The organism is Dermabacter sp. HSID17554 (genome assembly GCF_003989295.1).
Classification (GTDB): Bacteria; Actinomycetota; Actinomycetes; order Actinomycetales; family Dermabacteraceae; genus Dermabacter; species Dermabacter vaginalis.
Genome location: NZ_RBLW01000006.1, coordinates 1 through 93106, shown reverse-complemented (window position 1 = coordinate 93106; position 93106 = coordinate 1). Strand labels below are relative to the sequence as shown.

85 protein-coding genes are annotated in these 93106 nt (G+C 63.3%); 70 read left to right on the top strand and 15 right to left on the bottom strand.

Going from position 1 to position 93106, the window contains the following annotated elements:
* The 4 genes from infB to truB form a co-directional block, all read left to right on the top strand.
* On the top strand, nucleotides 1-2166 hold a 2166-nt coding region (gene infB, locus D8M36_RS09330), incomplete at its 5' end, for a translation initiation factor IF-2 (RefSeq protein ID WP_238638440.1).
* A 110-nt stretch (nucleotides 2167-2276) separates the two neighbouring features.
* Nucleotides 2277-3374, top strand: coding sequence for a TRM11 family SAM-dependent methyltransferase (locus D8M36_RS09325; RefSeq protein ID WP_126848452.1), 1098 nt, complete (start codon nucleotides 2277-2279; stop codon nucleotides 3372-3374).
* Between the two features lie 34 nt (nucleotides 3375-3408).
* Nucleotides 3409-3858 carry a 30S ribosome-binding factor RbfA gene (rbfA, locus tag D8M36_RS09320; RefSeq protein WP_074298074.1) on the top strand — a complete coding sequence of 150 codons (450 nt, stop codon included), beginning with the start codon at nucleotides 3409-3411 and terminating at the stop codon, nucleotides 3856-3858.
* On the top strand, nucleotides 3851-4834 hold the full coding sequence (gene truB / locus D8M36_RS09315) for a tRNA pseudouridine(55) synthase TruB (RefSeq protein ID WP_126848450.1): 984 nt from the start codon (nucleotides 3851-3853) through the stop codon (nucleotides 4832-4834). Before rbfA ends, truB begins: the two co-directional genes overlap by 8 nt.
* Here truB and D8M36_RS09310 read toward each other — a convergent pair.
* Complete coding sequence (locus D8M36_RS09310) at nucleotides 4831-6327, bottom strand: L,D-transpeptidase family protein (protein ID WP_126848448.1); 1497 nt, start codon at nucleotides 6325-6327, stop codon at nucleotides 4831-4833. The two genes, truB and D8M36_RS09310, sit on opposite strands and share 4 nt — an antisense overlap.
* 186 nt (nucleotides 6328-6513) lie before the next feature.
* On the opposite strand from D8M36_RS09310, the gene D8M36_RS09305 reads away from it, so the two are divergent.
* The 3 genes from D8M36_RS09305 (at nucleotide 6514) to D8M36_RS09295 (ending at nucleotide 10320) form a co-directional block, all read left to right on the top strand.
* Nucleotides 6514-7521, top strand: coding sequence for a bifunctional riboflavin kinase/FAD synthetase (locus tag D8M36_RS09305; RefSeq protein ID WP_342342901.1), 1008 nt, complete (start codon nucleotides 6514-6516; stop codon nucleotides 7519-7521).
* A 103-nt stretch (nucleotides 7522-7624) separates the two neighbouring features.
* The gene (gene rpsO, locus D8M36_RS09300) at nucleotides 7625-7894 is read left to right on the top strand and encodes a 30S ribosomal protein S15 (protein WP_016663029.1); all 270 of its coding nucleotides are present in this window, start codon (nucleotides 7625-7627) and stop codon (nucleotides 7892-7894) included.
* A gap of 191 nt (nucleotides 7895-8085) precedes the next feature.
* Nucleotides 8086-10320, top strand: a complete 2235-nt coding sequence (locus D8M36_RS09295) for a polyribonucleotide nucleotidyltransferase (RefSeq protein WP_126848462.1) — start codon at nucleotides 8086-8088, stop codon at nucleotides 10318-10320.
* An 84-nt stretch (nucleotides 10321-10404) separates the two neighbouring features.
* On the opposite strand, the gene D8M36_RS09290 is transcribed toward D8M36_RS09295, so the two are convergent.
* Entirely contained in the window at nucleotides 10405-11034 is a 630-nt protein-coding gene (locus D8M36_RS09290) for an RDD family protein (RefSeq protein ID WP_065248232.1), read from the bottom strand.
* A gap of 94 nt (nucleotides 11035-11128) precedes the next feature.
* On the opposite strand from D8M36_RS09290, the gene D8M36_RS09285 reads away from it, so the two are divergent.
* The 16 genes from D8M36_RS09285 (at nucleotide 11129) to miaB (ending at nucleotide 27606) form a co-directional block, all read left to right on the top strand.
* Nucleotides 11129-12487 (top strand): M16 family metallopeptidase, encoded by a 1359-nt coding sequence (locus tag D8M36_RS09285; protein ID WP_126848447.1) that lies wholly within the window; start codon nucleotides 11129-11131, stop codon nucleotides 12485-12487.
* Nucleotides 12488-12525: 38 nt separating this feature from the next.
* On the top strand, nucleotides 12526-13284 hold the full coding sequence (gene dapB, locus D8M36_RS09280; protein ID WP_126848445.1) for a 4-hydroxy-tetrahydrodipicolinate reductase: 759 nt from the start codon (nucleotides 12526-12528) through the stop codon (nucleotides 13282-13284).
* Nucleotides 13285-13351: 67 nt separating this feature from the next.
* Nucleotides 13352-14251 (top strand): hypothetical protein, encoded by a 900-nt coding sequence (locus D8M36_RS09275; RefSeq protein WP_065248229.1) that lies wholly within the window; start codon nucleotides 13352-13354, stop codon nucleotides 14249-14251.
* Nucleotides 14239-15003 (top strand): S-layer homology domain-containing protein, encoded by a 765-nt coding sequence (locus tag D8M36_RS09270; RefSeq protein ID WP_161970248.1) that lies wholly within the window; start codon nucleotides 14239-14241, stop codon nucleotides 15001-15003. Before D8M36_RS09275 ends, D8M36_RS09270 begins: the two co-directional genes overlap by 13 nt.
* A gap of 33 nt (nucleotides 15004-15036) precedes the next feature.
* Nucleotides 15037-15753, top strand: coding sequence for an HAD-IA family hydrolase (locus D8M36_RS09265; protein WP_126848441.1), 717 nt, complete (start codon nucleotides 15037-15039; stop codon nucleotides 15751-15753).
* 55 nt (nucleotides 15754-15808) lie between these two features.
* Nucleotides 15809-16528 (top strand): FAD-dependent thymidylate synthase, encoded by a 720-nt coding sequence (gene thyX, locus D8M36_RS09260; protein ID WP_074298054.1) that lies wholly within the window; start codon nucleotides 15809-15811, stop codon nucleotides 16526-16528.
* On the top strand, nucleotides 16525-17442 hold the full coding sequence (dapA, locus tag D8M36_RS09255; protein WP_126848439.1) for a 4-hydroxy-tetrahydrodipicolinate synthase: 918 nt from the start codon (nucleotides 16525-16527) through the stop codon (nucleotides 17440-17442). The genes thyX and dapA overlap by 4 nt, the downstream gene beginning before the upstream one ends.
* Nucleotides 17443-17457: 15 nt before the next feature.
* Nucleotides 17458-19149, top strand: coding sequence for a ribonuclease J (locus D8M36_RS09250; RefSeq protein ID WP_126848437.1), 1692 nt, complete (start codon nucleotides 17458-17460; stop codon nucleotides 19147-19149).
* Nucleotides 19150-19248: 99 nt separating this feature from the next.
* Nucleotides 19249-22131 carry an FtsK/SpoIIIE family DNA translocase gene (locus tag D8M36_RS09245; protein WP_126848435.1) on the top strand — a complete coding sequence of 961 codons (2883 nt, stop codon included), beginning with the start codon at nucleotides 19249-19251 and terminating at the stop codon, nucleotides 22129-22131.
* Between the two features lie 36 nt (nucleotides 22132-22167).
* The gene (gene pgsA, locus D8M36_RS09240; RefSeq protein ID WP_065248223.1) at nucleotides 22168-22761 is read left to right on the top strand and encodes a CDP-diacylglycerol--glycerol-3-phosphate 3-phosphatidyltransferase; all 594 of its coding nucleotides are present in this window, start codon (nucleotides 22168-22170) and stop codon (nucleotides 22759-22761) included.
* A gap of 5 nt (nucleotides 22762-22766) precedes the next feature.
* The gene (locus tag D8M36_RS09235) at nucleotides 22767-23282 is read left to right on the top strand and encodes a CinA family protein (RefSeq protein WP_126848433.1); all 516 of its coding nucleotides are present in this window, start codon (nucleotides 22767-22769) and stop codon (nucleotides 23280-23282) included.
* A 225-nt stretch (nucleotides 23283-23507) separates the two neighbouring features.
* Nucleotides 23508-23819, top strand: coding sequence for a helix-turn-helix domain-containing protein (locus tag D8M36_RS09230; RefSeq protein WP_126848460.1), 312 nt, complete (start codon nucleotides 23508-23510; stop codon nucleotides 23817-23819).
* Nucleotides 23820-23824: 5 nt separating this feature from the next.
* Nucleotides 23825-24052: a DUF3046 domain-containing protein gene (locus D8M36_RS09225; RefSeq protein WP_126848431.1), complete on the top strand. Its 228-nt coding sequence runs from the start codon at nucleotides 23825-23827 to the stop codon at nucleotides 24050-24052.
* A gap of 216 nt (nucleotides 24053-24268) precedes the next feature.
* Entirely contained in the window at nucleotides 24269-25357 is a 1089-nt protein-coding gene (gene recA / locus D8M36_RS09220) for a recombinase RecA (RefSeq protein ID WP_065248220.1), read from the top strand.
* Nucleotides 25335-26015: a regulatory protein RecX gene (locus D8M36_RS09215; protein WP_238638442.1), complete on the top strand. Its 681-nt coding sequence runs from the start codon at nucleotides 25335-25337 to the stop codon at nucleotides 26013-26015. The genes recA and D8M36_RS09215 overlap by 23 nt, the downstream gene beginning before the upstream one ends.
* 40 nt (nucleotides 26016-26055) lie before the next feature.
* Nucleotides 26056-27606, top strand: a complete 1551-nt coding sequence (gene miaB, locus D8M36_RS09210) for a tRNA (N6-isopentenyl adenosine(37)-C2)-methylthiotransferase MiaB (protein ID WP_126848428.1) — start codon at nucleotides 26056-26058, stop codon at nucleotides 27604-27606.
* Between the two features lie 27 nt (nucleotides 27607-27633).
* Here the strand turns inward: miaB and D8M36_RS09205 are convergent, their stop codons facing one another.
* The gene (locus tag D8M36_RS09205; RefSeq protein ID WP_126848426.1) at nucleotides 27634-28104 is read right to left on the bottom strand and encodes a YbjN domain-containing protein; all 471 of its coding nucleotides are present in this window, start codon (nucleotides 28102-28104) and stop codon (nucleotides 27634-27636) included.
* A 113-nt stretch (nucleotides 28105-28217) separates the two neighbouring features.
* Here D8M36_RS09205 and miaA point away from each other — a divergent pair, with 113 nt between their 5' ends.
* Both miaA and dapF read left to right on the top strand, forming a co-directional pair.
* Nucleotides 28218-29204, top strand: a complete 987-nt coding sequence (gene miaA / locus D8M36_RS09200) for a tRNA (adenosine(37)-N6)-dimethylallyltransferase MiaA (protein WP_126848424.1) — start codon at nucleotides 28218-28220, stop codon at nucleotides 29202-29204.
* 31 nt (nucleotides 29205-29235) lie between these two features.
* Nucleotides 29236-30120: a diaminopimelate epimerase gene (gene dapF, locus D8M36_RS09195; RefSeq protein WP_126848422.1), complete on the top strand. Its 885-nt coding sequence runs from the start codon at nucleotides 29236-29238 to the stop codon at nucleotides 30118-30120.
* A gap of 43 nt (nucleotides 30121-30163) precedes the next feature.
* On the opposite strand, the gene D8M36_RS09190 is transcribed toward dapF, so the two are convergent.
* Nucleotides 30164-30793 (bottom strand): class I SAM-dependent methyltransferase, encoded by a 630-nt coding sequence (locus D8M36_RS09190; RefSeq protein WP_126848420.1) that lies wholly within the window; start codon nucleotides 30791-30793, stop codon nucleotides 30164-30166.
* Between the two features lie 220 nt (nucleotides 30794-31013).
* Between D8M36_RS09190 and hflX the strand changes: the two genes are divergently transcribed.
* Entirely contained in the window at nucleotides 31014-32438 is a 1425-nt protein-coding gene (gene hflX / locus D8M36_RS09185) for a GTPase HflX (protein WP_236886306.1), read from the top strand.
* Nucleotides 32435-34456: an ATP-dependent DNA helicase gene (locus D8M36_RS09180; protein WP_126848416.1), complete on the top strand. Its 2022-nt coding sequence runs from the start codon at nucleotides 32435-32437 to the stop codon at nucleotides 34454-34456. Before hflX ends, D8M36_RS09180 begins: the two co-directional genes overlap by 4 nt.
* 19 nt (nucleotides 34457-34475) lie before the next feature.
* Here the strand turns inward: D8M36_RS09180 and lexA are convergent, their stop codons facing one another.
* Nucleotides 34476-35144 (bottom strand): transcriptional repressor LexA, encoded by a 669-nt coding sequence (lexA, locus tag D8M36_RS09175; RefSeq protein ID WP_126848414.1) that lies wholly within the window; start codon nucleotides 35142-35144, stop codon nucleotides 34476-34478.
* 178 nt (nucleotides 35145-35322) lie between these two features.
* Between lexA and D8M36_RS09170 the strand changes: the two genes are divergently transcribed.
* Nucleotides 35323-35670: a LysM peptidoglycan-binding domain-containing protein gene (locus D8M36_RS09170; RefSeq protein ID WP_126848412.1), complete on the top strand. Its 348-nt coding sequence runs from the start codon at nucleotides 35323-35325 to the stop codon at nucleotides 35668-35670.
* A 49-nt stretch (nucleotides 35671-35719) separates the two neighbouring features.
* A complete protein-coding gene (gene nrdR / locus D8M36_RS09165) occupies nucleotides 35720-36184 on the top strand; it encodes a transcriptional regulator NrdR (protein ID WP_126848410.1) in 465 nt (154 codons plus the stop codon).
* 151 nt (nucleotides 36185-36335) lie between these two features.
* On the opposite strand, the gene D8M36_RS09160 is transcribed toward nrdR, so the two are convergent.
* On the bottom strand, nucleotides 36336-38579 hold the full coding sequence (locus D8M36_RS09160) for a HelD family protein (RefSeq protein WP_126848408.1): 2244 nt from the start codon (nucleotides 38577-38579) through the stop codon (nucleotides 36336-36338).
* A gap of 237 nt (nucleotides 38580-38816) precedes the next feature.
* Between D8M36_RS09160 and D8M36_RS09155 the strand changes: the two genes are divergently transcribed.
* Complete coding sequence (locus D8M36_RS09155) at nucleotides 38817-39023, top strand: cold-shock protein (RefSeq protein WP_016663000.1); 207 nt, start codon at nucleotides 38817-38819, stop codon at nucleotides 39021-39023.
* A 51-nt stretch (nucleotides 39024-39074) separates the two neighbouring features.
* Here D8M36_RS09155 and D8M36_RS09150 read toward each other — a convergent pair whose 3' ends face one another.
* Nucleotides 39075-39923, bottom strand: a complete 849-nt coding sequence (locus tag D8M36_RS09150; protein ID WP_065248207.1) for a spermidine synthase — start codon at nucleotides 39921-39923, stop codon at nucleotides 39075-39077.
* Between the two features lie 63 nt (nucleotides 39924-39986).
* Between D8M36_RS09150 and D8M36_RS09145 the strand changes: the two genes are divergently transcribed.
* From D8M36_RS09145 to dnaE, 23 genes are all read left to right on the top strand, one after another.
* Nucleotides 39987-40442 (top strand): hypothetical protein, encoded by a 456-nt coding sequence (locus tag D8M36_RS09145; RefSeq protein WP_126848406.1) that lies wholly within the window; start codon nucleotides 39987-39989, stop codon nucleotides 40440-40442.
* 39 nt (nucleotides 40443-40481) lie between these two features.
* The gene (gene dinB / locus D8M36_RS09140) at nucleotides 40482-41705 is read left to right on the top strand and encodes a DNA polymerase IV (protein WP_202974888.1); all 1224 of its coding nucleotides are present in this window, start codon (nucleotides 40482-40484) and stop codon (nucleotides 41703-41705) included.
* A gap of 140 nt (nucleotides 41706-41845) precedes the next feature.
* Nucleotides 41846-42259, top strand: a complete 414-nt coding sequence (locus D8M36_RS09135) for a DUF3040 domain-containing protein (protein ID WP_126848404.1) — start codon at nucleotides 41846-41848, stop codon at nucleotides 42257-42259.
* A gap of 596 nt (nucleotides 42260-42855) precedes the next feature.
* Complete coding sequence (mraZ, locus tag D8M36_RS09130) at nucleotides 42856-43287, top strand: division/cell wall cluster transcriptional repressor MraZ (protein WP_065248803.1); 432 nt, start codon at nucleotides 42856-42858, stop codon at nucleotides 43285-43287.
* A gap of 152 nt (nucleotides 43288-43439) precedes the next feature.
* Nucleotides 43440-44411, top strand: coding sequence for a 16S rRNA (cytosine(1402)-N(4))-methyltransferase RsmH (gene rsmH, locus D8M36_RS09125; protein ID WP_126848403.1), 972 nt, complete (start codon nucleotides 43440-43442; stop codon nucleotides 44409-44411).
* Between the two features lie 2 nt (nucleotides 44412-44413).
* Nucleotides 44414-44899, top strand: coding sequence for a septum formation initiator family protein (locus tag D8M36_RS09120; protein WP_126848401.1), 486 nt, complete (start codon nucleotides 44414-44416; stop codon nucleotides 44897-44899).
* Between the two features lie 53 nt (nucleotides 44900-44952).
* Entirely contained in the window at nucleotides 44953-46740 is a 1788-nt protein-coding gene (locus D8M36_RS09115) for a peptidoglycan D,D-transpeptidase FtsI family protein (protein WP_238638439.1), read from the top strand.
* Nucleotides 46741-46745: 5 nt separating this feature from the next.
* Nucleotides 46746-48326, top strand: a complete 1581-nt coding sequence (locus D8M36_RS09110) for a UDP-N-acetylmuramoyl-L-alanyl-D-glutamate--2,6-diaminopimelate ligase (RefSeq protein WP_161970246.1) — start codon at nucleotides 46746-46748, stop codon at nucleotides 48324-48326.
* Nucleotides 48319-49767 (top strand): UDP-N-acetylmuramoyl-tripeptide--D-alanyl-D-alanine ligase, encoded by a 1449-nt coding sequence (locus D8M36_RS09105; protein WP_126848395.1) that lies wholly within the window; start codon nucleotides 48319-48321, stop codon nucleotides 49765-49767. The genes D8M36_RS09110 and D8M36_RS09105 overlap by 8 nt, the downstream gene beginning before the upstream one ends.
* Nucleotides 49764-50846: a phospho-N-acetylmuramoyl-pentapeptide-transferase gene (gene mraY, locus D8M36_RS09100; RefSeq protein ID WP_126848393.1), complete on the top strand. Its 1083-nt coding sequence runs from the start codon at nucleotides 49764-49766 to the stop codon at nucleotides 50844-50846. The genes D8M36_RS09105 and mraY overlap by 4 nt, the downstream gene beginning before the upstream one ends.
* Nucleotides 50847-50882: 36 nt before the next feature.
* Entirely contained in the window at nucleotides 50883-52388 is a 1506-nt protein-coding gene (gene murD, locus D8M36_RS09095) for a UDP-N-acetylmuramoyl-L-alanine--D-glutamate ligase (RefSeq protein ID WP_126848391.1), read from the top strand.
* Nucleotides 52385-53668, top strand: a complete 1284-nt coding sequence (locus D8M36_RS09090; protein WP_126848389.1) for an FtsW/RodA/SpoVE family cell cycle protein — start codon at nucleotides 52385-52387, stop codon at nucleotides 53666-53668. Before murD ends, D8M36_RS09090 begins: the two co-directional genes overlap by 4 nt.
* Complete coding sequence (murG, locus tag D8M36_RS09085; protein ID WP_126848387.1) at nucleotides 53665-54813, top strand: undecaprenyldiphospho-muramoylpentapeptide beta-N-acetylglucosaminyltransferase; 1149 nt, start codon at nucleotides 53665-53667, stop codon at nucleotides 54811-54813. The genes D8M36_RS09090 and murG overlap by 4 nt, the downstream gene beginning before the upstream one ends.
* Complete coding sequence (gene murC, locus D8M36_RS09080; protein WP_238638438.1) at nucleotides 54813-56291, top strand: UDP-N-acetylmuramate--L-alanine ligase; 1479 nt, start codon at nucleotides 54813-54815, stop codon at nucleotides 56289-56291. Before murG ends, murC begins: the two co-directional genes overlap by 1 nt.
* Entirely contained in the window at nucleotides 56288-57400 is a 1113-nt protein-coding gene (locus tag D8M36_RS09075) for a cell division protein FtsQ/DivIB (protein ID WP_126848383.1), read from the top strand. Before murC ends, D8M36_RS09075 begins: the two co-directional genes overlap by 4 nt.
* 247 nt (nucleotides 57401-57647) lie before the next feature.
* Nucleotides 57648-58901: a cell division protein FtsZ gene (gene ftsZ / locus D8M36_RS09070; protein ID WP_126848381.1), complete on the top strand. Its 1254-nt coding sequence runs from the start codon at nucleotides 57648-57650 to the stop codon at nucleotides 58899-58901.
* A gap of 3 nt (nucleotides 58902-58904) precedes the next feature.
* Nucleotides 58905-59705, top strand: a complete 801-nt coding sequence (gene pgeF / locus D8M36_RS09065; protein ID WP_126848380.1) for a peptidoglycan editing factor PgeF — start codon at nucleotides 58905-58907, stop codon at nucleotides 59703-59705.
* Nucleotides 59706-59777: 72 nt separating this feature from the next.
* The gene (locus D8M36_RS09060) at nucleotides 59778-60263 is read left to right on the top strand and encodes a cell division protein SepF (RefSeq protein WP_065248194.1); all 486 of its coding nucleotides are present in this window, start codon (nucleotides 59778-59780) and stop codon (nucleotides 60261-60263) included.
* A gap of 2 nt (nucleotides 60264-60265) precedes the next feature.
* A complete protein-coding gene (locus D8M36_RS09055) occupies nucleotides 60266-60556 on the top strand; it encodes a YggT family protein (RefSeq protein ID WP_126848378.1) in 291 nt (96 codons plus the stop codon).
* Between the two features lie 135 nt (nucleotides 60557-60691).
* Nucleotides 60692-61369 carry a DivIVA domain-containing protein gene (locus D8M36_RS09050; RefSeq protein ID WP_065248192.1) on the top strand — a complete coding sequence of 226 codons (678 nt, stop codon included), beginning with the start codon at nucleotides 60692-60694 and terminating at the stop codon, nucleotides 61367-61369.
* Entirely contained in the window at nucleotides 61366-61923 is a 558-nt protein-coding gene (gene lspA, locus D8M36_RS09045) for a signal peptidase II (RefSeq protein ID WP_238638437.1), read from the top strand. Before D8M36_RS09050 ends, lspA begins: the two co-directional genes overlap by 4 nt.
* Nucleotides 61920-62846, top strand: a complete 927-nt coding sequence (locus D8M36_RS09040; RefSeq protein WP_126848376.1) for an RluA family pseudouridine synthase — start codon at nucleotides 61920-61922, stop codon at nucleotides 62844-62846. The genes lspA and D8M36_RS09040 overlap by 4 nt, the downstream gene beginning before the upstream one ends.
* A 77-nt stretch (nucleotides 62847-62923) precedes the next feature.
* Nucleotides 62924-66475: a DNA polymerase III subunit alpha gene (gene dnaE / locus D8M36_RS09035; protein ID WP_153246522.1), complete on the top strand. Its 3552-nt coding sequence runs from the start codon at nucleotides 62924-62926 to the stop codon at nucleotides 66473-66475.
* A 71-nt stretch (nucleotides 66476-66546) separates the two neighbouring features.
* Here dnaE and D8M36_RS09030 read toward each other — a convergent pair whose 3' ends face one another.
* On the bottom strand, nucleotides 66547-66936 hold the full coding sequence (locus D8M36_RS09030; RefSeq protein WP_065248189.1) for a DUF3054 domain-containing protein: 390 nt from the start codon (nucleotides 66934-66936) through the stop codon (nucleotides 66547-66549).
* 94 nt (nucleotides 66937-67030) lie between these two features.
* Between D8M36_RS09030 and D8M36_RS09025 the strand changes: the two genes are divergently transcribed.
* Genes D8M36_RS09025 through D8M36_RS09005 form a run of 5 tightly spaced genes read left to right on the top strand, consistent with a single transcriptional unit; the run spans nucleotide 67031 to nucleotide 70907 of the window.
* On the top strand, nucleotides 67031-67789 hold the full coding sequence (locus D8M36_RS09025) for a hypothetical protein (protein ID WP_065248188.1): 759 nt from the start codon (nucleotides 67031-67033) through the stop codon (nucleotides 67787-67789).
* On the top strand, nucleotides 67786-67944 hold the full coding sequence (locus tag D8M36_RS10160) for a hypothetical protein (RefSeq protein WP_164497589.1): 159 nt from the start codon (nucleotides 67786-67788) through the stop codon (nucleotides 67942-67944). Before D8M36_RS09025 ends, D8M36_RS10160 begins: the two co-directional genes overlap by 4 nt.
* A gap of 9 nt (nucleotides 67945-67953) precedes the next feature.
* On the top strand, nucleotides 67954-68718 hold the full coding sequence (locus D8M36_RS09015; protein ID WP_065248187.1) for a HisA/HisF-related TIM barrel protein: 765 nt from the start codon (nucleotides 67954-67956) through the stop codon (nucleotides 68716-68718).
* Complete coding sequence (locus D8M36_RS09010; protein WP_065248186.1) at nucleotides 68715-69524, top strand: SseB family protein; 810 nt, start codon at nucleotides 68715-68717, stop codon at nucleotides 69522-69524. Before D8M36_RS09015 ends, D8M36_RS09010 begins: the two co-directional genes overlap by 4 nt.
* Nucleotides 69525-69533: 9 nt before the next feature.
* Nucleotides 69534-70907 carry an MFS transporter gene (locus D8M36_RS09005; RefSeq protein WP_074297982.1) on the top strand — a complete coding sequence of 458 codons (1374 nt, stop codon included), beginning with the start codon at nucleotides 69534-69536 and terminating at the stop codon, nucleotides 70905-70907.
* A 41-nt stretch (nucleotides 70908-70948) separates the two neighbouring features.
* Here D8M36_RS09005 and D8M36_RS09000 read toward each other — a convergent pair whose 3' ends face one another.
* From D8M36_RS09000 to D8M36_RS08985, 4 genes are read right to left on the bottom strand one after another with little or no spacing between them, the layout of a single operon-like run.
* Complete coding sequence (locus D8M36_RS09000) at nucleotides 70949-71701, bottom strand: iron ABC transporter ATP-binding protein (protein WP_074297980.1); 753 nt, start codon at nucleotides 71699-71701, stop codon at nucleotides 70949-70951.
* The gene (locus D8M36_RS08995) at nucleotides 71698-72879 is read right to left on the bottom strand and encodes an iron chelate uptake ABC transporter family permease subunit (protein WP_126848372.1); all 1182 of its coding nucleotides are present in this window, start codon (nucleotides 72877-72879) and stop codon (nucleotides 71698-71700) included. The genes D8M36_RS09000 and D8M36_RS08995 overlap by 4 nt, the downstream gene beginning before the upstream one ends.
* Nucleotides 72869-73888 (bottom strand): ABC transporter permease, encoded by a 1020-nt coding sequence (locus D8M36_RS08990; protein ID WP_164497588.1) that lies wholly within the window; start codon nucleotides 73886-73888, stop codon nucleotides 72869-72871. Before D8M36_RS08990 ends, D8M36_RS08995 begins: the two co-directional genes overlap by 11 nt.
* Nucleotides 73889-73903: 15 nt before the next feature.
* Complete coding sequence (locus tag D8M36_RS08985; protein ID WP_126848370.1) at nucleotides 73904-74905, bottom strand: siderophore ABC transporter substrate-binding protein; 1002 nt, start codon at nucleotides 74903-74905, stop codon at nucleotides 73904-73906.
* A gap of 446 nt (nucleotides 74906-75351) precedes the next feature.
* On the opposite strand from D8M36_RS08985, the gene infC reads away from it, so the two are divergent.
* From infC to D8M36_RS08960, 5 genes are read left to right on the top strand one after another with little or no spacing between them, the layout of a single operon-like run.
* A complete protein-coding gene (infC, locus tag D8M36_RS08980) occupies nucleotides 75352-75888 on the top strand; it encodes a translation initiation factor IF-3 (protein WP_317889369.1) in 537 nt (178 codons plus the stop codon).
* Between the two features lie 30 nt (nucleotides 75889-75918).
* Nucleotides 75919-76113, top strand: coding sequence for a 50S ribosomal protein L35 (gene rpmI, locus D8M36_RS08975; protein ID WP_055089771.1), 195 nt, complete (start codon nucleotides 75919-75921; stop codon nucleotides 76111-76113).
* A 49-nt stretch (nucleotides 76114-76162) separates the two neighbouring features.
* Nucleotides 76163-76543 (top strand): 50S ribosomal protein L20, encoded by a 381-nt coding sequence (rplT, locus tag D8M36_RS08970; RefSeq protein ID WP_074297975.1) that lies wholly within the window; start codon nucleotides 76163-76165, stop codon nucleotides 76541-76543.
* 8 nt (nucleotides 76544-76551) lie between these two features.
* Nucleotides 76552-77427 (top strand): TrmH family RNA methyltransferase, encoded by an 876-nt coding sequence (locus D8M36_RS08965; protein WP_126848368.1) that lies wholly within the window; start codon nucleotides 76552-76554, stop codon nucleotides 77425-77427.
* 14 nt (nucleotides 77428-77441) lie between these two features.
* Nucleotides 77442-79547, top strand: a complete 2106-nt coding sequence (locus tag D8M36_RS08960) for a cytochrome c oxidase assembly protein (protein WP_126848366.1) — start codon at nucleotides 77442-77444, stop codon at nucleotides 79545-79547.
* On the opposite strand, the gene D8M36_RS08955 is transcribed toward D8M36_RS08960, so the two are convergent.
* Complete coding sequence (locus D8M36_RS08955) at nucleotides 79535-80923, bottom strand: family 4 glycosyl hydrolase (RefSeq protein WP_126848364.1); 1389 nt, start codon at nucleotides 80921-80923, stop codon at nucleotides 79535-79537. The genes D8M36_RS08960 and D8M36_RS08955 overlap by 13 nt on opposite strands.
* Nucleotides 80924-81086: 163 nt before the next feature.
* On the opposite strand from D8M36_RS08955, the gene D8M36_RS08950 reads away from it, so the two are divergent.
* Nucleotides 81087-82019, top strand: a complete 933-nt coding sequence (locus D8M36_RS08950) for a carbohydrate kinase family protein (protein WP_161970245.1) — start codon at nucleotides 81087-81089, stop codon at nucleotides 82017-82019.
* Between the two features lie 13 nt (nucleotides 82020-82032).
* Here D8M36_RS08950 and D8M36_RS08945 read toward each other — a convergent pair whose 3' ends face one another.
* Both D8M36_RS08945 and D8M36_RS08940 read right to left on the bottom strand, forming a co-directional pair.
* The gene (locus D8M36_RS08945) at nucleotides 82033-82668 is read right to left on the bottom strand and encodes an MBL fold metallo-hydrolase (RefSeq protein WP_074297964.1); all 636 of its coding nucleotides are present in this window, start codon (nucleotides 82666-82668) and stop codon (nucleotides 82033-82035) included.
* A 40-nt stretch (nucleotides 82669-82708) separates the two neighbouring features.
* Nucleotides 82709-83812 carry an S-(hydroxymethyl)mycothiol dehydrogenase gene (locus D8M36_RS08940; protein ID WP_065248174.1) on the bottom strand — a complete coding sequence of 368 codons (1104 nt, stop codon included), beginning with the start codon at nucleotides 83810-83812 and terminating at the stop codon, nucleotides 82709-82711.
* Between the two features lie 263 nt (nucleotides 83813-84075).
* Between D8M36_RS08940 and pheS the strand changes: the two genes are divergently transcribed.
* The 6 genes from pheS (at nucleotide 84076) to tyrS (ending at nucleotide 92599) form a co-directional block, all read left to right on the top strand.
* Complete coding sequence (pheS, locus tag D8M36_RS08935) at nucleotides 84076-85146, top strand: phenylalanine--tRNA ligase subunit alpha (RefSeq protein ID WP_065248798.1); 1071 nt, start codon at nucleotides 84076-84078, stop codon at nucleotides 85144-85146.
* Between the two features lie 3 nt (nucleotides 85147-85149).
* Nucleotides 85150-87741, top strand: coding sequence for a phenylalanine--tRNA ligase subunit beta (gene pheT / locus D8M36_RS08930; protein ID WP_126848361.1), 2592 nt, complete (start codon nucleotides 85150-85152; stop codon nucleotides 87739-87741).
* A gap of 210 nt (nucleotides 87742-87951) precedes the next feature.
* Nucleotides 87952-88494 carry an arginine repressor gene (locus D8M36_RS08925; RefSeq protein WP_065248172.1) on the top strand — a complete coding sequence of 181 codons (543 nt, stop codon included), beginning with the start codon at nucleotides 87952-87954 and terminating at the stop codon, nucleotides 88492-88494.
* A 44-nt stretch (nucleotides 88495-88538) separates the two neighbouring features.
* On the top strand, nucleotides 88539-89786 hold the full coding sequence (locus D8M36_RS08920) for an argininosuccinate synthase (RefSeq protein WP_126848360.1): 1248 nt from the start codon (nucleotides 88539-88541) through the stop codon (nucleotides 89784-89786).
* Entirely contained in the window at nucleotides 89786-91252 is a 1467-nt protein-coding gene (gene argH / locus D8M36_RS08915; protein WP_126848358.1) for an argininosuccinate lyase, read from the top strand. The genes D8M36_RS08920 and argH overlap by 1 nt, the downstream gene beginning before the upstream one ends.
* Before the next feature lie 72 nt (nucleotides 91253-91324).
* Entirely contained in the window at nucleotides 91325-92599 is a 1275-nt protein-coding gene (tyrS, locus tag D8M36_RS08910) for a tyrosine--tRNA ligase (protein WP_126848356.1), read from the top strand.
* Nucleotides 92600-93106 lie beyond the last annotated feature (507 nt).

The window sequence follows — 93106 nt, the reverse complement described above, 5'->3', positions numbered from 1 at the left end:
CGTCCGTCAAACCGCGGACCCCGCCCCAACCCGAACATGATGCCCGCGCACTCGCCGCAGGCCGAGAACCAGGGTCGCCCGGCGGGCGGCAACGGTGGTCGCGGCGGCCGTGGTGGTCGTGGTCGCGGCGGTTTCGGTGGCCCAGGTGGCGGCCCCGGTGGTGGTCCGGGTCGTCCCGGTGGTCGCCCCGGTGGTGGCGGTCGCGGTGGTCGTCGTGGCGGCACCCAGGGTGCCTTCGGTCGCGGCGGCAAGCCTGCAAAGAGCCGTAAGTCGAAGCGCGCGAAGCGTCAAGAATTCGAGCAGATGCAGGCTCCCGCTCCGGGCGGCGTGCAGATCCCGCGCGGCGACGGCAATACCGTTATCCGCCTTCGCCGCGGCGCCACCCTGACCGACTTTGCGGAGCGCATTGACGTCAATCCCGCCTCGCTCATCACCGTGCTGTTTGCGATGGGTGAGATGGCGACCGCGACCCAGTCGCTCGATGAGGACACGTTCCAGCTTCTCGGCGAGGAGCTCGGCTACAAGATCCAGATCGTGTCGCCCGAGGACGAGGAGCGCGAGCTTCTCGAGCAGTTCGATATCGACCTCGAAGGCGAACTTGCCGAAGAGACCGAAGAGGACCTCGAGCCCCGCTCGCCGGTCGTCACGGTCATGGGCCACGTTGACCACGGTAAGACCCGCCTTCTTGACGCGATTCGTCGTGCCAACGTGGGCCAGGGTGAGGCCGGCGGCATTACCCAGCACATCGGTGCCTATCAGGTGCAGGTGGAGCACGAGGGCGAGACGCGTCCCATCACGTTCATCGATACCCCGGGTCACGAGGCGTTTACCGCTATGCGTGCCCGTGGTGCGAAGGTCACGGACATCGCGATTCTTGTGGTGGCTGCTGACGACGGCGTGATGCCGCAGACGATCGAGGCGCTCAACCATGCGCAGGCGGCCGATGTCCCGATCGTCGTGGCCGTCAACAAGATCGATAAGGAGGGCGCGAACCCCGACAAGATCCGCGCCCAGCTCACCGAGTACAACCTCGTGGCTGAAGAGTACGGCGGCGACACGATGTTCGTTGACGTTTCGGCGCGCGAGAACCTCCACATCGATGACCTCCTCGAGGCGGTTCTGCTGACCGCAGATGCCGCCCTTGAACTCAAGGCCAATCCGGACAAGGATGCTCGCGGCGTTGCGATCGAGGCGAGCCTCGACCGCGGGCGCGGTCCCGTCGCGACCGTGCTCGTGGAGCAGGGAACGCTCCGCGTGGGCGATGCGATCGTGTGTGGTATCGGCCATGGCCGCGTGCGCGCCATGATCGATGAGAACGGCAACCAGCTTGAAGAAGCAGGCCCGTCGCGCCCCGTCCAGGTTCTCGGTTTGAGCTCTGTCCCCGGCGCAGGTGACTCGTTCATCGTTGCCGCGGACGAGCGCATGGCGCGCCAGATCGCCGAGAAGCGCGAGGCCGCCCAGCGCGCCGCACAGCTCTCGAAGCGCCGTAAGCGTATGAGCCTCGAGGACATCAAAGCCGCGATGGAAGAGGGGAAGGTCGAAACTCTCAACCTCATCCTCAAGGGCGATGCCTCCGGTTCTGTCGAAGCACTCGAAGAGGCGCTGCTCGGTATCGATGTGGGCGAGGATGTGCAGTTGCGCATCATCGATCGTGGCGTTGGTGCGATCACGATGAACAACATCAACCTCGCTGTCGCGTCGGATGCCGTGATCCTCGGCTTCAACGTTCGTGCCGAGGGGCAGAACGCGGAGTACGCCGAGCGTGAAGGCGTGGAGATCAAGTACTACTCGGTGATCTATCGCGCGATTGAAGATATCGAGAACGCTCTTCTCGGCATGCTCAAGCCCGAGTACGAAGAGAAGGACACGGGCAGCGCCGAGATCCGCGAGATCTTCCGTTCCTCGAAGTTCGGTAACATCGCGGGTTCGCTCGTCATGTCCGGCACCATCAACCGCGGTGCGAAAGCTCGCATCACGCGCAAGGGCGTCGTCATCACGGAGAATCTCGAGATCGCCGGTCTGCGTCGCTTCAAGGACGACGTGACCGAGGTTCGCGAAGGTTACGAATGCGGTATCAACCTGGGCAGCTTTAACGATGTGCAGGAGGGTGACCTCATTACGACCTACGAGATGGTCGAGAAGCCGCGCGAAAAGAAGAAGGACTAATCACCTTTCGGTGACAGTGCGCGGGCGGCGCTTCGGTTCAGGCCGAGGCGCCGCCCGTTTCGCCGCCCGAGGCATACTCCCGGTGGCATAGAGAAACGAACGGAGAGAACATGCGCGTCAACATTCTCATCGCCCCGAGCGCAAACCGGGTGTATGGGTTGGCGGCGCCGCGTCTCGCGGCAGCTGAGCTTGAGTTTGTGTTGGCAGAGAGCGCGCCGGGTGCCCTCGTCGAGACGAGCGAGGTGCGCGAAGCGAACCTCGATTTTCTCGCTCTCGAGATCGACGACGAGGCATGGGAGAGTCCGGAGAATCAGCGTGCGCTGACCTCCTCGCTGGCGTATAGCCCGCACGTGTACGCGGCATTTGAGGAGGTGGGGCGCATGCCCGCCCCAAACGCGGAGCGCAGTTACGTGGATGAGAGTCCGACGCTTCCTCTGCTCCAGCCGATTCCTCTTCCCAACGTGGATCTTTACCCGAGCACTCTGCTTTCGACGCTCAAATATCAGGGAAAAACGAACGAGCAGTTCACGGCGCTTCTTCTTCACCTTGCCGCCCACGCCGCGGGAAAGGCCGAGGCACTGCGCGAGGGGACGTTGCGGGTGCTTGATCCCGTTGCGGGTCGAGGCACAACCCTCAACCAGGCCCTCATGTGGGGGCTTAGCCCCGTGGGCGTCGATCTCGACAAGAAAGACGCCGAGCTCTACCGCGCGTTCCTTAAGTCGTGGATGCGCGAGAACAGGCTCAAGCACACGACCTCGGACACGAAGCTCACGATCAGTAAGAAGGCGCTCGGCAAGCATTTCCACGCCGAACTCTCGCGTTCAAAAAGTGAGCAACGCGCGGGGAAGGGGCAAAGCCTCGAGCTTTACACGGCAGACTCCACGGGCCTTGACGCGTTCCTCAAGGCCCGAAGCGCCGACGTGATCGTCGCGGACCTTCCCTACGGCGTGCAGCACGGCTCCAAGGTCGGTGCGAATCTCCGCCGTTCCCCGCTTGAATTTTTGCGGAAGGCCCTTCCCGCATGGTCGCGCGTGCTTGCGCGAGGCGGCGCCGTGGCGCTCGCCTACAATCGCCACACGACCCCCGCCGATGACGTGCACGCTATTGTCGAGGAGCACGGGTTCGAGCTTCGAGGCGAGGGCATGAACTTCAGGCACCGGGTCGATGCCTCAATCGACCGTGATATCGCGCTTGCCCGCAAGGCGTAAGCACCCCGACCTTCACTTCACTCAAGGAGACACCATGAACGACAACCCTCGCGTGCGGCGCCTCGCCGATCAGATCAAGAAAATCGTGGCCCGTACGCTCGACGAAAAAGTCAAGGACCCGCGTCTCGGGTTCGTGACAGTCACCGACGTCCGCCTCACGGGCGATGGCCAGCACGCCTCGATCTTCTATACCGTGTACGGAAGCGATGAAGAGCGTGCCGGGACCGCTGCCGCGCTCAAGGCGGCGAAGGGCATGCTGCGCAGCGCCGTGGGCCGCGGCATCACCGCACGTCTCACCCCGTCGCTTGAGTTTTTTGAAGACACGATCCCCGAGACGTCGAAAACGATCGAAGATCTCCTCGTGGAGGCGCGGCACCGAGACACCGAGCTCGAACGCGAACGCGCCGGTAAGCAGTTCGCGGGCGAAGCTGATCCCTACCGTGTCCCCGGTGAGCACCTCGAAGACGACGAGGCCGATGAGTAAGAAACACGCGGGGGAGGGGCCTCACGGCTTCCTTCTCCTCGACAAGCCCGCGGGCCTTACGAGCCACGACGTGGTCGCCCGAGTGCGCTATCACCTCAACACGCGCAAGGTGGGTCACGCGGGCACGCTTGACCCCGCCGCGACGGGGCTGCTTCTCCTCGGCGTGGGGTACGGCACGAAGCTTCTGACCTACGCCGTGGGGCTCGACAAAACCTACGAAGCGACGATCCGCCTCGGCCACGCGACAGTGACGGACGATGCCGAGGGCGAACAGGTGGGGCAGGCAGCCCCGGAGAACAAGCTGCGCGCAATCCTCGATGAGTACGCGTCGCTCGAGAACGCTATTGCCGACCTCACGGGAGATATCGCGCAGGTTCCGAGCGCCGTGAGCGCGATTAAAGTCAACGGTGTACGCTCGTACGCTCGCGTACGCGGGGGAGAGAGCGTTGAGCTCGCCGCGCGCCCGATTCGGGTGAACCGTTTCGAGATTCGTGAGGCTCGCATGACGGAAGGATTTCTCGACGTCGACTGCGTTGTGGACTGCAGTTCGGGAACCTACATACGTGCTCTCGCACGCGACCTCGGTGCGGCTCTCGGCGTGGGCGGCCATCTCACAGCGCTCAGGCGCACGCGCGTTGGCGGATTCACCGTTGAGGCGGCACAGCTCATCCCCGAGCGAGACGCGCCGCGTGCCGCGGAGGACCCTTCGGCGGCGCTCACACTCACTCCGCTTGGCAAGGCCGCCCTCTCATTCTTGCCGCTTCACGCCGTAAGCGAGAGCGAAGCAACAGCGCTCAGACACGGGCAGTGGATTGAGGCGTCTCAAGCGTCGGACCCCGAAGCCTTCCCTGCCGCTGCCATCGTGCCGCCCACGGGTGAGCTTGTGGCAATCGTCGAACCAGCCCCCAAGAGGGGGCTGCTCAAGAGCGCGAGCGTTATTCCGCGCTTCTCAAGCGCGCCGGTTCCCCGTAGTTAGCGGTGCGAGACGACCTTCGTTCCGAGGCTTGCCCACTCGAACAGCCACTTGGCGTCCTTCATACGCATGTTGATGCAACCGTGTGAGCCGGAGTAACCGAAGCTCGAGCGCCACGGTGCCGAGTGGAGTGCGTACCCCTTGTGGAAGAACTGGTTGTACTTGACGCCCTTCGTGCAGTAGTCGTACCGCGGCGTGCAGCCCATGTTCTGCACCTCGGTACGGTGCCAGATCTCGTACTCACCCGTGGGCGTTTCGGTGCCCTTGCCGCCATCCACGACGGAGACGGGGCCCCACACAGCCTTGTCGCCCACGTAGGCGGTCACGGTCTTGTTCGCGAGGTTGATATCGATCCACTTCTCGCCGTTGTGGGCTTCGGCGGGAGCGTAGGAGGGAAGCTCGCTGGGAACCTTCTCGGGGTCCACGGGCGCCTTCTCGACCTTCTTTTCCTTGACCTCGGCCTTCTCGACCTCGGTGGTCATGGCGATATCGAGGTTCTCACCCGAGGAAAGTGCGTGAGTCAGCTTTTCGGTGATGTCCTTCTGGTTCGTGACCTTGACGCCATCCTTGCCGGGGGAGACCTCGGTGCGTGAGCCGTCCTCGGCTACCTCGACGATGCCGTCCTTCTTCGTCGTGGCAACCTTGCCGGCGATCTTCCCGACGTACGTGTCAACTTTTTCTTGATCGATGTTGATCTCGAAGTTGTCGCCCTTGTCGTTCGGGGTGATCGACACGAAACCTAGGCGGTCCTTGCGCTTGACCTCGAAGGTCTTGTCTTCCGGGCCGGTCACGACCATCGAGCTCTTGAGCATGCCCTCGAGAGTCTCAATCGTCTCATTGGCCTTGGCGGTGTCGAGCTGAGGCTCGATGCTCGTGAACTTCTGGGTCACGGTGAAATCCTTGAGCTCGGGCGCATTCCTCTTCACGCTTGCGACGAACTCAGCCGGGTCAACGCCTTTGCCCGCCTTCGACTCGACTACGGAGAATTCCTTGGTGTCGTCGTCTTGGACGATTTCTGCATCGACCGGATCAACCTCGTTGTCGGGAACGAGAGATTCGGCGTACGCGCGTGCCTTCTCCTCATCGACGGTCACCTCGGGGGTGATGTCCTGGGTGCCGCTCAGGGCAGCGCTTACTACCGACGGGATACTCGACTCGCGCGAAAGGGCTTTCTCGACAGTCTTATCGACGTCGATGTGCCCACCGATCTCCTCGAGGGGAACGGTCGTGCGCTCGCCGTTGGCGTCGACAGTGACAGTGACGCCTGTGGTCTTTTTCTGGACAATTGCGCGAATTTGCTCGGCTGTTTTTCCAGCGACGTCGACTCCGGCAATCGTGGTGCCGGGCAGAGCCTTGCCCTCGAACTGCTTTGCGTAGGCGAACGAGCCACCGGTCGCGACCAGGGCGATGACGACGGCGATCGCCGCGAGGACGAAAAATAGTGTGCGGCCGCGCTTCTTCGGGGCGCGAGCATGTGTCACGGGGGTAGTCGACATGCGCGTGATCCTTAACGTTTGATGCGGGGGTTTGCTCTTACTTTAGCGAAAACGTGCTAGCGATTTAAGAGGCATAGCCCCTCGCGGCGTGTGTTGTGGGTGACGTTGCTTGGAGACCTCCCTGAGTGGCGGGGCAGCCATCGGTTAAGGTGGCATGTGTTCGAATCCCTTCCATGAAAGCGTGCCGTGAACGAAGTGACCCCCTCGCGCGTGTGGCATGACCCGAAAGAGGTTCCGGGTAACCTCGCGCCCGGCGTCGTGACCATCGGCAACTTCGACGGTGTGCACCGCGGCCACCGCCGCGTGATCGATTCCCTCGTGTCGTACGCGAAAGATCGCGGTCTTGTGCCCCGTGCTCTCACGTTCCACCCGCACCCCCGGCATGTGATGACGGGCAGCGAGCAGCCGATGCTCATTACGGGCTACGAGGATCGCAATGCTCTCGTGTGTGCGGCGGGTGTTGCCGACCTCCTCGACGTGCATTTCACGCTCGACTTTGCGCAGCTCACCGCCGAGAATTTTGTGCGCGAATATCTTGTGGAACTTCTCGGTGCTCGTGCCGTGGTGCTGGGGAAGGACTCTCGGTTCGGCCGTCGCAACGAGGGCGATTTCCACACCATGGTGGACCTCGGCAAGAAGTACGCCTTCGACGTCATCAGCGTCGAAGAGCTCGATGCCGATATCGAAGGACAAGCGGGCGAGGGGGAGCGCATCTCCTCGACTCTGATCCGCGAGAGTCTGCTTTCGGGGGATACCGTCGAGGCTGCGCGCATGCTTGGCCGCTGGCACTCGGTGCGCGACACCGTGCGTCATGGTTTCAAGCGGGGGCGTGAGCTCGGTTTTCCCACGGCAAACTTCAGTGCGCATCCGCGCGGCGCTGTGCCTATCGACGGCGTGTACGCCGGCTACTTTTCGGTACTCGATGGTGATCGCTTCCTCGATCGCGTTCCCGCCACCATTTCGGTGGGCACGAACCCCACGTTTGAGGAAGGGCCCGCGCATCGGATCGTGGAAACCTACGTGCTCGGGTCCCACGAATATGAGCTGTACGATCGGCAGGCGCAAGTGGAGTTCGTGGAGCGGCTGCGGCCGACGCTTGCCTTCGACGGCATCGACGCCCTTGTCGACCAGATGCACCGCGACGTTGCCGTGACTCGCAGCACTCTTGCCGCGCATGCCGACCCGCGTTGGTAGCGCTGCTGCTAGCCTTGAAAGGCCGTGCTACATCGGCCACGGATTCTAAGTGCTCGGGAGAACAGGCCCCGGTGCGCCGTGCAACAAGGTGATTGGAGAGCCAGTGGCTTACGATTCCTCCGTCAAGCAGGAGATCATTAAGGAATACGGTCTGAGCGAGGGCGACACCGGCTCGCCCGAGGTGCAGATTGCGCTTCTGTCGCATCGCATCAACTACCTCACCGAGCACCTCAAGGATCACAAGCACGATCACCACACTCGTCGTGGTCTGCTCCTCCTCGTTGGTCGCCGCAAGCGCCTCCTGCAGTACCTGCAGTCGGTCGACATTGAGCGTTACCGTTCGCTGATTCAGCGTCTCGGCCTGCGCCGCTGACCTTCGTTCCGCCGCTCACCCGTCGGGTGGGCGGCGTTTTACCATCCATAGAGTTTTCCTTGCGACAATGATGAGAGGGGATCGGTCCTCGGCAGTGACGTCTTCCGCGTGAGCGGGGTACGCGACTGGCGATGGCCGGCCCCACGGCAAAGACAACTCTTATTCACCACAGAAAGAGAGTGACAGTGACCATGGAAGGCCACAACATTCATTCAACGATCGCCACGATCGACAACGGCTCCCACGGCAAGCGCGAGGTGCGCTTTGAAACCGGCCGCCTCGCAAAGCAGGCCGCGGGTGCCGTCGCCGTCTACCTCGACGACGACACGATGGTGTTCAGCGCAACCGCTGTCTCCAATCAGCCGAAGGAGCAGTTCGACTTCTTCCCGCTGACCGTTGACGTCGAAGAGCGCATGTACGCCGCGGGTCGAATCCCCGGCTCGTTCTTCCGTCGCGAGGGTCGCCCGGGCACCGACGCGATCCTCGCAGCCCGCCTCACCGACCGCCCGCTGCGCCCGGCGTTCGTCAAGGGCCTCCGTAACGAGGTCCAGGTTGTTCTCACGGTGATGGCCGTGAACCCTGACGACGCGTATGACGTCGTGGGCATCAACGGTGCTTCGGCATCGACCCAGATCTCGGGCCTCCCGTTCTCCGGCCCCATCGGTGGCGTGCGCATCGCGCTCATGCCGAGCGCCGAGGGCGGCCAATGGATCGCCTTCCCGACCTTCAGCCAGCTCGACGAGGCCGTCTTCTCGATGGTCGTCGCTGGACGCATCGTTGAAGATGACGTCGCGATCATGATGGTTGAGGCCGAAGCGACGGACAACGCCTGGTCGCTTATCAAGGAGCAAGGCGCGGTGGCGCCGACCGAAGAGGTCGTCGCCCAGGGCCTCGAAGCTGCCAAGGTCTACATCCGCACGCTGTGCGAGGCGCAGAAGGAACTCGCCGCGAAGGCCGCGAAACCCGTTCGCGAATTCCCGCTCTTCCTCGACTACCAGGATGACGCCTACGACCTCGTTGCGGAAGCGGCGACCGAGCGCCTTCGCGAGGTCATGAGCATCGCGGGCAAGCAGGAACGCGAAGAGGCTACCGAGACCCTGCTCGCGCAGGTCAAGGAGGAGCTCGCGGAGAAGCTCGACGATCGCGAGAAGGAAATTACTGGCGCCTTCCGTGCGCTCACGAAGAAGGTCGTGCGCGAGAAGATCCTTACGGAGGGTGTGCGCATTGACGGCCGCGGCCTTCGCGACATCCGCCAGCTTTCGGCCGAGGTCGAGGTGCTCCCGCGAGTGCACGGTTCGGCCATCTTTGAGCGCGGCGAGACCCAGATTCTCGGCGTGACCACCCTCAACATGCTCAAGATGGAGCAGCAGATCGACGGTCTTTCGCCTGTCGATCATAAGCGCTACATTCACCACTACAACTTCCCGCCCTACTCGACCGGTGAGACGGGCCGCGTGGGTTCGCCCAAGCGCCGCGAAATCGGCCACGGCATGCTCGCCGAGCGCGCTCTCGTTCCGGTGCTCCCCAGCCGTGAGGAATTCCCCTACGCGATTCGTCAGGTGTCGGAGGCTCTTGGCTCGAACGGCTCGACGTCGATGGGTTCCGTGTGTGCCTCGACTCTCGCGCTCCTGAACGCCGGTGTGCCGCTCAAGGCTCCCGTTGCCGGTATCGCCATGGGTCTCGTGTCCGACACGGTGAACGGCGAGACGAAGTACGCGGCTCTCACCGACATTCTCGGTGCCGAGGATGCCTTTGGCGACATGGACTTCAAGGTCGCAGGCACGTCGGAGTTCGTGACGGCTATTCAGCTCGACACGAAGCTTGACGGCATCCCCGCTTCCGTCCTCGCAGGCGCCCTCTCGCAGGCTCGCGAAGCTCGCTTGCACATCCTTTCGGTTCTCGAACAGGCCATCGACCAGCCTGACGAGATGAGCCCCAACGCGCCGCGTGTTCTCGCCGTCACCATCCCGGTGGACAAGATCGGCGCGGTCATCGGCCCGAAGGGACAGATGATCAACCAGATCCAGGACGACACCGGAGCGGACATCACGATCGAGGACGACGGCACCGTGTACATCGGCGCAACCGACGGCCCCTCGGCCGAGGCTGCGCGTGCGGCCGTCAACGCGATTGCGAACCCGCTCGTTCCCGAGGTCGGCGAGCGCTACCTCGGTACGGTCGTGCGTGTCGTCGACTTTGGCGCGTTCATCTCGCTCACCCCGGGCAAGGACGGCCTGCTGCACGTCTCGCAGCTGCGTAAGCTCAACGGCGGCAAGCGCGTGGAGAATGTTGAGGACGTCGTGAGCGTCGGCCAGAAGCTCGAGGTCGAGATCCGCGAGATCGACTCGCGTGGCAAGATCTCGCTCGCGGTGGCGGCTGACGACGACACTGAAGAGACCGGCGACACCAAGGGCGACGCCAAGTAAGCCTCAGCGCGAACGGACGTGCAAGACCAAAGGGTGGGCGGCCAGGATTTCCTGGCCGCCCACCCTTTGAATGAGAGGAAGAGATTAGCTATTGGCGATAACGACGGTCTTCGCGACCTTGTCGTGCCAGCCCTGCTGACGGCCCGTGCTATCGAACAGGGGCGAGAGCCAGCACGCGAGCGCGGCGAGCCCACCCACGATGGGAATGATGCCTATGAGGCCGGGGAGCGCGAAGCGGAGAGCTGCGTTGACAAGTCGAGGTGCCTCACCTGTCTCGAGGCTCACAACCTTGATCTTCATGGCCATTTTCCCGAGAGTTGCGCCGAAGCGTGCGAGCATGAGGGTTTCGTAGACGAGACCGGCGATCGCGATGAAGAGAATTCCGACCCCGGTAACGATCATGGCCAGCCCGAATCCGGCATCGGAGCCGCCACTCGCCGACGCGATGGCACCGATGATGCCACCGAGGATGACAGCGGCGATGCCACCAGCGAAGCCGGCAATGAGAGCATCGATGATACGGGCAAGAGCACGCTGACCGACGCTCGCGAGAGTGCGGGTACCCTTACCGGGGATCTCTATGCTTCCGGCTCCCGGACCGGATGACTGCTGACCAAAGCTCTGCTGAGCAGTGCCCTGCTGCCCCTGACCGTACTGGGGCTGCTGAGAACCGTGAGGCTGCTGCGGCTGGAAACTTGGAGTGGGATTCGACATTCTGCTCCTTGGGAGATGGACAACGACGGCGCGACAACGGAGTGCACGCGCCTTTAGAGTAATGCACACCACTAGACGAAGGAACGCTTTTTCCATGCCAGTTTCGCTCGACCTTACGGCAGGTCTCGATCAGGTTCTCCATGAACAGGAGGGCGCCTTCACGCGCCGCTCGATTCTTCCCGGGGGCGTGCGCTTGCTGACGGAACGTGACCCGGGTGTGCGCTCGGCAAGCGTCGGATTCTGGCTCCCCGTGGGCTCGCGCGATGAAAAACCTGAGCACGCCGGCTCCACTCACTTTCTCGAGCATCTCCTCTTTAAAGGCACGCCCACGAGGAGTGCGCTCGACATCGCGCGAGCGTTTGACGAGGTGGGCGGCGAATCGAACGCCGTGACCGCGAAGGAGCACACGTGCTATTACGCGCGTGTACGCTCGGTCGACTTGCCCATGGCCCTGGCGACCCTCGCGGACATGGTCACGAGCGCGTCGATCGCGAGTGACGCTTTTACAACGGAGCGCGAGGTGATCCTCGAAGAACTTGCGATGGCCGAAGATGATCCCACCGATGTGGGCCACGAGGCTCTCATCGCCTCCGTGCTCGGTGAGGGCACCGCGCTCGGGAGGCCAGTGGGCGGAACGCCCGCCACGATTAACGATGTCTCAGTTGAGTCCGTGCGCGAGCACTATCGCGCGCACTACGTCGGCGCGAACCTCGTGGTGACGGCAGTGGGGGACGTCGATCACGACGAGGTGGCCGCCATACTTCTCGAGAACCTCGCAAAAGGTGGTTGGGAACTCAACAGCGGTGAGGCTCCGCGCCCGCGCCGGGCACAGCAAGGCTTTGCCTACCCGACGGCGAGCGGCGAGAATCGTGGCGTCGAGGCACTCAAGGCCGGTGCGGTCACGAAGCGTCTCGTGCGCGAGACGGAGCAAACGCATCTTTTCCTTGGCGGCCCTGCGATCCCGGCGTGGGACGAGCGGCGGCATTCGTTGAGTGTCGCCATGGCGATCCTCGGTGGAGGAATGAGCTCGCGCCTTTTTCAGGAGGTGCGGGAAAAGCGCGGCCTCGCCTATTCGGTGTACGGCTTCACGGCGGCCTATCGCGATGCTGGCCTCGCTGGCCTCTATGCCGCGTGCCGCCCGATGAACGCTGAGCAGGTCGCGAAACTTTTGCTCGAGGAGACCGAGAGGATCGCGACCGACGGCATCGATAGCGATGAGCTCGCTCGCACGCTTGGGCACATTTCCGGTTCGATGGCGCTCGGGCTCGAGGATACGCAATCGCGCATGGCTCGTCTTGCCACGGCGGAGCTTGTGCTCGGCTCGTACCGCACCGTCGACGAGGCGCTCGAGGCGTTCCATGCCGTGACGCGCGAGAGCGTCCGCGAGATCGCCTCCGAGGTTGCGTCGGCGCTTGCCGTGCGCGTCGACGTGGGACGCGATAGCGTCGCCTGACATACTTGGCACCGGTACACGCACACGAGGAGACGGTCATGAGTATTCGCGTAGGAGTTATCGGTTCGGCAGGGCGCATGGGAAGCGAAGTCGTGCGCGCGCTCGAAGGCGCACGTGATCTCGAATTCGTTCGCGGAATCACGGCGGAGGACTCCCTCGATCAGCTGCTCGACGAGAACGGCGCACGCCTCGTTGACGTCGCCGTGGACTTCACGCTTCCGAGCGTGACGAAGGCGAATGTGCTGTGGCTCGTTCAGCACGGCATCCACGCGGTTGTGGGGGCAACGGGTTGGGACGATGACGCGCTCGCCGAGGTTCGCGCCGCCCTCAAGGCTTCTCCCGAGACGGGCGTGCTCATCGCGCCGAACTTCGCGATTGGGGCGGTTCTCGCTATGAGCTTTGCGCGCACGGCTGCCCGCTTTTACGAAAGTGCCGAGGTTATCGAGCTGCACCACCCCGATAAGGTCGATGCGCCGTCGGGGACCGCGCTCCACACGGCTCGTGCGATCGCCGAGGGGCGCACAGACGGCAGGCTCGGCCCGTCCCCTGACGCAACCGAACGAGACCCTCACGGTGCGCGTGGCGCTGACATCAATGGCGTGCACGTGCATGCCGTGCGCCTGCGCGGCCTCGTGGCGCACGAGGAGATTCTCTTCGGCAATGCTGGTGAACAGCTGACGATCCGCCACGACTCTTTTGATCGCGTGAGTTTCATGCCCGGCGTGCTCCACGGCGTGCGCGAGGTAGCCTCTCATCCCGGTCTCACGGTGGGGCTAGAGAACTACCTTTCGCTGTAAGGTAGGTGGCGTCGGAATTGCCGCCCACCTCTTACGCCCGCACGCTTGCCCGAGGAGGCTCTGCCCTATGCCCGAGAACCCGCCCACGCATGCCCTTGCGCGCGCGTTCGCGGCACTCGCGCCCGAGCGGCCCCTCGCCCTGTGGGGCTCGAGTTCGATGGAAGGCGGTCTCGGTGCCGAGCACACGCCTCGACCGGTATACGTCCACGAGGAAGTTGCGAATGCAATGAACCCCGTCCCGGTCACGAATCTCGCGTACGGCGCGCAGTTTTCGGGGCACACGACGATTCTTCGTGGACTCGACACGCCCATGGTGCATATCCCGGAGGGGTACCGCGGCGGACGCGTCAAGGTGCGCGTGGACGCGGATGTCCCGGGAATGTGGTCCTTCACGTGCCACGGGCGGCTGTCGAGTGGGGTGAGCGGAACGCTTACCGGTACGCCGGAGAATCAGTGGTTTTTTGAGTCCGACGGAGGCCCGGCCACATCGGGTGAATTCACGTCGTCGTGGAAAGCCACGACTGAGACGTGGCGCCACGTGGTGTGGACGGGCAAGAACAACATCGTGCAGCGGGAGCGAGTTCTGAGCGATGTTGAGCGGCTTGTTGCCGCGGCACGCACCCCGGAAACGGACGCGATCGTGCTCGGCCAGTGGGTCACGAAAAATGACCTCGATGCACCCGAGAAAATCAAGGCAATCCATGCGGTCAACGCCGCGCAGCGTGCCGCCTACGGCGCCCGCTTCGTGGATGTGCAAGCCCTCCTGACGAGCGAGGAGGCTCTTCGCGCGGAGCCAATTGCCTCGCTCAAGCTCCAGGACCGTACCGAAACGCGCACCGAGCTCGACCAGGGAATCGTCCCGACTCCGCTCAGGGGGAGCGACGGTATTCATTTGAGCGGGTGGGGCAACCTTCTTGTCTCGTGGGCGCTCATCGAGAAAATGAAGGAGCTCAAGTGGATGGCGTGAGGGGGGTACGTTCGGACGCGGCGGGTCTCATCACGACGCGACGCGCGCTGCTCGCTTCGCTTGTGGGGATCGCGGGGATTGCCGCGCTCAAGCTGCGGCCCGCGACCGCGACGAAGCCCGCGGCTGAGATCGTCGCCGACCCCTCGGGAACATACGCGGAGGCGATCCAATGGCTCGTTGACAATGACCTTTTTGACACGGCGCGCGAGGGAACGTTCCTTCCAGGAGCCGATGTCACGCGCGAGGACGCCGCAATCATGCTTTATCGGCTCGCGGGCGCTCCCGAGCGCAAAACTCTCGACCTCGAGCCGTACCGCGATATTGAGAAAACGGCTCGAAGCTACCGCGAAATCATGTGGATGCGCGGTCAGGCGCTGTTCTTCGGAGAGTACGACGCGACGTTCCAGCCGACCGAGCCCGTGACGCGTGCCGAGGGATGTTCCTTCCTCGCGCGCCTGCTTCGCGGGATGCTCACCGCGCACCTCGCGGCGGGAGGGTCGGCGCTCCCACCCGAGATCGACTCCTTCGTGGACGTACCCGAGACCCACGCGCGGTTTAAGGATATCGAGTGGGCTCGTGCAGCCGGGGTTCTCGGGCGGGATCTCGTGCAGCGCGAGGCCCCCGGTGGGGGCGGGTCCGACGCTTCCTCGCCCGTGATCGACGCTCAATTCCGGCCGGACGATACCCTCGTGAGAGGGGAATTCGCGGAAATGCTCCGGCGTGCGAATGCCCTCTTCGAGGATGCCCGGTAGGCGGGCGTCCACACCTCGACCAAGGAGTCACACGTGACACACAAGGCGGCGACACTCGACGGGTGCGCACGGGGAACGGTTCTCGCTCGCGCACAAGCAATCCTCCTCGACTCCGATGGCACTCTCGTCGATTCCACGCGCAGCGTCGAGGCGAGCTGGGACAAACTCCTCGGTGACGAGGGCGCGGGGCGGTTTGAAAAGCATTATCACGGTCAACCGGCGAGGCGGGTGTTGCGGCTCGCAATGCCCGACATCAGCGAGGAAAGGCTCGAGGAACTTTTCAACCGGGTCGAGGGCTACGAAATTGCGAGCGCGAGCGATGTCGAGGCGTTTGACGGCACCGCGCGCTTCCTCAGCGAGCTCGAGAAGGCCAAGGCAGCGCTTTCGCGCGAGTGCTGGGCGATCGCGACGAGTTGCACGCGCCCTCTCTTTGAGGTGCGCTATCGGCCCCTCTCGCTCCCATTTCCCTCGGTTCTTGTGACGGCGGACCAGGTCACGCATGGCAAGCCCGATCCCGAGCCCTATCTCCTCGCGGCGGAGCGGCTTGGCGTCGAGGCCAAGGATTGCCTCGTGGTCGAGGATGCTCCGGGCGGTCTCGAGTCAGCTCGCGCGGCGGGGGCCTTTGTCGTGAGTGTTCTCAACAGCGCGGGCGAAGGTACCGTCGGCCCGCTCGCTGATCTCGTGATCCCCTCACTCGCGGATGTGTCGATCGAAGCGCGCGAGGGTGAGCTTGTGCTCCTTGCGCGGTGAGCGCCACGCGGGAACTTCCGGTATTTAAACTGCTTGGTCAATTAGGGTGAGACATATGAGCGAAATAGTGTTCCGATCCGATGTGACGGTCGACCTTGTGCGGTCGCAGGCCTCCGATTCCGATGTCATTTTTGCCGCGCGAGTCTCGACTCAGGGGGAGAAGTCGAAGAGTGCCGTGGGCACCGATGCCTCCGATCGCGACAAGGGCCTCATCAACTACCTCATGCGCGATCGGCACGGCTCGCCTTTTGAGCACAACAGCTTCACGTTCTACGTTGAGGCGCCGATCTTCGTGTTCCGCGAATTCATGCGCCACCGGATCGCCTCGTACAACGAAGAGTCGGGCCGGTACCGCCAGATGCGCCCGATCTTCTACGTGCCCGGGCCCGAGCGCAAGCTCGTCCAAAAAGGCAAGCCCGGTGCCTACGACTTCTATGAGGGTAGCCCCGAGCAGCACGCGCTCGTCACGAAGGCTTACAAAGCACAGTGTGAGAGCGCCTACGCCGCCTATCTCGAGATGCTTGAGGCTGGTGTGGCACGTGAGGTCGCGCGGGGTGTTCTGCCGCTTACGCTCTTCAGCTCGATGTACGTGACCGTCAATGCCCGAAGCATGATGAACTTCCTGTCGCTGCGTACCAAGCGTGAAGGTTCGCACTTCCCGTCATTCCCGCAGCGCGAAATCGAGATGGTCGCCGAAAAGATCGAAGAATTCTTTGCCGAGGCGATGCCCCTCACCTACGAGGCGTTTAACGCGGGCGGGCGGGTGGCGCCGTGAGTCAAGAAGCACCGGTTTTTGGGCGTCTCGGCGTCGCTATCGTCACGCCCTTCACTGAGGATCTCGAGAAGGTCGATCACGAGGCTCTCGCCGGCCTCGCGCGTCATCTCGTCGACGAAGGCCACGATCTCATCGTCGCGAACGGCACGACGGGCGAATCGCCCACCACGAGCGATGAGGAAAAGCTCGCGATCCTCGCGACCGTGCGCGAGGCAGTCGGTGCGGATGTCACTCTTCTCGCAGGTGCGGGCACGAACGATACGCGTCACTCGGTCGCGCTCGCACGCGCGATCAAAGAGGGCGGCAATGCCGACGGCCTCCTGCTCGCTACCCCGTACTACTCCAAGCCCACGCAGCGCGGCCTCATCAACCACACGCTCGAGATCGTGAATGCTGTGGATTTGCCCGTCATGCTTTACGACATCCCCGGGCGCTCGGGCATCCCGATCGAGTACGAGAGCGCCGTTGAGCTCTCGCAGCATCCAAACGTCGTTGCGCTCAAGGAAGCCAAGGGCGATATGCATGAGGCCTCCAAGCTCATCCGTGACACGAGCCTCGATATCTACTCGGGTGAAGACGCGCTCAACCTGCCCTGGCTGTCGATCGGTGCGGTTGGAACCGTGTCCGTCACGAGCCACCTCACCGGCAGGCTCGACCGCCTCATGTTCGACGCTCTCGAGGGTGGCGACCTTGCGCTCGCGCAGCGCCTCCACGCCTCGCGCGTGGACTTTGTTGACGCCATCATGAACCAGGGCCCCGGGACCATGGCGATAAAAGAGGCCCTCACACACCTCGGCGTGCTCCCGCACGCCGCTTGCCGCGCCCCGCTCGGAACAGTCGAGCCGGAGGTTGCGGCCCGCATCCATGCCGCGGTGGACGCCTACGAGGGCGTCCTCGCGCAGTACACCAGCTGAAGAATCTAGGACACCGTGACTACACCCTTTTCCACGAAACTTGGGACCCCTCCAAAGCTCAAGAACAACACCCTCCGCGTGACCCCACTCGGTGGTCTCGGCGAGGTCGGCCGCAACATGACCGTCTTCGAATACGAGGGCCGGCTCCTCATCGTTGACTGCGGCGTGCTGTTCCCCGAGGAGGCCCAGCCGGGCGTCGACCTCATCCTCCCGGACTTCCGCTCCATTGAGGACCGTCTCGATGATGTCGCCGCCATCGTGCTTACGCACGGCCACGAAGACCACATCGGTGCGGTGCCATACCTTTTGCGTCTCAAGCCTGACATCCCTCTTGTGGGCAGTCAGCTGACGCTCGCGTTCGTAGAGGCGAAGCTCCGCGAGCACCGCATTAAGCCGTACACACTCGCCGTGAAGGAAGGCGATGTCGAGAAGTTCGGCGCTTTTGAATGCGAGTTCGTTGCCGTAAACCACTCGATCCCGGACGCGCTCGCGGTCGCGATCCGCACCGAGGCCGGTACCGTGCTGCACACGGGTGACTTCAAGATGGACCAGCTCCCGCTGGACGGACGCCTGACCGATCTTCGCGCTTTTGCGCGCCTTGGCGAAGAGGGCGTGGATCTGTTCCTCGTGGATTCGACCAACGCCGAGGTCCCCGGCTTCACTGTTAAGGAACGCGAAATCGGCCCCGTGCTCGATAGTCTCTTTGCGCGTGCACAGCAGAAGATCGTCGTCGCGAGCTTCTCGAGCCACGTGCACCGCGTGCAACAGGTGCTCGATTCGGCGTACGCGCACGGGCGCAAGGTCGCGTTCGTGGGCCGCTCGATGGTACGCAACATGACGATTGCGGCTGATATGGGCTACCTCAGGGTCCCCGAGAACACGCTCATCGACCTCAAAAAGGCCGATGACATTCCCGATCACAAGATCGTGTACATGTGCACGGGCAGCCAGGGCGAGCCGATGGCGGCGCTCGGGCGCATCGCGAACCGCAATCACCGCGTCGAGGTGGGCGAGGGCGATATCGTGATCCTTGCCTCCTCCCTCATTCCGGGCAATGAAAACGATGTCTTCCGCGTGATGAATGGACTCATGGAGCTTGGCGCCGAGGTCGTGCACCAGGCCAATGCACGCGTGCATGTCTCCGGTCACGCGAGCGAAGGCGAACTGCTCTACTGCTACAACATCCTGCGCCCGAAGAACGTGATGCCCGTGCACGGCGAGGTTCGACACCTCATCGCGAACGGCAAAATCGCGCAGTCGTCGGGCATCCCGCGCGAGAACATCGTGCTCGCGAAGGACGGCACGGTCGTGGACCTCAAGGATGGCGTAGCGCGCGCGGTCGGTGAGGTCGAAGTTGGCTACGTGTACGTGGACGGCTCGAGTGTGGGCGAAGTGAGCGAGGCCGATCTCAAGGATCGCCGCATCCTCGCGGAAGAAGGCTTCATTTCCTTGTTTGCCGTGGTCAATAGTGAAACGCGCGAGCTCATTGCCGGGCCCGAGATCCACTCGCGAGGCATCGCCGAGGACGACGAGGTGTTTGAGCGGATCAAGCCCGACATCATCAAGGCGCTTCACAAGGCGATTGAAGACGAGAAGGGGCACGACACGCATCAGCTTCAGCAGGCGATGCGGCGCGTCGTGGGTCGCTTCCTCTCGCAGCGCCTTCGCCGCAAGCCCATGATTATCCCCGTGGTTGTCGAGGCCTGAGACAGGCACCCCTCCAATTCACGAGATCGACCCCTGTGTGATTCACACGCCGGGGCCGATCTCGTGACGATTGTGCCTTTCGCCGGGTAGATTGAAAACATGGCGACACGTACGACTTCCCCCGCACGTGCGTCGAAAGGAACCTCCCGAGGCTCGTCCTCCGGGACCTCGCGCACGAAGGGTGCGCCTACGGATCCCTCGACGCTTCCACTCCCGGTGCGCGCACTGCGCGTCGGGTACCTTGGCGTTGCCCGCGCTGTCGGCGGCTTCGTTCGAGGCATCGGCATTCAGCGATGGGAGGTGGCTTACGAGGAGCGCCGCGATGGCTTCGCGTTCTTCCTGGGTCTCCTTGCGCTTGTGCTTATCGTTCCCGAGTGGTTCCAGGTGCGCGAGTGGGGCTTCGGTTGGATCCACACCGTTGCCGCAAGTTCGTTTGGGGCGATTGCCGTATTGCTCCCTCTGCTTCTTGGGCTCTGGTCGGTTCGCATGTTCCGCAGGCCCGATCTTGTTCACGCGAACGGTCGCCTCTTTGCGGGGCTGCTCATGTTCGTGTTCGCGCTGTGCACGGTTTCGTCGGTAAGCGCGCGCATCCCCACTCCTTCTGACGGCGTGGAAGCGCTTGCACGCGGCGGTGGCGTGTGTGGCTATCTCGTGGCGGCGCCCCTCGCGACCGTCCTGCCTGGCTGGGTGATCGTCACTCTTGGGATCGTCCTCGCCCTGTTCTCCATTCTCGTGCTCACCGCAACGCCGCTCGGCCAGATCGGCACGCGCCTTACGGGGGTTTACGGGGCCCTCGTGGGGCGGGGAGAGCGCGAGGAGGCGGAACGTGAGGCCTTCGGTCTAGGCCGACGCTTGCAGGCCAGCGACGATGCCGAGAGGCATATCGACGGGGGGCAAAAGATGCACCGCCGGGTCGGTGATTTCTTGCGCCGCAAGAAGCACGGCGGCGATGGCGATACCGAAAATCTCGAGCCGAGCGTCGACCATGTCGCCTTCGGCTACGAAGGCGACGGGGCCTATCGCCAGGGCGCCGAAAGTGAGAACGCTGAAACGACGCCCCTTCCGCGCACCGCGAAGAAACAGCGCCCGAAGGACGCCTCTGCCTCCGCCGCGACCGAGAAGAGCGGCACCGACACTGCTCCTTACGACTACCTCGACGCTGAGAACAGCCGGAAGAAGGAGTTTCCGAAGGCGGCGAAGCGAGCGTCGGAACTCGAAAATGCCCCGACCGCTGCCGTGCCGAGCGTGCCCGCGCCTGCCCAGCCCACGCGGGAGCTCACCCCGCCGAAGGGGGAGGGCCTGAAGGGCCCACACTCGCAGCCCGAGCTCGAGGTCGAGACTGCCTACCCGCTTCCGAGCCCGGACATGCTCGTGGCCGGGCCGCCTGCGAAGGCGCGCTCCGAAGCGAACGATCGCGTGGTTGACGCTCTCGGCGAGGTCTTCGAGCAGTTCAACGTTAACGCCGAGGTCGTGGGTTTCTCGCGCGGCCCGACCGTGACGCGCTACGAGGTCGAGCTCGGCCCCGGCACGAAGGTCGAAAAGGTCACGGCCCTCTCGAACAATATCGCCTACGCGGTCGCGAGTGCCGATGTGCGCATCATTTCGCCGATCCCCGGCAAGAAGGCCATCGGCATCGAGATTCCGAATGCGGACCGCGAAACCGTTGCCCTCGGCGACGTCCTGCGTAGCGGCGTAGCCACCGCCAACGAACACCCCATGGTGATGGGCCTCGGCAAGGATGTCGAGGGCGGATTTGTGATTGCGAATCTCGCGAAGATGCCGCACCTTCTTGTCGCTGGTGCGACAGGCGCCGGTAAGTCGAGCTTCGTGAACTCGATGATCACCTCAATCCTCATGCGCGCAACGCCCGAGGAAGTGCGCATGGTGCTCGTTGACCCGAAGCGCGTTGAGCTCACGATCTACGAAGGTATCCCGCACCTCATTACCCCCATCATCACGAACCCGAAGAAGGCCGCAGAGGCCCTCGAATGGGTCGTGAAGGAAATGGACCACCGCTACGACGATCTCGCCGAATACGGCTTCAAGCACATCGACGATTTCAACAAGGCTGTGCGCGCTGGCCAGGTGAGCCCGCCGCCGGGAAGCGAGCGTGTGCTCGCGCCCTATCCGTATCTTCTTGTGGTCGTCGACGAGCTCGCGGATCTCATGATGGTCGCGCCTCGCGACGTCGAAGCCTCGATTCAGCGCATCACGCAGCTCGCGCGCGCCGCCGGCATCCACCTCGTGCTCGCAACGCAGCGTCCGTCGGTGGACGTCGTCACCGGCATCATCAAGGCGAACGTGCCTTCGCGCCTCGCCTTCGCGACGAGCTCGCTTCAGGACTCGCGCGTGATTCTCGATACGCCAGGTGCGGAGAAGCTCATCGGCCAGGGCGATGCGCTCTTCCACCCCATGGGCAAGGCGAAGGCCATGCGCGTGCAGGGCTCGTGGGTCAATGAATCCGAGATCCACTCGGTCGTCGACTATGTGAAGGCACAGGCCAAGCCGCAATATCGCGAGGACGTGCAGCAGGTCGCGCAAAAGAAGCAGATCGACGACGACATTGGCGATGACCTCGAGGTGCTCCTCCAGGCTGCAGAGCTTGTGGTCACGACACAGTTCGGTTCGACCTCGATGCTTCAGCGCAAACTCCGCGTGGGCTTCGCGAAGGCGGGGCGCCTCATGGACCTTCTCGAGTCGCGCGAAATTGTCGGCCCGAGCGAGGGGTCGAAGGCTCGCGACGTGCTCGTGCGGCCCGAGGACCTCCCGCGTGCGATCGCACTCCTCAAGGGCGAGGACACGGACCTGTACGAAGATTCGCAGGAGAGTTCCGGCTCAGGGGTGGGGGAGCCCGACGCTTCCCCGGGCTCCGATCGCTACGGAAACGATCCGCTCGATCACTCCGAACGTGAAGTGAGCCCCCAGTACTACGACGACGATGATGCCGATGGTGAAGACGCCTGGCAGCTCACGGGCCGCTAAAGGTTCGGGGCACGCAGAGAAAGAAGGGACGACGCCATGAGCGCCTCCGAAAACCCGCGCGTTCCGCTGTGGAATATCGCGAACATCCTCACGATGATCCGCATGGTCATGGTGCCGATCTTCGTGATCGTGGCCGCGCTGTACCACGACGACGTCGCCATGCGGTGGGTCATCGCCGCGATATTCGTGCTCGCGATGCTCACGGACTTCGTCGATGGCTACCTTGCGCGGTCGCGAAATCTCATCACGGATTTCGGCAAGATCATGGATCCAATTGCCGATAAAGCCATGACGGGTGCGGCACTCATCATGCTTTCCGTGTGGGACTATGTTCCGTGGTGGATCACGGTGCTCATTCTGGTGCGCGAGATCGGCATTACCGTCATGCGCTTCACGATCCTCAAGTACGGGGCGCTGCCCGCAAACTTCAGCGGCAAGGCGAAGACGATGATGCAGTCGATCGGTATCACCTTCTGCCTCATGCCCTTCGAACTCCTGTGGCCTCCCGCCTGGTGGATCGGGATCACGCTCATTGTGATCGCCCTCGTACTCACGCTGTGGTCGGGCCTACGCAACGTGAACGACGGTCTGCGCCTTCGCCGTGAGGCCCTCGCACAGAACAACGCATAAGAACGATGGAGGCACCGGTTGTGCAGCATGCGTCGGCACGCGCTCTCCTTGCCGCGTGCGAGGAACGCGGACTGAGCCTCGCGACCGCCGAATCGCTTACGGGCGGGATGCTCGTGGCGCGTCTCGTGGATGTGCCGGGCGCAAGCCGGGTTGTGCAGGGTGGTGCATGCACCTATAGCTTTGAGTCGAAAGCCTCTCTGCTGGGGCTCGACCTCACGGATCTGCGAGAAGGTGGTGCCGTGAGGGGCGAGGTAGCGCGTGCCATGGTGCGCGGCGCCCGACGTGTGTACGGCGCGGATCTCACGATTGCGACGACGGGCGTTGCGGGACCCGGGAGCGATGAGTACGGCAACCCCGAGGGGCTTGCGTTCGTTGCCGTGAGTGGGCCTGATCGTGAAATTGTGCGTGAAGTACGCCTCAGGGGAACGCGCTCGGAGATCCGTGCGGGAGTGGTGGATTTCGCCATCGCGCTCGCGATTGAGGCGTTGACCAGCGAAAACGTGGAAGCGTCGCGCCTTTGACGTGTATGTAACCTGAAAGTCGACGCCTCCTCGCGCCATAGGATGGCGGAACAAGAAGGAATGTTCGTGCGTTGAACGGACGTGAACACGAACAAGAATGCGGGGGCTGGTGCCCCCATACAGCGAAACTGGGTGCGAGCCTCGCAGCCACGCCCCACGTCCGTTCTTGGCCGCAGGCCGGCCACAAAGAAGGACATGACACCGACGAGGAAGGGAGAAACTCGCATGGTGCTCTTCCGCCAGGAACTGGGCGGCGTTTTGCGCGATGCGCGCCGCCGCCAGGGAAAGACCCTGCGCCAGGTGTCAGCCGACGCCCGCGTGTCGCTCGGATATTTGAGTGAGATTGAACGTGGCCAAAAGGAAGCGTCGAGCGAACTGCTCGCCTCCGTCACCGAGGCTCTTGGATACCCGATGTCGGTCATCCTTCGCGAGGTTGCCGATCGCGTGGCCCTCGCGGAAGGCATCGTCATTCCCGACACCGTTCCCGCCGAGCTCGAGCGCGATGTCCAGGGTGCCGAATACGCGCTCGCGCGGTAGCTCGCGTGAGGCGAAGCGAGTTTCGCGAGCTCGCGGCCTATGTGTTTGGTAGTGAGCTCGCGCAAACATACTGCCATGAACTCACGCTCGTTGCCTGCGGAAATCTCAGCGCAAACGAGGCGATTGAAGTCGGCTACCCCGTCAAAGACGTGTGGCACGCGCTCTGCGATGACATGGATGTCCCGCAGCACAGGCGCTGGGAAGTTCCGCCTGAGGCGCGCCCGAGAGCATAGTGCGAGGGTGAGACGTGCGACACGAATCGAACACGCGTGCGCCCAAGAGTGTAAATCGAACAGGTGTTCGTTTACGATGGTGCTGTTCGACCTCCACAGTGGCCGTTGCTCCACATCTGCGCCGGGGTCAAGTTTAAATGTCTCACCCACGTCTACCGTTGAATGTGTCCAGTAAGAGGGCGCCTCGGAACGGGGTGACAAACGAAAGGAACTGCCATGGCAGCTGCCGCCAAGGATCGCGATAAGTCGCTCGAAAATGCGCTCGCGCAGATCGATCGCCAGTTCGGCAAGGGCTCGATTATGCGCCTCGGCGATGACACACGCCCGCCCGTTGAAGTCGTTCCCACAGGATCGGTCGCACTTGACGTGGCGCTCGGCATCGGCGGTCTTCCGCGCGGTCGCGTGGTCGAAATCTACGGCCCGGAATCCAGTGGTAAAACTACGGTCGCTCTCCACGCGATTGCCAATGCACAGCGTGCGGGCGGTATTGCGGCTTTTATCGACGCGGAGCATGCGCTCGATCCGGAATACGCGAAGAAACTCGGCGTTGATATCGACGCGCTTCTCGTGTCGCAGCCGGATACCGGCGAGCAGGCCCTCGAAATCGCCGACATGCTCGTGCGCTCCGGCGCAATCGACGTCCTCGTTGTGGACTCCGTCGCAGCCCTCACGCCGAAAGCGGAAATTGAAGGGGAGATGGGCGATTCCCATGTGGGCCTTCAGGCACGTCTGATGTCGCAAGCGCTTCGTAAGCTCACGGGTGCGCTCTACTCGAGTGGCACGACCGCGATCTTCATCAACCAGCTCCGCGAAAAGATCGGCGTGTTCTTTGGAAGCCCCGAAACCACCACGGGCGGCAAGGCGCTCAAGTTCTACGCCTCGGTGCGCATGGACATCCGCCGCATCGAGACCCTCAAGCAGGGCACGGATGCCGTTGGCAACCGCACTCGCGTGAAGATCGTGAAGAACAAGATGGCTCCGCCCTTCAAACAGGCCGAGTTCGACATCCTTTACGGGGAGGGCATCTCGCGCGAAGGTGGCCTCATCGATCTCGGCGTCGAGAACGGCATCGTGCGCAAGTCTGGTGCCTGGTACACGTACGATGGCGACCAGCTCGGCCAGGGCAAGGAAAACGCGCGTCAGTTCCTTAAAGACAACCCGGATCTCGCCGCCGACATCGAGCAGAAGATCCTCATGAAGCTCGGCATTGGTCAGTATGCAGACGAGGCGGCCAAGCAGGCTGCGGCCGATGCGCCTGTGGGGGATGGCGAATTCGTTGACGATGAAGCACCCGCACAAATCTGAGTGCCAGTCCCTACACTCTGCGGGGGAGGGGGACTGGCGCGAGGGCGTCATCGAGGAGCTTGCCGAGCACATCGCCGCGATAGAAGCGGGGGAAGCCGCACCTGGGGAGGGCAGCAACCCGCATCGCGGAGGGGTTTTTCGCGACAGCGATACGGAGAAAGCTGTCGTGAAGGAATGCCGGTATGTGCTCGGCCTTCTTGCTCATCGGAGCAGAAGTGAAGCCGAGATTCGCTCCAAACTTGCTGAGCGTGTGTGTGACGAGGAGATTCTCGAGGAGATCATGCGGCGCCTCGATGGCGCTGGACTCATTGATGACGAAGCTTTTGCGCGGGCATGGATTGAGCAGCGACGCGCCCATAAGCTCCTCGGGACTGCCGCTCTGAGGCGCGAACTTGAGGGCAAGGGCGTTTCGTCGCGCGATATCAACACGGCTCTCGAGGAAGCGGCTCCCTATGACAGTGAAAAGGAGCGCTGCCAGACCCTCGCCCGCGAGCGGCTCGCAAAGGAACTGCGTAAAAGCGGCGGGGCGGAGAGCCTTGATCGTGGGGCAGTGCTACGGCGCATCGGTGGTGCGCTCGCGCGTCGTGGATACTCGGAGAACCTCACGCTCTTCGTGCTCAACCGTGAGCTCGATGCGGCAGGAGTCACCTGGTCCTGACCGTGCCCACCTACGAGCGGCTACGTATCCTAGGAAGACCATGAGCGAAACAGCGATCCTGAACGACAATGACGCGCCGGCGCGCGGCACCTACCAGGTGCGCACGTTCGGCTGCCAAATGAACGTCCACGACTCCGAGCGCCTCACGGGCCTCCTTGAACAAGCGGGTTACACTCCCGCCGCCGAGGGCGCAGATCCGCTGAACGGCGATGTTGACGTCATCGTGTTCAACACGTGTGCCGTGCGCGAAAACGCCGATAACCGCCTCTACGGCAACCTCGGCCAATTGCGCCCCGCCAAGGATGCGAATCCGAATCTTCAGATCGCCGTGGGCGGTTGCCTCGCCCAAAAGGATCGTTCAACGATTACCGACCGCGCCCCATGGGTCGACGTGGTGTTTGGCACCCACAACATCGGTTCGCTTCCCGTGCTTCTTGATCGCGCACGCGTACAGAAAGAAGCGCAAGTTGAGATTCTCGAGTCGCTCGAGGTATTCCCCTCGACACTGCCCACAAAGCGCGAAAGTGCCTATGCGGGATGGGTGTCGATCTCGGTGGGCTGCAACAACACGTGTACGTTCTGCATCGTCCCTTCGCTACGCGGCAAAGAGAAGGATCGCCGCCCCGGCGAGATCCTCGCTGAAGTTCAGGAGCTCGTGAACCAGGGCGCGCTTGAAGTGACGTTACTTGGGCAAAACGTCAACTCTTACGGTGTTGAATTCGGTGACCGGGGGGCATTCGCGAAACTTCTTCGCGCATGCGGTGAGATCGAGGGGCTCGAGCGCGTGCGTTTCACGTCGCCGCACCCGGCGATGTTCACCGACGATGTGATCGAGGCGATGGCGGAAACTCCGAACGTGATGCCGCAGCTGCACATGCCCCTCCAGTCGGGAAGCGACGCCGTGCTCAAAGCTATGCGCCGCTCGTACCGCTCGAAGAAGTTCCTCGGGATCCTCGAGAAGGTTCGCGAGAAGATCCCACACGCGGCCATCACAACCGACATCATCGTGGGCTTCCCCGGCGAAACCGAGGAGGACTTCCAAAAAACTCTCGACGTAGTGGAGGCGTCGCGCTTTTCAAGCGCCTTCATGTTCCAGTATTCGCCGCGCCCCGGAACGCCCGCCGCGGGAATGGAGGAGCAGATCCCGAAGGCGGTTGTGCAGGAGCGGTTCGAACGTCTCGTCGCTCTTCAGGACCGCATTTCCGCTGAAGAGAACGCGAAAAAGGTTGGCGCTGAAGTGAACGTGCTCATCGCCGAAGGCGAGGGGGAGCGCGATGCCGAGACCCACCGCATTTCGGGCCGAGCCGAAGACGGTCGTCTCGTGCACGTGGCGCTTCCCGAAGGGTATCCAGAGGCGGAAAGGCCACGTCCCGGCGATGTTGTGCGCGCGCGAGTGACCAAAGCTGCGCCGTTTTACCTCATTGCCGATTCGGGCGCAGGCGGTGGTGAGTTCGAGGTGCGTCGCACGCGCGCTGGCGATGCGTGGGAGCGCCGGGAAAATGGCGAAGACGAGCCCGATGCATGCGGGACACCCGGTCCCGGCGGGCCCGTGAGCCTCGGTCTTCCTCGCCTCAGGCGGCCCGGGAGCTAAGGCGCGGCGAGTTTCTGAGGGGTCCGCTCAGGCGTCAGCCTCATCTTGGTCGCTCACTTGCGAGGAGAGGCTCGAGAAGAACGCGACCGTGGTCGAGAGAGCGCAGGTGATCGCGCGGTCGATCGCCTCGTCGCTCACGCCGTAGTAGTAGTCGAAAACCAGCTCACCGTACATCCCGAGCGCAGAATCGTTCTCGCGGCGCACATAGACTTTTGGCCACATCCGCTCCATGTTCCAGTGGTTACAAAGGCGCGTGGCTTCGAGCTTCTGCTGAACAGAGAGAAGCTCATCCCAGCGCCCGCGAACGACGAGAATGTGCGAGTGCTCGCCCGCGACGGCGAACGTGAAAGGATAGTGGTCGAAGCGTGCGCGAAGAACATTGGGCGTGTCATCGTCTTCGACGAAGGCGTAGCCGAGTCGCTCGAGTGATTCCTCGAGACGTTCAATCGTGAGTTTGTTGCCGGCGGGTGCGGCATCATGCGAGTGGCCGTTCGGCATCGGCTGCCTTTCTGTGTGCCCGGCCCGGTGGCCGGGATGCGACGTTTCGCAACCACGCTACCGATTTTCGGCGCACCGCGCGAAACATCTCGGCGAGATCGAAAGGAGACCACGTGTCTCACCCCGCACAGGGTGGCCAAAGCCACGGTGATGCTGCCCGAGAAAGGCCTCCGCTCTTAGTGATCGCCGGGGCAACGGCGACCGGCAAGAGCGCGCTTGCGATTGACGCCGCTGAGCGGCTCGGCGGTGAGGTGATCAATGCCGACGCCCTCCAGTTCTACCGCGGTATGGATGTCGGGACCGCGAAGGTCACCCCGCGTGAGCGCCGAGGGATTCCCCATCACCTTCTCGACATCCTTCACGTCACCGAAGAGGCAAACGTCGCGACTTTTCAACGCGACGCACGCCGTCTCGCGAACGAGATTCGTGAAAGAGGGAAGCTGCCCATCGTCGTTGGCGGCTCGGGCCTCTACGTGCGCGCCTTCACCGACGTGATGGCCTTTCCGCCGTCGGATCCCGCCGTGCGCGCAGAGGTGGAAGCCCATGTGCGCGAGATAGGCACGGCGGCTGCCCACGTCGAGCTCGCTGCGGCAGATCCGGATGCGGCCGCGAAGATTGCGCCGCGAGATGAACGGAGGATCGTGCGCGCCCTCGAAGTCCATCGCTTGACCGGGAAGCCGTTCTCGGCGTTCCTGCCCACCTACACGTTCCACGACCCTGCGATTGCGTACGTTGCCGTGCAACTGGACAGGAGCAAACTCCACGAGCGGGTCGAGGAGCGAGTGCACCGGATGGTGGAGAGCGGGTTTCGCGAGGAAGTGGAGGCCCTCCTTGACGCAGGAATCGAGCAAGGCACAACGGCGCGCCAGGCGATCGGCTACGCGCAACTGATCGCGCACGTGCGCGGCGAGATGAGCCTCGAAGCGGCGATCGAGTCGACGATCACGAACACGCGTCGCCTCGTGCGAAAGCAAGACACGTGGTTCCGCCGCGATAAGCGTCTCACGTGGGTTCCGGGAGAGGATTCCGACGCCGCCTTCGCCATGATCGAGCGCGAGATTGCGCACGCCGCGGAGCAGCCCTCCACCGCTGAGGCGTGAGGTCCCGCCCGGGCGTGCCTATGATCGGGCCATGGCCACTGCATCTTCACGCCCTGAAACTCGCAAAGCTCTCAGCTACGCGAGTGCCACCAAAAACGACTTCGTGATGATCGACGACCCTGCCGGTCGCGGAGAGCTCAACAGCGCACGGGTATGCGAGCTCGCCGGCCCTGCAGGTACCGACGGTGTGATTCGCGCGATCCGCACGCGCTGCCTCGGGGATCCGTCGAGCAAGGGCCTCGAGAACCCGCCCGAGTGGTTCATGGACTACCGAAACGCGGACGGCACGATCGCCCAAATGTGCGGCAATGGTGTGCGGGCCTACGCTGCCTTTCTCATGGATCGCGGCTACGTGCAGGACAGGGTGTTCGACGTGATGACCCGCGCGGGCGTGCGCACCGTTGAGGTGCTCGAGGATGGCCCAGTGTGGCGAGTACGCGTGGGAATGGGACCCGCCACAGTCGAGGGGACGACGCGAATCGTGCGGGTGAGTGACCGATTCCTTGAGGGGACCGATGTCAACGTTGGCAACCCCCACACGGTCGTCGAACTGCCCGAAAATCTTGAACTCGAGAAACTCGACCTCACTGAACGCCCTGATCTTGAGCCCGAGCCCGAAAACGGTACGAATATCGAGTTCGTCGAGACGAAGGGAAAGAGGCACGTCGCCATGCGCGTTTTCGAGAGGGGCGTGGGGGAGACCCTCTCGTGCGGAACGGGCGCGACCGCGGTCGTGGCCGCTCTTGCGGCGGCACGCGGAGACGAGACGCGCGAGCCGTGGCGCGTGGACGTGCGCGGCGGGCGCCTCGAGATCGGCTGGGATGCTTACGGAAACATGACCCTCACGGGCCCTGCGGAGCTCGGCGATCTCAAGGCAGGCGGTCCCGCTCGAGGGTGCGAGGAGCACGAGGGCTAGGCAAGCGTCGGAATTCCGACGCCACCCGTGCCACCGCGCGTGTCTAGCTTTCGGAACACTCCGGGCCCACCCCGAGCAAGCGAAAACCTTTCGAGGAGTGGACCTTTTCGACGTGGCGCGCGGGGAACTGCTTTTCCATCCACGTGGCGAGCGAATCGGCACCGAGGTTCTTGCCCACCACCATCGCGGCGCTTCCCGAGCTGTGAAGCTGCCCGATCCACCGCGTGAGAAGGGCGTGGAGTTCGCTCTTGCCGATGCGGATCGGTGGGTTCGACCAGAGCGCATCGAAGCGCGCGCTCTCGGGGACTTCTTCGGGAGCGGCGACCGTGACGTTCGTGAGGCCAAGACGCTTGGCATTTTCGCGAGTGATGGTGCGGGCGTGGGGATTGATGTCGATTGCCGTGACGTGGCAGTCAGGCTGGAGCAATGCGAGGCTCAGGGCGATCGGCCCCCAGCCACAGCCGACATCGAGAATCTCGCTGCCCGGAGCGATCGGCGCAAAAAGATCCGTGTGCGCGAGAAGAACCGCCGTGGCCTTATCGAGCCCGTCGAAGCTGAAGAGCCCTTTTGCGCTCACGAGGTTCCGCTCGGCACCTGCGAGGTGCACGCGCAGGGCGCGATGTTCGAGGTCTTTGCCGGGCGTGGGGGAGAAATAGTGGGCGTGGCTTGTCACAGTGAGGAGTGTAGTGGCGCAGCACGCGAAAAGCTCCCCTTGGCGGGAAGGACGTGACACACTTATACGCATGCCTCATGCGAGGCCCCGCACGAGAGAACCTGGAGTACACGCGCACTTGACCCCCTTCGTCCCCGATCACGAATTCGAGACCCCCAACGCACCGCGCGAGGCAGTGGAGCCCGAAGGTGCGAGCAGCGGAGCGCGCGAAGCTTCGATCATGGAGCGCGTGCTCTCGAGAGGTGACGCGTCGATCTCGGCGACCACGTATGAGAGCGATGCCGACGGCGAACAGCTTGACCTTGCCGAGCGTCACTCGCTTCGTCGCGTCGACCAGCTCCGTACCGATCTCGAGGATGTCACCGAGGTCGAGTACCGCGAGCTTCGACTCGAAAACGTAGTACTCGCGGGCCTTTTCACGACCGGCAACGTTGAAGACGCTGAAAACTCCATGCGGGAACTCGCCGCACTCGCCGAAACTGCCGGTTCGCGTGTGCTCGACGGCGTCATGCAGCGGCGCGCCCACCCCGACCCCGCCACCTTCCTCGGCTCTGGCAAGGCGAAAGAGCTCGCCGAGATCGTCGCCGATCTTCGGGCCGATACGGTGATCTGCGACGGCCAGCTCGCCCCGTCGCAGCGCCGTGCGCTCGAGGACATCATCAAAGTCAAGGTCATCGATCGCACCGCGCTCATCCTCGACATCTTCGCCCAGCACGCGAAGTCCCGCGAAGGTAAAGCCCAGGTGGAGCTCGCGCAGCTCGAATATCTCCTCCCGCGCCTTCGCGGTTGGGGCGAATCAATGTCCCGTCAAGCAGGCGGCCGCGTTGCGGGCGGCGCGGGGATTGGCTCGCGTGGCCCCGGCGAAACGAAAATCGAACTCGATCGCCGGCGCATCCGCACGCGTATGGCGAAACTCAGGCGCGATATCAAGGCGATGGCACCTTCGCGCGAAGCGAAGCGCGCTGACCGCAAGCGCAACAAGGTCCCCTCTGTTGCGATCGCGGGCTACACGAACGCCGGGAAGTCCTCGCTTCTCAACCGGCTCACGGGTGCCGGCGTCCTCGTAGAGAACGCCCTCTTTGCCACACTCGACCCGACAGTGCGGCGATCGGTGACGCCTGACGGCCGTGAGTTCACGTTCGCGGATACCGTTGGATTCGTGCGCTCGCTGCCCACCGAGCTCGTGGAGGCGTTCCGCTCCACACTCGAAGAAGTCGCCGGGGCGGATCTGCTTTTGCACGTCGTCGATGCCTCCCACCCCGACCCGGAGGGGCAGATTCGCGCGGTCCGTGCCGTGCTCTCCGATATCGACGGCTTTGACGTGCCCGAAATCGTGGCCCTCAACAAAGCCGATCTCGCGAGCCCCGAAACTCTCGCGCGGCTCCGCTCGCAAGTGGAGCATTCGGCAGTCGTCTCGGCACGCACCGGTGAGGGAATTGAAGAGCTACGCGCGCTGATCGCCGACATGCTTCCGCGCCCCTCGGTCGAAGTCGATATCGTCGTGCCCTACACCCGAGGTGACCTCGTTTCGCGTGTGCACACCCAGGGAGAACTCATGAGCGAGGAGTTTCTTCCCGAGGGCACACGCCTTGTGGCACGAGTCGACGAATCCCTGGCCGCCGATCTCGCTTCCGCGCGCCAGTGAACGATTCGGATCCGGGGCTCGAGAAGCTGCTCTCCGCGGCTGTCGAAGCGGTCGGAGGAGCCGATAGGCCCGGGCAGCGCGCCATGGCCAGCGCGATCGAACGCAGCATCGATCTTCGCCGGCACCTCATCGCTCAGGCAGGCACCGGTACGGGCAAGTCGCTCGCCTACCTCGTCCCCGCACTCAAGCGTGCCGTCGAGCGCGGAACACCCGTCGTCATTACCACCGCGACCCTCGCGCTTCAGAGTCAGATCGTCGCAAAGGACCTCCCGCGGATCGTCGAGGCGCTCGGTACGGAACTCGGCCGCGTGCCGAGTTACAGCCTCCTTAAAGGCCGCGGCAACTACGTGTGCCTTCACAAGCTCGAGGGTGGCTACCCCGATGATCTCGACCCCGGAGCCCTCTTCGCCGAATCGTCCGTGACGGGCGTGAAGCATGACTCCGAACGCCTCGGTGCGCAGGTGCAGCGCCTTCGCGAGTGGGCGCAGGCAACCGACACCGGTGACCGCGACGAGCTCGACACTCCCGTGTCGGACCGCGCTTGGCGGCAGGTTTCTGTCACTGGTTCGCAATGCATCGGCACGTCGTGCCCGTTTCACGACGAGTGCTTTGCCGAACGCAACAGGGCACTCGCACGCGAAGCAGATGTCGTGGTGACGAACCACGCCCTCTACGCGATCGATGCTTTTGACGGGCATGGAATCATCCCCGAACACGATGTGGTGATCGTGGATGAGGCTCACGAGTTCGTGGATCGCGTGACGTCCTCAGTGACCGAATCACTTCACCAGGGTGCTATTCGCGGGGCCGTGCGCGAGCTGCGAAGGATCGGGATTACGGCCATTGAACTCGACGATGCGGGAGTAGCCCTCGAAGAGGCGCTCTCGCCGCTTCCCGATGGACGCGTGCGCGGCGAGCTCGAACCTCGACTTCGCGACACGCTCACGATCATTCGCGCCGAAGCTGAATCTGCGCGCGATGACGTGAAAAATGCCGGGGATGCCGCCGAGATATCAACGGCGGGTGCCCGGGCCTCGGTGCGTGCGAGGCTTGCCGAAATCCTCAACGTGTGCGACCGACTTCTCGACCCGCATGAGGACGACGTCATCTACCTCAACCACAGTGAAGCTCTCGGCCGAACCTTTATCGACGTCGCCCCGCTCAGCGTTGCGGGCCTCGTCAAGCACGGCATCCTCGATGAGCGCACCGCCATTTTCACCTCGGCAACGCTCGCCTTCAACGGGCGGTTCGATAGCGCCGCTTACTCGTTCGGGCTTCGCGGTGAGAAGCGGGCGGAGCTCGAGAGTGATGTGGGAGTGAGCAGTGGAGAAGGGCCGCGCGAGTGGTGGTCGGCGCTCGATGTTGGTTCGCCATTCGCCTATGCGCGGCAGGGAATTCTGTATGTCGCCTCCCATTTGCCGGCTCCGGGTCGCGACGGCACCTCGAGTGAGATGCTCGAGCACATCGTCGAACTCATCGAAGCCTCCGGGGGTGGGGCGCTTGGGCTCTTTTCGTCTCGGCGAGCAGCTGAGGAAGCCGCGGAGTATGTCCGACGGATGACGGGCCGAACAGTGCTGCTCCAGGGGGAAGATTCGAACGCGGCGCTCGCGGCGAGGTTCCGAGAAAACCGTGACGCGTGCCTTTTTGGAACGCGGACCTTCTGGCAGGGCATCGACGTTGCGGGGCAGGCGTGCCGGCTCGTGCTCATTGATCGGATACCGTTCCCACGGCCGGATGACCCGCTCGCTTCAGCGCGTCAGGAGCGGCTTGCACGGCTCGGACGCAATGGTTTTTACGAGGTTGCAGTGCGATCCGCGGCGTTGAGCATGGCACAGGGCGCGGGGCGCCTGATCCGCACGGAAACCGATCGCGGGATGGTTGCGGTGCTCGACTCGCGGCTCGCCACGAAGTCCTACGGTTCGGCGATTCGCCAGGCGATCCCGCCGCTGTGGGCCACGCGTGAGCCCGAAGTGGCGATTGCCGCGCTCGAACGATTGCGCTCCGAGCTCTCCGAGTAGCTGCGGATCAGACCGAGGACTAGACCGAGCGGAGAACGGCGACGACCTTGCCGAGGATTTCGGCTTCGTCGCCGAGGATTGGTGTGAAGGCCGGGTTGTGGGGCATGAGCCATACGTGGCCATCGCTGCGGGCGAAGGTTTTCACGGTCGCCTCGCCGTCGATCATGGCCGCGACGATTTCGCCTTTTTCCGCCACTTTCTGCTGGCGCACAACGACCCAGTCGCCGTCGCAAATAGCGGCATCGATCATCGAATCGCCCTGGACCTTGAGAAGGAAGAGCTCCCCATCACCCACGAGCTGCGCGGGTAGGGCGAAGACGTCCTCCACCTGTTCTTCCGCGGTGATCGGGATTCCTGCGGCAATCGTGCCCACGAGCGGGACGTTGACGGCGGGGGAGCCCGGTGCGTCGTACTCGCTCGGGAGTGGGTCACCCTCATCGTCCATATCGACGAGCCAAAGCGTGCGAGGGCGTTTCGGGTCTTTGCGGATATAGCCCTTGCGTTCAAGCTCGGAAAGCTGATGTGAGACCGACGACGGCGACTGAAGGCCGACGGCTTCACCGATTTCGCGCATCGTGGGTGCGTATCCGTTCGCGCGAATGGACCGCGCGATCGTGTCGAGGATGCGCTGCTGGCGCTCGGTGAGAGCCGGGGAGCCGGCTGAGGAGCCGTGTGCAGAGGAGGCCATGCGCCGATCCTTTCGGTGGGGCGAGTTTAAATGTCTCACCCCCGTTGTTGAGTGGAGGCGTACCTCAAAGGTACCGGAACAGAACGCTTGTTCCAAACAGGTGTTCGAAAATGTCTTGACTTTTTCGAACGCTTGATCGTACGCTCGTCATGTCGTCAATCGAACAAGGATTCTAAAAATGAGCACTTCTACGTATAGCGCCCAGCCGGTTCGAAAGAATGTTCGTCTTCGTCTTACGCGCCGTGGCCGTGTCGCCGTCGTCGCACTGGTCACCTTCGTCCTTGCCGCCGTCATTCTCGTTGCCGGCGCAGTCGCGCTCTCGCCCTCCGCGGCCGCGGGCGACGATGGCGCAATGGCATACACGACCGTCCGAGTTGAGGAGGGGCAGAGCCTCTGGGGTATCGCGTCGAGCAGCGCGCCCGCAGGAACTGATGTGCGTGATTACCTCATGCTCGTCCAGGACATCAACAATCTCGAAGGATCGGTGATCCATCCGGGTCAGGAGCTCGCCCTCCCGAACCTTTAGGCCCCGGCCGCATGGCGCCTGTTGGCAGGCACCCTGGTAGAATTGCGGGGTGCATTGCCCTTTTTGTAGGAATGAAGATTCGCGCGTTGTGGACTCGCGAACCGCTGACGACGGCATGACCATCCGCCGCCGTCGGCAGTGCCCTGCATGCAATAAGCGCTTCAGTACAACGGAATCGGCGTCGCTCGCCGTGCACAAGCGCTCCGGAGTGAGCGAACCGTTCTCGCGATCGAAAGTGATTTCGGGGGTACGGAAGGCCTGCCAGGGGAGGCCGGTGACCGACGACCAACTCGCGGTGCTAGCGCAGCGCGTTGAGGAAGCGATTCGCCTCAAGGGCGTCTCCGAGATCGATGCTCACGACGTGGGCCTCGCGATTCTTCAACCGCTCAAGGAACTTGACCTCGTTGCCTACTTGCGCTTTGCGAGCGTGTACCGCGGATTCGATTGCCTTGAAGACTTCGAGGCGGCCATTGAAGAGCTGCGAGCCGAGAGCGAAGATTCTTCACCGCGCTAGAAGCGGAACCGCGAAGCCTGAGATTCCTGTGAAAGTGGTCGGGGGCCCTCCAAAAACCCTGTATGATTTTCTTGGCCGATGGTCGCGGAGGGGAAGCCGCGGCCATCGGTTCTTTTATGCCCGTTTACGCGGGTGTGCGCGAGGCGCGCCGTTACGGCTGGAGACCGGCGGGCAAATCGCCTGCGTAGACCACGCTAAGCGCCTGCGTTGGGCGCGTGAGTGCGACGTAGAGATCATTCGCGCCGCGAGCGTGACTTTCGAGAATCTCACGGGGCTGCACGATCACGACGGCGTCAAATTCGAGGCCCTTGGCATCCGTGGGAGTCATGACCGACACTTCCCGGTCGATACCCACTGATCCGCGCCCCACGGCTGCATCGCCGAAAAGGCTGGAGGCACCCGCGAGCACAGCATCGAGATGGTCATCGAGGCAGAGAATCGCGACTCGGCCGCGGGTGAGGTCAGCGAGGGTGCGGGCTTCGACGAGGGTCTTTTCTACGAGGCCGGCCTCGGGCGCCTCGATGAATCGCACATCATGCTCACCCTTACGCACACTCCTTACTTCCGTCACGCTGAGTCCGTGAGCGGCGGCGAGCGACGAAGCGTGGCGCATGATGCGCGAAGGCGTGCGGTAGTTGACCGTAAGTTCCTCGATACACGCGCGATCGTCGATAAACGGCGAAAGCGCCGAGTCCCACGAGTCAGCCCCCGAAATTGAAGAGGTCTGAGCAACATCGCCCACGATCGTGAACGATTTCGTGGGATTTCGGCGCATGAGCGCGCGCCACATCATGGGGGAGAGCTCTTGCGCTTCATCAACGACGATGTGGCCGTACGTCCATGCGCGATCCGCTGCGGCTTTCTCCGCAAGAGAGCGGCCATCGCGTCGGGCGCCCACCTGAGCCGCGAGCTCAGCTGCGCTCACGATGCCTTCGGAGGAGTCGATCATGCTCAAAACTTTCTCGGCGTATTCGAGGTTCGAGCGTTCGGCAGCGCGGGCCTTGTCCTGTTCGCGCTGCGCTGCACTGTCGTCGTCGCCAAGAAGTTCGGCAATCTCGTCGAGCAGAGCGACATCGTCGACGGTCCATTCGGCGTCCTTCGAGCGATGCAGCAGCTTTGCTTCGCGTGCGCTCATGTGCTCGCCGGCGGCGTGTACGAGCCGATCCTTACTCGCGAAGAACGAACGGGCGAAGGACTGCGGGCTGTACGGCAGCCAGCAGCGGTTGAGCGCGACCTTGACGTCGTGGTTCGTGCGCAGGTCATGGAGGAGGTCCGCGCGATCTTCCTCAGCCCACGGCCGCTCGAGGCGCGTGAGCTCCGCGCAATAGGTTTCCACGAGGCGCTCAAGTGCAGCGCGCACGAAGGTCGTGCGCGCGAGATTGTGCGGTCTGCCGGTGGCACGGGCCTCGGCGCGTGCAGCGCGCACATCCTTCGGCGTAAGAGTGATGTGCACGCCGTCGATGTTGAGATCGATGGGAGCTTTGGGGATTTGCTGGCGCGCCTTGATCGCGCGACGCAGAACTTTCGTCATCGCGAGAGATCCCTTCACACGCGCGACTTCCTCACGGTCGCGCTTGTCAGCCCGTACGCCCGGAACGAGTTCGCCTGGTGTGAGCGTCACGACGCCTGTCTCGCCGAGACTCGGGAGCACGCGCTCGATGTAACGGAGGAACCCGCGCGTAGGAGCAACGATGAGTACACCCGAGTGTTCGAGCCTCTTGCGGTGGGTGTAGAGCTGGTAGGCAGCGCGATGGAGAGCAACCGCGGTTTTGCCCGTGCCGGGGCCGCCTTGGACAACAAGTGCGCCGCGGGTTTCGTGGCGGATGATGCGATCCTGTTCGGCCTGAATGGTGGCGACGATGTCGCCCATGCGGCCAGTGCGTTTCGCGGAGACGGCCGCGAGGAGAGCACCCTCGCCCTGGAGGCTCGAATGGTGCTCATCCGAGTCAAGAAGCGAGCCGTCGAGAACGTCGTCCTCAATGTCCACGACGGTGCGCCCTGACGTCACGAGATGGCGGCGAAGCCGCACCCCGCCCGGACACTTGGGCGTTGCCTGATAAAACGCGGCGGCGGCAGGTGCGCGCCAATCAACGAGAAGTTGTGTGCCTTCGGCAGTGAACACCCCGATGCGGCCGATGTAGTGCCGGCTGGCGTCGGACCTATCGAGCCGGCCAAAAATGGCGTTTGACGAAACCGACCTGAGGAGCCCGATGCGGTCCTCGTAGAAGGTGGCGAAGGAATCCCGCTCGCTGCGGTTTTGGTGGGTGCTCGCCGTTTGAGCGCCAATCACGCTTGAATGCTGTGTTTCGAGGCGCGCAATCTGTTCGTCGATGCGTGCATAGACTCGATCGGAGTAGCGCTGTTCGAGGGCGATCTGCTCGTCAGAGGAAGCCACGTGGGGTCCTTCCAGGATGGGACATGATCCACTTGCATGCCCCGTGCGGGGCATAAGCGACATTCCATTATGGTCGCTTTTCATGAGCGTTCCAACCTAAGGTTGCCGCGGCTATCGAAGTGGAGAATGGCGCCGACACGCTGAGTGGAAACTGTGTACGCATGTGCATGGCGTGGAATGATGGTGGCTGCGCGTGTTTATGCGCAATTTGGTACGAGAAGTAAGGGGAGTCCACGCATGGCACAGGGCTCAGTTAAATGGTTCAACGCCGAAAAGGGTTTCGGCTTTATCGAGGTTGATGGCGGCGGCGCCGATGTGTTCGTTCACCACACGAGCATCGACATGGATGGTTTCCGTACGCTCGACGAGGGCCAGCGCGTCGAGTTCGAGGTCGTCGACGGCGACAAGGGACCGCAGGCCGCGCACGTGCGCTCGCTCGCGTAAGCTCGCCTCACGAGGCTTTCGTTCCGCACCCGTTTCGGGTGCGGAACTTTTTTAATGTCCGACGGTTGCCGCTCCCGCATCGTCGCCGAGCTCGACGATGGTTCCCCCGCTCGCGAGCCGATCGACGGTTTTCTGGTCCAGCGTGCGTACGGTGACGGCGTCGGTTCGAATCGCGCGGCGCGCGGCGGCGCTCAGCCCGCCGGGGGTGTAGACCGCAATGCAGTTTGAACGGCGCCTTTTCTTTATAGCGCTTGGCTCAGCAATGAGCTCGATGTCGCCGAAGGCCTCGCGAAGGGTGACGATCTCGTCGGCGAGTTCGCGCTGGTCACGATCCATGGCGATGTTCGCGAGAAACATGCCGTCGTCCTTCAGAATGCGGCGCTGCTCGCGCCCTGCCTCGAGGCTGCGCATGGGAAGTGGCGTGCGGGAATGGGAAAACACGTCGCGGATCACGATGTCGAAGCGCGCCGAGCGCAGCGTGGGGAGAACGGTGAAGGCGTCACCTTCGCGGATGGCGACGCGTGGAGAGGCGGGGAGGTCGACCCATTCCCGAACGAGGCTGATGAGTTTCGCGTCGAGCTCGACCACGGAGTTGCGTGAATGGGGGAAGTGGTGCGCGAGTGCGCGGGGGAGCGAGGCGGCGCCGCCTCCGAGGTGGGCGATGTTGAGCGGGCTTTCGCTCGGGTAGGTTGTCGTGATTATTGAGGCGATCCACCTCATGTACTCGAATACGAGGTTCTCGGGGTCGGGGTGGATGTGGGAGCTCTCCATACCGTCGATGATCACGGTGTAGGAGCCGTCTGTTTCTGGCTCAAGGCGTACGATCCCGAAAGTCGTGTCGATGTCCTCAAAGAAGGGGAGGGTAAGCGGAAGGCGGTTGGGTCGACGGTTGCGTGCCATGACTCGAGTTTAAATGTCTCACCCCCTTTCTATTGTCGTGAGTGTCGAGAAAGGGGAAGCAGCATGACATCGACACCACAACTCACCTTGACCTCAGCGGCGCCTTCGGCGCTCAGGGAAATTCGGCAGCTCAATGCGAGCCTTGATCGGCTCGACGCTCTTGAAACCGACATTCGCGAGAGCAGCGCCGAGGGGGAGATGAACGTGGCGGAGCGCTTCGAGCGCGTCCACCGCGCGGCGCTCAAGGTCGCGGGGCTTGCGATTGAGCGCGCAAATGCGCAACGAAAGCGAAAGCTCCCACTCAACGTGTGGCAGGCGCTCGAGCGCATGGGAGGCGTGCATCGCGTGCGCGCACGCGAGGCCGCGCGCTTCGTGGAACTTCGCCGCACCGCCGGCTCGTACTGGGAATCAACGGAGGCGATCAGCGAGCGGGATGTTCGTGAACACGCCGAGCAAACCCTCGCCTATCTCTACGAGGTCAAGGAGGAACTCCTTGGTCTCGAGGCTCTCGCCGCCTAAACGCGTAGGGTTAACCTTCGAGTGTGAGGAGGTGAGAGCGTGCCTATTGAGCCGTGGCCGCGCGCCATCGCCCACGTCGATATGGATGCGTTCTTCGCCTCTGTTGAGGTTCGCGATGATCCGCGCCTTCGAGGCCGTGCCCTTGCGGTGGGAGGGGACGGCCCCCGAGGCGTCGTCGCGACGGCAAGTTACGAAGCTCGCCGGTACGGCGTGCACTCGGCGATGCCTATGAGCCGGGCGCGCACGCTCTGTCCTGACCTCATCGTCTTGCCCGGCCGTCACGCGCATTACCGTGAGGTTTCCGCACAGATCATGGCGGTGCTCGATCGTTTCACGCCGCTTCGGGAAGCTGTGAGCGTTGACGAGGCCTACCTCGATATCTCCGGTGTGCAGCGGCTCCTTGGCGCTCCAGAGGAAATCGCGAGGGCCATCCGCCAGGCCGTGTGGGACGAGGTCCATTTGACCTGCTCCGTCGGTGTGGGAATCTCGAAGTCTGTCGCGAAGATCGCCTCGTCGCGCGCGAAGCCCCACGGGATTGACGTGGTCGAGCCTGAACGCACCGCCGCGTTCCTCGCACCACTGCCGCTTTCTGCCATCGGGGGCGTGGGGCCCGTTGCGCAAAAGAAGTTTACGAATCTGGGCGTGGCAACCGTCGGCGAACTTGCGGCGCTCCCGCCGAGCGTTGTGCACAGGGCTGTGGGCTCCGGCGCTCCCGCGTTGCTCGCGCTTGCGCGCGGGGAGGATTCGCGGCCCGTGGGGGCGAATGCAAAAGACAAGAGCATTGGCAAGGAGCGCACATTCTCGACCGATATCGCCGATCCGGTGCGCCTTCGCTCGATCGCAACGAGCATGGCAGATGAAGTGTCTTATCGGCTGCGCACTCGCGGGTTGGCTGCGAAAAGCGTCTCGATCAAGGTTCGCCGGCCCGATTGGTCGACTCTCACGCGCACGGGGAGCTTCCCCGTCCCGGTGTACGAAAGTGAGGAGTTTCGTGAGCGTGCCCTCGTGGTGTGTGAGCGGGCACTCGCGGGCGTAGGTTCCGTGCGTTTGCTCGGGGTTCGAGCGGAGCATCTCGTTCTCGCCTCGAGCGTCCATGCGCAGGGCGATCTCGAAGGGCGATCTGCAACGTGGGGCGAAGTGGATCGGGCCATGGATCGTGCCCGGGAACGCTTTGGGGTGAGCGCACTCGCTCGCGCATCGGGCCTCGAAAAACGCGATCTCGAGGCGAAAGACGGCACTGACTCGGGCAATGGCGATGCCTGAAGCCGTGTGCTCCTAGGTGAACGCGGTTTCGAAAATCTCAGGTTTGCTGCCTACACTGAGACCACGACGATCCGCCGAGCAGCACCCCTCATCCTCGCGCTTTCGTAGGGCCCGCTGTACCTCGGTGTAAGGAGGCACCAATGCCACTCTCCGAAAAGGAGCAGAGGATTCTCGATGAGCTCGAGAAGCAGCTCTCGAGTGATGATCCCACGCTCGCGCACCAGTTCGGTGAGCCCGAAAAATCGTCGTCCTTCAATACCCGCCGGGTTGCCCTCGGCGGTGGCATTATCGTCGCCGGTCTCGCACTCCTCATTTTCGCGGTGTCACTTCCCGCGGTGTGGCTGGGCGTTCTCGCCTTCGTCGTGATGGTGGTGGGCGCGTTTGTGTGCCTCTCATCGGAATCGCCAAAACAGATCCCCTTGGATGATCCGCGCCGTATGCACCCGTCCTTTACTTATGGGGCCTCGAAGCGAGGCGCAAAAGGTTCGAAGGCACAGTCGAGCTTCATGAAGAAGCTCGAGCAGCGATGGGACGAACGCGGGCGCGAGCGCTAGCCATAAGCGTGAAACCCGGGCGATAAGCGCGGGTGCTGAATCAGCCCCCATCAGCGCTTGCTCTTTTTGAGGGTGTTGGACACTCACGTCGAGATCGTGATTTCGGGCGTGCCCCTGCAGCTTTCTCAACCTCGATGCCCCTCTGCGAGCGATGCCCATCCGCGGCTTCCACTTTCCTCCACCACCTCCACTTCTCTCCACTGCCTCCACTTTCCTCCACCACCTCCACTTCCCTCCACTGCCTCCACTTTCCTCCACCACCTCACCCCGCCGCGTTTCCTCCGACAGGCGCGCGGAGCCTTATGTGACCCGAAAAATGCGTACTGACCTGCATGTTTAGTGGGTGAGCCGGGCCTGTGGGGTGCTTGGATCCGGCGATTCGTTTGACGGGTTTTCCCTGGGAAATCCCTCCAATCGTGGCCCTTGAGAGGGTTGTGCGACGAATCTCCTCCACTTACCTCCACCTCTCTGGCCTGCATTTTTGTACCGAATTGACGACGATGTAGTGAATGGGGTGTTGTTTGTGGTGGGAAGTGGGGTAAAGTGGGGGCGTAAGGAGAGGTCCACCCGGATCGAGACGGGGAATGGAGGTGCCCATGTTCCTTGGCACCTTCACGCCCAAGCTCGACGACAAGGGGCGGCTCATCTTTCCGGCAAAGTTTCGCGACCAGCTCGCGGCGGGGCTCGTGATGACCCGAGGTCAGGAACACTGCGTGACGGTGTACCCGATGCGGGAGTTCGAGAACCTTCACGAGCAGTTGCGCCAGGCGCCGGTCACGAGCAAGGATGCGCGCGACTACCTTCGCGTGCTCCTCTCGGGAGCGGAAGACGTCGTGCCGGATAAGCAGGGCCGCGTGACCATTCCTTCGCACCTTCGCTCATACGCGGGGCTCGATCGCGAATGCACGGTTATTGGTGCCGGCAACCGCATCGAAATCTGGTCGAGCGAAGCGTGGGAGACATATCTGGGAGAGACCGAGGAGGCCTTCGCTCAAACGGCAACCGAGATCGTTCCAGGTTTGTTCTAGACGACGTGCCGCGAGGCATCTCTTCGCTTGCGCCCCGACGCATCTTCCCCGGTGGCGGGACGCAAGCGAGGAGATGTCTGACGGTATGACGTCACCCGCGAAACGATCAGGAAACCGACGCCGAATGGTGATAGCGAGCGAGGGGAGGCACGATGGACGCATCCCAGCTTCACGCACCCGTGATGCGCGAGGAGTGCCTCGAGCTCCTACGCCCCGCACTCGAGCGCGCGAACTCCACCTACGTGGACTGCACCCTCGGCATGGCGGGACACGCGTGTGCTGTTCTCGAGGCGTTTCCGAACACCCACCTCGTGGGGATCGACCGTGACGCAGCAGCGCTCGGCCTCGCTCGCGAGCGCCTGATCCAGGAAGGCTTCGACGGGCGCTTCACACTCGTGCACACCACTTACGACGGAATCGTGGAGGCGCTAGCGGAAGCGGGGCGTGAGAAGGCCGACGGTATCCTCATGGACCTCGGTCTCTCGAGTTTTCAGATTGATACACGCGAGCGCGGTTTCGCCTACAGCGTTGACGCTCCTCTCGATATGCGCATGAATCCCGACGGCGACTCGCTTACCGCCGCGGACATTCTTAACACGTGGAGCGAACAGGACATCGCGAACATCCTGTACCGCTATGGAGAAGAAAAATTCTCGAGGCGGATCGCACGCACAATTGTGCAAGAGCGAGCGTCGGAGGCCTTTGAGCGTTCGCCCCAGCTTGTGAGCGCGATCGAGCGGTCCCTGCCCGCGAAGTCCCTCCACTCGGGTGGCCACCCGGCCAAGCGCACGTTTCAAGCGCTGCGGATTGCCGTGAACGAGGAGCTCGATATCCTTCGCGACGCCCTCGACAATGCGCTCGGCGCACTAGCGCTCGGCGGTCGGCTCGTCATCGAGTCTTACCACTCGCTCGAAGACCGCATGGTCAAGGAAGCCTTCGTGGCGGCGAGCACCTCGAAAACTCCCGCGGGCCTTCCCGTTGACCTCGCAGAGTTTGCCCCGAACTTTTCGCTCGTCAAGCGTGGAGCCATGAAGGCGCCCGCACGCGAGCAAGAAACCAACCCGCGTTCGGCGAGCGTGCGCTTGCGCGCCATCGAACGCACGACACCACCGGAGATTTCATAGCCATGGCACAGCTCGCAGCTACCCCCGCCTCCCGCAGGCGTGCCGGCATCGCTCCCGCGCACGCGCGATCAGCGAACCTCGCGCTTGTCGCGCGCCCGAATATCCAGCGCAGCTCTCTCCCCTTCACGGTGCTGTGCACGCTCGTGCTGCTCACTGCCGTGATCGCGACCCTTATGCTCAATATTTCGATGACGAACATGAGCTACGAGGTGACGAAGCTCCAGCGGGAATCTCGTGAGCTGAGCGAGCAGACCCAGGTGCTCGAGGAAAAGACGGATCTACTCGGAACACCTCAAGAGCTTGAACGTCAGGCGCGCGAACTGGGAATGGTGCCCGCGGGAAAAGTTGCCTACATTGACCTCGCAAACGGAAGCATTATCGGCGAGCCGGCAGCCGCGGCTCAGGGGGCGACAGTGCTCGTTCCGCACGTCGCGAAAGCGCCTAAGAATCTTTACGATTACGGCATGGGTAATGAGAGGGCGCGCTAAACGTGCCGGATTCTCGTGTGCCTCGAGACTCACGTAGCCGCCCGCCGCGCAAAGTGCGTGACGGGCGTTCTCACGCTCCTCGAAAGTCGGGAGCGGGAGCGCGTCCGCGCCGCAATGGTGACGAGCCGCATCGCCGTCACAGCGTGATCGTGGTGCTCATGCTCATCGCCGCCCTTGCGATCAGCATGCGCCTCGTGTGGATCCAGGGGATTAATTCTGCTCAGTTAGCGGCTGAGGCACGCGCGAATCGCCTCCACACCGAGCGAGTGCCGGCGCTTCGCGGCGACATTCTTGATGCGAACGGCGAGGTGCTCGCCACGAGCACCGAACGCTATACCATCATCGTGGATCAGCGGCAGATGCCCAGTTACCGCGAAAAGTCCCAAACCGCGCAGGTCAAGGGCGTGAAGGCGGTCGCGATGGAACTTTCACCGCTACTGTCGATGAGCGTTGATGAGCTCGAACAGAAACTCACGGGCAAGTCGGGGTACACGATCCTTGCCAAGGACGTGAGCCCCGAGGTCGAAGCTGCCGTCAAGCAGCTTCGCATCGGTGGCGTGACATCCGAGCGGGTTGCCGAGCGTTTGTATCCGGCGGGCCAAGTTGCGGGCAATATCGTGGGCTTCACGGGTTCGGACGGTACGGCCCTCGCGGGCGCCGAACTCTCCTTCGACGAGATCCTGCGCGGAACCGATGGCGAGCGTCAGTATGAGCGCGGTGCAGGTGGGCAATTGATCCCCTCGGCGCAGGTCAGCGAGAAGGCTGCGATCGATGGCGAGAGTATTGAACTGACGATCGATAGAGACCTTCAATACCGTGCGCAGGAGATTCTTGCGCAGCGGGTTAAGGATTTTGGAGGTAACGGCGGTGCTGCCGTCGTGATTGACCCGAAAACCGGCCACGTGCTCGCCCTTGCCGACTACCCCACGTACGACCCGAACAATCCCGGCGCGACTGACGCGAAGTATCGCGGCAATCAATCCATCTCGAATGTTTTCGAGCCTGGTTCGACGGGCAAGCTTTTCACCATGGCGTCGGTGATCAACGAGGGGAAGGCAAAGGTCGACGATCATTTCTCGATCCCGTACCGAAAGGATTTCGGCGGGGAGAGCATCAAGGACTCGCACGAGCACCCCGAGCGCTATTACACGCTTGCCGGAGTGCTCAAGTACAGCTCGAACGTTGGTACGGTTGAGGTTTCACGAAGGATCCCGAACGAGAAGCGCGAGGAGTACTTGCGGGGTTTCGGGTTTGGCGCGAAAACGAATATCAACCTTCCCGGAGAATCCGCGGGAATCCTGCACCCCGCGAAGGACTGGCGTGGTCGCACGCAATACGCGACCGCTTTCGGTCAGGGCTATGCCGTTACGGCGCTGCAGATAGTCTCGGCCGTGGGCGCCTTCGGCAACGATGGCGTGCGCATCGAGCCTCGCATCGTCAAAGGGCGGGTGGGAACGGACGACTCCTTCACCCCCGAGCCGGAAGGTGAGCACACGCGCGTCGTCTCAAGCGACACGGCTGCGACAATGCGCGATCTTATGGATAACGATATCGACGATAACGGCAAGGCCGCGGGCAGCGTTGAAGGATACGCCGTTGGCGGAAAATCGGGAACGGCACAGGTCCCTGGCGGAACCTACACGTCTTCGTTCATTTCGATGGCACCCATGGACGATCCGCAGCTCGTAGTGGGCGTGTTCGTGTACGGGATCAACGGGTTCCAGTCCGGCTCAACGGTTGCGGGTCCTGCCGTCTCGGAGCTTCTCGGTTACGCCCTGCAACGCCGCGGGATCGCCCCTTCGGGGCACCCCGGTACCGAACTTGAAAACGAATGGAAGTGAAAGTCGTGAGTGCTCGCACCAATCTCATGCTGGGAGACCTCGCTCGCCAACTCGAGGGCGCCCCGGGGTCGGGAGCGCTCGAGTTGCGCGGTGAGAGCGTGCCGATTTCGAGCGTCACGATCGATTCCCGCAAGGCGGGGGAGAAGGCCCTTTTCGTTGCGGTCCAGGGCGAGAACGCCCACGGCGCGAGTTACGCTGGAGCGGCTCTCGCGCAGGGCTGCCGCGCGATTCTCACGGACGAAGCGGGAGCTTCGATCGTGAGTACCGATCACCCAGAAATTCAGTGCGCGCTTCTGCTTTGCGAGGATCCTCGAGCGCTCGCGGGCTTTGCCGCGAATCTTGTGTACGGGAAGCCTTCGCACGAGATTCCGCTTGTCGGCGTGACTGGCACGAACGGGAAGACTTCCGTGACGACGATGTGTGCGCGCACGCTTCAGGAGCTTGGCGAGAATGCCGGCATTGTTGGCACGAACGGCACCTTCCTCGCGTGGGCGGGCGGGCGCGAGGAAAAGATTCCCACGGAGCGCACAACCCCCGAAGCCACCGACGTGCACGCGCTCTTGCGGCACATGGTGAACGAAGGAATGACTTCCGCTGCGCTCGAGGTTTCGAGTCACGCCATGGTTCTCCACAGGGTCGCGGGAGTCTCGTTTGACGTCGCGGTTTTCACTAATCTCAGCCAGGATCACCTCGACTTCCACAAAGACATGGAGGACTACTTCGAGGCAAAGGCATCGCTTTTCACCCCCGTGCATGCGAGGCGCGGCATCGTGTGCGTTGACGACGAATGGGGGCGCCGGCTCGCCAAACGGGCCACGATACCGGTCACCACGTACTCGGCGTACGGGCACGAAGCAGATTTCACGGTCGGAGAAATCAATCGCGGTGAATATGGCACGGTGTTTACGGTGCAGCCGTCGGAAGGTGCGCCGTTCACGCTCGAAAGTGCACTCCCCGGCACCCACTATGTCGCCAACACTCTCGCGGTTGCCCTTGTGCTTCGTGCGCTCGGTTGTGAGGGCGAGAAGGTTCGCACGGCGCTCGCGGCCGCGGGCACGGTGCCCGGTCGCATGGAAAGGGTCGGCCAGTCCGACGCTTGCCCGCGTGTCGTCGTGGACTATTCGCACACGCCCGATGCGCTCGAGCACGCCCTCGAGACTCTCCACACCCTTGAGAACGTGGGGGAAATCGTCACAGTTTTTGGTGCTGGGGGGCACCGCGATGCGCTGAAACGGCCACTTATGGGGGAAGTCGCGGCGCGACTTTCGGATCGCGTGTTCGTGACGGACGACAACCCGCGCGATGAGGAGCCCGCGTTGATTAGGCAGGACGTGCTTGCGGGAATCCCGGAGGGCTCTCGCGCGAGAGTCGAGAACGTTGGTGATCGAGCCGAGGCGATCGCACGAGCCATCGGTGAGGCCAAGATCAATGACGTTGTGCTCATCGCGGGAAAGGGAGCGGAAAGCGGGCAGGTGCTCGCAGATCGCACGATCGACTTTGATGATCGCGTGCACGCGCGCGATGCGCTTCGTACATGGGCGAAGAGGAACGCCACCAGGACGATGAAGGAGGAGCACGATGCGTAAGACGACGACAGGGGCAATCGCGCGCCTCGTGGGTGGCCGCCTCGTTGGGGGCGCGACGGGGGAGGAGTGTGTGCACGGAAAGGCGAGCGTCGATTCGCGCGTCATCGATTCAGGTGATCTTTTCGTGGCATTCGAGGGCGAGCACGTCGACGGCCACGACTTCGTGAGCGCGGCCGAAAAGGGCGGTGCTGCCGCGGCGCTCGTGACGAAAACGGATCAGGCCCTCGCCCTCCCCGCGATTCAGGTCGAGGATCCGCTCGCTGCTCTCGACATCCTCGCCCGTCACGAACTTGAGAGCGCGCGCGCAAGTGCTGAGCCGCCCATCGTTATTGCGTTGACCGGCTCCAACGGGAAAACGAGTACGAAGGATCTGCTGCACGCGATCCTTGCACCCGTAGGAGAAACGATTGCCCCCGTGGGCAGCCGCAATAATGAGCTAGGCCTTCCGCTCACGGTCCTTGAGCTGACAGAGACGACGCGCTTTCTCGTCCTTGAAATGGGAGCAAGGGGTATCGGGCATATCAGCCACCTCACGGATATCGCGCGCCCGGATGTGTCTGTCGTTCTCAATGTTGGCTCCGCCCACGTTGGTGAGTTCGGCGGTGTGGAGAACATCGCGCGGGCCAAGGGGGAGCTCGTGGAAGCGCTTGAGGAAAGCGGAACGGCAGTTCTCAACGCCGACGACGCTCGAGTGAAGGCGATGGGAACTCGCACGCGAGCGCATCTCGCGCATTTCTCCCTGAACGACAGTTTGGCCGAGGCCTATGCCGATCACGTGCGGCTCGATGCCTTGGCGCGTGCGAGCTTCACGCTCTACATGGGCGGCAGCGAGCTGCCTATCGCGCTTACTCTCACGGGAGAACACCACGTGAAAAACGCGCTTGCGGCAGCCACTGCTGCTTCCGCGGTGGGCGTGAGGTTCGAGGAGATTGCCGCGGGCCTCAACGCCGCCGAGCAGCGTTCCCCGGGACGCATGCAGGTGAGTGAGCTGCCAAAAGGAGTGACGCTCATCAACGATGCGTATAACGCGAATCCTGATTCGATGCGCGCGGGGCTTAATGCGCTTGCGGTTCTCGGTCGTGAGCGCCACACGATTGCCGTGCTCGGCGAGATGCTCGAACTCGGGGACGAAAGCGCGAAAGCGCATCGCGATATAGGCGCCTATGCTGCCCGCAGCGGGATCGATGTGGTTGTCACGGTCGGTGAGGGAGCACGGGACATCTACGAAGGTGTGACCGAAACCCGCGGTGAACACGAGGGGGCCGTGTATGTCGAAAGCCTCGAGGATGCTCCCGCTGTGCTAGAAACATTGAGGAGGCCCGAGAGCACGTTTTTGCTCAAGTCGTCCAACGGTGCGGGCCTCGCGAAGCTCGGCGAATCTCTCGTGCGTGCGTGGGGAGCCGAGTCCACGAAGGCGGATAACCGAGGAGAGAAGGAATGATCGGAATTTTGGTCGCCGGGGCCTTGGCCGCGGTGCTCTCGTTCTCTCTTACCCCGCTGTACATTCGCTTCCTCGTGAAGAAGCAGTATGGCCAGTTCGTGCGAGACGACGGCCCCACAACGCACGCCACGAAGCGCGGAACCCCCACGATGGGCGGCGTCATGATCATCCTCGCGACCCTCCTCGGGTACGCGGTCGGTCACCTGAGTATTCTTCGAGCCCCCTCGGCTTCGGGCATGCTCGCACTTCTGCTCATGGTGGGGCTTGGCGTTCTCGGCTTCATGGACGACTACGCGAAAATCGCGAAAAAACAGTCGCTCGGCCTTTCGCCCCGCGCGAAGCTCGTGGGCCAGGGACTCATCGGTACGGCCTTCGCCGTGCTCGCGCTTCAATTCCCGGACCGCTGGGGGCACACGCCCGCGTCGATGCATATCTCGTTTGTGCGAGATATTCCCTGGCTCAACCTCGCTTTTGCCGGCACGGCCCTCGGCATCGTTTTGTTCGCGATTTGGGCGAACTTCCTTGTGGCCGCGTGGTCCAACGGCGTGAACCTTACGGACGGCCTCGACGGCCTTGCCTCCGGCGCGACCATTATCTTCGCGGGCGCTTACGTGCTCATTTCCTTCTGGCAGTGGCGCCAGCAGTGCGGAGTTGAAGAGCTCCGCTCGTGCTACGCCGCGAGGGACCCGCTTGATCTTGCGATTGTCGCTGCCGCGGTCCTCGGCGCGTGCGTGGGCTTCCTTTGGTGGAACACTTCGCCCGCGCGCATCTTCATGGGAGACACGGGCTCGCTTGCCCTCGGTGGCGTGCTTGCGGCCCTCACAATCCTGTCGCGCACGCAGCTCGTTGGCGGAATTATCGGAGGGCTCTTCGTCATCATCTCGCTCTCGGTCATCATCCAGGTGACGAGCTTCAAACTCACGCGCAAACGCGTGTTCCGCATGGCTCCCCTCCAGCACCACTTCGAGCTCAAGGGGTGGAATGAGGTGACGATCGTCGTGCGCTTCTGGATCATTGCGGGCATGTTCGCGGCGCTCGGCCTCGGCCTGTTCTACCTCGATGCTTTGCGCTTCATCTAATCCATCCGTTTTCGACCTATTGCCAGGTGTCATCGCGTGACTTCTTCTGAAACTTCTGTGCGACTTCCCGAGCGTCCCTTCCCGGGCCTTGACGTTTCGGGCGCCCGCATCCTCGTGACGGGATTCGGGGTTTCGGGGTACGCGATTGTGGACCAAACACTTCAGCGCGGCGCGCATGTGACCGCGGTAGACGCTTCGAGTTCAGAATCAAACCTTGAACGCGCCAAGGTTCTCGAGACTCTCGGTGCGCGGATCCTGCTCGGCGAAGAGCACACGCGCGCGCTTCCTGAAAATTCCGACGGCTCCCCGTTCGACGTCGTTGTCACATCTCCCGGGTGGCGGCCGGACCACCCCCTCCTCGCCGCTGCGAAGGACGCGGGGATCGAAATCTGGTCGGAGATCGAGCTCGCGCGCCGCATGCAAAAGGCTGATGGCCCTGAGTGGCTCGCGGTCACGGGCACGAACGGGAAAACGACCGTCGTGACGATGCTCGAGTCGATTTTGCTGAACGCCGGTGTGCGTGCGGTGGCTGCGGGCAACGTGGGACTTCCCCTGATCGAAGCGGCGCTCGATCCGGAGGGCTTCGAGGCCATTGCTCTCGAGCTCTCGAGTTTCCAGTTGCACTGGACGGAGAATCTCGGTGCGCACTCGAGCGCGATCATCAACATCGGCGCCGATCACCTTGACTGGCACGGAGGAATGGATGCCTACGCCGAGGCAAAGGCCAAGGTGTATGCGGGAACCCAGCACGCGTGCCTGTACAACAAGGCCGACCAGCGCACGCTTCACGCCCTCGAAGAAGCCGACGTGGTTGAGGGCTGCCGCGCGATCGGTGTGAGCCTCTCCGCTCCCGGCCCGAGTGAGTTCGGCATCGTGGAGGATCTCCTTGTCGACCGCGCTTTTTGCGAGAATCGGCACTCGCAGGCGGCAGAGATCGCGAACCTCGACACGCTGGCTCACCTTGGACCGCACGGCGCCCCGCCCCACGTTGTTCTCAATGCGCTTTTTGCCGCTGCGCTCGCGCGCTCGTTCGGGGTACAGCCGATTCACGTGCGCGAAGGGCTCGCCGCCTACCGTGCGGGGGAGCACCGCAGCGAAATCGTTCATGTCAAAGACGGCGTGGCTTTTGTTGATGACTCGAAGGCCACGAATCCCGATTCGGCTGCCGCAGCGCTCGGCGCCGCACCCTCCGTGGTGTGGATCGCCGGGGGAGACGCCAAAGGCGCGGATCTTCACGGCCTCGTCGCCGCGCAAGCCGCGCGCCTCAAAGCCGTCGTGCTCATCGGGCTCGACCCCGCACCGTTCACGACAGCGCTCGACGATCACGCGCCGAACGTTCCCCGTGTGTGGATCGACCCCGCCGAGTGCGAAGACACACGTAGCCTCATGCACAAGGCTGTGGAAGCGGCGGCTTCGTACGCGAGCGACAGCGACATCGTGCTGCTCGCCCCGGCCGCCGCGAGCATCGACCAATTCGCCAATTACGCCGAACGCGGCAACCTTTTCGCCGAAGCGGCGCGGAGCCTTGGGAGCGGCGCGTGAACGAGCGCGCGAAGCAGCGCCCGAGCGAGCAGCGCCCGCTCGGTGACGTCGGCGGGGAAGTGAAGTCAACACTCGGCCGCTGGCTTCAGTCACCTGCTCTTGATTTTTATGCGATCGCCGTCATCGGCGGGATCCTCATCACGATCGGTCTCGTCATGGTGCTCTCGAGCTCATCGGTGACCAATATCGCGAAGGGGCATTCGCCCTATGCGTCGTTCATGACCCAGGGTGTTTTCGCGGTCATCGGCCTCGTTCTACTCATCGCTGCAGCCCTCACCCCGGTGAGGTGGTACAAGAACATTGCCGTAGCCTCAGCGCTCTTACTTCTCGGACTGCTCCTTCAGAGTCTCGTGTTTACCCCTCTCGGGCTCGGTAAGGGTGGTAACCGGAACTGGATTCATGTCGGTCCCATCCGCGGCCAGCCATCGGAATTTCTCAAGCTCGCGCTCGCGGTGTGGCTGGGTGCTTTTCTGTCGAAAAATCGTCACCGTCTGCGTGAGTTTCCAGTTCTCTGCACCGCTTTTGTTGGGACGGGAGCGGCGCTCGGTCTCATTATTTTGGGGCGTGACCTCGGCACGATGATGATGGTCGGCATTCTTGCCGCGGGGGCGTTTTGGGTTGCCGGCGTGCCAAAGCGGTGGTTTCTCGTGGCGGGTGGCGGCGCCGCCCTTGGCGTGCTTGCTCTTGTGCTCGCGAGCCCGAATCGCATGGCACGCGCCCTCAACTGGCTGCACGGTGAGTGTGCCGGTGACTCGTGCTACCAGGCCGACAATGGCCTCATGGCTCTTGCGACCGGTGGCTGGTGGGGCGTGGGCATCGGGCAATCTCGCCAAAAGTGGGGCCGCGTCCCCGAGGCCGACAACGACTTTATCTTCTCGATCATCGGCGAGGAACTCGGCCTCTTTGGCACCCTCCTGATCGTTTTCCTCTTTACACTGCTCGCCATCTTTCTCTATCGCATGATGTTCCGTATTCGCGACCCGTTCGTGCAGATCACGATCGCGGGCATCACGTCATGGATTCTCGCCCAGGCCTTCGTGAACATGGCTGTTGTGACGGGGCTCCTGCCCGTTCTCGGCGTGCCTTTGCCTTTCGTGTCGGCGGGTGGATCAGCGCTCATCGCCTCGATGCTAGCCCTAGGCGTGCTGCTCGCCTTCGCAAAGTCGGAACCCGGCGCGAAGGAGGCCCTACGGGCCCACGCTCGCTACTCGAAGAAATCGGCAACGGTTGTCGCGAAGCCGGCGTCGGCACAACTGACCAGGAAGGGACCGCGCTCATGACCTCCACTGCCAGCACCTACGCGCGCAACAACGCGACCGTTCTCGTGGCGGGAGCCGGAAGCGCTGGCCACGTGTCTCCCATGCTCGCGGTCGCGCGTGCCCTCACCGAGCGTTACGAAGGCGTGAGAGTCGTGGCTCTCGGCACGAAAGTGGGCCTCGAGGCAGATCTCGTGCCCGCCGCCGGCTTTGAGCTGCTCACGATCGACAAGGTGCCTTTTCCTCGCCGACCTAACGCTGCCGCGCTGCGCTTCCCTCGCGAGTTCGGGCGCGGTCTTGGCGATGTTCGCCGGTTTATTCGCCACGAAGACGTTGATGCTGTCGCTGGATTCGGGGGCTACGTGTGCCCGCCCGCCTACATTGCGGGCAAGCACGCGAGAATTCCCCTGTTCATTCACGAGGCGAACAAGCGGCCCGGTATGGCCAATAGGCTCGGCGCAAGGCTTGGCGCGCGCGTCATGACCGCGTTCGATATGAGTGGGACGTCGGGACCGCTCTCGAAGTCCGAATGGGTGGGAATGCCCATGAGGCCGGAAATTGCCCACCTCGATCGCGAAGCGCGCCGTGCGGCGGCACGCGAGTCATTCGGTCTTGACCCCGATATGCCGACCCTCCTCGTGACGGGAGGCTCGCTCGGAGCGCAACGCCTCAACGAAATACTCACCTCCGCGATTGTGCCGCTCGAGGGGCTTGGGGTGCAGATCCTCCACGTGACGGGTAAGGGCAAGAAGATTCCCGTGAGCGGGAAGCACTACGTGCAGGTCGAGTACGTGAACGGGATGGAGGATGCCTACGCCGCGGCGGACTTCGCGGTGACGCGCTCGGGAGCCGGAACGGTGTGCGAGGTCGCAGCCGTGGGGCTGCCCGCGCTTTTTGTTCCCCTCCCCATCGGCAATGGTGAGCAGGCGCTCAACGGCGCCGATATGGTCGAGGCAGGCGGTGCGCGCATGATTAAGGACGCCCTTCTCACTCCCGAACTTCTCATCGAAACCGTTGCCGAGTGCATGCTCGACACCGAGGTGCGCACTCGCATGGAACATGCGGCGCTCGCACTCGGTAAGCGCGATGCCGCCGAGAAGGTCGCCGACCGCATTGCGGCGTCGATTCCGGCCCTTGCAACGCAGCGCCCCAAGGAAGGTGCCCAGTGATGCCCACCACTGATCTTCTCGACGATCTTCGGCCATTTTCCCCGGGGGAGATACGCACGATGCTGAGGCCGGGTGCGGTCGTCACCGACGCCGCCTGGCCGAAGACTCACGTGAGCAAAATCCACGTCATCCGCATTGGCGGCGCGGGTATGAGCGCTGTTGCGCGCCTCGCGCTCGAGGCGGGATTTGACGTCACGGGATCAGAGTCGCAAGAGGGGCGCTTCCTCCCGCCCCTTCGTGACCTCGGTGCGCGTATCACCGTTGGCTTTGACGCCGCCAATATCGAGGATGGCACCGACCTCGTGATCGTCTCGACGGCCGTGCGCGCCGATAACCCCGAGGTACGCCGTGCACATGAGCTGGACATTCCGGTGATTCACCGAGCGGCGGGCCTCGCCGGCCTCCTGAAAAATCGGGCACTCGTTGCCGTTGCCGGAACGCACGGAAAGACCACGACGAGTGCGATGGCCACACTCGCCTTGCGAGCGGCAGGCGCTGAGCCGGCTTGGGCCGTTGGCGCTGCCGTCCCCCAGCTGGGGGCGAACGCGGGCCAGGGAGGGGGCACGTACGCGGTCGTAGAAGCGGATGAGTCCGACGGTTCCTTTGTGGCCTTCGCCCCCTCGGTTCTCGTGCTCACCAACTTCGAGGCCGACCATCTCGACTTCCACGGCACTGAAGAGAATCTTCGCGCGGTGCTTTCCGCATTCGCGGCGCGGCTTGCGGAGACGAACGGCACCCTTGTTGCGTGCGCCGACGACCCCGGTTCACTCGCGTTCGCGCGCGACGCCCGGGCAGCGGGGCACCGCGTGGTGCTGTACGGCGAACATCCCGAAGCGACGTGGCGGATCACCGCTGATCGCTCGAGCGCCGCCGGTGCACACGTGGACATCGAGGCCCCAGGCGGGGAACGCCTCAACCTCTCGCTGCGCGTTCCAGGCCGCCACAATGTGCTGAACGCGCTCGGTGTGCTCGCCGCCCTCGATATCCTCGGCATCTCGCGTGAGGGAGTACTGACGGGGCTCGCGGAATTTGCGGGTGCGGATCGCCGCTTCCAGGTGGCGGGCGAAGTTCGCGGGACGGCCGTGATCGACGACTACGCCCATCATCCCCGCGAGGTCGCGGCGGCTCTGGCAGCTGGACGTGAACGCGCGGAGGAGGGGAAACTCGTCGCCGTCTTCCAACCGCATCTCTTCTCCCGTACGAAGGCGTTCACGCGAGAGTTCGCCGAGGCGCTCAGCTCTGCCGACGAGACGATCCTCCTTCCGATCTACCCTGCGCGCGAGGACTTCGACCCGAGCATTCGTAGCGAGGATGTCGCCACCCTCATCGATGGCTCTCGAGTTCTCGATGCGGCTGACCTCCCGGACTACCTTGCTTCCCATGCTCGCGATGCCCGCGTCATTCTCATGATGGGGGCAGGCGACATCGTGGATGTGAGCCCGCGCGTGCTCGAGGCCCTTGAAGCGAGCGGCGCATGAGCACCCCGAAGCGCCCGCAACGGCCCGTGCGCCCAAGGCGCCCCGAAGCCAGGGCGGCGGTGAACGTCGACGAGAGCCGTAAGAGCGGCACCACACAAGCGGATCAGCCGAAGCGCGGTGAAAGGAAGAAGCCGCAACGTGTATTCGGCAACCGTCGGAACACGAAGCCTCTCCCACCCGGCGGTACTTCCCCCGCCACACCCCAGAAGACGGAAACGTCACCGGAGCCCGCCGAGCGTGCGACCGACACGAAGCGCACGAAGCAGGGAAAGACGGCGAAGCCCGCAAAGGCACCGACGAAGGCGAAGGTGGCCCGGTCACGAACGTCCGCGACTTCCGTCGCGACAGCGCGAACGGCATCGCCGGGAAAGAGCCCCGTTGTCCACGCGGGAAAGAGGTTCGCGAGCAGGGTGCGGAAAAAGCCCTGGCAGAAAAACCGACGCTTGCTGCCCCTCATTCTCGGTTCCTTCGTGTTGCTGTTGTCGCTTGCGGTGCTCGCCCTCGCTTTCCTTCCGCAACTCAAGGTCTCTGACGTGCGTGTCGCGGGGGCAACATACGTTGATGTGAGCGCACTCGAGCAGGTGGCGAGTGCGCGCGAAGGGCAGCCGCTCGCCTTCACCGACCTCAATGCGCTGGAGGAGGACCTGTCCGCCGTGCAGGGGGTGAAGGCCGCGAAGGCTACTCGTCACTGGCCGAATACCGTCCGCGTGGTCATCACTGAGCGCACCGCGATCGCCCAGCTCGAGTCGGGTCGTAGCACTTCGCTTGTCGATAGCAGTGGAGCGAAACTTCCCGCGAATGCCGCGAACCCCGCGAGTCTTCCCCGGCTGGTCGTTGACCCCGCGACACCGAATGTTGAGGCGACGGAATCGGCGCTGCTCGACATCGCGCGCGTACTCCCGCCGAATCTACGCGCGGCACTCACGAAGGCGACCGCGAATTCTCCCTCCAGTGTCACGCTCGAGGTCGCAACGCAGGCCGGTCCTCGCACGGTCGTGTGGGGCGGGCCCGAGGATTCCGAACTGAAAGCCCGAGTCCTCGAAGCACTCCTCAACCAGCCCGGCGCGGTGATCGACGTGTCCTCGCCCGAGGCACCGACGATTCGCTAGAGCCACCGAAAGCGCGTCGTGACGCGCGTCGTTCCCACGTTCCGTGGAGGCTGTGACGAGAAAATGACATTCGTGTAAGACACGCGCTCGACAATGTTGCCCTAGACGCCTGTGAGGCAATAGCGTCGAGTACGAGATAAATGCGCTTACTCCCCATGTCTCTTCTGTCCTATCCGCGCCGGTCGCGGGAGGCGCACTAGGCAGTGTGATGGGGTGGAGCTGGAGCAACGAAAGCAAGGACATCCACGTGGACGGATCGCAGAACTACCTCGCAGTCATTAAGGTCGTCGGTGTCGGCGGCGGCGGCGTCAACGCCGTGAACCGGATGATCGAATCCGGGCTCAAGGGCGTCGAGTTCATTGCCATTAACACCGATGCCCAGGCACTGCTCATGTCTGATGCCGATGTGAAACTCGATGTCGGCAAGGAGCTGACTCGCGGTCTCGGCGCGGGCGCCGACCCGGAAGTTGGCCGCAAGGCCGCTGAGGATCACACCGACGAGATTTCCGAAGCCCTCGAAGGCGCGGACATGGTGTTCGTGACCGCGGGCGAAGGTGGCGGCACCGGCACGGGCGGCGCACCTGTTGTGGCAAAGATTGCTCGCTCGCTCGGGGCGCTGACCATCGGCGTCGTGACCCGTCCGTTCACGTTCGAGGGGCGCCGTCGCTCGACCCAGGCTGATTCCGGCATCGATGCTCTCCAGGCCGAGGTCGATACGCTCATCACGATTCCGAACGACAAGCTGCTCCAGCTTGCCGACGTCAAGGTCTCCATGATCGATGCGTTCAAGCTTGCCGATCAGGTGCTCCTCCAGGGCGTTCAGGGCATCACCGACCTCATCACGACCCCGGGTCTCATCAACCTCGACTTCGCGGACGTCAAGAGCGTCATGAAGGATGCCGGTACGGCCCTCATGGGCATCGGTACCGCGAGCGGCGACGACCGCGCCCTCCAGGCTGCTGAGCTCGCGGTCTCGAGCCCGCTTCTCGAGGCGTCAATCGATGGTGCCTACGGTGTTCTCCTTTCGGTGCAGGGCGGTAGCGACCTCGGCCTCGTCGAAGTTTCGGATGCCGCACGCCTGATCCAGGAAGCCGCGCACCCGAGCGCGAACATCATCTTTGGTACCGCGATTGACGACGCCCTTGGTGACGAGGTGCGCGTGACCGTCATTGCCGCGGGCTTCGATCCCAAGCCAGAGCGTGGCGAGGAAGGCGCGCAGCAGAAGCAGCAGGCCCAGGCGCAGCCCTCGAGCGCGCAGCCCGCGCAGCGTGAGCAGCAGCACTCGAGCCGCGAATGGGTTTCGGCACCCGCGCAGGGCCAGGGATACATCCCGGCGCGCTCGCCTCAGGCACAGCCCGAGCAGCCCTCGGTCTCGCAGCCAGACCCGGCGGAGGCGGAGGGTGCCGTCCAGGTCGAGCGTCCTCAGGTGCCTGACGTGCCCACCATCAAGCAAGAGGCGAATCCGGACGACGACCTCGATATCCCGCAGTTCCTTCGCTGAACCATGAGCAGCGAACTTTCGGCGCGGGCCCTCGATTTTTCGGGGGCCCGCGCCCTTTTTACGGGGGTCGCCGAGGGGAACCTTGCGCTTCACGTGGGAGATGACCCTCGCGAGGTCAAGAAGCGTCGTGAAGCTCTCGAGCGGAAGCTCGGCGCCCCTCTCGTCTTTGTCGAGCAGGTACATTCTGCGGATGTCGCCATCGTGCGTACTGAGGCCGATGTGAGGGAGATGCGGGAGCGGGCGCGCGTGGCGGATGCGCTCGTGACGCCGATGGCCGACGTCGCCCTTGCGATCATGGTGGCCGACTGCGTCCCGGTGGTGCTCGCCGAGGAATCGAGCGGGGTGATGGGGGCGGCTCATGCGGGCCGGCGCGGGCTTCTTGGTGGTGTTCTCGGTGCCACCGTTGAGGCGATGGCGAGCCTCGGTGCCTCGCCGAAAAATATTCACGCGCTCATCGGGCCTTCGGTGTGCGGTCGGTGCTATGAAGTGCCCGAGCAGATGTTTGCCGAATCGGTCGCGGAACACGAGGCGCTGGCCTCGCGGACGTCGTGGGGCACCCCCGCACTTGATCTTCCCGCCGGTGCCGTAGCCGAGCTTCGAGCCGCAGGCCTCGCACATGAATCTATCGAGGTGATCGAGCGCTGCACCCTCGAAACCGAGGAGCTTTTCTCGTATCGTCGCGATCCTCACACGGGGCGATTTGCCGGAGTGATCTGGCGGCATAGCCCTGAGGCAGAAGAATGGTGCGTAGCGCACCCCGCGACACGCGCGGAAATTCCGTCGCGCCCAGGGTCGCTGCGGTAGTTTCGTAAAAGACCCCGCACTCCCGTGCTTCCCCAGGGGCAAACAACCGGCTTCTTTATAGGGAGAATTTCGATGGGCGCTTTGCGCAACTGGATGGCGAAGGCTGGATTCGCCGAAGAACAATACGATACTCATTACGAAGACCCTCAGAGCTTCGCGGCCGAGGATGCGCAGGTTGCGCGTGTCCCGGAGCGCACCGTGGAGCCCAAGGCTCAGGAGGCCACCGTGACCCCGCTTCGCCCGCATCAGAATGGCGTATCGCTCGCGCCGGCCGCTCCGGAGAGCATGCAGCGCATCACGACTATCCACCCGCGCTCGTACAACGACGCCAAGAGCATTGGCGAGTCGTTCCGCGATGGCGTTCCCGTCATCCTTAATCTTTCTGACATGAGCGAAGCCGATGCCAAGCGCATGGTGGATTTCTCGGCTGGCCTCGTGTTTGGTCTTCGCGGCACGATCGAGCGCGTGACCACCAAGGTGTTCCTCCTGTCGCCTGAGTTCATCGAGGTTGAGGGCGAGTCCCGCACTGACGAGGGCACCTTCTACAACCAGAGCTGAGCATGGCGATTCTCGCCTCGCTCGTTTACCTCGCGGCGTACGTTTTCTCGATCCTGCTGCTCTTGCGGATTGGTATCGAGATGATCCAGTCCTATGCGCGTTCCTTTTCGCCGCGCGGCCTTGTGTTGATCGCCTGTGAAGCGATCTACACACTGACCGACCCGCCGGTGAAGGCACTGCGATCCGTGATTCCGCCGCTCAAGCTCGGTACGGTCGCCCTTGATGTGAGCGTTCTCATCATCTTCTTTGCCTGCTCGCTCATCTCGATGCTCGCCTCGCCCTACATGTTGTGAGTGATCGTCAAAGGCGCGGCCGGAAGATCGCACCCTTGAAGGGTTTTCGGGGCGGTGGGTGCATTCAGGCTGCGCCCGTGGTCTCAGGTAAAGTTAAATAGTCATCATCTGTTCAAACAACAAGAGGTGGAACCCATGGCTCTTATGCCAAAGGATCTCGAAGATAAGCGCTTCACTCCCGTGCGCTTCACCGAGGGTTACGACATGGACGAGGTCGACAAGTACCTTGACGACGACGTCATTCCCCGCCTTCGCGAACTCATTGAGGAAAACGACCGCCTGAAGCGCGAGCTCGAGGAAGCTCAGAGCCGCGTTGCCGAGCTCGAGGCTCGCGTTGGTCAAGGTGGCGAGGGCGATGCTGCTCCGGCAGTCGTCGAAACCGAAGCTCCCGCTGCGCAGGCCGAGACTCCCGAGGTTGAGCCGGAGACCGAGACTGCTGTTGCTGCCGTCGCACCGGCTGCGCCTGCAGCCGCCGGTGCCTCGCGCGTTGGCGAAACCAATTCTGCCTCCGAGCTCATCTCGCTCGCCCAGCGTCTCCACGATGAGCACGTGGCGAACGGCCAGGCCGAGCGCGACCGCCTCATCAGCGAGGGCAACGCCGAGCACGAGCGCATCGTCAACGAAGCAAACGAGACGTCGCGCACCACGCTCGAGCGTCTTGAAAGCACGAAGAGTGAACTCGAGAAGGAAATCGAATCGCTGCGCACCTTCGAGCGTGACTACCGCACTCGCCTGCGCAACTACCTCGAGAACCAACTTCGCGATCTTGACACTGGCGAAAGCCAGGAGAAGGCCGCTAACTACGGCCTGTGAGCGATCGCCACACCATGAAAGGAAGCGCCGGGTCCGCACGTGCGGCCGGCGCTTCCGCCCGTTCCACCCTGGTCGTGGCGTTTGCGATCGCCGCGATCGTCTTTGTGCTCGACCAGCTGTCGAAGCTGTGGGCCGAAAACACCCTCGAGCACAACGTCGCGCAGCCCCTCGTCGGGGACATCCTCAAGCTTCGCCTCATCTATAACTCGGGCGCTGCTTTTGGGTTTGGCGGTTCGATCACTCCGATCATCACCGGCGTTCAGATCGGGATCGCGCTCGCCGTTGTCGTCGTTCTCGTCCGTTCCGTGCGATCGCGCGCGTGGATGGTTTCGCTCGCACTACTTCTTGGTGGGGCACTCGGCAACATCGTCGATCGTCTTTTTCGGGCCCCGGGGCCTCTGACGGGCCACGTTGTGGATTTCCTTGAACTTCCGCACTGGCCAATCTTTAACGTCGCCGACATCGCGGTGACGACCGGCGCCGTGTTGCTTGTTGTGCTCACACTCTTCAACGTTCCGCTTGATCCGCGTGAAAAGAGCGAGGTGCGAGCGTGAGTAATGAGCGGCTCTTCTTCGTGCCCGAAGGGCTTGAGGGTGAGAGGGTCGATGTTGCTCTCTCGCGCCTTCTGGGGCTTTCACGAACGAAGGCCGCGGAGCTCGTGCAAGCGGGAAGCGCCCTCGTAGACGGCAAGGTTCCCGCTCGCTCGGAACGCGTGAGCGAGGGCCAGGAGCTCGCGGTGACGCTTCCTGAGGTGCGTGACATCGCGGATGTTGCCCCCGAAAAAGTGGACGGTATGGACATCGTCTTCGAGGATGCCGATATCGTCGTCGTCAACAAGCCCGTGGGGGTTGCCGCGCATCCGAGCGTTGGTTGGGATGGCCCCACGGTACTGGGTGGCCTCCTTGGTGCCGGGGTCGCGATCACGACGAGCGGTGCTCAAGAACGCCGTGGCATTGTGTCGCGGCTCGATGTGGGCACGAGCGGCCTTATGGTCGTGGCGAAGAGCGAAGTTGCCTACTCGGTTCTGAAGAGCGCCTTTCGCAATCGCCTCGTGGACAAGCGCTATCACGCTCTTGCCCAGGGACATTTTCAAAACATGAAGGGCACGATTGATGCCCCGATCGGCCGCAGCCAAAAACACGACTATAAGTTTGCGGTGATGGCAAGCGGTAAACCCTCGATCACGCACTACGACGTGATCGAGATGTTTCCTGGTGCTTCGTTGCTCGACATCAAGCTCGAGACTGGCCGTACCCACCAAATTCGCGTGCATATGAGCGCCGCCGGGCATCCGCTCGTGGGAGACCCTCAGTATGGCTCCGACCCCACACTCGCGCAGAGGCTCGGCCTCGTGAGGCAGTGGCTGCACGCACGCGCCCTCGCGTTTGAGCATCCCACGCAGCATACGCGAGTGGAGTTTGAGGCGCCGTATCCCGAGGACCTCGAAAACGCGCTCGAGGTGCTTCGCGCCGGTTAGTCGCGTCTTCGCCGCTCGTCTCTCTCGACTCTTTTCTGAAGCCCTCCGTTCGGGCATTGCCCACTAAAATCTTGGGCATGGCTTCCGAGGATTTCGTTCACCTTCACGTCCACACCGATTATTCGATGCTCGATGGGGCCTCGAAGATCAGCAAGCTCGTGAATGCCGCTGCAGAGGCCGGTCAGAAGGCCGTTGCCATCACCGATCACGGTTACGTGTTCGGAGCCTACGAGTTTTACAAGAACGCTGTCGCCGCGGGCGTGAAGCCGATCATTGGTGTTGAAGCGTACGTGACGCCGGGGACGAGCCGCCATGACCGTTCGCGCGTGCAGTGGGGCACGAAGGCGCAGCAGGATGCCGGCGACGACGTTTCGGCGCGTGGCGCGTACACGCACCTCACGCTTTTGAGCCGCTCCACGGCGGGCATGCACAACCTCTTCCGCCTTGCGAGCTTTGCCTCGCTCGATGGCCAGATGGGCAAATGGCCCCGCATGGACCGCGAGATCCTCTCGAAATACTCCGATGGCCTTATTGCCTCGACGGGTTGCCCCTCGGGCGAGATTCAAACCCGCATTCGCCTTGGGCAGTGGGACGAAGCCGTTAAGGCTGCCGGCGAATACCAGGACATGTTCGGCAAGGAGAACTACTTTGTCGAGCTCATGGACCATGGCCTCGAGCTCGAGCGGCGCGTCACGAAGGACCTGATCGAACTGTCGAAGACGATCGACGCCCCTCTTCTGGCGACGAACGACCTTCACTACGTCTACGAGGACGATGCGAAGATCCAGGACGCGCTTTTGTGTATCAACTCGGGTTCGACGTTCGACACCCCGGGGCGTTTTAAGTTCGATGGTTCGGGCTACTACCTCAAGAGCGCACGTGAGATGCGCGAGCTTTTCCGGGAGCTTCCCGAGGCGTGTGACAACACTCTGCGGGTCGCCGAAATGTGCGACGTCGAATTCACGACGACCGCGGAGGGCGCGAACTACATGCCGCGCTTCCCGGTACCCGCGGGCGAAGATGAGCATTCGTGGTTCATCAAGGAGGTCCAGAGGGGCCTTCACGAGCGCTACCCGAGCGGGATTCCCAACGAGGTCCAGGAGCGGGCTGATTACGAGGTCGGTATCATCACGCGCATGGGCTTCCCGGGCTACTTCCTGGTCGTTTCTGACTTCATTCGCTGGGCGAAAGAGCACGGGATCCGCGTGGGGCCGGGGCGTGGCTCGGGTGCAGGTTCGATGGTCGCGTACGCGATGCGCATTACCGATCTCGATCCTCTTCCGCACGGTCTTCTGTTCGAGCGATTCCTCAACCCGGATCGCGTGTCCATGCCCGACTTCGACGTGGACTTCGACGATCGCCGGCGTGGCGAAGTACTCGAGTACGTGACCGAGCGTTATGGCGACGACAAGGTCGCGCAGGTCATCACGTACGGCGTGATGAAGACCAAGAACTCGATTAAGGATTCAGCACGCGTTCTCGGTGAGCCGTACGCGCTTGGTGATCAGATGACGAAGGCGCTCCCGCCCGCGGTGATGGGCAAGGACATTACGCTCAAGGGCATCTTCGACGAGAACGATAAGCGTTACGCGGAAGCGGAGGATTTCCGCCGCCAGTATCGGGAGAATCCCTCGTGGCAGCGAGTGATGGATATTGCGCAGGGCGTTGAAGGCCTCACGCGTGGCTGGGGCGTGCACGCATGCGCCGTCATCATGTCGAGCGAGACCCTCACGGACATCATCCCGATGATGCGCCGCCCTTCCGACGGGCAAATCATCACCCAGTTCGACTACCCGACGTGCGAGACGCTCGGTCTGCTCAAAATGGACTTCCTGGGGCTTCGCAACCTCACGGTGATTTCCGATGCGATCGAGAACATTGAAACGAACGGCAAGGACGTTCCCGACCTCGAGCACCTCGGTTTCGATGATCCGGCAACATTCGATCTGCTTCAGCGCGGCGATACTCTCGGTGTGTTTCAGCTCGATGGTGCCGGCATGCGCTCCCTTCTTCGCCAGATGAAACCCGATAAGTTCGGCGACATTTGCGCCGTGTCGGCCCTGTACCGCCCGGGCCCGATGGGCATGAACTCGCATACGAACTACGCGCTGAGGAAGAACGGGCTCCAGGAGATCACCCCGATCCATCCTGAACTCGAGGAACCGCTTCACGACATTCTTTCCGAGACCTACGGCGTGATCGTGTATCAGGAGCAGGTCATGCAGACCGCGCAGAAGGTCGCGGGCTTCACGCTTGGCCAGGCGGATATTTTGCGCCGTGCGATGGGCAAAAAGAAAAAGGCCGAGCTCGATAAGCAGTATGTGGGCTTTCGCCAGGGCATGCTCGATCACGGTTACAGTGACGCGGCCGTTCAGGCACTGTGGGACGTGCTCCTGCCGTTCGCCGACTACGCGTTTAACAAGTCCCACTCGGCGGCGTATGGCGTCGTGTCGTATTGGACGGCGTACCTCAAGGCGAACTACCCGACTGAGTACATGGCTGCGCTGCTCACTTCGACGCAAAACAATCGCGACCGCCTTGGCCTGTACCTCGGGGACTGCCGCCACCGCCACATCACGGTGCTTCCGCCGGACGTGAACTCCTCCCTCATGAACTTTGCGGCCGTGGGGGAAGACATCCGTTTTGGCCTTTCGGCGATCCAGAACGTTGGTGCGCATGTCGTCGAGGAAATCATCAAGACCCGCGAGGAGAAGGGCGAGTTCACCTCCTTCACGGACTTCCTCGACAAGGTCCCCCTTTCGGTGTGCAATAAGCGCACGATCGATTCGCTCATCAAGGGCGGCGCTTTCGACTCGCTCGGCCACAACCGACGCTCGCTCGTGCTCGTGCACGAGGATGCGGTCGATGGAATCGTGGACGTGAAGCGCAAGGAGGCCCAAGGGCAAGACGATCTCTTCGGTGGTGGCATGTTCGGAGACGATTACGCCTCCGGTAGCGCCGCCACGATTCAGGTGCCCGAGCTTCCCGAGTGGGACCGCAAGCAAAAACTCGCTTTTGAGCGCGAGATGCTCGGGCTTTACGTGAGCGACCACCCGCTCCAGGGGCTCGAGCACGTGATTGCGCAAGCGAGCTCGCATTCGATCACGGCGCTTGCGGAAACCGAGGACACCGATGCGCTTGGCATGGTGACAATCGCGGGGCTCATCACGAGTATTCAGCGCAAAATTACGAAGAAGGGCGACACGTGGGCGATCGTCACGGTTGAGGATCTCGAGGGCGCGATCGATTGCCTCATGTTCCCGCAGTCGTATCAGCAGGTTGCGACCGAACTTGCGGGAGACCTTGTGGTCTCGATGCGGGGCCGCGTGGACAACTCGAAGGGCTCGCCCGAGATGCGCGTGCAAGAGATGCGCGTGCTCGATACCTCGGGCGCAATGGCCGATGGCCCCCTCATGATCACGGTGCCCGACTCGCGCATGACGGGGGAAGTCGCACAGCAGCTCCGGGGCATCCTCGAAGATCATCCTGGCGGGAGCGAGGTGCGTGTGCGCCTCACGGAGCCGGGTCGCGCGACCCTCATGCGGGTGGATCGGCGCCTGTCGGTTGCGCCTTCACCGGCACTTTTCGCGTCCCTCAAGACTCTGCTCGGGGCGCAGTGCCTGCACTAGGGGTGTGAGCGGGGTTGCACGAGGGCAATGCGCGGGAGCGTGCACCGGGGGAGGGTGCGGGCCGCGCGGCCCTAGTGAGAATCGTCGGTTCCGACGCTTGCCCGCTTCCGTCGCGCCACAATCCCGGCTATGGCGCGCCAGCCCAAAAGGAAGAGGGCGTTGACGGCGAAGGCCACGAGGACGAAGGGGAGCGCTGTTCCATCGCCCACGAGGGTGCGGATGAGCATCGCGGCGACGACCGTGATCGCGACGATGAACACGCCGTGAGGCCACAGCCTCCACGGCTCGACGCGCCACGCACGCAGCACGAGGTGGGCGAGCACGAGCCCCACGAGGAACGGCCACGCGACACGCGCGAGGTTCGAAACTGTGAGCGCACCGTTGTGGCTCACTGTTCCGAGCACGGAAAAGAGGAGGACGAGGAGGGCGTCGGCCCCGAGGGCCCTGTAGTAGTTTCTCACCCCGCCACCCTAGCCCCTTTGCGGGGCGTAAAATTACGTGAGGGTCCGTGAGAGTGACGGACCCGTGCACCGACGTCGACGAAAGGCCCGCACGATGACCGCGACCCCCAACCGTGGCGACAACGGCGAAAACGACCCGGATAAGGCAAAGATCGATGCCGAGTTCGAGGAGATGATGAAGGGGATCAACCTCGACGATTCGGTTCTGGATTCGGGGGAGGAGCCACCCACGGGCTACACCGTGCCCGGCAGCTTGCGTACACCTACGGGCCCCAACGCACCCGGGAGTGCGGGCTCGCTTACGGGACCGACTCCCGGGCACCCCGGCCATGCCGACGAGACGTTCGACGTTCCCGACGATCTTTCCGGACTGAACGACACCGCACCCGCTGACGACCCTACGTCACCCACACCGATCGCGATCGTCGCGACGCCGCTCGCCTCCGCGAAGGCCCTCGCGGGCGTCGTGCGCCTCGCCCTCGCCGCCGAGGATGACCGCACGCCATTTCCCGAGGGCGCCGTGACCGCCAATGCGGAATCCGGTGCGATTCTCACGGGGAATGTGAGCGAAGAAGAGGCACACACGCTCGCGAGGCTCGCGTCCCTCGGGCTTCAGCGCCAGGGAGTCGTCATGTTCTGGCGCCGCGGAGACCGGATGATCGCGTGCCGATACCGCTATGGGCGAAACGAGGGCGAGACGTCCCCGGCACTCGTGCTCGGCGCGCTCGCGGGCGAGGTCGAGGATCTCCTTCTTGGCCTCAATACCCTTGAGGACATCGATGAAACCTACGACCCCTCGAGCATCAGCCGACTTGAAGCCATGAAGTGGATCGCGGGCGGTCGACACAAGTGATCCTTGCCTTCATCATGCTCGCTGCCGGCGGCATCCTTCTTGGCGGCGCTTATTCGTTCGCGAAGCAAAAGAAACCGATCCTCGCGATCATTGCGCTCGCGGTCACGGGGCTGGCATGCGTGCTCGTGGCCTACTGGCGTATCCGGATGGGCTAGGCCAAAAACATGCCCCGGTTTGACCTTTTTCCCGCGGTCGATATCGCGGGAGGTACCCTCGCGCGCGCACCGCGCGGCGGCGCGAGCACGGACCCGCTCGACATCGTGCGGACCTTCGCGCGCGACGGTGCTTCATGGCTCCACCTCGCCGACCTCGATCGAGCCTTTGGACGCGGCACGAACGATGCACAACTCGCCGCAATTGTGCGCGAGGCCCACGCCCTCGGGGTGCGCACCCAGTACTCGGGCGGTATCGATTCCGGGGAAGCCCTTGCCGCCGCCCTCGCGAGCGATTGTGCTCGCGTGAATATTTCCGCCGCAGCGCTCGCTGAACGCGACTTTGTGCGCGAAGCGATCCGCACGCACGGCGATCGGATCGCCGTGTGCGTTGACGTTCGTGGAGCATCGATTCATCCGCGCGGGCGCAAGGAGCCGATTGGGGACCTTGACTCCACCCTCACGTTTCTCCGTGGCGCGGGCTGTGCACGTCTCATCGTGACCGAGATCGAGCGTGACGGTGCGCTTTCGGGACCTCCTCTCGCACTCCTCGAGCGCGTGTCACACGAGAGCTGCGGCGACATCATCGCGTCGGGAGGGGCGGCAAGTCTCGGCGACATCGAGGCCCTCGTTCGTCTCTCCACCTTCACGCGCGTGAGGGGCGCGATCGTGGGCCGCGCCCTCCTCGAAGGCCGCTTCACACTCTCCGAGGCGCTCGAGCGAGTGCGAAATGTGGAGGCAAGGCACGCGAGGCAACCGTCGGAAAGGACACCATGAGCCTGCGCAAACAGGACCCGAAAGTCGCCCGCACCCTGCCCGCGCACTTCACGGCAAAAGATCAGCTCGCTGACACCGCGGGAACGCCGTGGCACGGGCGCGATCTTACGCCCTCACACTTCCCGGACGATGTGGGTGAGCGAGGTGAAAACGTCGCTGGAGCGCTCGAGGCTTTCGACGCGGGGGCAGATCCTACGCGAGAAAGACTCGTGGCGGCGCTTGCGGGCACACGCGTTCTCATCCCCATACAGGCGATTGCGACCGACAGCGCCGAGACCCAAAGCGGGCTGCACGCCGATAACGCGTCCGACATGGCCATGGTCAAACTTCAGCTGCGAGATGGGCAGGTCGCTCTCCCCGTTTTCACGAACGTCGCGGCGCTCTCCACGTGGAGCCCCGAAGCGCGTCCGGTTCCCATGGTGCTCGAGCAAGCCGCGCAGTCGGCCGTCGCCGAGGGGTGCACGTGTCTCGCGGTTGATCTCGGCCGCGAAGGGACCCCGCTCGTGCTACGACGCTCGGCGCTGTGGGCCCTCGCGCAGGGACGGCCCTGGCGGGCACCGCACAACGACGACCTTGTGCGAAGTGAAATCGCGGCGCTCGTCCACGCGGTCGACGGCCTCGAGGGCGCCGAACCACTTCCGGGCGAGGAGCGTGAGCTCGAATTGAGGCTCGCCCTGACCCCCGGGCTCGATCGACAAGCGCTCGATGCCCTCATGAGTCGAGTGCAGACTTTTCTCGCCCACTCCCGGGTCATCGCGGAGCGCGTGAGCTCGCTGAAGATCACCGTGACCCCCACTCAGAGGTAGGATTTTTAGGTGGCTCTTTCCGTATACCGCGACGTGCTCCAGCTCCCCAAGGCGCCGTCCATTTACCTTCTCGGATTCCTTGCGCGCTTCCCGTTCTCGGCAACGGGGCTCGTACTGACCCTCCATACGGTGATGAGCCTCGGCCAGAACTACATGATGGCCGGCTTCGTCGTCACCTCCTCGACTCTCGGTGCAGCGATCTCCGCCCCGTGGCGTGGGCGACTCATGGATACGAAGGGCCTCAAGAGAACACTTATTCCACCGATTATCGTGAACCTCGTGTTCTGGGCGATCGCACCGTTTTTGCCCTTCGCCATTCTGCTCCCCGCAGTTTTTGTCGCGGGCCTCTTCTCGATCCCCGTGTTTTCGATCGTACGCACGTCACTTTCGGTCGTCACCCCCGCGACGATGCGTAAATCAGCTTTCGCGCTCGACTCCGTCATCACCGAGTTCGTGTTCATGCTTGGTCCCGCGGCCGGCACGCTTCTTGTGTTCACGTGGGGGTCGCATGTCGCGATGTGGGTGATCGGCGCCGCCGTCGTGATCGCGGGTATCGGTCTGATGATTGTCGATCCGCCACTCTCGAGCGACGACATCGTGCTTCCCGCCCGCATTCCCGAACCCCTCGAGGTCGCCGAAACCGGCCTTGAACGCTCGCCTGCCGCTGTTGCCGAGCGCATTGCCTACGAAAATACCCAGACGGGCCAGATGATGGCGCTCACCGAGGCCGACCTCGGCGTAAGCGACAGTGAATCCGCGCGGGCCCTCGACGAAGCCCGCTCTCTTGCAAGGAAGCAGCTCCTTTCACTCGGGGGCATCGCCATTCTTGTCGCGACCGTGGTGGGCAGCATTATCCTCGTCGCGGGCGACCTCGGCATCGTCGCCCTCATGGAGGGCCTCGGTCACAAGGACTTCATTGGCCCCGTGATCGCGATCTGGTGCCTCGGAAGTGCGATCGGTGGCCTCGCCTATGGCGCGATGAGCCGCGACATCCACCCGCTGTGGGTGCTGTTCGGTCTTTCGATCGTGACCATGCCGATCGCCCTCGTCTCGAACCTCCCGACGGCATTCATCCTGTGCTTTATTTCAGGGCTCGGAATCGCGCCGAGCATTGCTTCGACGGGCGAAGCGATCTCGCGCCGCGTGCCCGAGATCGCGCGTGGTGAGGCCATGGGTTGGCACGGCAGTGCCATGACGATTGGCTCGAGTCTTGGGAGCCCCCTCGTGGGCATCATTATCGACGTGGGCGGCGCAGGTACGGCGTTCTTTTCCGCCGGCCTCATTGGTCTTGTCGTCGCGGTCGGTGGGCTCGTGGCGATGCGCGTGCATCGCTTGCGCGTGAGGGCGCGCGCAGCGAAAGAACTTGGGATCGAGGCAGCCTGAGCAGGCGTCGGACCGCACCCGTTCCGAGTGGAGGTTCCCGATTAGAAGTAGACCGCAAGCGGCCCGCGAGGGCCATCGACGACATCGACGTCGGTCTTGAACACGCGTGAGAGCGTTTCCCCGCACACAATTTCGGTGGGGGAGCCCTGAACCGTGACCTTGCCGTCGTTCATGGCGATGATGTGATCGGCGTAATGCGCCGCGAAGTTGATGTCGTGCACGACGATCACGATCGTGCGCCCAAGCTCATCGGCGGCCCTGCGGAGCTGTTTCATCATCTGAACGCTGTGCTGCATGTCGAGATTGTTGAGCGGTTCATCGAGCAAAAGGTACTCGGTGTCCTGCGCGAGCACCATCGCCACGTAGGCGCGTTGGCGCTGCCCTCCCGAAAGTTCGTCGAGGAAGCGATTTTCAAGCGGAGTGAGGTTCACGAAGTCGATGGCTTCCGAGACGATGCGCTCATCCTTCTCAGTGAGGCGCCCGCGCGAATAAGGGAAACGGCCGAACGCCACGAGTTGACGAACGGTCAGTCGCGTAACGAAATGGTTTTCCTGGCGGAGAATCGCGAGCATTGTGGAAACCTCACGCGAGGGCATCGCCGCCATGTCGTGACCGTCGATCGTGATCGTGCCCGAATCCGCCTCGAGGAGCCTCCCCATCATCGTGAGGAGGGTCGACTTGCCCGCGCCGTTCGGTCCCACGAGCGCCGTGAGGCCGCTCGGAATCTCGGCGTTGACGGGGCCGATCTGGACGCCCTGGCCGTAGCGTTTCGTGAGGTTCTCGATGCGAATCACAGGCGCCCCTTTCGGAGGATGAACAGCAAGAAGGCGAGCCCGCCGATGAGCTCGATGATGACGGTGACCGCGCCCTGCGCGTTAAAGATGTGCCGGAGGATGAAGTAGGCGAGCGTCATGACGTCGTAGCCGATGAGGATCGCCGCGGGAAACAGGAGCCGGTGGTCATAGGTGTCGGTGAGCTGGTAGGTGAGGGCGGCGATGAGGAAGCCGAGGAAGGTCATAGGGCCGACGAGCGAGGTCGTCATCGCCATGAGAATCGAGACGAGCAGAAGCACGAGGATCGTTGCGCGCTTGTGGTGAACGCCGAGGTTGGTCGCTGTTTCGCGGCCGAGGGCGAGGACGTTGAGGCGTGCCGAACAGGCGTACAGCAGCGCTGCGGTGAGCGCGACGATCGGGATCACGAACGGGAGGTGGTCGAGATCGGCGTTTGAGATATTGCCGAACATGCGGGTGGTGAGGATGTCGAAGTCGCTCGGATCAAGCAGCCGCTGCATAAACGTGGAGAGCGAGCCCAGACCGCCGCCGAGGATGATTCCCACGAGGAGCATGACGTGAATGCTGCCCGTCTTGGAGTTGAGTAGCCAGCCGTATAAAAGCCCGGAGAAACCCACCATGAGGGCCGCCATAAGGAAGAACTGCCCGGTACCCGTGAGCTGTGTGATCCCCGCCGCGCCAAGGAAAAACACCGCTGATGTGTGCAAAAGGACGTACAGTGACTCGAAGCCCATGATCGAGGGCGTGATGATGCGGTTTGCCGTCGCCGTTTGGAAGGCGATGGTCGCAAATGCCTGGCAGGTGGCGACCACCGCCATGACGATGATCGCACTCGCGCGCATCGTCGCGATCCGCCAGAAACCCTCGCTGCCGAAGGGCAGCGGGTTGTTCCACGCCACGATGCCGGTGGTCGTGAGCGCCGCGATCGTGGCGAGACTCGCGAGCAGGAGTGCGTATCGGGTGCGCGAGGAACGGGTGATGAAGGGGCCGGAGTGTCGTTCGGGAGCGCACGCGCTTACGCGCGCCGGTCCGACGGTTGCCAGAAGATTGGGAATGCCCTTGTGCGCGCGCTGTTCCTGTGCTTTCTCGACGTCGCGAATGTCGGTGACGGTGGCGAGCGAGGGATCCTTGAGAGTTGCCGCGCTCGGGTGGAGGTTGGGCTCGCGAGTGCTATCGTCCACGACGGTTCCTCCTCACGATAAGGACGAGAAAGACTGCTGCGCCGATGATGCCGAGCACGATGCTCACGGGCATCTCGAACGGGGCGATGATCGTGCGTGCGATGAGGTCGCAGACCGTCACGACCCATACCCCGAGCAGCATGACCCAGGGGAGGTTCGAGCGAAGGTCGTCGCCGCGGATCATCGAGATCATGTTCGGGACGATGAGGCCGAGGAAGGGCAGGCGCCCCACGATCACGGTGACGATACCGGTCGCGATCGCGACGAGGAAAACCCCGAGGAACACGACGGCACGGTAGTTGAGACCCACGTTAGTGGCGACGTCCTTGCCGAGGCCGGCAACGGTAAAGCGATCGGCGACGACGAACGCCGCGATGAGCACGAGGAGAACGAGGAAGAGGAGCTCGTAGCGGCCGCGCACGAGGCCCGTGAAGCTTCCGGTGAACCAGATGCCGAGGCTTTGGAGCGTGTCGGTTTCGAGAGCGATGAAGGTCGTAAATGAGCCCACGACGGCGCCGAGCATGATGCCGACGATCGGCACGATCAGGGAACTCTTGAGGCTTACGCGCTCGAGGAACCCAAAAAATACGAGGGTGCCGATAAGCGCGAAGATGATCGCACCGACCATGCGGGGAACGAGCCCTGCCGTAGGGAAGAGGATCATCACGGCTATGAGGCCGAGACTCGCCCACTCGGTCGTGCCCGTCGTGGAGGGCTCGACGAATTTGTTTTGCGTGAGCAGCTGCATGATGAGGCCGCACATCGCCATCGCGCTGCCCGAAAGCACGAGCGCAAGCGTTCGTGGGACGCGCGTGATGAGGAAGATGTCCCATCCACGATCGCCACCCGTGATGTCGTAGACGCCCACGAAAAGTGAGAGCACGAGAAGGGCGAGGGTCGCGAAGAGTGCGACGATCAGGGCGATGCGGTTGCGTCGAGGGCCCGCGAGCGAGGTTCCGCTCGCGGGCCTTCTCCGCTCCGCCGGTGGGGCGGCTTCTGTCACACTCATGCAGTCCTTTGTGCGTCAGCTCTTTTTCGACTCGAGAGCGTCCGCGAAGGTCTCGAGGAATTCCGTGTAGGCCTGGATGTCCTCGGTGATGTAGAAGTTCGAGGGCATGTACACGACGTGACCTTCGGTGATGGCCGTGACGTGCGCGAGGGCTTCAGCGTTCTCGATGAGTTCGGCGGCGGGCTTGTAGCCTTCCTCGTCGGCGGCGACGGCCGCGTCGCGGTCCATGACGATGATCCAGTCGGGGTTCGCGGAGGCGATGGCTTCAAGGGAGACGTCATCGCCCTTGTGATCACTCGTGCCCTCGACTTCGAGCGCGGGTGTGAGGCCCAGCACGGGGAACAGCGGCCCCACGGCTCTGCCGGTCTTCGGCGCCGCATAGTTGATCGTGCCACCCGAGGTGATCACGCCCATGACCGTGTTGTCGGTGGAGTATGCAGCCTTGACGCGCTCGATGGCGGCCTCGAAAGCCTCGATGAGCTTCTGCGCTTCGGTTTCGTGTCCGAGGGTGGCGCCGAGGAGTGTGATCTGGCGCTTGAGCTCGTCGTCGAGCGGTTTCTTCTCAGTGTCGATGTCGGTGTCGACGATAGCGGCGTTCGGCACGAGAGCCTTGATGTCCTCGTAGTACTGCGCGTAGCGCTGGCCATTGAGAACGAGATCGGGGTCGGCAGCGACGAACTGTTCGAGGTCGGGTTCGCGGTGTGATCCCGAATCGAGAATGTTCTCGTCATCCTTGTAGGAAATGCCCTTCGGCATGAGCTGGCGCGGCGCGACGACCAGGTCGACGCCCCATGCCTCGAGGCTGCGGAAGATCCGGTTGTCGGTTGCACCAATGCGTTTCGGTGATACGGGAACGTCCACTTTGCCGCGAGCGTCGGTGACGGTGCGGGTGCCGCTCGCGTCGCTTGACGACCGGGCGTCCTGCTTTGTCGAGTCGCCACTGCACGAGGCGAGGGCGCCCGTGGAGCACGCGGCAAGGGTGAAGAGGCCGAGCTGTCGGCGCGTCATGGACGTCATGGAATCTCTTTTCTGTGTCGTCCTCGGTCGCTCATCGACTGAGGTAAGGCTGACCTATCCTTACAGACATCGACTCGATTATGCAAAGGGGGAGTTTCTTAAATGGTATTGCGTGGTAACGGTGCGCGTGTGAGTGGGGCTGCGAAGGCGCTGCTGCCGTCGGACCTGTAAGGCCTGCCACATGGTGATGGCGCCCCCTTCCCGCGAGCTCGTCACGCTGCTAGAGTTGTCGCTTGGAACATTCGCGTTCCCTTACAAGTGGAGCCCACTCCCACCCGAGCGGCCGAGGCTGCCGGGTCAGTACGAGACTCACGCACCCTCGCGTGAGTTGGGCCTCCGCATGCACGGGGGCCTTTTTTGTTGTTCCAGGCATTTCTATTGTGTGAGGAGCAGTCATCAGCGAACAGCGAATCAACGGGCAGATCCGCTCGCCCAAGGTCCTTCTCGTGGGACCCAACGGCGAACAGGTCGGGGAAGTCCGTATCGAAGACGCGTTGCGTCTCGCAAACGAAGCCGATCTCGACCTCGTCGAGGTTGCTCCGGGTGCGAAGCCGCCGGTCGCACGCCTCATGGACTACGGAAAGTTCAAGTATGAAGCGAAGCTCAAGGCTCGCGAGGCGCGCAAGAACCAGGTCAATGCCCAGCAGAAGGAAATCCGCATGGGCCTCAAGATTGACACGCACGATTACGAGACCAAGAAGCGCAACGTCGAGAAGTTCCTCAACGGTGGCGACAAGGTCAAGGTCATGATTCGATTCCGTGGCCGCGAGCAGTCGCGCCCCGAGATGGGCATGAAGCTTATGCAGCGCATGGCTGAAGATGTCGCCGAATCAGGCTTCGTTGAATCGCATCCGCGCGTCGACGGCCGCACGATGGTCATGGTGCTCGGCCCGCACAAGAAGAAGTCCCAGGCTCGCGCCGAAGCCCGCAAGCGTAAGAGCGACGCGGAAAAGGCCGCAGCGAAGGAAGCCAGCGCCAAGTAAGGCGCGTCAACCAGAAGGAGAACAGGCACTATGCCGAAGAACAAGACGCACTCCGGTGCGAAGAAGCGCATCCGCATCACCGGCTCCGGCAAGCTGCAGCGCCAGCGCGCAAACGCGTACCACAAGGCCGAGGCCAAGACCTCGCGCCACCAGCGCCGCCTCGCCGGCGTCGCCGACGTTGCCAAGAGCGACGTCAAGAACCTCAAGCGCATGCTTGGCCGCTGATTTTTCAGCATCCACTTAAGACTTTTCATTTCGACCAAAGGAGAATCACGTGGCACGCGTGAAGAGGGCGGTCAACGCCAAGAAGAAGCGCAGGGAGATCCTCGATCAGGCCTCCGGTTACGGCGGCCAGCGCTCGCGCCTTTACCGTAAGGCGAAGGAGCAGGTGCTCCACTCGGGTACCTACAGCTACCGCGACCGCAAGGTCCGCAAGAGCGACTTCCGTCGCCTCTGGATCCAGCGCATCAACGCTGCGGCTCGCGCCAACGGCATGACCTACAACCGCTTCATCCAGGGCCTCGGCCTTGCCGGTGTTGAGGTTGATCGCCGCATGCTCGCCGAGCTCGCCGTGAGCGACTCGGCCGCTTTCGCCCAGCTCGTGGAAATCGCGAAGAACGCCCTCCCGAAGGACGTCAACGCCCCGGCAGCCTGACCTGCCCCATGACATATTCTGAGCGCCCGGAGGGTGCGATGCTGACGCCGCGCAGTGCGCGAGTCGCGAAGATCGCCGCCCTTTCCGGGCGCTCAGTGCGTCAACGTGAGGGCCGCTTTCGCGTGGAAGGCCCGCAAGCGGTGCGCGCCCTTCTCGAACGGGAAGTTCGGGAGAAGTCCGAGGGCCGCTCCGGCATCCTCGAGGAGCTCTATCTCACCGACAAGGTGCGGATCGCACACCCCGAGCTCGAGCACCTCGCCGAGCGCGTGAGTATTCGCCCACGCCCCGCTACGCCCGAGGTGATCGAGGCGATGGTTCGCGAGCAGGGGCACCAGAGCGTCGCGCACCCTCAGGGCGCGATCGCCGTCGCGCGAAGTCTCGAGCTCGACTGGCGCGACCTGCTCGACGACCTGGGAGAAGGCCCCTGCACAATCGTCGTGTGCGAGCGTCTTCAGGACCCGGGTAACGCGGGGCTCGTCATGCGCACGTCCGACGCTTCCGGAGCCCACGCCGTCTTCTTCTCCGAAGGCTCTGCCGATCCGCTCGCCCCCAAGGTCGTGCGCGCGAGTGCAGGAAGCCTGTTCCAAGTGCCGTTCGCCCGCAGAGTGCCCATGGAGGAGTTCCTCGGCGAACTTCGCGCACGAGGCATCGCGACGGCAGCAACCAGTCCCCGCGGCGCCGAAAACCTCTTTGAATGGGAACCACCTGAGCGCCTTGCTTGGCTCATGGGCAACGAAGCGCACGGGCTCGAGGAAGCGACTCTCGAGGCCGCCGATTCACGGGTCGCCATCCCCATCTTCGGAAGCGCCGAATCTCTGAACCTCGCGACCGCAGCGACACTGTGCCTCTTTGAATCGGCGCGCACACGGGCGGGTGCCAGGTGAAAAGTCTTTCGCGCGTGCTCCTCCCGCTCAGTGCCCTCGTAGTGATCGCCGGAGGACTCGCTGGAATCCTTGGCCTTGCAGTGACGGGCGAGAGTAACGGCCTCCTCGCGAGTCATTTCGGGACGCTCACGAACAATCTCATTGTGATCGTGAAGGTGGGCGAGTATCTCGCCCTTTCCCTCGCTTTCGGCTATGCACTCACGCTGAGTCTTTTCCAACCCGGACGTGGCCGCACGCGTGGGCACGCCAGCCCACCTCTCACCGATGAGCAGAACCGTCAAAGGCGACTCGCTGCCCGGTTCACTCTCGGCTACGCCTTTCTCCTCACACTCGGCACCTACCTCACGTACGCGAATGCTCGAGCCTCGTTTTCGCCCGCGCAGCTTGGCTACTTCGTGTGGAAAACCGACCTTGGCCGCGCAACTGTGTGGGCGCTTGTGTTCGCGATCCTTGCCGTCGTGATCGGTGCCTTTTCGAGGCGGCTTCGCGGGGCGGGGTGGCTCACCGCGATGCTCGCGCTCAGCGTCGTTGCCCTCGGCTTCCTCGGGCACGCGGGAAACTCCACTGACCATCTCAACGCCGTGAATGCGATGATCGCCCACCTCCTCGGCGTCCTCACGTGGCTCGGCCCTCTTCTCGTGTTCCTCACAGAAGCGCACCGTACCGATACGGCCACCCTGAAGATCTGGCTTGAGCGCTACTCACCGTGGGCGCTCTTTGCGATTTTTGCGCTCGCTTACTCAGGCATCATCAACGCGGCAATTCGCCTCGATACCCCCACGCAATTCGTGACTACCCGTTACGGGTGGCTGGTTCTCCTCAAGGCCATCCTCACGGTCGTGATCGCCGCATTCGGCTACGCGCAAAGGCGCCGCGTTCTCGAACCTCTCGCGGATGCTCACGCTGATCGCACGCGCGGCACCGAGGCGCAGGCAACCGTCGGAACTCACAGTGGCCGTGCCGGACGCACTCACCAACTTGATCACCGCGGTTCTAACCCCCGCCGAGCGTTCGCGCGAATCGCTCGAGTGGAAGTGCTCACCGCCGCCGTCATCATCGGCGCCTCGAGCGCGCTTGGACGTTCTCAGCCGCCCGTGCCCCAGTACGTTCCGCGCGAGGCCTATCGCGTGCTCTCCCTTGTGGGCTACGAGCCTCCGCGCGGCGAGTACACGCTCCTCAGTCTCATTACCGTGTGGCAGATGGACTGGATGTTCACGGCCATCGCCGCGCTCTTCGCACTCCTGTACCTCGCGGGGCTTTACCGTCTGCGGGCTCGCGGCGACGAATGGCCCCTCTCGCGCACCCTCTTCTGGCTCGCTGGTTGCCTCGCCCTCTTCTGGGTCATGAGTGGGGGCGCCGCGGCGTTCGGGCGTGTGCGCTTCGATGCGCACATGACCCAACACATGGCACTCATGGTCATCGTGCCTCCGCTGCTCGTGCTTGGCGCGCCCGTCACGATGCTCAGTCGCGCTGCGAAACCCCGCACCGACGGTTCACGCGGCATGCGTGAATGGGTGCTCGCGATCCTCCACACGCGCTACTCCGCCATCGTGTCGAGTCCGCCCATTGCTGGTTTCCTCTTCGCGGGATCTCTCGTGCTGTTCTACTTCACGCCCCTCTTCACGTGGGCGATGTTCGAGCACGTGGGGCACCTGCTCATGACCGTGCACTTCGTGCTCGCGGGCTACCTGTTCGCGTGGGTCATCATCGGTATCGACCCGGCACACAAACCAATCAGCCCCGTGCTTAAGCTCGTCACCCTCCTCGTGACCCTCACATTCCACGCCTTTTTCGGGATCGCTGTCGTGAGCGCCACGTGGCTTATCGGCGGGGAGTGGTACACACTCCTCGATCTTTTCCCGCGCGCCGAACTCGAGCGTCAGCAATTTGCGGGCGGCTCAATCATGTGGGGCATCAGTGAGGTCCCCACGGCGTTTTACGCTCTTATCGCGGGGATTCAATGGTCACGGAGCGAAGAGCGCGCCGCCCGCAATTACGACCGAAAGGCCGAGCGCGATGGCGGCGCGGAGCTCGAAAACTACAACGCCTACCTGCGCTCCCTTCACCACGGTGAGGAAGCACAGGCAGGCGTTCACGAAGGTCCCGTTCAGCGGAGGTAGGAGAGGTCCTCGGCGAAACTCTCTTTGGCTTTCGCGAAAAGTTCGCGTGCGACTCCCACGCCGTCCACAAGAGGATGCGCGAAGAAGGCCTCGACCGCGAGATCGGCACTTCCTTCACGCGAGGCCGCAATCACGGTGCGCTCGGCGTTCTTGACCTCGGTCACGAGTGCGAGCTGGTGGCCCGAAAGTGGTGTGACCTCGAGGGGGGTAGCGCCGTTCGCGTCAATGCGGCACGGTGCTTCCACAACGGCATCGTCCGGCAGCGAGGGGATGCGGCCCCTGTTGGGCGTATTCACGATGAGCTCGGTTGCCTCGTCGAAGGCGAGGGCCTTCATGACGGCGAGGGCAACGCGATCGTAACCGCCCGATTCGATGTCAGCCGCCTCGCGCTCAATCCCGCCCGCAGCTTCGCGATTGGTCGCCATGTAGGTTTCCTCGCGCTCCTCGCGCGTGCGGTTCCACGCCTCGAAAGCCGCGTGCCCATCGAGGGAAGCGGCCTCGCGGTAAAACTCCGCCTGCTGACTCGCGAGGAAAATGCCGCGGGTGGCTTCCGCACGGTCGTCGGCGAGCCTCGCCTCGCGCGCGTAATAGTAGTAGTGCAGGTATTCGTTCGGCAGGGCACCGATGTGTTGGACCCACTTAGCCCCGAAGAGCTTGCCTTCTTCGAAGGATTCGATGAGGTCGGGGCGTTCAAGAACGGTGGGGAGAACGTCGCGGCCGTTCACGAGGATGCGGTGTACCCAGCCGAGGTGGTTGAGGCCGAGGTAGTCGATGTGCACGGGCCCGCCGGTCTCGAAGATGCGGGCGCTTGTGCCCCGGTCGACCTCGCCGGCTTCTTCGAGTGCCGTGAGGGCGTGGCGGGCAAGACCCACGGGCGAGTCGCAAATGCCGATCACGCGGTCGCCGAGGATCTCGCTCGAGACCTCCGTGATGATTCCCGCGGGGTTCGTGAAGTTAATGAGATAGGCGTTCGGGGCTTCCTCACGGATGGCCTCCGCAATCGCCCGCGCCACGGGAATGCCGCGCAACGCATAACTGAGTCCACCGAAGCCGGTCGTCTCCTGGCCGAGCACACCGCAGGCGTGAGCGATGCGTTCATCCTCCGCGCGGCCGTCGGTTCCCCCCACGCGGATCGCGCTGAAAACAAAGTCGGAATCGCGCACAGCATCGCGAAGGTCGGTGGCCACACGCACGCTTGGAGCGTGGGGGACGGACTCGGTCATCGCGCGCACGATGCGCTCCATGGTGTGAAGGCGCTCCTGGTTCTCATCCCATAGAGTGAGGGCTCGCACCCGCTGTTCGGAGCTGTCCTTGAGAAGCGTGCGCACCATGAGCGGGACGCGGAAGCCCCCTCCACCGAGCAGCGTGAGTTTCATGAGAGTTCCTCCTCGTAGAGTCTGTGAACGGTGCGAGAGTATTTCGCATTCCTTTGACGGGCGCCCGTGCGCGCCCTAGCCTTTTTACGTGATGAACCTGAACCAAGGCCCAACCTGCACTGATGCGGCCACTTCGACCATATCCCCTCGAGACCTCGCGTGTGTGGGACCCGTGTTCCTCGATGTGCTCTTTACTCCCTTTGCCCAGCTGCCTCGACTTGGCGAGGAATGCCATACGGAGTCGGTTGCCCTCGCGGTGGGAGGCGCGGCGAACGTCGCACGTGCTGCCGCGGCACTGGGGATGGACGTCACGCTTGCAACGGAGCTAGGCGATGGGCCCATCACTCAGCTCGTGAAGCCCATGCTCGAAGCCGATGGGGTGGGGCTCGGGGCGAGCGTGACGCTCGAAGGCTGGGATGTCCCGTGCACCGCGGCGATCCCGCACGAGGGCGATCGCATGTTTTACACGGGAGGCCTCCCGAGCGCGCCGCTTGCCACGACAAAGCGCGTTCTCTCCGAGCAAGCGCGCCACCTCACGGTCTCGCTCGAGCGCGAGGACATGCCTCTGCTCGCGGGGGAGCGGGAGCGTGGCACGCGGATTTGGGCCGACGTTGGCCACGACGACTCGGGCGCGTGGGACCCGGCGATTCTTCGCCACCTGGAGCACTGCTACGCCTTTTGCCCGAATGATGAGGAGGCCACGCGCTACACCCGTACGAATGGCGCGCTCGATGCGGCGCGCGTGCTTGCCGAGCGCGTCGAGCTCGTGGTGGTCTCGCGCGGGCGCGAAGGGCTCGTGGCGATCGACTCGGGGCGTGGCGAGGTTCTTGAGAGGCCCGGTTTCATCGTGGAGCGCGCGAATGCCACGGGAGCGGGGGACACGCTTGTGGCAGCGCTCGTGACCGCGATTGCTGCGGGGCGCGCGCTCGGGGATGCTCTTGACTTTGCACAGCTTGTGGCAGCGGCGCGAGTAGCCGGTGCGGCTGCGCAGGGGATGCCGCCAGGGCGCGAGGCGCTCAGCGCCTTCGCGAGCCAATACGGGGAGAAAGAACAAGAGCTGGTCGAGGAGACCCTCGACCAGCTCTCATCGCGATAGGCGCGGCGCTCTTTTAAAGCCAGTCGCCCTTCGCGCGCTCGCGCTCCGCACCGATCGTCGTATCCGGGCCATGGCCCGTGTGCACGATCGTCGAGTCCTCGAGCGTGAAGAGTTTCTCGCGGATGCTGTCCTCGATTTGCCCGCGGTCGCTGTACGAGCGGCCGGTGGCGCCAGGGCCCCCCTCAAAGAGCGTGTCGCCAGAGAAGAGCTGATCGGGATCGCCTTCGGTGGTGCTGCGCAGGAGGTAGCACACCGAGCCGGGGGAGTGACCCGGCGTGTGGATCACCTCGAGCTCGCGGTCCGCGATGCTGAAGGCGTCGCCATCCGAAAGATCGGCGTCCCACTCGAGGTCGCCGTGCGTGAGCGACCAGAGTTTCTTGTCGTCGGGGTGCAGGAGCATGGGCGCTTGGAAACGCTCGGCGAGTTCGGGGGCGAAGCGCGAGTGGTCGTCGTGGGCGTGCGTAAGAAGGATCGCGAGGAGCGTGCGGCCGCCCACGAGCTTGTCGATGGTCTCGATGCTGTGGGGTGCGTCGATCACGACACAGTCTTCCGCATTGCCGATCACCCACACGTTGTTTTCAACGTCGTGAGTTTCCCCGTCGAGGGTGAACGTGCCTTCTGCAACGGCATGGTCAATCCGGAGGTTCATGGTGAAGTCCTTTTCTCTCGTGTGTGCAGAGCGGGTGGGCTTAGGCCTGCGGGATTTCGACGACGCTCCGGAGGATGTCTCCGCCCTTCATGCGCTCGAATGCACCCTCGACGTCGTCGAGAGCGATGCGTTCGGTGACGAACTCGTCGAGCGGGAGGCGGCCCTGCGCGAAGAGGTCCGCGAGGTAGGGGAAGTCGCGCTCGGGCAGGCAGTCGCCGTACCACGAGCTCTTGAGTGCGCCGCCGCGGCTGAAAACGTCGATGAGCGGAAGCGTGATTTCTGCCTTCGGGTTGGGGACGCCTACGAGAACGACGCGGCCGGCGAGGTCGCGGCCGTAGAACGCGGCGGTGTAGGTAGCGGGGATGCCAACGGCGTCCACGACAACATCGGCACCAAAACCGCCCGTGAGTTCCCGGATCTTTTCGGCGACCTCTTCGGGCTCGAGGCCCTCCGTGGCAACCGTGTGCGTCGCACCGAGAGCACGGGCCTTGTCAAACTTCTTATCGTTGAGGTCGAGGACGATGATGGTGGTCGCCCCGCCGAGCTTCGCACCGGCAACGGCGGCAAGGCCGACGCCACCCGCGCCGATCACCGCGACGGACTCTCCGCGCTGGACTTCGCCCGTATTGAGCGTCGCACCGATCCCGGCCATGACGCCGCAGCCAAGGAGGCCGACGGCTGCTGCATCCGCATCGGGGTCCACCTTCGTGCACTGAAGTTCGTGCACGAGGGTCTTCTCGGCGAAGGCGCCGATGCCGAGGGCGGCGGTGAGTTCGGTGCCGTCCTCGAGGGTCATGGGCTTCGAAGCGTTGAACGTATCGAAGCAGTACTTCGGCTCGCCTTTTTTACACGCGCGGCACTGACCGCACACGGCGCGCCAGTTGAGGATCACGGTGTCACCCACCTCGACGTGCGTGACGTCTTTTCCGATTTCACTCACAACAGCGGTGGCTTCGTGACCGAGGAGGAAGGGGTAGTCATCGTTGATGTCGCCGTTGCGGTAGGCGAGGTCGGTGTGGCACACGCCGCATGTTTTGATGTCGACGATGACGTCGCGCGGGCCGGGCTCGGGGATCGTGATGTCAACGAGCTTTGCCGGATCATTCGCGGCGAAGGACACGAGGCCCTGAACTGTCGTGGTCATGTGAGGAGCCTTTCTTTTCGAACGCTGGACCTATGTGGGTGCAGCGGCGCTGAGGCCATACGGCCTGCAGGCACATGTGCCGCGCATCGAGCGCGTACGACCCCCACCGTATCCTGCACGTATCATTGCAAGTGCAAAAAGCATGCACCCACGCGAGGCCCCTCGAGGACCGATGTGATCGTGCGATCGAGCGCGGGCGTGCGCGTGCCGTGTCAACGTGAGGATGTGGTGAATTCGTGTCAGATGTGACGAACAGTGTGGACATGAGCGAGGAGGCGATCGCGCGCGCGGTCGATTCCGCGCTCGCCGCGATTGCGGAGGCCACAACGTCGGCGGAAATCAAGCAGGTGCGCATTGCCCACGTGGGGGACGATTCCCCGCTTTCGCGCGCGAATCGCGGTATTAAGGATCTGCCGAAGGAGCAGAAGGCTGCGGCCGGTAAGCTCATCGGCGGTTCGAAGGGGCGCGTGCAGCAGGCGCTCGCAGCGCGCTCAAAGGAGATCGCCGAAAAGGAAGAGGCCGAGGCTCTCGCGAAGGATCGCGTGGATGTCACGACCGCCGTTGATCGGCTTCCGCGCGGTGCACGCCACCCGCTCGGGATCCTCCAAGACCGTATCGCCGACGTGTTCGTGGGGCTCGGGTGGGAGATCGCCGAAGGCCCCGAGATCGAAGCTGAATGGTTTAACTTCGACGCGCTGAACTTCGATGAAGATCACCCCGCGCGTCAGATGCAGGACACGTTTTACGTCGCTCCCGAAGGCAGCGGACAGGTGCTGCGCACGCACACCTCTCCCGTCCAGGCGCGCACCCTTCTCGAACGCGGCGTCCCGCTCTACATCGCATGCCCCGGCAAGGTGTTCCGTACCGATGAGCTCGATGCGACCCATGCACCCGTGTTCAATCAGGTCGAAGGTCTCGCGATCGATCGCGACCTCACGATGGCGGATCTCGTGGGAACGCTCGACAAGGTTGCCGAGGCGCTCTTCGGCGGTAAGCCGATCACGCGCCTTCGCCCCTCGTACTTCCCCTTCACCGAGCCGAGCGCTGAGATGGACTTCCGCTGTTTCAAGTGCGAAGCCAAGAATGGACTTGAGGCCGATGCTGATCCATCGTGCCGCGTGTGTAGCGGTACCGGCTGGATCGAGATGGGCGGCTGCGGCATGGTGAATCCCGCCGTGTTGCGCGCGTGCGGGGTTGACCCGCATGAGTACCGCGGCTTTGCGTTCGGTCTCGGAATCGAGCGCATTCTCATGCTCCGCAATTCAGTGACCGACATGCACGACATCGTGGAGGGCGACGTGCGCTTCTCCCAGCACTACGGAACGGAGATCTGAGCAATGCCCCGCATTCCCCTTTCATGGCTCGGCGAACACGTTGAGCTCGCCGATGGCGCTAACGCCGAGGCTGTCGCAGCCTCGCTCGTCTCCGTCGGCCTCGAAGAAGAAGGTATCTTCGGCGCTCAGGTGACGGGCCCCCTCGTGGTGGGTCGCGTTCTGAATCTCGTCAAGGAGACCCACAAGAACGGCAAGACCGTCAACTGGTGCCGCGTGGATGTTGGTCCCGAGCACAATGACGACAAGGACAACCCGAAGGACCCGCAGCCGGGCGACGAGGTTCCAAGCCGCGGCATCATTTGCGGCGCGCACAATTTCGTGGAGGGCGACCTGGTTGTAGTTTCTCTTCCCGGGACCGTTCTGCCTGGAAACTTCGAGATTGCCGCGCGCAAGACCTACGGTCACGTGTCCGACGGCATGATCTGCTCCACCGAGGAACTGGGGCTCGGAGAGGATACCGAGGACGGCATCATCGTTCTCGGCAAGGGTATTGCCGAGGGGATCGAGGCGAAGCCCGGCGATGATGCGATCGCCTTGTTCGGCCTCGACGAGGAGGTCGTGGAGATCAATGTGACTCCCGATCGCGGCTACTGCTTCTCCATGCGAGGCGTTGCGCGCGAGTATTCGCACGCCACCGGCCGAGCCTTTACGGATCCGGCACTTGCGATCGAGGTGCCCGAGGCAACCGGCGGGGGCTTCGAGGTCCTGCTCGAGGATGATGCGCCCATCCGTGGCAACGTAGGAGCGACGTCATACGTAGCGCAATGTGTGAGGGGCGTTGATACCTCAGCTCCGAGCCCTCGGTGGATGCAGCAGCGACTCACGCTTGCGGGCATGCGCCCGATTTCGCTCATCGTCGATGTCGGCAATTACGTCATGCTCGACCTTGGCCAGCCGCTGCACATGTTCGATGCCGCCAAGCTCACCGCACCGATCGTCGTACGCCGTGCGAAGGAGGGCGAGAAACTCGCGACCCTCGACGACAAGACCCGAAAGCTTCACGTCGAAGACCTCGTGGTTGCGGATTCAACGGGTGGCCACGGTGCACGCGCCGTCGCGCTCGCGGGCGTCATGGGCGGAAGCGAAACCGAGGTTGACGAAAACACCGCCGACGTCGTGATCGAAGCCGCGCATTTCGATCCGACGACCCAGGCCCGCACTGCACGCCGACACAAGCTCGTGTCAGAGGCCGGCAAGCGCGGCGAACGCGGGGTTGATCCCGAGCTCGTTGAGGTGGCGGCGTACCGGGCGGCCCAGTTACTCGTTGAATATGGCGGTGGAACGCTGGATTCGGCGCGCACCCATGCGCGCGCGGGCGAAAGCGCACCGGTGGAGATCGCCCTTCCGCTCGACTACGCCGAGCGCGTTGTGGGCGTTGACTACACGCGAGACCAGGTGGTGGGGTCGCTCGAGAAGATCGGCTGCACCGTGACTGCCGGCAAGGATGATGGCGAGGGTGAGACCCTCGCGGTTCTTCCGCCCACGTGGCGCGGTGACCTGCGTATCCCCGAAGATCTCGTCGAGGAGATCGCGCGACTTGAGGGTTATGACGCGATTCCGTCGAGGCTACCGTCGGCTCCCGGTGGGCGTGGCCTGACCCGCGCCCAGCGCTCACGGCGCGCCGTAGCTAATGCCCTTGCCGAGGCGGGCGCAACCGAGGTTGTGAGCTTCCCGTTCACGAACGAGAAGACCTTCTCGAAGCTTCGCCTTCCGGAGGATTCCCCGCTTCGCGAGGCAGTGCGACTTCTCAACCCGCTCGCGGATGACGAGCCGCTCATGCGCACGGCGGTCCTTGAGACCCTGCTCCCGGTCGCCCAGCGGAACCTCGCCCGTGGCGAAGACGCAGTTGCGGTGTTCGAGTTGGGGCTCGTGTTCGAAAAGCGCGGCGAGCGCGTTCCGGTTCCGAGCGCGGCTTCGCGCCCGAGTGATGCCGAGCTTGAAGAGATTGCCACGTCGCTCGCGAAGCAGGATCGGCACGTCGCGCTCGTGGCGGGCGGGCCGATCACCCCGACTGGGCCTCTCACCGAGGCGCGCGCGTGGGATTGGGCCGATGCGATTTCCTTCGCGCGTCGCGTTGCTGCGGCCGCAGGCACCGAGCTCGCGCTCGAGCAAGGTGAATCGAGCGCGTTCCACCCGGGCCGCACGGCGATTCTTTCGACCGTTGAGGGGCTGCGTGTGGGCGTTGCTGGCGAGCTTCACCCCGCGGTCATCAAGGCTTTCGGCCTCCCGAAGCACGCGGCGGCATTCGAGCTCAATCTCGAAGCGGTGATCGACTCCGCTCCGGACGTGGTGCCGTCCGAGCCGATCTCGACCTTCCCGATTGCGAAGGAAGATTTCGCGTTTGTTGTAGATGAGGGCACCCCCGCCGAGGCCGTGCGTGCGGCGCTCATCGTGGGCATTGGCGATGTCGCGGAGGAGGTGCGCCTCTTCGACGAGTACCGCGGCGATCAGGTTGCGGAAGGAAAGAAGTCGCTCGCCTTTGCGGTGCGACTGCGACCCCAAGACAAGACCCTCAAGGGTGCTGAGATCGACGAGATTCGTGCGCGCGCGATCAAGGCGGTTGCCTCTGCCGTTGGTGGTGAGCTGCGCGCATAGTCTGCGCGTTTCTCGCTTCTCACGTTCGGGCCTGGCCCTTCTCTGCTGTGTACAGGGAGAGGCCAGGCCCGAGGTGTATAGTCATGCATGTGATTGCAAATCAATTCGTTTATGTGTGTCGCGCTCGCCTGCGGAAGGGTACCCGGTGGGAGGGTGCGTTTCGTGCCATGGTCGAATGCCCGACGGTAGCCGGGGCGTAAGGAGATGCCGATGAGTGAACAACCGCAGCAGCCCCAAACCAAGATCTCGCGCCAGCGCAAGATCGTCGAAATTCTGGGCCGCACCGAAGTGACCTCGCAAAGTGCCCTGCTCGCGCTCCTCGAAAAAGAGGGCGTGAGCGTCACCCAGGCCACACTCTCGCGCGACCTCGTGGAACTTCGCGCCGAAAAAGTGCGCTCGGGCTCCGGTGCCCTCGTGTACATGCTTCCGCCCGAGGGCGGAGAACGCGTCCACAGCTTGCGTCGCCCACCCTCACAAGAGCACTATGCCGCGAGACTTCAGCGCCTCGCCGAAGAGCTTCTCGTGAGCGCAGAAGTGAGCGGCAACCTCGTTGTCGTGCGCACACCGCCCGGGGCCGCTCAATACCTCGCAAGCGCACTCGATCATTCGGTGCTGCCGTCGATCCTCGGCACGATCGCCGGGGATGACACGATCCTGATCGTCGCACGCGGCGGAGCCGAAGGCCACGAGCTTGCCGCAACTCTGCTCGAGCTGGCCGACGGCCGCCGGGCTGGAGCCGACGACCAGTCCTAAATCCCCGCGTGGCCCCTCACGCCACTCAACCCTAGGAGAAGAAAATGACCGAACGCATTGTTCTCGCCTACTCGGGCGGCCTCGATACCTCCGTCGCTATTGGATGGATCCACGACGCCACGGGTGCCGACGTGATCGCGTGCGCGGTGGACGTTGGCCAGGGAGGGGAAGACCTCGAGGTGATTCGTCAGCGCGCCCTCGACTGCGGCGCGGTGGAAGCCTACGTTGCCGATGCGCGCGACGAGTTTGCGAGCGAGTACTGCATGCCAGCGCTCAAGGCGAATGCCCTGTACATGGATGCCTACCCGGTTGTTTCTGCCCTGTCACGCCCCGTTATTGCCAAGCACCTCGTGAAAGCGGCGAAGAAGTACGGCGCGAGCGCGGTCGCTCACGGCTGCACGGGGAAAGGTAACGATCAGGTGCGCTTCGAGGTGTCGATTACATCGCTCGCGCCCGGCCTCCAGTGCATCGCCCCCGTCCGCGATCTTGCACTCACACGTGACAAGGCGATCGACTACGCGGAGAAGCACAACCTTCCGATCACCACCACGAAGCACAACCCGTTCTCGATCGATCAGAACGTGTGGGGCCGCGCCATTGAGACGGGTTTCCTCGAGGACATCTGGAATGAGCCCACGAAGGACGTCTACAACTACACCGACGATCCAGCGTTCCCACCCGTTGCTGACGAACTCGTGCTCACTTTTGATCACGGTATTCCCGTCGCGATCGATGGCCGAGCCGTGAGCCCGCTCGAGGCGATCCAAGAGATGAATCGACGCGCAGGAGCGCAGGGAATCGGTCGTATCGACATCGTCGAGGACCGACTCGTGGGCATCAAGTCCCGCGAAATCTACGAGGCGCCGGGCGCGATGGCCCTCATTGAAGCGCATCGCGAGCTCGAACGCGTCACGCTCGAGCGTGAACAGGGCCGTTTCAAACGCGAGGTGCAAGACCGCTGGACCGATCTCGTGTACGACGGCCAGTGGTTCAGCCCTCTCAAGCGCTCCCTCGAGGCTTTTATTGAGGAAACGCAGCGCTACGTGAGCGGCGATGTGCGCCTGCGCCTCCACGGCGGTCGCGCCACGGTGACGGGGCGACGCAGCGACGCGAGCCTCTATGACTTCAACCTCGCCACTTACGACGAGGGCGACACCTTCGATCAGTCGCACGCGAAGGGCTTCATCGAGATCTACGGTCTCGGGTCGAAGCAAGCGACCGCACGTGACGAGAAGTTCGGTCACGGCCCCTCGCTCGATCCCGATGCTTCGAACAAGGGTGGGAACGAGTGATGCACGCGGGCGACGCGCCTCAGAAGAGCGAGAAGAGCGAGCACGAGGACGTCGCGGTTGAGCGCGTCGCCCTGTGGGGCGGACGCTTTGCTTCGGGACCAGCTGACGTCATGGCCGCGCTCTCAAAATCCACTGACTTTGACTGGCGTCTCGCGCCTTACGACCTGCGCGGTTCACAAGCGCACGCGCGCGTCCTTGCCCGTGCGGGACTCTTGAGCGAACAGGAGCTGTGCGACATGCTCGCCGCGCTCGAGGAACTCGGTCGGCAGGTGGAGAGCGGGGAGTTTACGCCGCACCTGAGCGACGAAGACGTGCATTCTGCGCTCGAGCGCGGCCTTCTCGAGATCGCCGGACCGTCACTCGGCGGAAAACTCCGTGCGGGGCGTTCACGCAACGATCAGGTTGCCACCCTTGGACGCATGTATATCCGCGACCACGCCCGCGTGATTGCCGCCCTCGCGCTCGATGTTGTCGATGCGCTCATCGAGCAAGCGTCGGACCATCCCGAAGCCCCCATGCCGGGCCGTACCCATCTCCAGCACGCCCAACCCGTGTTGCTCGCCCACCATTTGCTCGCCCACGCGTGGCCGCTTATGCGCGACGTGGAGCGGCTGCGTGACCTGGATGCGCGTGCGGCGATCTCGCCCTACGGCTCCGGCGCACTCGCCGGTTCCTCGCTCGGGCTCGACCCGGAAGCCGTTGCCGAGGAGCTCGGATTTGCGGGAGCGAGCGAGAACTCTATCGACGGTACGGCTTCGCGCGATGTCTACGCCGAATACTCCTGGTGCCTCACGATGCTCGGTGTGGATCTCTCACGGCTCTCCGAAGAGATCATCGTGTGGAACACGAAGGAGTTCGACTTCGTGACGCTTGATGACGCATTCTCGACCGGCTCCTCGATCATGCCGCAAAAGAAGAATCCCGACGTCGCCGAGCTCACGCGTGGCAAGGCGGGGCGCTTCATCGGCGATCTCGCGGGGCTACTCGCGACCCTCAAGGCGATGCCGCTCGCGTATAACCGCGATCTTCAAGAAGACAAGGAGCCGATGTTCGATCAAACGGATCAGCTCGAGCTTCTTTTGCCGGCGTTCGCGGGCATGGTGCGCACCCTGACGTTCAACACTGAACGCATGGCCTACCTCGCGCCGCGGGGCTTTGCCCTCGCGACCGATATCGCCGAATGGCTCGTGCGCCAAGGCGTCCCTTTCCGGGAAGCGCACGAGATTTCGGGCGGATGCGTGCAACGTGCAGAGTCACGCGGCGAGGAACTGTGGGAATTGAGCGACGACGACCTCGCCTCGGTGTCGCCGCACCTCACTCCTGAAGTGCGCGGGGTACTCACCACCCTCGGCTCGATCGATTCCCGATCCTCGAAGGGGGGAACGGGCCGCACGAGCGTTGCGGCGCAACTCGAGAACGCAAAAGTGACGTCGGCCAGCCTAAGGGAGTTCGCCAAGGCGCTTTAGCGCGTGTGCGCTACTGTGGAATGGATGCGCGGCGCATTGTGGCCGCCCCGACGAAAGGAATGGAGACGCACGATGGTCAACATCGTTGACGAGCTTGAATGGCGTGGCCTGCTGGTGAACTCGACCGGTATCGAGGAAATCCGTACCGCAGCACATGAAGGCCCGCTCAAGCTCTATTGCGGCTTCGATCCCACCGCCTCGTCGCTTCACGTCGGCCACCTGACCCAGATCCTCACGATGCGCCGATTCCAGCTCGCGGGCAACAAGCCGTTTGCTCTCGTGGGTGGCGCCACTGGTCTCGTGGGAGATCCCCGCATGTCCGGTGAGCGCAAGATGAACTCGGCCGACATCGTTGCAACGTGGGTTGAATCGCTTCGCGGCCAGATCGAACGCTTCCTCGACCCCGAGGGTGAATTCGGCGTGACGATGGTGAATAACTACGACTGGACGAAGGATCTCAATGTCCTGAGCTTCCTTCGCGACTACGGCTCGCAGTTCCGCATGGGCACGATGCTCTCGAAAGACATTGTCGCCAAGCGTCTCAATTCGGAAGAAGGGCTCAGCTACCTCGAGTTTTCCTACCAGATTCTCCAGGCGATGGACTTCCTCGAACTTTACCGGCGCTACGGCGTGACGCTTCAGTACGGCGGTAATGACCAGTGGGGCAATATCGTTGGTGGCGCGGATCTGATTCGTAAGGTCGAGGGTGTGCAGACCCATGCCCTCACCACCCCGCTCGTGACGAAGGCGGATGGTACGAAATTTGGCAAGAGCGAGGGCGGGGCCGTGTGGCTCGATCCCGAGCTTACGAGCCCGTACGCCTTCCACCAGTTCTGGCTCGGTGCCGACGATCGCGACGTACTCAAATACCTGCGGTTCTTTACGTTCCGCCCCGAGGAGGAACTCGCGGCGGTCGAGACGGCCACGGCTGAGCGTCCGCACGAGCGTGCGGCGCAGAAACTTCTCGCCGACGACATGACCACGCTCGTGCATGGCGAGCAGGCCACTGCGCAAGCGAAGGCGGCGGCATCGGTTCTGTTTGGGCGGGGAGACGTGCGTGAGCTCGACGGCCCGACGGTTGCCGTGATTGCGGGAGAACTCCCGTGCGTAGAGCTTCCTGGCACGGCAAAACTGGTCGAGGCCTACACAGCCACGGAGCTCTTGACCTCAAACGGTGCTGTGCGCAGGGCTCTTAAAGAGGGCGGCCTCTCGGTCAACGGCGAGAAGATTGCCGGCGACGTTGAGGTCCTCGAAACAGAGCTCGGCAGCTACGACGCGCTAGCCGGCGGTTATCTGCTTCTTCGCCGCGGCAAGAAGAACGCCGCAATGGTGAGAATCGTGAGTTGAGCGCTCGGTAAACAGCAGCTGAACACAAGCAAAAGGCGCCCGTTGCCCCTCGTATAGGGGTGGCGGGCGCTTCACTTTGTGGCGGCGGGCACGCGCAAGGCTTCGGGGCTTGACCGGGGATGAGACCTCGCGTAATGTTTTTGTTCGTTGGTTCGAGGAACCGAAGAAATTCGCCCTTGAATCGCGACCGCAAGTGGCCGTCGTGGAGATCGTGCGCGAACCCCGGGTGAGCATCCGGTGAAAAGTGGCGCGGAACACGGCGGGTTAGCTTGACCGGATCGGAAAGGGTTGCTAAACTAGTGACTCGCGCCGAGAGGTCGAGAAAAACTTCCGGTGAACATTAGCTCCTCGTGAGCCCCTGGAGAAGGGGTTCGTGAGGTGTGCGCATGTTGTTTGATATCTCAATAGTGTGTCTGTTTATTGATGCCAATTTTTTTGGCAGGAACATTGAATTTCTTGTTCAATTTCTGGATGGTCAGCGTAATGTTGATTGTTTTGTTTCTGCTG

Excerpts from the sequence above, each read along its gene's own strand:
- D8M36_RS09325 (WP_126848452.1), top strand. The coding sequence starts at position 2,277 with ATGCGCGTCAACATTCTCATCGCCCCGAGCGCAAACCGGGTGTATGGG.
- rbfA (WP_074298074.1), top strand. The coding sequence starts at position 3,409 with ATGAACGACAACCCTCGCGTGCGGCGCCTCGCCGATCAGATCAAGAAA.
- truB (WP_126848450.1), top strand. The coding sequence starts at position 3,851 with ATGAGTAAGAAACACGCGGGGGAGGGGCCTCACGGCTTCCTTCTCCTC.
- D8M36_RS09310 (WP_126848448.1), bottom strand. The coding sequence starts at position 6,327 with ATGTCGACTACCCCCGTGACACATGCTCGCGCCCCGAAGAAGCGCGGC.
- D8M36_RS09295 (WP_126848462.1), top strand. The coding sequence starts at position 8,086 with ATGGAAGGCCACAACATTCATTCAACGATCGCCACGATCGACAACGGC.
- D8M36_RS09290 (WP_065248232.1), bottom strand. The coding sequence starts at position 11,034 with ATGTCGAATCCCACTCCAAGTTTCCAGCCGCAGCAGCCTCACGGTTCT.
- D8M36_RS09285 (WP_126848447.1), top strand. The coding sequence starts at position 11,129 with ATGCCAGTTTCGCTCGACCTTACGGCAGGTCTCGATCAGGTTCTCCAT.
- dapB (WP_126848445.1), top strand. The coding sequence starts at position 12,526 with ATGAGTATTCGCGTAGGAGTTATCGGTTCGGCAGGGCGCATGGGAAGC.
- D8M36_RS09275 (WP_065248229.1), top strand. The coding sequence starts at position 13,352 with ATGCCCGAGAACCCGCCCACGCATGCCCTTGCGCGCGCGTTCGCGGCA.
- thyX (WP_074298054.1), top strand. The coding sequence starts at position 15,809 with ATGAGCGAAATAGTGTTCCGATCCGATGTGACGGTCGACCTTGTGCGG.
- D8M36_RS09245 (WP_126848435.1), top strand. The coding sequence starts at position 19,249 with ATGGCGACACGTACGACTTCCCCCGCACGTGCGTCGAAAGGAACCTCC.
- pgsA (WP_065248223.1), top strand. The coding sequence starts at position 22,168 with ATGAGCGCCTCCGAAAACCCGCGCGTTCCGCTGTGGAATATCGCGAAC.
- D8M36_RS09235 (WP_126848433.1), top strand. The coding sequence starts at position 22,767 with ATGGAGGCACCGGTTGTGCAGCATGCGTCGGCACGCGCTCTCCTTGCC.
- D8M36_RS09230 (WP_126848460.1), top strand. The coding sequence starts at position 23,508 with ATGGTGCTCTTCCGCCAGGAACTGGGCGGCGTTTTGCGCGATGCGCGC.
- recA (WP_065248220.1), top strand. The coding sequence starts at position 24,269 with ATGGCAGCTGCCGCCAAGGATCGCGATAAGTCGCTCGAAAATGCGCTC.
- D8M36_RS09215 (WP_238638442.1), top strand. The coding sequence starts at position 25,335 with ATGAAGCACCCGCACAAATCTGAGTGCCAGTCCCTACACTCTGCGGGG.
- miaB (WP_126848428.1), top strand. The coding sequence starts at position 26,056 with ATGAGCGAAACAGCGATCCTGAACGACAATGACGCGCCGGCGCGCGGC.
- D8M36_RS09205 (WP_126848426.1), bottom strand. The coding sequence starts at position 28,104 with ATGCCGAACGGCCACTCGCATGATGCCGCACCCGCCGGCAACAAACTC.
- dapF (WP_126848422.1), top strand. The coding sequence starts at position 29,236 with ATGGCCACTGCATCTTCACGCCCTGAAACTCGCAAAGCTCTCAGCTAC.
- hflX (WP_236886306.1), top strand. The coding sequence starts at position 31,014 with ATGGAGCGCGTGCTCTCGAGAGGTGACGCGTCGATCTCGGCGACCACG.
- lexA (WP_126848414.1), bottom strand. The coding sequence starts at position 35,144 with ATGGCCTCCTCTGCACACGGCTCCTCAGCCGGCTCCCCGGCTCTCACC.
- D8M36_RS09170 (WP_126848412.1), top strand. The coding sequence starts at position 35,323 with ATGAGCACTTCTACGTATAGCGCCCAGCCGGTTCGAAAGAATGTTCGT.
- D8M36_RS09155 (WP_016663000.1), top strand. The coding sequence starts at position 38,817 with ATGGCACAGGGCTCAGTTAAATGGTTCAACGCCGAAAAGGGTTTCGGC.
- D8M36_RS09150 (WP_065248207.1), bottom strand. The coding sequence starts at position 39,923 with ATGGCACGCAACCGTCGACCCAACCGCCTTCCGCTTACCCTCCCCTTC.
- D8M36_RS09145 (WP_126848406.1), top strand. The coding sequence starts at position 39,987 with ATGACATCGACACCACAACTCACCTTGACCTCAGCGGCGCCTTCGGCG.
- D8M36_RS09135 (WP_126848404.1), top strand. The coding sequence starts at position 41,846 with ATGCCACTCTCCGAAAAGGAGCAGAGGATTCTCGATGAGCTCGAGAAG.
- mraZ (WP_065248803.1), top strand. The coding sequence starts at position 42,856 with ATGTTCCTTGGCACCTTCACGCCCAAGCTCGACGACAAGGGGCGGCTC.
- rsmH (WP_126848403.1), top strand. The coding sequence starts at position 43,440 with ATGGACGCATCCCAGCTTCACGCACCCGTGATGCGCGAGGAGTGCCTC.
- D8M36_RS09120 (WP_126848401.1), top strand. The coding sequence starts at position 44,414 with ATGGCACAGCTCGCAGCTACCCCCGCCTCCCGCAGGCGTGCCGGCATC.
- D8M36_RS09105 (WP_126848395.1), top strand. The coding sequence starts at position 48,319 with ATGCGTAAGACGACGACAGGGGCAATCGCGCGCCTCGTGGGTGGCCGC.
- mraY (WP_126848393.1), top strand. The coding sequence starts at position 49,764 with ATGATCGGAATTTTGGTCGCCGGGGCCTTGGCCGCGGTGCTCTCGTTC.
- murG (WP_126848387.1), top strand. The coding sequence starts at position 53,665 with ATGACCTCCACTGCCAGCACCTACGCGCGCAACAACGCGACCGTTCTC.
- murC (WP_238638438.1), top strand. The coding sequence starts at position 54,813 with ATGCCCACCACTGATCTTCTCGACGATCTTCGGCCATTTTCCCCGGGG.
- D8M36_RS09075 (WP_126848383.1), top strand. The coding sequence starts at position 56,288 with ATGAGCACCCCGAAGCGCCCGCAACGGCCCGTGCGCCCAAGGCGCCCC.
- pgeF (WP_126848380.1), top strand. The coding sequence starts at position 58,905 with ATGAGCAGCGAACTTTCGGCGCGGGCCCTCGATTTTTCGGGGGCCCGC.
- D8M36_RS09060 (WP_065248194.1), top strand. The coding sequence starts at position 59,778 with ATGGGCGCTTTGCGCAACTGGATGGCGAAGGCTGGATTCGCCGAAGAA.
- D8M36_RS09055 (WP_126848378.1), top strand. The coding sequence starts at position 60,266 with ATGGCGATTCTCGCCTCGCTCGTTTACCTCGCGGCGTACGTTTTCTCG.
- D8M36_RS09050 (WP_065248192.1), top strand. The coding sequence starts at position 60,692 with ATGGCTCTTATGCCAAAGGATCTCGAAGATAAGCGCTTCACTCCCGTG.
- dnaE (WP_153246522.1), top strand. The coding sequence starts at position 62,924 with ATGGCTTCCGAGGATTTCGTTCACCTTCACGTCCACACCGATTATTCG.
- D8M36_RS09025 (WP_065248188.1), top strand. The coding sequence starts at position 67,031 with ATGACCGCGACCCCCAACCGTGGCGACAACGGCGAAAACGACCCGGAT.
- D8M36_RS09015 (WP_065248187.1), top strand. The coding sequence starts at position 67,954 with ATGCCCCGGTTTGACCTTTTTCCCGCGGTCGATATCGCGGGAGGTACC.
- D8M36_RS09010 (WP_065248186.1), top strand. The coding sequence starts at position 68,715 with ATGAGCCTGCGCAAACAGGACCCGAAAGTCGCCCGCACCCTGCCCGCG.
- D8M36_RS08990 (WP_164497588.1), bottom strand. The coding sequence starts at position 73,888 with ATGAGTGTGACAGAAGCCGCCCCACCGGCGGAGCGGAGAAGGCCCGCG.
- D8M36_RS08985 (WP_126848370.1), bottom strand. The coding sequence starts at position 74,905 with ATGACGTCCATGACGCGCCGACAGCTCGGCCTCTTCACCCTTGCCGCG.
- rpmI (WP_055089771.1), top strand. The coding sequence starts at position 75,919 with ATGCCGAAGAACAAGACGCACTCCGGTGCGAAGAAGCGCATCCGCATC.
- D8M36_RS08965 (WP_126848368.1), top strand. The coding sequence starts at position 76,552 with ATGACATATTCTGAGCGCCCGGAGGGTGCGATGCTGACGCCGCGCAGT.
- D8M36_RS08955 (WP_126848364.1), bottom strand. The coding sequence starts at position 80,923 with ATGAAACTCACGCTGCTCGGTGGAGGGGGCTTCCGCGTCCCGCTCATG.
- D8M36_RS08945 (WP_074297964.1), bottom strand. The coding sequence starts at position 82,668 with ATGAACCTCCGGATTGACCATGCCGTTGCAGAAGGCACGTTCACCCTC.
- D8M36_RS08940 (WP_065248174.1), bottom strand. The coding sequence starts at position 83,812 with ATGACCACGACAGTTCAGGGCCTCGTGTCCTTCGCCGCGAATGATCCG.
- pheS (WP_065248798.1), top strand. The coding sequence starts at position 84,076 with ATGAGCGAGGAGGCGATCGCGCGCGCGGTCGATTCCGCGCTCGCCGCG.
- pheT (WP_126848361.1), top strand. The coding sequence starts at position 85,150 with ATGCCCCGCATTCCCCTTTCATGGCTCGGCGAACACGTTGAGCTCGCC.
- D8M36_RS08925 (WP_065248172.1), top strand. The coding sequence starts at position 87,952 with ATGAGTGAACAACCGCAGCAGCCCCAAACCAAGATCTCGCGCCAGCGC.
- D8M36_RS08920 (WP_126848360.1), top strand. The coding sequence starts at position 88,539 with ATGACCGAACGCATTGTTCTCGCCTACTCGGGCGGCCTCGATACCTCC.
- argH (WP_126848358.1), top strand. The coding sequence starts at position 89,786 with ATGCACGCGGGCGACGCGCCTCAGAAGAGCGAGAAGAGCGAGCACGAG.
- tyrS (WP_126848356.1), top strand. The coding sequence starts at position 91,325 with ATGGTCAACATCGTTGACGAGCTTGAATGGCGTGGCCTGCTGGTGAAC.